The 114,201-nt window shown below is 72.0% G+C and carries 93 protein-coding genes, 1 tRNA gene and 5 pseudogenes (1 of these 99 cut by a window edge); 55 read left to right on the forward strand and 44 right to left on the reverse strand.

Annotated features, from left to right (window positions below; genetic code table 11):
• A protein-coding gene (locus ACICHK_RS30885) for a glycoside hydrolase family 6 protein (RefSeq protein WP_406839434.1) crosses the window boundary here: on the forward strand, window positions 1–1,165 show its 3' portion. It extends 29 nt beyond the left edge of the window; only the last 1,165 of its 1,194 coding nucleotides appear in the window; the start codon falls outside the window, past its left edge; it ends in the stop codon at window positions 1,163–1,165.
• A gap of 115 nt (window positions 1,166–1,280) precedes the next feature.
• On the opposite strand, the gene ACICHK_RS30890 is transcribed toward ACICHK_RS30885, so the two are convergent.
• From ACICHK_RS30890 to ACICHK_RS30900, 3 genes are all read right to left on the reverse strand, one after another.
• Window positions 1,281–1,721 carry an SRPBCC family protein gene (locus ACICHK_RS30890; protein ID WP_406839435.1) on the reverse strand — a complete coding sequence of 147 codons (441 nt, stop codon included), beginning with the start codon at window positions 1,719–1,721 and terminating at the stop codon, window positions 1,281–1,283.
• A 64-nt stretch (window positions 1,722–1,785) separates the two neighbouring features.
• A complete protein-coding gene (locus ACICHK_RS30895; protein WP_151473408.1) occupies window positions 1,786–3,171 on the reverse strand; it encodes a diacylglycerol kinase family protein in 1,386 nt (461 codons plus the stop codon).
• A gap of 212 nt (window positions 3,172–3,383) precedes the next feature.
• Window positions 3,384–3,866 carry a winged helix-turn-helix transcriptional regulator gene (locus tag ACICHK_RS30900; RefSeq protein ID WP_406839436.1) on the reverse strand — a complete coding sequence of 161 codons (483 nt, stop codon included), beginning with the start codon at window positions 3,864–3,866 and terminating at the stop codon, window positions 3,384–3,386.
• 101 nt (window positions 3,867–3,967) lie between these two features.
• On the opposite strand from ACICHK_RS30900, the gene ACICHK_RS30905 reads away from it, so the two are divergent.
• From ACICHK_RS30905 to ACICHK_RS30930, 6 genes are all read left to right on the forward strand, one after another.
• On the forward strand, window positions 3,968–4,453 hold the full coding sequence (locus ACICHK_RS30905; protein ID WP_151473406.1) for a PaaI family thioesterase: 486 nt from the start codon (window positions 3,968–3,970) through the stop codon (window positions 4,451–4,453).
• A gap of 103 nt (window positions 4,454–4,556) precedes the next feature.
• Window positions 4,557–5,198 (forward strand): DUF1345 domain-containing protein, encoded by a 642-nt coding sequence (locus ACICHK_RS30910; protein WP_406839437.1) that lies wholly within the window; start codon window positions 4,557–4,559, stop codon window positions 5,196–5,198.
• Between the two features lie 118 nt (window positions 5,199–5,316).
• Window positions 5,317–6,354 (forward strand): Dyp-type peroxidase, encoded by a 1,038-nt coding sequence (locus tag ACICHK_RS30915; protein WP_406839438.1) that lies wholly within the window; start codon window positions 5,317–5,319, stop codon window positions 6,352–6,354.
• Complete coding sequence (locus ACICHK_RS30920) at window positions 6,351–7,241, forward strand: family 1 encapsulin nanocompartment shell protein (protein WP_406839439.1); 891 nt, start codon at window positions 6,351–6,353, stop codon at window positions 7,239–7,241. The genes ACICHK_RS30915 and ACICHK_RS30920 overlap by 4 nt, the downstream gene beginning before the upstream one ends.
• A gap of 232 nt (window positions 7,242–7,473) precedes the next feature.
• Window positions 7,474–9,993, forward strand: a complete 2,520-nt coding sequence (locus ACICHK_RS30925) for an ATP-dependent Clp protease ATP-binding subunit (protein ID WP_406839440.1) — start codon at window positions 7,474–7,476, stop codon at window positions 9,991–9,993.
• Between the two features lie 128 nt (window positions 9,994–10,121).
• The gene (locus ACICHK_RS30930) at window positions 10,122–10,400 is read left to right on the forward strand and encodes a hypothetical protein (RefSeq protein WP_406839441.1); all 279 of its coding nucleotides are present in this window, start codon (window positions 10,122–10,124) and stop codon (window positions 10,398–10,400) included.
• A 66-nt stretch (window positions 10,401–10,466) separates the two neighbouring features.
• On the opposite strand, the gene ACICHK_RS30935 is transcribed toward ACICHK_RS30930, so the two are convergent.
• Window positions 10,467–10,931, reverse strand: a complete 465-nt coding sequence (locus tag ACICHK_RS30935; protein WP_406839442.1) for a GreA/GreB family elongation factor — start codon at window positions 10,929–10,931, stop codon at window positions 10,467–10,469.
• A gap of 1,739 nt (window positions 10,932–12,670) precedes the next feature.
• Between ACICHK_RS30935 and ACICHK_RS30940 the strand changes: the two genes are divergently transcribed.
• From ACICHK_RS30940 to ACICHK_RS30970, 7 genes are read left to right on the forward strand one after another with little or no spacing between them, the layout of a single operon-like run.
• Entirely contained in the window at window positions 12,671–13,960 is a 1,290-nt protein-coding gene (locus tag ACICHK_RS30940) for an MFS transporter (RefSeq protein WP_406839443.1), read from the forward strand.
• On the forward strand, window positions 13,947–17,639 hold the full coding sequence (locus tag ACICHK_RS30945) for an amino acid adenylation domain-containing protein (protein ID WP_406839444.1): 3,693 nt from the start codon (window positions 13,947–13,949) through the stop codon (window positions 17,637–17,639). The genes ACICHK_RS30940 and ACICHK_RS30945 overlap by 14 nt, the downstream gene beginning before the upstream one ends.
• A 52-nt stretch (window positions 17,640–17,691) precedes the next feature.
• Window positions 17,692–22,713, forward strand: coding sequence for an amino acid adenylation domain-containing protein (locus ACICHK_RS30950; RefSeq protein ID WP_406839445.1), 5,022 nt, complete (start codon window positions 17,692–17,694; stop codon window positions 22,711–22,713).
• A gap of 1 nt (window position 22,714) precedes the next feature.
• Window positions 22,715–23,428 carry a thioesterase II family protein gene (locus ACICHK_RS30955; protein ID WP_406839446.1) on the forward strand — a complete coding sequence of 238 codons (714 nt, stop codon included), beginning with the start codon at window positions 22,715–22,717 and terminating at the stop codon, window positions 23,426–23,428.
• Window positions 23,425–24,270 (forward strand): SDR family oxidoreductase, encoded by an 846-nt coding sequence (locus ACICHK_RS30960; protein WP_406839447.1) that lies wholly within the window; start codon window positions 23,425–23,427, stop codon window positions 24,268–24,270. The genes ACICHK_RS30955 and ACICHK_RS30960 overlap by 4 nt, the downstream gene beginning before the upstream one ends.
• 32 nt (window positions 24,271–24,302) lie before the next feature.
• Window positions 24,303–27,071, forward strand: coding sequence for an amino acid adenylation domain-containing protein (locus ACICHK_RS30965; protein WP_406839448.1), 2,769 nt, complete (start codon window positions 24,303–24,305; stop codon window positions 27,069–27,071).
• Window positions 27,068–28,279 carry an acetyl-CoA carboxylase biotin carboxylase subunit family protein gene (locus ACICHK_RS30970; RefSeq protein WP_406839449.1) on the forward strand — a complete coding sequence of 404 codons (1,212 nt, stop codon included), beginning with the start codon at window positions 27,068–27,070 and terminating at the stop codon, window positions 28,277–28,279. Before ACICHK_RS30965 ends, ACICHK_RS30970 begins: the two co-directional genes overlap by 4 nt.
• Before the next feature lie 91 nt (window positions 28,280–28,370).
• On the opposite strand, the gene ACICHK_RS30975 is transcribed toward ACICHK_RS30970, so the two are convergent.
• Window positions 28,371–29,621 carry a magnesium and cobalt transport protein CorA gene (locus ACICHK_RS30975; protein ID WP_406839450.1) on the reverse strand — a complete coding sequence of 417 codons (1,251 nt, stop codon included), beginning with the start codon at window positions 29,619–29,621 and terminating at the stop codon, window positions 28,371–28,373.
• 145 nt (window positions 29,622–29,766) lie between these two features.
• On the opposite strand from ACICHK_RS30975, the gene ACICHK_RS30980 reads away from it, so the two are divergent.
• Window positions 29,767–30,873, forward strand: coding sequence for a winged helix DNA-binding domain-containing protein (locus ACICHK_RS30980; RefSeq protein WP_406839451.1), 1,107 nt, complete (start codon window positions 29,767–29,769; stop codon window positions 30,871–30,873).
• Window positions 30,874–31,020: 147 nt separating this feature from the next.
• On the opposite strand, the gene ACICHK_RS30985 is transcribed toward ACICHK_RS30980, so the two are convergent.
• The 3 genes from ACICHK_RS30985 to ACICHK_RS30995 form a co-directional block, all read right to left on the reverse strand.
• Window positions 31,021–31,812 (reverse strand): S1 family peptidase, encoded by a 792-nt coding sequence (locus ACICHK_RS30985; protein ID WP_406839452.1) that lies wholly within the window; start codon window positions 31,810–31,812, stop codon window positions 31,021–31,023.
• A gap of 1,083 nt (window positions 31,813–32,895) precedes the next feature.
• Complete coding sequence (locus ACICHK_RS30990; RefSeq protein ID WP_406839453.1) at window positions 32,896–35,745, reverse strand: AAA family ATPase; 2,850 nt, start codon at window positions 35,743–35,745, stop codon at window positions 32,896–32,898.
• Between the two features lie 151 nt (window positions 35,746–35,896).
• Window positions 35,897–36,748, reverse strand: a complete 852-nt coding sequence (locus tag ACICHK_RS30995) for a LuxR C-terminal-related transcriptional regulator (RefSeq protein ID WP_406839454.1) — start codon at window positions 36,746–36,748, stop codon at window positions 35,897–35,899.
• A 101-nt stretch (window positions 36,749–36,849) separates the two neighbouring features.
• On the opposite strand from ACICHK_RS30995, the gene ACICHK_RS31000 reads away from it, so the two are divergent.
• Together ACICHK_RS31000 and ACICHK_RS31005 are read left to right on the forward strand one after the other, a co-directional pair.
• Complete coding sequence (locus ACICHK_RS31000) at window positions 36,850–38,529, forward strand: AMP-binding protein (RefSeq protein ID WP_406839455.1); 1,680 nt, start codon at window positions 36,850–36,852, stop codon at window positions 38,527–38,529.
• Window positions 38,526–40,133, forward strand: coding sequence for an AMP-binding protein (locus ACICHK_RS31005; RefSeq protein WP_406839456.1), 1,608 nt, complete (start codon window positions 38,526–38,528; stop codon window positions 40,131–40,133). The genes ACICHK_RS31000 and ACICHK_RS31005 overlap by 4 nt, the downstream gene beginning before the upstream one ends.
• A gap of 41 nt (window positions 40,134–40,174) precedes the next feature.
• Here ACICHK_RS31005 and ACICHK_RS31010 read toward each other — a convergent pair whose 3' ends face one another.
• Window positions 40,175–41,056 (reverse strand): hypothetical protein, encoded by an 882-nt coding sequence (locus ACICHK_RS31010; RefSeq protein WP_406839457.1) that lies wholly within the window; start codon window positions 41,054–41,056, stop codon window positions 40,175–40,177.
• A 256-nt stretch (window positions 41,057–41,312) separates the two neighbouring features.
• Here ACICHK_RS31010 and gcl point away from each other — a divergent pair, with 256 nt between their 5' ends.
• On the forward strand, window positions 41,313–43,097 hold the full coding sequence (gene gcl, locus ACICHK_RS31015) for a glyoxylate carboligase (RefSeq protein WP_406839458.1): 1,785 nt from the start codon (window positions 41,313–41,315) through the stop codon (window positions 43,095–43,097).
• Between the two features lie 136 nt (window positions 43,098–43,233).
• Window positions 43,234–44,142, forward strand: a complete 909-nt coding sequence (locus ACICHK_RS31020; RefSeq protein WP_406839459.1) for an alpha/beta fold hydrolase — start codon at window positions 43,234–43,236, stop codon at window positions 44,140–44,142.
• Here ACICHK_RS31020 and ACICHK_RS31025 read toward each other — a convergent pair.
• The 4 genes and pseudogenes from ACICHK_RS31025 to ACICHK_RS31040 form a co-directional block, all read right to left on the reverse strand.
• Window positions 44,111–44,698: a TIGR04222 domain-containing membrane protein gene (locus ACICHK_RS31025; RefSeq protein ID WP_406839460.1), complete on the reverse strand. Its 588-nt coding sequence runs from the start codon at window positions 44,696–44,698 to the stop codon at window positions 44,111–44,113. The two genes, ACICHK_RS31020 and ACICHK_RS31025, sit on opposite strands and share 32 nt — an antisense overlap.
• A gap of 193 nt (window positions 44,699–44,891) precedes the next feature.
• Window positions 44,892–45,131: a hypothetical protein gene (locus tag ACICHK_RS31030; RefSeq protein WP_225860973.1), complete on the reverse strand. Its 240-nt coding sequence runs from the start codon at window positions 45,129–45,131 to the stop codon at window positions 44,892–44,894.
• Between the two features lie 67 nt (window positions 45,132–45,198).
• Window positions 45,199–46,092 carry a 2-hydroxy-3-oxopropionate reductase gene (locus ACICHK_RS31035; RefSeq protein ID WP_406839461.1) on the reverse strand — a complete coding sequence of 298 codons (894 nt, stop codon included), beginning with the start codon at window positions 46,090–46,092 and terminating at the stop codon, window positions 45,199–45,201.
• 77 nt (window positions 46,093–46,169) lie between these two features.
• Window positions 46,170–46,997, reverse strand: a pseudogene (locus ACICHK_RS31040) (TIM barrel protein); the annotation flags it as partial.
• Between the two features lie 163 nt (window positions 46,998–47,160).
• Between ACICHK_RS31040 and ACICHK_RS31045 the strand changes: the two are divergent.
• From ACICHK_RS31045 to ACICHK_RS31070, 6 genes are all read left to right on the forward strand, one after another.
• A complete protein-coding gene (locus tag ACICHK_RS31045) occupies window positions 47,161–47,421 on the forward strand; it encodes a hypothetical protein (protein ID WP_192582793.1) in 261 nt (86 codons plus the stop codon).
• Window positions 47,418–47,786 (forward strand): helix-turn-helix domain-containing protein, encoded by a 369-nt coding sequence (locus ACICHK_RS31050; protein WP_406839462.1) that lies wholly within the window; start codon window positions 47,418–47,420, stop codon window positions 47,784–47,786. The genes ACICHK_RS31045 and ACICHK_RS31050 overlap by 4 nt, the downstream gene beginning before the upstream one ends.
• Before the next feature lie 136 nt (window positions 47,787–47,922).
• Window positions 47,923–48,453: a 2-oxo-4-hydroxy-4-carboxy-5-ureidoimidazoline decarboxylase gene (uraD, locus tag ACICHK_RS31055; protein ID WP_406839463.1), complete on the forward strand. Its 531-nt coding sequence runs from the start codon at window positions 47,923–47,925 to the stop codon at window positions 48,451–48,453.
• Between the two features lie 50 nt (window positions 48,454–48,503).
• On the forward strand, window positions 48,504–48,911 hold the full coding sequence (gene uraH / locus ACICHK_RS31060; protein ID WP_151474207.1) for a hydroxyisourate hydrolase: 408 nt from the start codon (window positions 48,504–48,506) through the stop codon (window positions 48,909–48,911).
• Window positions 48,912–48,916: 5 nt separating this feature from the next.
• Window positions 48,917–49,864: a factor-independent urate hydroxylase gene (gene pucL / locus ACICHK_RS31065; RefSeq protein WP_406839464.1), complete on the forward strand. Its 948-nt coding sequence runs from the start codon at window positions 48,917–48,919 to the stop codon at window positions 49,862–49,864.
• Window positions 49,865–49,956: 92 nt separating this feature from the next.
• Window positions 49,957–51,333, forward strand: coding sequence for an 8-oxoguanine deaminase (locus ACICHK_RS31070; RefSeq protein WP_406839465.1), 1,377 nt, complete (start codon window positions 49,957–49,959; stop codon window positions 51,331–51,333).
• Between the two features lie 127 nt (window positions 51,334–51,460).
• Here the strand turns inward: ACICHK_RS31070 and ACICHK_RS31075 are convergent, their stop codons facing one another.
• The gene (locus tag ACICHK_RS31075; protein ID WP_406839466.1) at window positions 51,461–52,276 is read right to left on the reverse strand and encodes a chitosanase; all 816 of its coding nucleotides are present in this window, start codon (window positions 52,274–52,276) and stop codon (window positions 51,461–51,463) included.
• Window positions 52,277–52,509: 233 nt separating this feature from the next.
• Here ACICHK_RS31075 and ACICHK_RS31080 point away from each other — a divergent pair, with 233 nt between their 5' ends.
• A complete protein-coding gene (locus ACICHK_RS31080; RefSeq protein ID WP_151474211.1) occupies window positions 52,510–53,148 on the forward strand; it encodes a TMEM175 family protein in 639 nt (212 codons plus the stop codon).
• A 15-nt stretch (window positions 53,149–53,163) separates the two neighbouring features.
• Here ACICHK_RS31080 and ACICHK_RS31085 read toward each other — a convergent pair whose 3' ends face one another.
• The 4 genes from ACICHK_RS31085 to ACICHK_RS31100 form a co-directional block, all read right to left on the reverse strand.
• On the reverse strand, window positions 53,164–53,586 hold the full coding sequence (locus ACICHK_RS31085; protein WP_406839467.1) for an acyl-CoA thioesterase: 423 nt from the start codon (window positions 53,584–53,586) through the stop codon (window positions 53,164–53,166).
• 96 nt (window positions 53,587–53,682) lie between these two features.
• A complete protein-coding gene (locus tag ACICHK_RS31090; RefSeq protein ID WP_406839468.1) occupies window positions 53,683–54,318 on the reverse strand; it encodes a hypothetical protein in 636 nt (211 codons plus the stop codon).
• A gap of 53 nt (window positions 54,319–54,371) precedes the next feature.
• On the reverse strand, window positions 54,372–55,022 hold the full coding sequence (locus tag ACICHK_RS31095; protein WP_406839469.1) for a histidine phosphatase family protein: 651 nt from the start codon (window positions 55,020–55,022) through the stop codon (window positions 54,372–54,374).
• 128 nt (window positions 55,023–55,150) lie between these two features.
• The gene (locus ACICHK_RS31100) at window positions 55,151–56,368 is read right to left on the reverse strand and encodes a pyridoxal phosphate-dependent aminotransferase (RefSeq protein ID WP_406839470.1); all 1,218 of its coding nucleotides are present in this window, start codon (window positions 56,366–56,368) and stop codon (window positions 55,151–55,153) included.
• An 85-nt stretch (window positions 56,369–56,453) separates the two neighbouring features.
• On the opposite strand from ACICHK_RS31100, the gene ACICHK_RS31105 reads away from it, so the two are divergent.
• On the forward strand, window positions 56,454–57,092 hold the full coding sequence (locus ACICHK_RS31105) for a winged helix-turn-helix transcriptional regulator (RefSeq protein WP_406839471.1): 639 nt from the start codon (window positions 56,454–56,456) through the stop codon (window positions 57,090–57,092).
• Window positions 57,093–57,171: 79 nt separating this feature from the next.
• On the opposite strand, the gene ACICHK_RS31110 is transcribed toward ACICHK_RS31105, so the two are convergent.
• From ACICHK_RS31110 to ACICHK_RS31120, 3 genes are read right to left on the reverse strand one after another with little or no spacing between them, the layout of a single operon-like run.
• Complete coding sequence (locus ACICHK_RS31110) at window positions 57,172–58,020, reverse strand: hypothetical protein (RefSeq protein ID WP_406839472.1); 849 nt, start codon at window positions 58,018–58,020, stop codon at window positions 57,172–57,174.
• Window positions 58,020–59,282: a VWA domain-containing protein gene (locus ACICHK_RS31115; protein ID WP_151474218.1), complete on the reverse strand. Its 1,263-nt coding sequence runs from the start codon at window positions 59,280–59,282 to the stop codon at window positions 58,020–58,022. Before ACICHK_RS31115 ends, ACICHK_RS31110 begins: the two co-directional genes overlap by 1 nt.
• A 54-nt stretch (window positions 59,283–59,336) precedes the next feature.
• Window positions 59,337–60,848, reverse strand: a complete 1,512-nt coding sequence (locus ACICHK_RS31120) for an IucA/IucC family protein (RefSeq protein WP_406839473.1) — start codon at window positions 60,846–60,848, stop codon at window positions 59,337–59,339.
• Window positions 60,849–60,941: 93 nt separating this feature from the next.
• Between ACICHK_RS31120 and ACICHK_RS31125 the strand changes: the two genes are divergently transcribed.
• From ACICHK_RS31125 to ACICHK_RS31135, 3 genes are read left to right on the forward strand one after another with little or no spacing between them, the layout of a single operon-like run.
• The gene (locus tag ACICHK_RS31125; RefSeq protein WP_406839474.1) at window positions 60,942–62,471 is read left to right on the forward strand and encodes an IucA/IucC family protein; all 1,530 of its coding nucleotides are present in this window, start codon (window positions 60,942–60,944) and stop codon (window positions 62,469–62,471) included.
• Window positions 62,472–62,512: 41 nt separating this feature from the next.
• A complete protein-coding gene (locus tag ACICHK_RS31130; protein ID WP_406839475.1) occupies window positions 62,513–63,427 on the forward strand; it encodes a HipA family kinase in 915 nt (304 codons plus the stop codon).
• A complete protein-coding gene (locus ACICHK_RS31135) occupies window positions 63,424–63,714 on the forward strand; it encodes a SelT/SelW/SelH family protein (protein ID WP_406839476.1) in 291 nt (96 codons plus the stop codon). Before ACICHK_RS31130 ends, ACICHK_RS31135 begins: the two co-directional genes overlap by 4 nt.
• A 43-nt stretch (window positions 63,715–63,757) precedes the next feature.
• Here ACICHK_RS31135 and aceB read toward each other — a convergent pair whose 3' ends face one another.
• Together aceB and ACICHK_RS31145 are read right to left on the reverse strand one after the other, a co-directional pair.
• Window positions 63,758–65,392 carry a malate synthase A gene (gene aceB / locus ACICHK_RS31140; protein ID WP_406839477.1) on the reverse strand — a complete coding sequence of 545 codons (1,635 nt, stop codon included), beginning with the start codon at window positions 65,390–65,392 and terminating at the stop codon, window positions 63,758–63,760.
• 313 nt (window positions 65,393–65,705) lie between these two features.
• The gene (locus ACICHK_RS31145) at window positions 65,706–66,305 is read right to left on the reverse strand and encodes an NTP transferase domain-containing protein (protein ID WP_406839478.1); all 600 of its coding nucleotides are present in this window, start codon (window positions 66,303–66,305) and stop codon (window positions 65,706–65,708) included.
• A 210-nt stretch (window positions 66,306–66,515) separates the two neighbouring features.
• On the opposite strand from ACICHK_RS31145, the gene ACICHK_RS31150 reads away from it, so the two are divergent.
• Entirely contained in the window at window positions 66,516–66,839 is a 324-nt protein-coding gene (locus ACICHK_RS31150; RefSeq protein WP_151474447.1) for a DUF5955 family protein, read from the forward strand.
• A 39-nt stretch (window positions 66,840–66,878) separates the two neighbouring features.
• Here the strand turns inward: ACICHK_RS31150 and ACICHK_RS31155 are convergent, their stop codons facing one another.
• Entirely contained in the window at window positions 66,879–67,511 is a 633-nt protein-coding gene (locus ACICHK_RS31155) for a response regulator (RefSeq protein ID WP_406839479.1), read from the reverse strand.
• Window positions 67,508–68,797: a sensor histidine kinase gene (locus ACICHK_RS31160; protein ID WP_406839480.1), complete on the reverse strand. Its 1,290-nt coding sequence runs from the start codon at window positions 68,795–68,797 to the stop codon at window positions 67,508–67,510. Before ACICHK_RS31160 ends, ACICHK_RS31155 begins: the two co-directional genes overlap by 4 nt.
• Before the next feature lie 223 nt (window positions 68,798–69,020).
• Between ACICHK_RS31160 and ACICHK_RS31165 the strand changes: the two genes are divergently transcribed.
• Both ACICHK_RS31165 and ACICHK_RS31170 read left to right on the forward strand, forming a co-directional pair.
• Window positions 69,021–70,058, forward strand: coding sequence for an FtsX-like permease family protein (locus tag ACICHK_RS31165; protein ID WP_406839481.1), 1,038 nt, complete (start codon window positions 69,021–69,023; stop codon window positions 70,056–70,058).
• A 76-nt stretch (window positions 70,059–70,134) separates the two neighbouring features.
• Window positions 70,135–70,821 (forward strand): ABC transporter ATP-binding protein, encoded by a 687-nt coding sequence (locus ACICHK_RS31170; protein WP_406839482.1) that lies wholly within the window; start codon window positions 70,135–70,137, stop codon window positions 70,819–70,821.
• A 107-nt stretch (window positions 70,822–70,928) separates the two neighbouring features.
• On the opposite strand, the gene ACICHK_RS31175 is transcribed toward ACICHK_RS31170, so the two are convergent.
• Window positions 70,929–71,732 carry an IclR family transcriptional regulator gene (locus tag ACICHK_RS31175; RefSeq protein WP_406839483.1) on the reverse strand — a complete coding sequence of 268 codons (804 nt, stop codon included), beginning with the start codon at window positions 71,730–71,732 and terminating at the stop codon, window positions 70,929–70,931.
• Between the two features lie 376 nt (window positions 71,733–72,108).
• Between ACICHK_RS31175 and allB the strand changes: the two genes are divergently transcribed.
• Both allB and alc read left to right on the forward strand, forming a co-directional pair.
• On the forward strand, window positions 72,109–73,449 hold the full coding sequence (allB, locus tag ACICHK_RS31180) for an allantoinase AllB (protein ID WP_406839484.1): 1,341 nt from the start codon (window positions 72,109–72,111) through the stop codon (window positions 73,447–73,449).
• 88 nt (window positions 73,450–73,537) lie between these two features.
• Window positions 73,538–74,701: an allantoicase gene (alc, locus tag ACICHK_RS31185; RefSeq protein ID WP_406839485.1), complete on the forward strand. Its 1,164-nt coding sequence runs from the start codon at window positions 73,538–73,540 to the stop codon at window positions 74,699–74,701.
• 294 nt (window positions 74,702–74,995) lie between these two features.
• Here the strand turns inward: alc and ACICHK_RS31190 are convergent, their stop codons facing one another.
• Window positions 74,996–75,745 (reverse strand): 3-oxoacyl-ACP reductase family protein, encoded by a 750-nt coding sequence (locus ACICHK_RS31190; protein ID WP_406839486.1) that lies wholly within the window; start codon window positions 75,743–75,745, stop codon window positions 74,996–74,998.
• Window positions 75,746–76,011: 266 nt separating this feature from the next.
• Between ACICHK_RS31190 and ACICHK_RS31195 the strand changes: the two genes are divergently transcribed.
• Both ACICHK_RS31195 and ACICHK_RS31200 read left to right on the forward strand, forming a co-directional pair.
• A complete protein-coding gene (locus tag ACICHK_RS31195; RefSeq protein ID WP_406839487.1) occupies window positions 76,012–76,812 on the forward strand; it encodes a hypothetical protein in 801 nt (266 codons plus the stop codon).
• A gap of 252 nt (window positions 76,813–77,064) precedes the next feature.
• Window positions 77,065–79,098 carry a hypothetical protein gene (locus tag ACICHK_RS31200; RefSeq protein ID WP_406839488.1) on the forward strand — a complete coding sequence of 678 codons (2,034 nt, stop codon included), beginning with the start codon at window positions 77,065–77,067 and terminating at the stop codon, window positions 79,096–79,098.
• 57 nt (window positions 79,099–79,155) lie between these two features.
• On the opposite strand, the gene ACICHK_RS31205 is transcribed toward ACICHK_RS31200, so the two are convergent.
• On the reverse strand, window positions 79,156–80,070 hold the full coding sequence (locus ACICHK_RS31205; RefSeq protein ID WP_406841358.1) for an aldose 1-epimerase family protein: 915 nt from the start codon (window positions 80,068–80,070) through the stop codon (window positions 79,156–79,158).
• 475 nt (window positions 80,071–80,545) lie between these two features.
• Here ACICHK_RS31205 and ACICHK_RS31210 point away from each other — a divergent pair, with 475 nt between their 5' ends.
• The 5 genes from ACICHK_RS31210 (at window position 80,546) to ACICHK_RS31230 (ending at window position 87,275) form a co-directional block, all read left to right on the forward strand.
• A complete protein-coding gene (locus ACICHK_RS31210; protein ID WP_406839489.1) occupies window positions 80,546–81,889 on the forward strand; it encodes an NAD(P)/FAD-dependent oxidoreductase in 1,344 nt (447 codons plus the stop codon).
• Window positions 81,890–81,973: 84 nt separating this feature from the next.
• Window positions 81,974–83,455 (forward strand): cytochrome ubiquinol oxidase subunit I, encoded by a 1,482-nt coding sequence (locus tag ACICHK_RS31215; RefSeq protein WP_406839490.1) that lies wholly within the window; start codon window positions 81,974–81,976, stop codon window positions 83,453–83,455.
• A complete protein-coding gene (locus ACICHK_RS31220) occupies window positions 83,452–84,495 on the forward strand; it encodes a cytochrome d ubiquinol oxidase subunit II (RefSeq protein ID WP_406839491.1) in 1,044 nt (347 codons plus the stop codon). Before ACICHK_RS31215 ends, ACICHK_RS31220 begins: the two co-directional genes overlap by 4 nt.
• Window positions 84,496–84,530: 35 nt before the next feature.
• A complete protein-coding gene (locus ACICHK_RS31225) occupies window positions 84,531–86,354 on the forward strand; it encodes a glycoside hydrolase family 15 protein (RefSeq protein ID WP_406839492.1) in 1,824 nt (607 codons plus the stop codon).
• Window positions 86,355–87,275 (forward strand): cyclase family protein, encoded by a 921-nt coding sequence (locus tag ACICHK_RS31230; RefSeq protein WP_406839493.1) that lies wholly within the window; start codon window positions 86,355–86,357, stop codon window positions 87,273–87,275.
• 166 nt (window positions 87,276–87,441) lie between these two features.
• Here the strand turns inward: ACICHK_RS31230 and ACICHK_RS31235 are convergent.
• A pseudogene (locus ACICHK_RS31235) lies at window positions 87,442–87,680 on the reverse strand (NAD(P)-dependent oxidoreductase); the annotation flags it as partial.
• 342 nt (window positions 87,681–88,022) lie between these two features.
• Between ACICHK_RS31235 and ACICHK_RS31240 the strand changes: the two are divergent.
• The 4 genes from ACICHK_RS31240 (at window position 88,023) to ACICHK_RS31255 (ending at window position 92,730) form a co-directional block, all read left to right on the forward strand.
• Window positions 88,023–88,541, forward strand: a complete 519-nt coding sequence (locus tag ACICHK_RS31240; protein WP_406841359.1) for a gluconokinase — start codon at window positions 88,023–88,025, stop codon at window positions 88,539–88,541.
• 150 nt (window positions 88,542–88,691) lie between these two features.
• Window positions 88,692–90,272: a GMC oxidoreductase gene (locus ACICHK_RS31245; protein WP_406839494.1), complete on the forward strand. Its 1,581-nt coding sequence runs from the start codon at window positions 88,692–88,694 to the stop codon at window positions 90,270–90,272.
• Between the two features lie 28 nt (window positions 90,273–90,300).
• A complete protein-coding gene (gene zwf, locus ACICHK_RS31250; protein ID WP_406839495.1) occupies window positions 90,301–91,677 on the forward strand; it encodes a glucose-6-phosphate dehydrogenase in 1,377 nt (458 codons plus the stop codon).
• A gap of 102 nt (window positions 91,678–91,779) precedes the next feature.
• Entirely contained in the window at window positions 91,780–92,730 is a 951-nt protein-coding gene (locus tag ACICHK_RS31255) for a DUF389 domain-containing protein (protein WP_406839496.1), read from the forward strand.
• Between the two features lie 46 nt (window positions 92,731–92,776).
• Here ACICHK_RS31255 and ACICHK_RS31260 read toward each other — a convergent pair whose 3' ends face one another.
• The gene (locus ACICHK_RS31260) at window positions 92,777–94,564 is read right to left on the reverse strand and encodes a cation:proton antiporter (protein ID WP_406839497.1); all 1,788 of its coding nucleotides are present in this window, start codon (window positions 94,562–94,564) and stop codon (window positions 92,777–92,779) included.
• A 653-nt stretch (window positions 94,565–95,217) separates the two neighbouring features.
• On the opposite strand from ACICHK_RS31260, the gene ACICHK_RS31265 reads away from it, so the two are divergent.
• Window positions 95,218–95,559 (forward strand): hypothetical protein, encoded by a 342-nt coding sequence (locus ACICHK_RS31265; protein ID WP_406839498.1) that lies wholly within the window; start codon window positions 95,218–95,220, stop codon window positions 95,557–95,559.
• Window positions 95,560–95,684: 125 nt separating this feature from the next.
• Here ACICHK_RS31265 and ACICHK_RS31270 read toward each other — a convergent pair whose 3' ends face one another.
• Both ACICHK_RS31270 and ACICHK_RS31275 read right to left on the reverse strand, forming a co-directional pair.
• Window positions 95,685–96,128: a hypothetical protein gene (locus tag ACICHK_RS31270; RefSeq protein WP_406839499.1), complete on the reverse strand. Its 444-nt coding sequence runs from the start codon at window positions 96,126–96,128 to the stop codon at window positions 95,685–95,687.
• Window positions 96,129–96,729: 601 nt separating this feature from the next.
• Window positions 96,730–97,194, reverse strand: coding sequence for a hypothetical protein (locus tag ACICHK_RS31275; RefSeq protein WP_406839500.1), 465 nt, complete (start codon window positions 97,192–97,194; stop codon window positions 96,730–96,732).
• A 253-nt stretch (window positions 97,195–97,447) separates the two neighbouring features.
• Between ACICHK_RS31275 and ACICHK_RS31280 the strand changes: the two genes are divergently transcribed.
• On the forward strand, window positions 97,448–97,633 hold the full coding sequence (locus ACICHK_RS31280) for a hypothetical protein (RefSeq protein ID WP_406839501.1): 186 nt from the start codon (window positions 97,448–97,450) through the stop codon (window positions 97,631–97,633).
• 10 nt (window positions 97,634–97,643) lie between these two features.
• Here ACICHK_RS31280 and ACICHK_RS31285 read toward each other — a convergent pair whose 3' ends face one another.
• The 3 genes from ACICHK_RS31285 to ACICHK_RS31295 all read right to left on the reverse strand — a co-directional run bounded on the left by ACICHK_RS31285 (window position 97,644) and on the right by ACICHK_RS31295 (window position 99,532).
• The gene (locus tag ACICHK_RS31285; protein ID WP_406839502.1) at window positions 97,644–98,096 is read right to left on the reverse strand and encodes a hypothetical protein; all 453 of its coding nucleotides are present in this window, start codon (window positions 98,094–98,096) and stop codon (window positions 97,644–97,646) included.
• A 151-nt stretch (window positions 98,097–98,247) separates the two neighbouring features.
• The gene (locus tag ACICHK_RS31290) at window positions 98,248–98,685 is read right to left on the reverse strand and encodes a hypothetical protein (RefSeq protein ID WP_406839503.1); all 438 of its coding nucleotides are present in this window, start codon (window positions 98,683–98,685) and stop codon (window positions 98,248–98,250) included.
• 418 nt (window positions 98,686–99,103) lie between these two features.
• Window positions 99,104–99,532 carry a hypothetical protein gene (locus ACICHK_RS31295; protein ID WP_406839504.1) on the reverse strand — a complete coding sequence of 143 codons (429 nt, stop codon included), beginning with the start codon at window positions 99,530–99,532 and terminating at the stop codon, window positions 99,104–99,106.
• Between the two features lie 61 nt (window positions 99,533–99,593).
• On the opposite strand from ACICHK_RS31295, the pseudogene ACICHK_RS31300 reads away from it, so the two are divergent.
• Window positions 99,594–99,965: pseudogene (locus tag ACICHK_RS31300) on the forward strand (site-specific integrase); the annotation flags it as partial.
• Window positions 99,966–100,018: 53 nt separating this feature from the next.
• Here the strand turns inward: ACICHK_RS31300 and ACICHK_RS31305 are convergent.
• The 3 genes from ACICHK_RS31305 to ACICHK_RS31315 all read right to left on the reverse strand — a co-directional run bounded on the left by ACICHK_RS31305 (window position 100,019) and on the right by ACICHK_RS31315 (window position 103,341).
• A tRNA-Ser gene (locus ACICHK_RS31305) sits at window positions 100,019–100,097 on the reverse strand.
• Between the two features lie 143 nt (window positions 100,098–100,240).
• Window positions 100,241–102,919, reverse strand: a complete 2,679-nt coding sequence (locus ACICHK_RS31310; protein ID WP_406839505.1) for a tetratricopeptide repeat protein — start codon at window positions 102,917–102,919, stop codon at window positions 100,241–100,243.
• Window positions 102,916–103,341 (reverse strand): hypothetical protein, encoded by a 426-nt coding sequence (locus tag ACICHK_RS31315; protein ID WP_406839506.1) that lies wholly within the window; start codon window positions 103,339–103,341, stop codon window positions 102,916–102,918. The genes ACICHK_RS31310 and ACICHK_RS31315 overlap by 4 nt, the downstream gene beginning before the upstream one ends.
• 798 nt (window positions 103,342–104,139) lie before the next feature.
• Between ACICHK_RS31315 and ACICHK_RS31320 the strand changes: the two genes are divergently transcribed.
• Window positions 104,140–105,302, forward strand: a protein-coding gene (locus ACICHK_RS31320) for an IS3 family transposase (protein WP_406838891.1) whose coding sequence is annotated in 2 segments (ribosomal slippage) — window positions 104,140–104,424 and window positions 104,427–105,302 — 1,161 coding nt in all. Because the reading frame shifts where the segments join, the coding sequence is not laid out codon by codon here.
• A 216-nt stretch (window positions 105,303–105,518) separates the two neighbouring features.
• On the opposite strand, the gene ACICHK_RS31325 is transcribed toward ACICHK_RS31320, so the two are convergent.
• Both ACICHK_RS31325 and ACICHK_RS31330 read right to left on the reverse strand, forming a co-directional pair.
• Entirely contained in the window at window positions 105,519–105,905 is a 387-nt protein-coding gene (locus tag ACICHK_RS31325) for a hypothetical protein (protein WP_356803852.1), read from the reverse strand.
• Between the two features lie 356 nt (window positions 105,906–106,261).
• Window positions 106,262–107,026 carry a hypothetical protein gene (locus tag ACICHK_RS31330; protein ID WP_406839507.1) on the reverse strand — a complete coding sequence of 255 codons (765 nt, stop codon included), beginning with the start codon at window positions 107,024–107,026 and terminating at the stop codon, window positions 106,262–106,264.
• Window positions 107,027–107,435: 409 nt separating this feature from the next.
• Between ACICHK_RS31330 and ACICHK_RS31335 the strand changes: the two genes are divergently transcribed.
• Window positions 107,436–108,023: a GNAT family N-acetyltransferase gene (locus ACICHK_RS31335; protein WP_406839508.1), complete on the forward strand. Its 588-nt coding sequence runs from the start codon at window positions 107,436–107,438 to the stop codon at window positions 108,021–108,023.
• A 112-nt stretch (window positions 108,024–108,135) separates the two neighbouring features.
• On the opposite strand, the pseudogene ACICHK_RS31340 reads toward ACICHK_RS31335, so the two are convergent.
• A pseudogene (locus ACICHK_RS31340) lies at window positions 108,136–108,291 on the reverse strand (IS630 family transposase); the annotation flags it as partial.
• A gap of 188 nt (window positions 108,292–108,479) precedes the next feature.
• Between ACICHK_RS31340 and ACICHK_RS31345 the strand changes: the two are divergent.
• On the forward strand, window positions 108,480–108,953 hold the full coding sequence (locus tag ACICHK_RS31345; RefSeq protein ID WP_406839509.1) for a hypothetical protein: 474 nt from the start codon (window positions 108,480–108,482) through the stop codon (window positions 108,951–108,953).
• A gap of 16 nt (window positions 108,954–108,969) precedes the next feature.
• On the opposite strand, the pseudogene ACICHK_RS31350 reads toward ACICHK_RS31345, so the two are convergent.
• A pseudogene (locus ACICHK_RS31350) lies at window positions 108,970–109,098 on the reverse strand (AAA family ATPase); the annotation flags it as partial.
• Window positions 109,099–109,210: 112 nt separating this feature from the next.
• On the opposite strand from ACICHK_RS31350, the gene ACICHK_RS31355 reads away from it, so the two are divergent.
• Window positions 109,211–109,576: an SCO4225 family membrane protein gene (locus tag ACICHK_RS31355; protein WP_406839510.1), complete on the forward strand. Its 366-nt coding sequence runs from the start codon at window positions 109,211–109,213 to the stop codon at window positions 109,574–109,576.
• 126 nt (window positions 109,577–109,702) lie between these two features.
• Here ACICHK_RS31355 and ACICHK_RS31360 read toward each other — a convergent pair whose 3' ends face one another.
• Window positions 109,703–110,101 (reverse strand): winged helix-turn-helix transcriptional regulator, encoded by a 399-nt coding sequence (locus ACICHK_RS31360; protein ID WP_406839511.1) that lies wholly within the window; start codon window positions 110,099–110,101, stop codon window positions 109,703–109,705.
• Between the two features lie 78 nt (window positions 110,102–110,179).
• Between ACICHK_RS31360 and ACICHK_RS31365 the strand changes: the two genes are divergently transcribed.
• The gene (locus tag ACICHK_RS31365) at window positions 110,180–111,142 is read left to right on the forward strand and encodes a zinc-binding dehydrogenase (protein WP_406839512.1); all 963 of its coding nucleotides are present in this window, start codon (window positions 110,180–110,182) and stop codon (window positions 111,140–111,142) included.
• A 9-nt stretch (window positions 111,143–111,151) separates the two neighbouring features.
• Here ACICHK_RS31365 and ACICHK_RS31370 read toward each other — a convergent pair.
• Window positions 111,152–112,011 (reverse strand): IS5 family transposase gene (locus tag ACICHK_RS31370; protein ID WP_406841360.1). Its coding sequence is split into 2 segments (ribosomal slippage): window positions 111,152–111,645 and window positions 111,645–112,011, totalling 861 coding nucleotides; the frame shifts between segments, so codons are not numbered across the junction.
• Window positions 112,012–113,159: 1,148 nt separating this feature from the next.
• Between ACICHK_RS31370 and ACICHK_RS31375 the strand changes: the two genes are divergently transcribed.
• Window positions 113,160–113,765 (forward strand): hypothetical protein, encoded by a 606-nt coding sequence (locus tag ACICHK_RS31375; protein WP_406839513.1) that lies wholly within the window; start codon window positions 113,160–113,162, stop codon window positions 113,763–113,765.
• Window positions 113,766–114,201: the final 436 nt, after the last annotated feature.

Below are 114,201 nucleotides of genomic sequence, written 5' to 3' on the forward strand. Positions count from 1 at the left end.
CGCTCTGTCCGTCGGACTGGCGGCCCTGTTCGCCGTACCGCCGGCACACGCCGCCGGGGCCACGCACACCGCCGGGGCCGGCGGCCGCGGGCCGGCGCTGTACGTCCCCGACGCCAATCCGGCGGCGTACCGGCAGGCCCTCGACCTCGCCCGCGCGGGCCGGCTGCGCGACGCGGCGGCCGTCGTGGCGATGGTGAACACCCCGCAGGCCGTCTGGTTCGGTGACCAGACCCCGGCCGAGGTGGAGAAGGAGGTCCGCGCGGTGGTGCGCGACGCGGGCCGCCACGGCGCGGTCCCCGCGCTGACGCTGTACGACATCCCCGGCCGGGACTGCTCCAACTACTCGGCGGGCGGCGCCGCGGACACCGCCCAGTACCAGGCGTGGATCGACGCCGTGGCGCGCGGGATCGGGCGCGGCGACGCGATCGTCACCCTGGAACCCGACGCCCTCGCCCTGCTGCCCTCCGACTGCGGCCAGGACGACGCGCAGGGCACGAAGACCGCCGCGCGCTACACCGAGGTCAACTACGCGGTCGACGCCCTGGAGCCGCTGCGCGGTATGAAGGTGTACCTCGACACCGGGCACCCGGGCTGGCACTCCGTCAACGACATCGTGCCGCGCCTGATCCGGGGCGGGGTGGCCCGGGCCTCCGGCTTCTACACCAACGCCTCGAACTACCAGACCGACGACGCCAACTCCTGGTACGGCAAGCTGATCTCGTCCTGTCTGGCCTACGCCGACGGCGGTGGTGAGGTCGCCCAGTGCCCCAACCAGTACTGGTCGCGCGCCGACGCGCAGGCCTGGCTCGACGCGCACGTGTCGGTCCCGCCGTCCCGGATGAAGCACTTCGTCACGGACTCCAGCCGCAACGGCCGGGGCACCTGGACCCCGCCGCCGGGCAAGTACACCGACGCGCAGGACTGGTGCAACCCGCCGGGCCGGGGCCTCGGCGCCCATCCCACGCTGCGCACCGGCGACCCGCTCCAGGACGCCCGGTTGTGGATCAAGACGCCCGGCGAGTCGGACGGACTCTGTCTGCGCGGAACCGCGGGCCCCGAGGACCCCGAGCGCGGCACGGTCGACCCGAAGGCGGGGGACTGGTTCCCGCAACAGGCTCTGGAACTGGCCCAGTTGGCTGAACCGCCGCTTCTTCCCGGGAGCTGACGACCTGACGCTTCTCCCCGGAAGTCGACCCGCCGGGAGACCGGTCTCCCCGGTCGGTTTCCCGGTCGGTTCGCCGGTCGGTCTCCCGGGGCGGTCCCCGGGGGGACCGCCCCCCTCATCCCCGCTCCAGCAGCCCGTCCATCGCCCGCCCGAACATCCACCGCGCCGACCGGCCCAGAAGCCGGTCGGCGGATCCGGGCAGCCCGCGCACGCTCAGGTCCTCCCGCCAGACCACCCGTGAACCGCCGCCGTCCACCGGGTGCACCTCGAACTCGGCCCAGCCCGTGACGAACGTGCCGCGCTTGACCAGCCGGCACGTTCCCGGCCCCCCGTCGCCCGGCGGGCGCCAGGCGACGACCTCCATCGGATCGTCGAACGCGAGCGGTCCGAGCCCCGACCGCGCCACGAAGACCGTCCCCTCCCGCGTCGGCGCCGGAGTGCGCACGGTGATCCGGGTCAGCGGGACGACGTCCGCGTGCCGGGGCCAGTCGGTCAGCCGCCGCCAGCTCTCGGCGACGGGGTGCCGGGACACGCGTTCCAGGACGAAGAGGACCACGGTGTGATCGTAGGCGCCCGAAGGCCCCGCGGAGGGGACGGACTCCTCCGGACCCGTCCGGTGCTCACGGGGTGCCGGACCGTTCCTCGGGGCGCCGCTCCCGTCCCGGTCCGTGGCCGGGGCGGTGCACACCGGCCGTGCGGCTCACGAGCAGCGCCATGGCCAGCAGCCGGCGCCAGTCCAGGGCGGGCTGGACCGCGGGGACGCCCGGACGCTCCTTCGGGACGCGCACGCGCAGCACACCCGGTTCGACACGGCAGCGCACCGGGGTGGGCAGCACCATGGCCTCGCCGTCGATGCCGGCCTCCAGTTCGCCGCCGTCGGCGGTCACGACCACCTCGCGCGCGGTGAGGACCGCCAGGCCCTGCGGCGCCGGGGCGAGCAGCAGGGCGGCGGCCTCGACCGCGCTGTCCACCTTGACGCCGAGGACACCGAGCAGCCCCGAGTCCAGCCGCTCGCGCCGGCCGAGTCCCGCCGGATCGTTCGTGCGGTAGGGGTTGTTGCTCACCAGCACCGCCTGGGGCGCCTCGAGGGTCGTGCCGGCCGCGTGGGCGGTCAGCACGGGCCCCCGCTCACGGGTGAGCAGGTCCGGGAGGAGCTCCAGGATCGTGCCGATCTTGTCGTCCCGGTAGGCGGGATCCTGGACGACCGCCGCGTACGCGCCGAACGAGGCGTTGTTGACGAACGGGTGCTCCCCGGCGAAGCCGAGGTCCACCCGCAGTTCGACCCCGTCCGTCAGCGCGTCCAGGCAGGTGGCGGGATCGTCGCGGTCGAGACCGAGGTCCATGGCGAAGTGGTTGCGGGTGCCGGCCGAGACGACGAGGAACGGCAGACCGTGTTCGGCGGCGACGGCCGCGACGAGCGCCTGCGTCCCGTCCCCGCCCGCGACGCCCAGCAGGTCCGCCCCGTCCGCGACCGCCTGCCGGGCCAGCTCGGTGACGTCCTGGTGCCGCTCCGGGTCGAGGAGCACGACGCGGGCACCGAGCCGCTCGGCCTTCTCCACGAGACCGAACCGCTCCACCTTGCCGCCGCCGGACCGGGGATTCATGAGGACGAACGGCTTCCGCGGCGGCGGGGTGCGGTGCTCCCTCATGGGCCGGTGCCGGCCGCGGGCGCTGCGCAGCGCGTAACGGCCGCACCACACGGCGACGATCCACAGCAGGGGGGACAGCAGCAGGGTCCACAGCAGCGTGATCGCGAGGATCACGACGGCGGCGAGGGGGAGGAGCACCGCGAGCAGCCCCGCGATCCAGCGCACCGGGCCGCGCCGGGTCAGCGCCCACCACAGCGCGGCCGCCGCGACGGCCATGGCGGCGAGAGCGGCCAGCAGGAGCAGGAAGCCGCGTACGCCTCCGAAGGCGAGCGGCAGCGCCACGGCGAGCGCCGCCGACGCCAGCGACGCCCTCGCCGCCCACCGTTCGCGGGCCGGCGGCGCCGTCTGCGTGCTCATCGTTCCTCCACCGGTCGGTCCGTCCGGCAGCGCGGCCGCCGTCCGAGGAGAACGCCGCCGTGCCGGTCACGCGAACCAGATGCCCGGGCGCCGGACGTCCATGTCCGACGTGCCGGGACGGGCCCGTACGGAGTCACGCTGTCACGAGCCGGGCTCCGGCACCACGAGGCGGAGTGTGTCCCGGCCCGTTTCCTGCCGCGGGGCTCCGGCGGTCACCGCCCGGTGGCGGGTTCCGTCCGCCGCGCGGACGGCCCGGGGCGGGTGCGTGCCTCCGGCGGGATCAGCGTGCCGTGCCCGGCCCCGCACACGACCACCGCGCTCACCTGCTCGCCGCAGTCCGCGTGCACGACCTCCAGCGGCGGCCCCTCGGGGTCCGCCGTGTAGCGGTCGCCCCACTGCTTGAGGGCGATCATGACGGGCCACAGTTCCCAGCCCTTGCGGGTGAGCCGGTACTCGTACCGGGTGCGGCTGCCGGGCTCGCTGTACGGCACGGTGTCCAGGATCCCGGCCGCGACCAGCTTCCGCAGCCGGTCCGCCAGCACGCTCTCGGAGAGCCCCACGTGCCGCCGGAAGTCGTCGAAGCGCCGTACGCCGTTCATCGCGTCCCGCAGGACCAGCATCGACCACTTCTCGCCGATCAGGTCGAGCGTCCGCTGGACCGTGCAGTTCTCGGTATTCGTGTCGAGCCACGTCATGGGTCCCATCGTAGGCTGGGTGCGAGATTGACAGCCAGATGCCTCACCGCCTAGCTTCGAAAAACATAGTCAGGTGGTCGAGGCGGGAGAGTGACAGAGCCATGGGCAGGTCTCGTACGTACGACTGGGAGGACCCGGCCGTCTCCGCGGCCGCCGTCGCCCGGTACAGCGGCCTCGACTTCCTCCGCGAGATGCAGGCCGGACGGCTCCCCGCTCCGCCGATCTCCGCGACCCTCGGCATGACCCTCGACGAGGTCGAGCACGGCCGGGTGGTCTTCACCCTGGTGCCGGGGGAGGAGCACTACAACCCCATCGGAAGCGTCCACGGAGGCATCTACGCCACCCTGCTGGACTCCGCGGCGGGCTGCGCGGTGCAGTCCGTGCTGCCCCGGGGCACCGGGTACACCTCGCTCGACCTGAACGTGAAGTTCCTGCGGCCGGTCACCGTGGACACCGGCAGGGTCCGCGCGGTCGGCACCGTCCTCAACAGCGGCCGTCGTACGGCCCTGGCCCAGGCGGAGCTCTTCGACGAGGCCGGCCGGCTGCTCGCCCACACCACCAGCAGCTGCCTGCTGTTCCCCGTCTGACCCGCCGGAGCCGGGGCGGCGCCGCCGGGCGGGGCGGCCGTCCCGGCTCCGGCGGCGGGTTCCGCCGGGCCGGCCCGTGGTCCCGGGGATACCGTGACGGCGTATGAGGACCAGCCCGTTGGGACTGCCCCTGGACGCCGTGCCGCGCCTGACCGTCGCGGTGGGCCTCGGGGCCCTGACCGGCGTGGTCGTCGGCCTCGCGAACGACGTCTTCCTGGGGCTGCCGGCCGGGATCGCCGCGACACAGCTGTTCTTCGTCCTGGCGGGCTGGACGGTGCTGTGGCCGATGACGGCCGCGGCCACCCGCGACAACGCGCGGCGCGAGGACTTCCGCCCCCTGACCGACGAACTCGTGGTCGTCACGGCCGCCCTGTGCGGACTGTGCGCCATCGTGCTGATGCTCCTGAGTGGTCGCTCCCGCCACGGCGACGCCGCCGCCCTGACCGCCCTGTGCGGGGTGTTCATGACCTGGGCCGCCCTGCACCTGATGTACGCCACCCGCTACGCCTGCGTGTACTACGAGGCGGACGGCGGCATCGACTTCAACACGGACGACCCGCCGGCGTACCGCGACTTCTTCTACTTCAGCTTCAACCTCGGGATGACCTACCAGGTGTCCGACACCGGCGTCTCGAGCTCGCGGATCCGCACGATCGTGCTGAGGCACTGCCTCCTGTCGTACGTGTTCGGCACCAGCATCCTCGCCACGGCCGTCAATTTCGTCGTGGGACTCGTGAACCACTGACGGCTCCGGGTCGCGCCCGGTTCTGATGCGGTTCGCCCCGGGACGCAGCAGGATGGAAGGAGGAACCGACCGGTCCGTGCGCGACGGACACCTTCGCGTTCCCCGAGGAGGCCGACCCTTGGCCGAGCCACAGGCTGTGGTCTCCGGACCGGCAGGGGCCACCGTGTTCCTCGTGGCCACCGTCACGCCGGGGCACGAGGACACGGTCCGAGGTCTGCTGGAGGACGTCTCCGGACTGCGCCGTTCCGTCTCCTTCCGGGTCCCCGACGGGGGACTCGGCTGTGTCGTCGGCATCGGATCGGCGGCCTGGGACCGGCTGTTCGGCGGACCGCGCCCCCAGGAGCTGCACCCGTTCGTGGAGTTGGAGGGCGGACGCCACCGGGCCCCGTCCACACCGGGAGACCTCCTGTTCCACCTCCGGGCCCGCCGCGAGGACCTCTGCTTCGAACTCGGCCGGCTGATCATGGAGCGGCTGGACGGCGCGGTCACGGTGGTCGACGAGGTCCACGGCTTCAAGTACTTCGACGACCGCGACCTGCTCGGCTTCGTCGACGGCAGCGAGAACCCCGAAGGCCCGGCGGCCGTCGACGCCGTGGCCGTCGGCGACGAGGACCCCGCCTTCGCGGGCGGCAGTTACGTGATCGTCCAGAAGTACCTGCACGACCTGCGGGCGTGGAACGCGCTGCCGACGGAGGAGCAGGAGCGGGTCATCGGGCGCACGAAGCTCGCCAACGTCGAACTCCCCGACGAGATCAAACCGGCCGACTCCCATGTCGCGCTCAACACCGTCACCGACGAGAACGGCGACGAACGCAAGATCGTGCGGGAGAACATGCCGTTCGGCAGCCTGGGCGAGGGCGAGTTCGGCACCTTCTTCATCGGGTACGCCCGCACCCCCGAGGTGACCGAGCAGATGCTGCGCAACATGTTCCTCGGGGACGGCCGGGCCCCGCACGACCGCATCCTCGACTTCTCGACCGCGATCACCGGATGCCTCTTCCACGTGCCGCCCCTCGGCTTCCTCGACGACCTTCCCGCGGCTCCGGGCGGGCGGGAGGAGGACGAGCCCGGGGCGGACCCGCCCGCCGCGGCCGGCGAGCGCGGCCCGGCGGACGGTTCACTGGGGATCGGCAGCCTCGAAGGAGCCCGAACATGACGACCGCACCCGACGACACCGCCGCCGGAACCGCCGGGACCGGCAATCTGCACCGTGAACTCGCCCCCGTCACGCCCGCAGCGTGGAACGAGATCGAGGACGAGGCGCGCCGGACCTTCCGGCGCCATCTCGCCGGCCGGCGCGTCGTGGACGTCACGGGCCCCGACGGCCCCGCGCTCGCCGCCGTGGGGACCGGTCACCTCACCCGCATCGACGGACCGTCGCCCGGTGTCGCGGCCCGGTTGCGCCAGGTCCGGCCCCTGGTCGAGCTGACGGTGCCGTTCCGGGTCAGCCGCGACGCCGTCGACGACGTGGACCGGGGCGCCAAGGACTCCGACTGGCAGCCGGTCAAGGACGCGGCGCGCACCATGGCGTTCGCCGAGGACCGGACCGTCTTCGACGGATACGCGGCGGCCCGTGTCGACGGTCTTCGCGCCCGCACCTCCAACCCCGTGCTCAGCCTTCCCGCGGAGCCGCGCGACTTCCCGGACGCCGTCAGCCACGCCCTGAGCACCCTCCGGCTGGCCGGGGTGCAGGGCCCGTACGCGCTGCTGCTGGGCGCGGAGGCGTACACGGCGGTCAGCGAGACCTCCGACCACGGCTACCCCGTCGCCGCCCACCTCGGCCGACTGCTCGACGGCCGGCTGATCTGGGCGCCCGCCGTGGAGGGGGCCTTCCTGCTCACCACCCGGGGCGGCGACTACGAACTGCGCCTCGGGGAGGATCTCGCCATCGGCTACACCGCCCATGACGCCACCGGCGTCGACCTGTACTTCCGCCAGACCCTGACGTTCCTCGTCCACACGGACGAGGCCGTGGTGGCATTCGACCCGTGGACCGGTACGGGCGGGGACCCGGACGGGGAGGGGGGTGGGGACAGGGCCTGACCCCGCCGGGCACGCGGGCGCTCCCCGGCGGTCCGCACGCGGCCCGGGTCCCCGGCCGGGCCGCATCCGATTTCCGGCTTCCGTCAACGCTCGTTCCCGCTCGACGAGTTGCTCCCTCTTCGGGAGGAAAACCGCAGGCCAGGGCCGTTGTGCAAGGGATGCCCCTCCAGTTGCGGAGCAATAGGCGCCGCGAAATGGTGGAAAGTACTCATCGCCGCACCGGGAGCTGTCCATGTCGATGTCGTCGTACGGATTCGGCTCGTCCGACCCCTTCGGTGAACTGCTGAACCGCTTCTTCGGGATGTCGCCCGCCTCCTCCCCGCCGGCGGTGCAGCGGGTGCCCATCGGACGGCTGCTGACGGAGTCCTCGCAGGAACTCCTGAACCTGGCCGCGCAGCGGGCCCAGCAGGACGGGACGCCGGACCTCGACACGGAGCACCTGCTGTGGGCCGCCACGAAGGTGGAACCCTCGCGCTCGCTGCTGGCCCGCGCCGACCTGGACCCCGACGACCTCGCGGACCGGCTGGCCGAGGTCCTTCCCCGCGAGAGCAGCGAACCGTCCTCCGAACCCGGTCTGACCCCGGCGGCCAAGCGCACCCTCGCCGCCGCGTACGCCCGCTCGCAGGCGGCCGGGGTGTCCTACATCGGCCCCGAGCACATCCTCGCAGCCCTGCTGGGCGACGCCGACGCGGGCGCCGCCCGGCTGCTGCGCGCCGACGGGCAGGACGCGCAGAAACTGGCGGGCCTCACGGAACGGACGGCCCGCCCCGAGAGCCGTCCCGCCGAGCCCGACAAGCCCGCCACGACCCTCGACGAGTTCGGCCGGGACCTGACGGAGGAGGCGAAGGCCGGCCGGCTCGACCCGGTCGTCGGACGCGCCGAGCAGATCGAGCAGACCGTCGAGATCCTCTCGCGGCGCTCCAAGAACAACCCCGTGCTCATCGGCGAGCCGGGTGTCGGCAAGACCGCGATCGTCGAAGGACTGGCGCAGCGCATCGTCTCCGGCGACGTCCCGGACACCCTCAAGGGCAAGCGCGTCGTCTCGCTCGACCTGTCCGGCATGGTGGCGGGGGCCCAGTACCGCGGACAGTTCGAGGAGCGGCTGAAGAAGGTCATCGAGGACGTCCGGGCCTCGGACGGGGAGATCGTCCTCTTCATCGACGAACTGCACACGGTCGTCGGCGCGGGCGCGACCGGCGAGGGCTCGATGGACGCGGGCAACATGCTCAAACCCGCGCTGGCCCGCGGGGAGCTGCACGTGGTGGGTGCGACGACCATCGACGAGTACCGCAAGTACGTCGAGAAGGACGCCGCCCTCGAACGCCGCTTCCAGCCGGTGCTGGTCCCCGAGCCGTCGGTCGAGGAGACCGTGCAGATCCTGGAGGGCCTGCGGGACGCGTACGAGGCGCACCACCAGGTCCGCTTCGCCGACGGCGCCCTGGCCGCGGCGGCGGAACTGTCCGACCGCTACATCAGCGACCGGTTCCTGCCCGACAAGGCGATCGACGTGATGGACCAGGCGGGCGCCCGGGTGCGGCTGCGCAGCGCGAGCCGGTCGACCGAGGTCGCCGAACGCGAGGACCGCATCGCGAAACTGCGCCGTGAACGCGATCAGGCCGTGGCCGCGGAGGACTTCGAGCGGGCGGGAGGGCTGAAGGGGCAGATCGCCGAGGCGGAGGGCGAGCTCGCGGGCATCGAGGAGCGGCGCGCCGGTGTCGTCTCCGTGACCGCCCGTGACATCGCGGACGTCGTCTCCCGGCGCACCGGCATCCCGGTGTCCCAACTCACCGCCAGCGAGAAGGAGAAGCTCCTGAGGCTGGAGGAAGAGATGCACTCCCGGATCGTCGGCCAGGACGAAGCGGTCACCGCCGTCTCGCGGGCCGTACGGCGCAACCGGGCGGGCATGGGCGATCCGAACCGTCCGGTGGGCTCCTTCCTCTTCCTCGGCCCCACCGGCGTGGGCAAGACGGAGCTGGCCAAGACCCTCGCCGAGCAGCTGTTCGGCGAGGAGAGCCGCATGGTCCGCTTCGACATGAGCGAGTTCCAGGAGAAGCACACGGTCGCCCGTCTCGTCGGCGCGCCTCCGGGATACGTCGGGTACGACGAGGCGGGGCAGTTGACCGAGAAGGTCCGCAGACAGCCGTACAGCGTCGTCCTGTTCGACGAGGTGGAGAAGGCGCACCCCGATGTCTTCAACACGCTGCTCCAGATCCTCGACGACGGGCGCCTGACGGACGGCCAGGGCCGCACCGTCGACTTCAGGCACTGCGTCGTGATCATGACGTCCAACATCGGCGCGCACCGGATCCTGGACCACAAGGGCGATGTGTCCGATCTCAAGGACGCGTTGACGGCCGAGCTGCGGACCCGGTTCCTGCCCGAGTTCCTCAACCGCATCGACGACATCATCATCTTCCACGGCCTGAAGGAGGACGACCTGGCGCAGATCGTCGGGCATCTCATCGGGCGGAGCGAACGCCGGGTGCACGCGCAGGGCATGAAGCTGGAGGTGACGGATGCGGCCAGGAAGCTGCTGGTCGCGCATGGTCATCAACCGGAGTTCGGCGCCCGCCCGTTGCGGCGCACGATCCAGACGGAACTCGACAACGGCATCGCGGAGCTCCTGCTCGGCGGCGAGGCCGAACCCGGCGACACGATCGTCGCCGACGACCGGGACGGTTCCGTGCACTGCACCGTGCGCAAGGGCGTCTCGGGCGTCGTCGCGGACGACGGCGCCGAGGCGGCGTGGTGAGGCGGAGGTCCCGCCGCGACCCGCGGAACGAGTGGTCAACTCACGACGAAGGACGGGACGGAGGACTCCTGACACCGAAGACGTACCCGGGCGCGTGAACGCCGGGTAGTGGTTTGAGGAGGCTGCGCATGACGCACCACAAGTCCAACCGGGCTGTCGAAGGAGATCCGGAGCACGCCCACAACAGGGGCATGCCCCTGCGGTACGACGACGAGGAGCTCCACGCGCGTACGGTCCGCGCGCGGCGCGAGGCCGGTCTGCTCGGCGGTCCCATGGACGACCCCGAGGCCGATTACCGGCGGGAGCGCGTGGAGATCGATCTGGAGGTGGGTGCGGGCCGGATCCCGACGGGCAACTTCACCCGGCGGACCCGGGCTCCCTATCCGCCCTCCAGTTACGGGGACTGAACTCACCGCGGGGAAAGGACCGTAGGACCCCGGGACGCGGGACGGGCGGGCCGCTGCAGACAGGCGCTAACGGCCCAGGGAGACCACGACCGCGCTCCGGGGTCCCTCGGGTGCCTGGAAACTCACGGTGTCTCCCGCCCGGTGCCCGAGGAGGGCGCGTCCGAACGGACTGTCGGCCGTGACGAGCGTCCGGTCCAGCGCCGCGGCGCCCTCGCCGATCTGAACGGTGTCCGTCGTGCCGTCCGAGAACCGGACGGTGACCGTGCTGCCCACGCCGACCGTGTCGGTGGGCGGCGGACCCGCCACGTCCGCCCGGTCGAGCCGCGTGGTGATCCGGGAGATCCGGTCGTCCAGACGCCGCAGGGTGTCGGCGCGCTGCAACTCGTCCGCCGCGTCGGCCTGGTCGCCCACCTGGGCGTCGGAGTCCCGCAGGGACGCCGCGACCGTTTCGCGTTCGGTGCGGAGGTCGGCGAGTTCCTGCTCCAGTGCCTGCCGGGCAGCCTCGCTGATCGGTGCTGGTTCGCTGGACATGCCTACTCCTCGGTGTGCGGAAGGCGGGTCGGAGGGGAGCGGTATCAGCATATCCGTGTGCTTATGTGCATCAACGGGTCGGATCGCGGGGGAATGTGATGTATGGAATCGTGGGTCGCCGGAGTTCAGGACGCTTCGCGCCGTCCTGCGAGTGAGGGAGGTCCCATGTCCTCGAAGCGACGCCGGAAGAAGAAGAGCCGCCGCAAGCACGCCGCGAACCACGGCCGGCGCCCCCAGTGCTGAGGGCCGTCTGACGATTCCCGGCCGCCCGGCGGCACCCGGCGCGCCGAAGCGGCCGGGTGCCGCCGGGCGGCCGTTCCGGGAAGCGGCCACCCGTGACGGACGCGTTCCCCCGTCGTCGCGCGTACCCCCGCTACGCCGATCGGGCCCGGTGTCCCTCCCCCGCCCCGAGGCGTGTGCTCCCGGCCCGGACGGCCGCGGGCGATGACCGCGTCGACCGCCGCCGCCCTCCGCGCGCATGCCCGCCGGCCGGACGGAACGCCGCCGAGGGCGCTTACCGCTTCGGGAAACGCAAACGCCGTCGCACGCCCGCCCCGGCCGCCGGTCCGGCCCGTACGCGCGTCCCTTCCTCACGCAGGGTGGCGAAGTGGCGGCGCTCCTCGTCCGGTCGGCGCCCTCGTGCGTGATCATGGGCCGGGCCGCGCGCCGGGGCGGGGCGCCCGTCCGCCGACCGCCCGGCCGGGAGCGCGCGGGCGGTACGCGTCCGTGCTCCGTGCGGACACGGAGAACCGATAAACGGACGTCATGGTCGGTGCCGGCCGTCGGCGGCCGCGCGCCGCCCCGGCCGTGCCCGCCGGCCGCCGCGCGCCGCCGCTCCGTGGTCCTCCGCCGCGGCGCCCCTTCCCTCCGTGCCCGTCGGGGCGCTCCGGGCCCGAGGGGGCGGAGCGCGGCACCGTCACGGAAAAGCATCGGCCCCACCGAGGGGAAAACGCCCGCCTCACCCTTCGCGCACGCGACAGCGTGAAGATCGAAAAAATCCGGAGGCGCTCGCCGCAAAAGCCCTTCCGGCTGTTTTTCCGGCAGTGGCGGCGACTGTTTTTCCGGCCGGGCGTCCTGACTGCCGGGCGATCGCGACGGATACTCGCGGACACTGCCCGGTCATTGCCCGGCGAGCCGGTTCGACAGGTGCGCATCCTGCGTCGATCGGCGATGGGAATCGGGACTCGGCAGGCCGGCCGAACCGGCTGCCGGGCGAAAGGCCGACTCTCCCTCTTTCGGGCGGCCGACGGCTTGGAATCGCCATGTGCCAGGGTGCCCGATTTCGCCTCGTAGTTCAGTACATGCGCCGCCTCGGAAGCCTCGGCTGCAGCATTTTCCGGCAACAATGGCCAGTTCACGACGGGTGTTCGAGCGGCTCTCAGGTAAAGATCCGGCCAGTTGGAACGCCTCGTAAACCATGCTTGACGCTCCTCGGGCGGGGTGTTAGAAAAAGCGACGGAAAACCCTGCCGCCTCTGACAGCGGCAGGAGAGAGGTGGGGGGCACTTCCTGGGGGAACGTGTACGGGGGTTTCCGGTATTCATTGCCGGATCATGCGCGAATGCGCAGATCAATCATTCTGGCGCCAGTTTCTCTGCTGTTTCTCGGTGTGGTCGTCGAACCCGACGACAGGCCTGAGAAGGCGCTTTTCCATTGCACACCCGAAGCGGTCCTCGGCGTGCTCCGCACGCCGTCCGCTTCCTTCGCCTGCCATTTTCGGCCTACTGAACGGTGTGGAACGTGAAAGCATATTTGGCCATCCTGCGCATCGGTGACTACCGACTGCTCTGGTCGGCCCTCGTCCTGAATCTTCTCGGGGACGGCGCCACCTATGCCGCCCTCGCGTGGATCACGCTGGAGAAGGCGGGGGCCGCCGGGCTCGGCGTCCTCGGCGTGTGTCTCACCCTCCCGGTGATCCTGGGCGGGGCCGTCGTCGGACCACTGCTCGACCGGTTCTCCCGGCGCAAGCTCTTCATCTACGACTCGGTGTTCCGCGGTTTCGTCGTCGCCCTGATCCCCCTGCTCGCGGCGATGGACGCGCTCCAGACCTGGAACCTGTACGGAGTGGCGCTGATCTACGGGCTGCTCAAGATCATCCCGCTGGCGGGCACCCCCGCGGTGCTGCCCGAGCTGGTGCCCGAGGACAAGCTCCAGGCGGCCTCGGGGCTGGAGTCCACGGCGATGGGCGCCGCCAACGTCGTCGGCCCGGCCATCGGCGCGGCCCTGATCGCTGCCTTCGGCGCACCCTACGTGCTCGTCCTGGACTCCGTGACCTACCTGGTCTTCGCCTTCCTGATCAGCCGCATCAAGGCCCCCATGGGCCGGCCCGAACCGGTGGCGGCGTCCGACGCCCAGGAAGCCAGGCCCGGCTGGGCCCCGGTGTTCCGGCTCATCGTGCGCGACCGCTTCCTCCTCGTGCTCACGCTGTCCTTCGGCGCCTTCAACGTCTCGGCGGGCGCACTGATCGTGGCCCTTCCCTGGCTCGCGAAGTTCGAGTTCGACAGCGGCCCCGGCATCCTCGGCCTGATGCTGGCCGTCATGGCGGCGGGCGAGCTCATCGGCTCCCTCGTCTCGGGCGCGGTGAAGACCTCCGAGCGGCAGATGCTCCGCATCGGCGTGCTCCAGCTCCTCTCCGGCGCCGTGCTGTTCCTGCTCCTGCCGAGCGCGCTGCCGTGGATCCTGCTCGGTCTCGCGCTGAACGGCATCCTCTCCGCGCCGATGACGGTGCTCGGCGGCGTGGTCCGCATGACCCGGGTGCCCAACGCGATGCGCGGCCGGGCCATGACGCTGATGCGCACGGTGATGGCCGGTTCCCTGCCCGCCGGTTCCGCGCTCGGCGGTTTCCTCCTGGACGACAGTCACTACAGCGCCCTCATCCTGGTGGTCGCCGCACTCGCCGCGGCTCCCGGCGTGCTCACCGTCCTGCTCTTCCTCCGCACCCCGTTCCGGCTGGGGGTGACAGCGGCCGATGACCAGCGCGCCCGGCGGGGCTCCGACCTCGACTCCGATGCCGTCCATGCCACTTCCTGATCCCCGGGCCGGCGAGGACGGTGACGCCGTACTCCTGGTCACCGACCGTCCCCGCACCCGGGAGGCCGCGTCCGGCGCCCTTCGCACCCTGCGCGTTCCGGGCGCGGGCGGACCGACGGCCCTCGCGGCCCTCGCCGTCCTGCTGCACCGGCACACCGGACAGCTCCGCCTGCTCCTCGACGTCGGCACGGCCGGGCACCGCACGGGTTCGCTGACCCTGACCGTGCACCCGGACGAGCCCGTCGCCGCCCTGCTCGCCAGGACGGAACAGGCGCGTCCGCAAGGACCGTCCACCGGCACGGCCGTGCGGTACGCGGACACCCCGGGCCCCGTGCCCGACGGGCCCTGCGAGCTGTTCCTGACGCGCGACGGCGAGGACCTGCTCCTCGGGTACCGCGCCTCGCTCTTCGAGGACGCCACGGCGGCCCGGCTGGCCGGACAACTCCGGCTGATCCGAGACTTCCTGACCGGATGTCCGACGGCCCGCACCGGGGACGTGGGGCTGCTCGCCGAGGGCGAGCGGGACCGGGTCGTCGGCTCCTTCAACGACACCGCGCGCCCCTATCCCGACACGGCCACGATCCACGGCCTGTTCGCGGAACAGGCCCGGCTGACCCCGGGGGCCGTGGCCGTCGACTGGCGCGACGAACAGCTGACGTACCGTCAACTGGATCTGCTGTCGGACGAACTGGCGCGACGCGTCGTGGCTGCCGGGGCGACCCCCGGTGACCGGGTGGCGCTGCGCACCGGGCGCACCCCCGACTTCGTGGTCGGCGCCCTGGCCGTCCTCAAGGCGGGCTGCGCCTACCTCCCGCTGGAGCCCGACCATCCGGCCGAACGCACCGCCTGGCTGCTCGCGGACTCCTCCGTGCGCGTCCTGGTCGCGACCGGCGACCTGCCGGCGGACCTCGCGTTCGCGGGGACGGTCCTCGCCCCCGCGCCGGAGGCGGCGGACGAGAGCGCCGCCCCCGGCCCGGTCGCCGTCCCGGTGGCCGCCCACGACCTCGCCTACGTGTGCTACACCTCGGGCACCACCGGGAAGCCCAAGGGCGTCGAGGTCGTCCACCGCAACGTGGTGCGGCTGGTGAAGGGCGCGGACTACGTGCGCTTCGGGCCGGACGTCAGGATCCTGCCCACGGGTTCGATCGCCTTCGACGCGAACACCTTCGAGATGTGGGGCGCCCTGCTCAACGGCGGTTCCCTGCGCCTCGTGGACGGCGACACCGTGCTCGACGCGGCCTCGCTCGGACGGGAGCTGGCCGAGCACCGCATCACCACGATGTGGCTCACCTCGCCCCTGTTCAACCAGCTGGTGGAGCAGGACGCGAGCATCTTCCGCCCGCTGCGCGAACTGGTGGTGGGCGGGGACGCCCTGTCGTCCGCGCACATCGGGAAGGTGATGGACGCCTGCCCCGGGGTGACCCTGGTCAACGGCTACGGCCCGACGGAGAACACCACGTTCTCCGTGACGCACCGGCTGGACCGGTCCGACCTCGGACGCATCCCGATCGGGCGCCCGATCGCCAACTCCACCGCGTACGTCCTGGACGAGCGGGGGCGCCCGTGCCCCGTCGGGGTGCCCGGCGAGCTCTGCCTCGGCGGAGCCGGGGTCGCCCGGGGCTACCTGGGGCGTCCGGAGCTGACGGCCGAACGCTTCGTGACCGATCCCTTCGGTCCCGAGGGGGCCCGGCTCTACCGCAGCGGCGACCTGGCGCGCTGGCGGCCCGACGGCGTGATCGAGTTCCTGGGCCGGCGCGACCTCCAGGTCAAGGTACGCGGCTTCCGGGTCGAACCCGCCGAGGTGGAGGCGGCCATGCTCGCCCACCCCGACGTGGCCGAGGCCATCGTCGTGGCGCGGTCCCGGCCGGGCAAGGGCGACAAGCACCTGTGCGGCTACTACGCAGGACCGCGCCCGCCGGAGCCCCGTGACCTGCGGGACCTGCTCGCGGCGGAGCTGCCGGGGCACATGGTCCCGTCGTACCTCGTGCCGCTGCCCGCGCTGCCGCTCAACCACAGCGGCAAGGTGGACAGGTCCCGGCTGCCCGACCCCGACGGCGCGCACCTGCTGGCACGGGCGGACCACGTCGCTCCCGCGACCGAGGCCGAGCGGACGGTGGTCGAACTCGCCGAACGGGCCCTCGGGATCAGCGGCATCGGCGTCCACCACGACCTGCGGGACCTCGGCGCGGACTCGCTCACGGCGACCCTGATCGCGGTGGGCCTGCAGGAACGTCTCGGCCGGCACGTCCCGGTCAGCGCCGTCCTGCGCGCCGGTACGGCCGCCCGGCTCGTGGAACTGCTGCGGGAGGCCGGCCCCGGCCCCGGCCACCTCGTCCCCGCCGCGCCCGAGCGGGAGACCTACCCGCTCACCCCGCAACAGCGCCAGCTCTACTTCGAGCAGGCCAAGAACCCCCGCGCGGTGCACTACAACGTGCCGCTCGCTCTCGACCTGCCCGCCGACACGGACCCCGAGCGGCTCGCTCGGGCCCTGTCCGGGCTGGCCGAGTGCCACGAGGCGCTGCGCACCCGCTTCGTCGTCGAGGGCGGCGAGGTACGCCAGCGCGTGGAGCCGGGCATCGACGCCGAGGTACGGGTGCTGGACGAACCCCCCGGCCCAGTCGAGGAGTTCGTGCGCCCCTTCGACCTGGAGCGCGCCCCGCTGTGGCGGGCGGACGTGCACCGCACCCCGACCGGGGTGACCCTGCGCATGGACCTGCACCACATCGTGGTGGACGGGTTCTCGCTCGCACCGCTCCTGGAGGATCTGGCCGCACTCTACGCGGGTCGATCCCCCCGGCCGCCGACACCCCGCTACCGGGACTACGCGGTGTGGCTGACCGGCCCGGCCGGTACCGCCCTGCGGGCGGCCCAGGAGCCCCACTGGCAGAAGGTCCTCGCGGCGCCCATCGACCGGACGGACCTGCCGACGGACACCGCACGGCCCGCCCTGCGCGAACTCGACGGCGACGTGGTCGAGTTCGAGATCGGCACCGAACTCACCGCCGGGCTGCGCCGGCTGGCCCGGGAACACGAGGTCACGCTCTTCGCCGTCCTCGCCTCCGCCTACGGTGCGCTGCTCGCCGCCCTCAAGGGCACCAGGGACGTCACCGTCGGCACGCCCGTCTCGGGCCGTACGGCCCCCGGACTCCACCGCACGGTGGGCATGTTCGCCAACACGGTGGTCCTGCGCGGCACCGCCGAACCGGACCTGCCCTTCGGCACCTTCCTGCGCCGCCTCGCCGACACCGCCGAGGACGCCTTCGCGCACCAGGACTTCCCCTTCGAGGACCTGGTCGCCCGGGCGGCACCGGTGCGCGACTACAGCCGCACCCCGCTCTTCGACGCGCTCGTCGCGCTGCACAGCGGGCGCTACCTCGCGGTTGACTTCCAGGGCGCCAGGGTCCCCCTGCGCCTGGAACAGACCGGACAGGCCGTGTTCGACCTCGACCTGCAGGTCCACGAGGTCGCCGGCTCGCTGCGCGTGGCCTGGCGGTACGCCTCCGGGCTGCTGCGCCGGGACACCGTCGGCGCCTGGCGGGACGACTTCGTCCGTCTGCTGGACGCGGTCGCCGCCGACCCCTCGGCCACGCTCGGCACCCTCTTGCCCGCACTCGTCCGCGCGCCGGAGACCCCGGCGCCGACGCCCGGTCCCGTTCTCGATCTCGACTTCGACTTCTGACGGTTCACGGACACCACCACCGACGGTTCACAGCTCAGTGCAGGAGAAACCCATGCCACTGCTCGACCCTGAGGTCAACCACTCCGATCCGACCCCGCAGGCCGCTCACTGGCGATCCCGGTTGGCCTCGCTCACCCAGGTGCCCGGCTTCCCGGCCGACTTCCGTCCCCGCCCGGCCGAGGACGGGCGGGCACGCCCGGAGCACGGCACCCACGCCGTACGCCTCGGTACGGCGCTCACCGAGCGGCTCGACCGGATCAGCCGCGACCGGCCGGAGATGCTCTCCATCGTCCTCACCTCCGTCCTCGCGGCCCTGGTCGGCCGGTACACCGGCGAGGAGGAGGCGGTGATAGCCCAGCCGACGCGCGGTGCCGCGCCCGGGTTCGCGGGCGGCCCGCTGCCGCTGCGCGTCGGGACCGGCGGTTCCCTGCGGGAGCTGCTGGGCCGGGTGGCCGCCTCCGTCCGCGAGGCGGAGGAGCACCAGGACTGCGCGGTGGCCGCCCTGGCCGCCGAGCTGGGCCACGCCGACGCCTTCGCCACCGCGGTGACGCTCGACGGTTTCCACGACGTCCCCGACACCTCCGGCGACGGCGTCCGCCTCACGGTCTCCCGTGACGCCGCGGAACTGGTCGTGACGCTCGCCTACGACACCGCCCGCTACGCCGCGGCGACGGCCGAGCGCATCGGAGCGCACTACGCCCTGCTCCTGGAGCGGGCCGCCGCCTCGCCCGACACGCCCGTGGGCGGGATCGACCTGCGGACCGCCGAGGACGAGGCCGTCGTCGCCGCGGCCAACGCGACCGAGCACCCCTTCGACACGGAGGCCACCCTGCACGGCCTGTTCGCCGCGCAGGCCGCCCGCACCCCGGACGCACCCGCCCTGCTGAGCGACGACCGGACGGTGACGTACGCCGAACTGGACACTCTCTCCAACCGGTTGGCCAACACCCTGCGGGAGCGCGGGGTCGGCCGGGACTCGATCGTGGCGCTGGTCGCCGAGCGGTCGCCCGAGATGATCACGGCGATCCTGGCCGTGCTCAAGGCCGGCGGCGCCTACCTGCCCGTCGACCCGTCGTACCCGCAGGCCCGCATCGACCACCTGCTCTCCGACAGCGCCGCCCGGCTCGTGCTCCACCAGGCCCGGTTCGCCTCCCTCCTCGGTGACACGCCCGGCCTCGACCTGGACGACGAGGCGTCGTACGCGGCGGACGGTTCGGCCCCGGAGGCGGTCTCCGGCGCGGGCGACGGGGCCTACGTCATCTACACCTCGGGCTCGACCGGGCGCCCCAAGGGCGTCCTGGTGGAGCACCGCAGCGCGGTCAACCGGCTCCAGTGGATGCAGCGCGCGTACCCCATCGGCCCCGACGACGTGGTGCTCCAGAAGACGTCGATCTCCTTCGACGTGTCGGTGTGGGAACTGTTCTGGTGGTCGTTCACCGGAGCGGCGCTCGCCCTGCCCGCGCCCGGCGTGGAGAAGGACCCGGCCGCGCTCGTCGCCGCCCTGGACCGGTACGAGGTCACCACCACGCACTTCGTCCCGTCGATGCTGACGATGTTCCTCGGGCACCTGGCCCGGTTCGGCGACGGCACGGCACCGGGCACCCTGCGCCAGGTCTTCGCCAGCGGCGAGGCCCTGGGCACCCAGCAGGCCGTCAGGTTCGCCGAACTCCTGCCCGGCGCAAGGCTGGTCAACCTGTATGGGCCGACCGAGGCGACCGTCGACGTCACGCACCAGCCCGTCGAAGGGCTCGGCGACCGGGCACGGCTGCCCATCGGCCGCCCGATCGACAACATCAGGCTGTACGTGCTCGACGCCGACGGGCGCCAGACACCGGTCGGCGTACCGGGCGAACTCCACGTCGCGGGCGTGGGCGTGGCACGCGGCTACCTGGGCCGGCCCGAGCTGACCGCCGAGAAGTTCGTCTCCGGCGAGGCGGTGCGCGCGGCGACGGGCGAGGACCGGCTGTACCGCACGGGCGACCGGGCGCGCTGGCTGCCCGACGGCACCCTCGACTACCTGGGCCGGGTCGACCTCCAGGTGAAGGTGCGCGGGTTCCGCGTGGAACCCGGCGAGATCGAGGAGCGGCTGCGCGCCCACGACGCGGTGCGGGACGCGGCGGTCGTGGCCGTCGACGACGGATGGCAGACGTCGCTGCGCGGATTCGCCGTCCTCGACGGCGAGGCGTCCGAGGCACGGCTCAAGGACCATGTGCGCGCCGCGCTGCCCGAGTACATGGTGCCGGGCCGGATCGTGTCCGTGGCCGAGCTGCCGCTGACCCCGAACGGCAAGCTGGACCGGGCCGCGCTGCGCCGTCCCGAGGCGCTGCGCAAGCAGGCCCCGGCGCACGTCGCCCCGCGCGACGAGCGGGAAAGGACCCTCGCGGAGATCTGGAAGGACGTGCTGGGCCGGGAGAGGGTCGGCGTGCACGACAACTTCTTCGCGCTGGGCGGCAATTCGATCCACTTCGTGTCGGTGCTCGCCAAGTCCCGTGCCGCGGGGCTCGACTTCACCTTCCAGCAGTTGTTCGGGCACCAGACGATCGCCCTGCTCGCCGAGTCGATCGCGGCGGAGGCGGAGTCGGCGACGGTCGCCGAGGACGTCGCCGCGCGGGGCGCGTTCCAGCCGTTCGAGCTGATCTCCGAGGCGGACCGGGCGCTGCTGCCCGCGGACGCGGAGGACGCCTACCCGCTGTCGATGCTCCAGGCGGGCCTGATCTTCCAGACGGAGATCACGGGCGGTCTCGGCCAGTACCACGACGTGCTGAGCTACTCGATCACGGGCGCCTTCGACACGGAGGCGTTCACGGAGGCCGTACGGCTGTTGACGCTGCGTCACCCGATCCTGCGGACGACGTACCACCTGACGGGCTTCGGCGAGTTCCTGCAGATCGTGCACCGCGACGTCCCGCCGCCGCTGACCGTCGCCGACCTGCGTCACCTCGACGGGGCCGGACAGGAGGCCTGGCACGAGGACTGGCTGGCGCGCGAGAAGGCCCGCCGGTTCGTGTGGGAGGAGGGCGGCCTGGTCACCCTGCACGTCCAGGTGCTGAGCGACGAGCTGTACCGGTACACCGTCAGCCAGCACAACTCGGCCCTGGACGGCTGGTCGATCTCGCTGCTGCACACGCAGCTCTTCGAGCTCTACCACCAGGTGCGCGAGGGCCGGGACACGACGCGGCCCGCGGTCGACAACCACCTGCGCAACTTCGTCGGCCTGGAGACGGAGGCGCTGCGGTCGCCGGCGTCACGGGACTTCTGGCTGGGGGTGATGGAGGACGCGATGCCCGCCGACGTCCCGCCGAAGGCGGACGCGGTGGCGACCGACGACTTCCGGGTCGTGCTGCGGGACGTACCGCTGCCCGCGGGGCTCACCGAGCGCGTGGAGGCGACGGCCGACGCCCTTTCGGTGCCGTTCAAGGACGTGCTGCTGGCCGCGCACATGAAGGTGCTGAGCCTCGTGTCGGGCCAGGACAAGGTGATGACCGGGTACGAGCACAGCGGCCGGCCGGAGCTGCCGGGCGCGGAGACGACGCTGGGCCTGCACCTCAACACCGTCCCGTTCCAGGTCGATCTGAGCGGGGGCAGCTGGGCGGACCTGATCCGGGGGGTCTACCGCGCGGAGCTGGACCTGCTGCCGCACCGCCGCTACCCGATGGCGAAGATGAAGCAGGACCTCTCCACCCAGCGCACGCTGTTCGAGACGACGTTCAACTTCACGCACTTCTACCTGCTGAAGAACCTCCAGCAGCTGCCCGAGTTCTCGCTGCTCGGCATGCGGGTCGACTCGGAGACGGAGTTCCCCTTCCGTACGGAGTTCTCCCGGCACTTCTTCGACGACGAGGTACAGCTCTGCCTGCACTACCACACGCATCTGTACGACGAGGAGCAGATCGACCGCATCGGCGGCTACTTCGTCCGCGTCCTCGAACTGATGGCGAGCGAGCCCGACGCGCCGCACGGCGCCCGGCGGCTGCTGGCCGACGAGGACCTGGCGCTGCTCGGCCGTGACCGGGCCGACGAGGCGGACACCGTCGAGCGGGTGCCCGGCGGCACGGCCGGCGAGGCCACCGTCGCCCGGATCCGGGAGGCGTGGCGGAGCGTCCTCGGACTCACCGACGGGGAGATCGGAGCGGACGACGACTTCTTCGCGCTCGGCGGCAACTCCCTGTCGGCACTGCGGGTCGTCCTGGAGCTCGACGGCCTGGTCACGCTCTCCGACCTGACCCGGGTCCCCCGGCTCACCGAACTCGCCGCCCTCGTCGAGGGGCGGGACCACGAGGAGGCCGAGGAGGAACTGCTGCACCTGCTCACCTCGAAGGCCGAGGGCGCCAGGGCGGCCGTGGTGTGCGTGCCGTACCCCTGCGGACACCCGGTGAACTTCAAGCCGCTCGCCGAGGAGATCGAGAAGCTCGACCCCTCGCTCGTGGTGTACGGCCTGGAGCCGCCCGGCCACGACCCGAGCCGGCCGGGCGAGTTCACCGACGTCCTGGAGACGGTGACGCGGACGGTGGACGAGATCGAGCGGAAGGCCGATCTGCCGCTGATCCTGTGGGGGCACTGCGGTGGCGCCGCCGTCACGGTGGAGCTGGCCCGTGTCCTGGAGGAGCGGGGCTTCGACCTGCGGCACGTGTTCATCGGGTCCAAGCTGCTGCCGCCCGCGAAGGATATGCGGGAGTCGATCGACATGATCGAGACCTGGACGGACGAGCAGATCATCTCGTACATGGTCGAGGAGACCGGCTACAGCGAGCTGGACGGCCTCGACCGGCGCCACACGTCCTTCATGGGCGACCTGTTCCGGCACGACGTGTGCGGGGGCTACCGCTACTTCATCGGCGTGACCGAGGAGGAGCCGGACTGGCGCATCGAGGCGCCCTTCACGGTCGTCGTCGCCGACGACGACAAGGGCCTCGCGCACGCCGTCGAGGAGTACCGCTGCTGGGAGCGCGTCGCGAAGGACGTGAGCTTTAGCGAACTGGAGGGCGGCGGGCACTACTTCGTGCGCGGAAACCCCGCCGGTACCGGTGAACTGATCGCGCGGGCGTGGGCGTCCGCCGCCGAGTTGGAGGGCTGACATGCAGATCCCCGTCCTGTGCTTCCCGTTCGCGGGCGCCGGAGCCTCCGCGTTCCGCCGCTGCCAGGAGTACGGCAGCGACACCGTCCTGATCACCCCGGTCCAGTTGCCGGGCCGTGAGGAGCGGTTCGGCGAGCCGCTGTACACCGACGTGGTGTCCGCCGTCGACGACCTGCTGCCCACCGTCCTGGACCAGGTGGCGGGCAGCCCGGCGATCGCCCTGTTCGGGCACAGCCTCGGCGCGGTCATGGCGTACGAGATGGCCCACCGCATCAGCGCGCTCGGCGGCCCCGAGGTCGTGAAGCTCTTCGTCAGCGGCTCGCCCGGACCGTGGACGCAGCGCGAGACCCGGGCCACCGGCCTGACCGACGACGAGTTCCTCCAGCAGGTCAAGGAGTTCGCCGGGTACACGCACCCGGCCCTGGAACACCCCGACCTGCGGGAGATGCTGCTGCCTCCGCTGCGCGCCGACGTGGAGATGCACGAGAACTACCGCGCGCCGTCCGAGGTGCCGCTGGACGTGCCGATCGTCTCCGTCCGGGGCGAGGTCGACGAACTGGTGGACCGGGCCCAGGCCGCCGAGTGGGACGCGGCGACCACGGCCGGCTGCCGGCAGGTCGAACTCCCGGGCGGCCACATGTACCTGGTCGACTCGCCCGCCGGTCTGGTCCGCCTCCTCGACGAGGAGCTGGCCGCCCAGGGGGTGGGCCGGTGAACGCCGTGCTCACCGCCGCCCCGCTCACGGGCAAGGTGGCGCTCGTCACGGGCGCGGCCCGTGGCATCGGCCGGGCGTGCGCCCTCGCGTACGCCCGGGCCGGGGCGGACCTGCTGCTGACCGACATCGGTGACGACCTCGACGGCGTCCCCTACCCGCTCGGTACGCGGAGCCAGTTGGCGTACACCGCCCGGATGTGCCGGGAGGAGGGCGGCACGGTGTCGACCGCCACGGCGGACGTGCGCGACCTGGAGGCCGTGCGCGCGGTCGTGGAGGGCGCCCTCGACCGGTTCGGCCGCGTCGACGTCCTGCTCAACAACGCCGGGATAGCCGCCCCTTCGGGCAAGACGGTCCACGACATCACACCCGACGAGTGGGACCTGATGCTCGACGTCGACGTCTCGGGCGCCTGGCGGATGATCCGGGCCGTGGGCGCGGCGATGACGGCCCAGCGCGCCGGCAGCGTCATCAACGTGGCGTCCACGGCGGGCCTGGTCGGCTACCGGCACTTCGCCGGGTACGTCACCGCGAAGCACGCCCTGGTCGGCCTGACCAAGGCGGCGGCCCTGGACCTCGCGCCGTTCGGGATACGGGTGAACGCGCTGTGCCCCGGCTCGGTGCGCGACGACGACGCGGCCGAGGGCCGGATGCTCACGGAGATCGCCCGGTCCCTGGAGGTACCGGTCCAGGAGCACGAGGAGACCTTCGTGGCGGCGCAGCCCATGAACCGGCTGATCGAGCCGGAGGACGTGGCCGGTGCCGCGGTGTGGCTCGGCTCGGACGACTCGCGCCAGGTGACCGGCTCCACGGTCACCGTCGACGGCGGGTTCACGAGCCGGTGAGCGCCCGTGAGGAGTACCCGGAGGGGAAGACGATGAACGACACGGGACGGCTGTGCCAGGCGCTCGCGCTGCGGGTGCACACGGGCGCCGACCCCGAACGGCTGCGCCGGAACCTGGCGCTCGCCGCCGACGGCGCGCGCCTGTGGGTCGAGGACGTGCCCGGGGGAGCGGACTCCGAGGCCGCCACGCGCCACCGCGAGAGGGAACTGTCGCGGCCGGCCGATCCGCGCACCGGACCCGGGCTGCGCACGGTCCTGCTGCGGTACGAGGACGGGGCGGCGGACCTGGTCGTGGTGGCGCACCGGGCCGTGCTCGCCGACCCGTACGAGCTGGCGCAGGCGCTGCTCGTGGAGCCGGTGCGGCCAAAGGCCGTACCGCGGGAGCACGGCGAACGGCTGCGTGACGCGCTCACCGGGCTCGACCGGGCCGAGGCACCGGAGTGGGGGCTCGGCACCCCGGGCGCCACCACGACGGGGCTGCGCCGCTTCCCGGTCCCGGCCGACGGCGGCGCGCCCGCGTCGCTCACGCTCAGGGCCGCGCTGGGGCTGGTCCTCGCGCGCTGCACGGCCGACGCCGAGGTCACGCTCGGCGTGGACGCCGAGCGGGCGCTGACCTTCACGGTCGACGCGTCCGCGACGGTGGCGCGGTACCTGGAGCAGGTGGACCGGGCCGTGCCCGCGACCGGCCGGGCGCCCCTGGTCGGCCTGACCGTCACCGAGGCGCCCGAGGCACTGACAGGCGAGGGCGTCAAGGCGGAGCCGCTGGCGCACCGGCCCTTCCTGGATCCGGTGCACGCGCTGTCGGTGCACGTGGCCGACGACGGGTCCACGGTCCTGGGGGGAGTGGTCCGGTACCGTCACTCCGCGTTCGCGGACGCCGCGGTCGCCTGGCTGACCGGCATGCTGGTCACGGCGTACCGGGCGCTGACCGCCGCGGCCCCCGGGACCCGGGTCGGCGACATACCCCTCTTCGACGAGGAGCGGCTGCGCGACCTGGCCGTGCTCGGCGGCCTGGGCCGCGCGCCCGAGGTGCCGGACGAGCGCATCGAGCAGGTCGTGCGCGCCCGGTCCCGGAGCACACCGGACGCGCCCGCCGTGACCTTCGGGCGACAGGAGCTGACGTACCGTCAACTGATCGAGAGGAGTGACGAGTACGCCGCCGCACTGCGCGACCTGGGGGTCGCGCCGGGCGACCGGGTCGGCGTCTGCCTGGAGCGGTCGCTCGACCTGGTGGTGGTGCTGCTCGCGGTGCTCGGCTGCGGCGCCGCGTACGTGCCGATGGACCCGGCCTATCCGGCGGACCGTCTCGCCTACACCTGCGAGGACGCCGAACTCACCCTGGTCGTCACGGAGTCGGAGACCTTCCCGCGGCGGGACGGAGCCCGGACCGTACGGCCCGACGAGCTCGCGGGGGGCGGCCGGGAGCCGTTCGAGCCGGCCGACCTCCCGGCCGACGCCGCCGCCTACGTCATCTACACCTCCGGCTCCACCGGCCGCCCCAAGGGCGTCGTGGTCCCGCACCGCAACGTCGGCGCGCTGATGCACGCCACGCGGGACGACTTCGGGCTCGGCGGCGACGACACCTGGACGCTCTTCCACTCCAGCGCCTTCGACTTCTCGGTGTGGGAGATCTGGGGCTGCCTGATGACGGGCGGGCGCCTGGTCGTCGTGCCCTACTGGGCCTCGCGCGACCCGGCCGAGTTCGCGGCGCTGCTCGCCGCCGAGCGGGTGACGGTGCTCAGCCAGACGCCGAGCGCCTTCGCCCAGCTCATGGCCGCCGACCGGGAGAAGCGGGTCTCCGACTCGGTGCGCCTGGTCGTCTTCGGCGGAGAGCCGCTCGACACGAGGCCGCTGCGCTTCTGGTTCGACCGGCACCCCGAGTGGGCGTGCCGTCTGGTCAACATGTTCGGGATCACCGAGACGACCGTGCACGTCACCGCACAGACCGTCACCCGCCGCGAGGCGCTGGCGGGTTCGCGCTCGGTCGGCCCCGCCCTGCCCGGCTGGCACCTGTACGTCCTCGACCCCGAAGGCCGCGAGGTGCCCCCGGGAGTCGCCGGCGAGATCTACGTGGGCGGTCTGGGGGTGGCCGGGCAGTACCTCGACCGCCCGGAGCTGACCGCCCGGCGCTTCCTGCCCGACCCGCACGCGCCCGGCCCGATGTACCGCAGCGGCGACCGCGGGCGACTGCTGCCCGACGGACGCCTGGAGCACCTCGGACGCCTCGACAGCCAGGTGAAGCTGCGCGGCTTCCGCATCGAGCTGGACGAGATCAGGGCGCGCCTGCTGGACGCGCCGGACGTGGGGGCCGCCGCGGTCGTCCTGCGGCAGGCGGGCGACGCGGCCGACACGGCGGGCGCCCGTCTCGACGGGTACGTCGTCTTCCGCGACGGGGCCGAGGGCGACACCGCGGAGGTGCGGCGGCACGCGGCGCGTTTCCTGCCCGAGCACATGGTGCCGTCCACGCTCACCGCGCTGCCCGCGCTCCCCCTGACACCCAACGGCAAGGTGGACACGGCACGGCTGCCCGAACCGCTGACCCACGGACCGGACGAGGAGCCGCCGTCCGAGGGCGACGACACCGAGTCCCGGCTGCGCGCGGTGTGGGAGAAGGTCTTCGGCTTCCGGGTCGGCCCGGACGACGACTTCTTCGCGCTCGGCGGCAACTCCCTCCTGGGCGTACGGCTGCTGGTGGCGCTGCGGTCGGCGGGCCTGCCCTCGTTCCCGCTGCCGCAGCTCTACCTCCACCGGACCGTGCGGGCGCTCGCCGCGCACCTCGATGCGGCGGAGGTCCGGACATGACGCTGCTGCTGGTCGGCGCCGGCTCCCAGGCCTACCGCGAGTACCTGCTGCGTTCCGTCGCGAAGGAGTACGAGGTCCATCTCCTCGCGGAGCGGGCCCCGTTGTGGGAGGGCCCTTACCTGAGCGGGCACACGGTGGTGGACACCACGGACGTCACGGCCATGGCCGAGGCGGTGCGCGCTCTCCCGTACGAGGGAGTGATGACCTGGGACGACACCCGGGTCGTCCACACCGCCGAACTGGCGCGGCTGCTCGGCCTGCCGGGCAGTCCTCCGCAGGCGGCGCTGCGCTGCCGCGACAAGTGGGCCACCCGCGAGGCGCTGCGCGGGGCCGGGGTGCCGCAGGCCCGGTCCGAGCTGGTCACGTCGCTGCCCCAGGCGCGGGCCGCGTCCGCCCGCGTCGGCTATCCGCTCGTCCTCAAGCCCCGGGCGCTGAACGCGAGCACGGGCGTGGCGAAGGTCGACGAACCCGCCCAGCTCGCCGGCCGCTTCCGGCTGGCACGCGGGGCGACGGCTCCGGGCGCGGTGGAGGTGGCGCCGGGGGACGTCCTGGTCGAGCAGTACCTGGACGGCCCCGAGATCAGTGTCGACGCGGCCTGGTACGAGGGACGGATGCACCCCGCCTTCGTGGCGCGCAAGGAGTGCGGCTTCCCGCCGTACTTCGAGGAGACGGGACACCTGGTCGACGCCGACGACCCGCTGCTCACCGATCCGGTCGTGCTCGACGTGGTGACCGCCGCGCACGCGGCGGTCGGCTTCACCACCGGCTGGACGCACACGGAGCTGCGGCTCACGGCGGAGGGTCCCAAGGTCGTCGAGATCAACGCGCGGATCGGCGGGGACCGCATCCCCGACATCGGGCGCCTCGCGCTCGGCGTCGACGCGGCGCTCGTCGCGGCACGGGTGGCCTGCGGGGCGCGGCCGGACGTACGGCCGGACCGGCGCGGCGTCGCGGCCGTGCGCTTCCACTACCCGCGGGCGGACTGCATCGCGCGCGAGGTCGTCATCGACACGCCCGCCCTGCCCGCCCCGGTGGACACGGCCCTGGCCATCGCGTTGCCCGGCCAGGAGCTGCGCCTGCCGCCGAACGGTCATGTCTCCAGCCGCTACGCGCTGGTAACGGCGGTCGGAGCGACGCACGAGGAGTGCCGCTCCGCACTGGACAAGGCGTCGTCCGCCGTACGCCTGGAGGTGCTGCGCACCCTGTGACACGGGGGCCCGGCCGGGAAGGGAACCGCCCCTCCCCGGCCGGGCCCCCGCACCATCCTTCGCACCGCCCCTCGCCTTCCGCGGCGACCCCTCAGAGCCAGTCCTTCCGCTTGAAGACGACGTACAGGCTCGTGCAGACGATCGCCATCAGGACGATCGCGAAGGGGTACCCGAACACCCAGTGCAGTTCCGGCATGTGGCTGAAGTTCATGCCGTAGATCGTGCCGACCAGGGTCGGGGCGAACAGGATGGCGGCCCACGAGGAGATCTTCTTGATCTCCTCGTTCTGCTCGAAGCCCGCCTCCGCCAGCGCCCGCATCTCGGCGTTCTGCTGCTGGGTGACGAGGGTCGCGTTGACGGTGAGGATGTCGGTGAGGGCCTGGCGGAAGCCGTCGACCCGCTCGCTGGTGTGGGTGACGTGGTCGGCGACGTCGCGCAGGTAGCGCTGGAGTTCCTCGTCCGTGCGGTACTTGGCGAAGCCGGCCATCAGGTTGTGCAGCATGCCGACCAGCGGACGGGTGGCGCGCTGGAACTCGACCATCTCACGGGAGAGTTCGTAGATGCGGCGGGACACCGCGGGGTCGCCGCGGAAGACCTCGGTCTCGATCTCGTCGATGTCGTTCTGGACGCCGGAGACCACCGGGACGTACCCGTCGACGACGGAGTCGAGGATCGCGTACAGCACGGCCTCCGGGCCGAGCCGCAGCAGTTCCGGACTGTCCTCCATGCGGCGGCGCACCGCCGAGAGGTCCGGTGCCGCTCCGTGCCGGACCGTGATCACGAAGTCCGGTCCCACGAACACGTGCAGCTCGCCGAAGTCGACCTCCTCGGCCGCGTCCAGATAGCGGGCCGCGCTCAGGACGACGAAGAGCGTCTCGCCGTACCGCTCCAGCTTCGGACGCTGATGCGCCTCCATCGCGTCCTCGACGGCCAGCGGATGCAGATCGAACTCGGCGGCCAGCGAATGGAGTTCGGCCGCCGTCGGACGGGCCAGGCCGATCCACGCCATGCCGTCCGGCTGCTCGCGCAGCTCACGGAAGGTCTCGGCCAGCGAAGCGGGCGCCGACACCCGTACCCCGTCGCGGTACAGGGCAGACTGGACGACGCTGACGACCTCGGGGGGTCCGGGCGCCGGGGGCGGGCCGTGCGGCACCGGCGGACGTGGGGGAGAGGCGGACGGCGGCGTCAGGGCGCGCCGCCAGAGAGACCTCCGTGCGGCCCTCGCCCCCTTCGAACCCCCGGAGCTCCCCGGGGCCTTCGCCTCCGTGGAGCCGTCCGTGTCCTTCGTGCCCTTCGTGTTCCGCGGGTCCTCCGAGGACGGGCGGGCGCGTCGCTCGGACATCGCGGCTGCCTCCGGGGTCGGACGTACGTCAGTGCGATCTCCGGGCAGGATATACGGGGCAAACGGTCCGCGGGCCGCCGTCGGGGCGGGATCGGGTGAGAGTTGCGGACAGAAGGTGTCCGCGAGCGGCGCTAGCGTGCCGGACATGACGAAGACGACCGCGACGGCCCCCGTGCTCGGCACCCGCGCCCTCAACCGCGCGACCCTCGACCGTCAGCTCCTGCTGCGCCGCTCCCCGCTGTCCGCGACGGCCGCGGTCGAGCACCTCCTCGGCCTCCAGGCGCAGAACGTGAAGCCGCCGTACTACGCCCTCGCGGCCCGTCTGGACGGCTTCGGGCCCGAGCAGCTCTCGACGGCCATGGAGGAACGCGACGTCGTCCGGATCGTCACCATGCGCTCCACCATCCACACGCACACCGCCCAGGACGCCCTCACCCTGCGTCCGCTGGTGCAGGCCGCCCGTGACCGGGAACTGGTCCACTTCCGCAAGGGGCTCACCGGTGTCGACCTGGACCGGCTCGCCGCGATCAGCCGTGAGCTGGTGGAGGCCGAACCGCGCACGATGCAGCAGCTCCGGAAAGCGCTGTTCGCGCACTGGCCGAAGGCCGACCCGTTCGCCCTGACCGTCGCGGCCCGCTGCACCCTGCCCCTCGTCCAGGTCACCCCGCGCGGTCTGTGGGGCCGCAGCGGCCAGGTCGTCGTCACCACCGCCGAGCACTGGCTGGGCCGCCCCGCCGAGCCCGCCCCCGCGCCCGACGCGACCGTGCTGCGCTACCTCGCCGCCTTCGGCCCCGCCTCGGTCAAGGACATGCAGACCTGGTCCGGCCTGACCCGGCTCCGCGAGGTCTTCGAGCGGCTCCGGCCCGCTCTGGCCGTGTTCCGCGACGAGAACGGAGCGGAGCTCTTCGACCTTCCCGACGCGTCCCGGCCCGACCCGGACACCCCCGCCCCGCCCCGTTTCCTGCCCGAGTTCGACAATCTGCTGCTGTCCCACGCCGACCGTTCCCGGGTCGTCCCCGCGGACCTCAAGGGGCGTACCTGGCGGGGGAACCAGGCCTACCGCACCCTGCTCGTCGACGGTTTCACGGCCGGTCTGTGGAAGCTGGAGGAGGGCGCGCTCGTCGTCGAACCCTTCGGGGAGCTCACGAAGGCGCGGCGGGACGAGGTCATCGCGGAGGGGGAGCGGATGCTCGCGACGATGCACGCCGGAGAGGGCCACGACATCCGCTTCGGGACGGTCGCGCGGCCCTGATCGCCGGCGGGCGGTAGGGCGCGGGGAAGCCGCCCGCCGGCAGGTGCACGGGGCCGAACCGTTGGATGAGGGGCGTTGCGGACCGCTCGTGGAGGCTCGCAACGCCCCTCGGCTTTACCTGAGGGATACTCAGGAGATTATCGTTCCCTACGAGTTGACCTGCTCGGTCACCAGGCTGGAGAACGTCGTCAGGCGGGTGTAGACGCCCGGGTAGCCGGCCTCCGCGCACCCCTCGCCCCAGGAGGTGATGCCGGCCAGCACACCGTTGATGAGCAGCGGGCCGCCGCTGTCGCCCTGGCAGGTGTCGACGCCGCCGGCGGCGTAACCGGCGCAGACCATGTCGGAGGCCACGAAGTCGGAGCCGTACGAGCTCGCACAGCTGGAGTCGGACACGGTCGGGACGGTCGCGGTGCGCAGTTGGTTGGAGGAGCTGCCGTTCTCCGAGGTGGTGCCCCAGCCGACGATGCGGGCCGTGGTGCCGGCCGCGTACAGGCCGGTGTCCGAGGGGGAGACGTACGGCGCCGGGGTGTACGGCATCGGCGTGGATAGGGTCAGCACGGCCACGTCGTCGCCGTCGGTGGCGTCCCTGTAGTCCGGGTTGATCCAGATCCGGCTGACCCTGCCGACGGTGCCGTCCGTGCCGTTGAGGTACGTCCTTCCGCCCACCACGCGGATGCTGCTGGTGGTCTCGCCCGACACGCAGTGGGCCGCGGTCACGACCTTGTCGGCGGCGACGAGGGTGCCGCCGCAGAACTGGTTCTGCCGGGCGTCGGTGATCTGCATCATGAACGGGTACGCGGTCGTCGTGGTCGTCGTGCCGCCGACGATGGGCTGGGGGGCGGCTGCGGCGGAGGGGGCGCCGAGCAGCGTGGTGGCGGCGGCTGCGGCGGTCGCCGTACAGAGGGTGGCGCTCTTCTTGACGCGGTTGAGCCCGAACATCGGTCTCCTTGAAAGTTGCCGGTGGGGGGACGCGCGGGTGTGGGGGGACGAGTCACGACACCTCTGGGTGGTGTGTCGTAGGCCCGAGCGAGCGGCACGGCCACACGCTAGGGGGTGGGACCGCTCCCTCCCAATGAGGGAACCCCCTAGTGGAGCCGGGGAGGGAAAACCCTTGCGCGGCGCGGGCCGTGTTTGACGGGGGTGCCGTCCGGTCGGTCGCGGCCCGGGGGCCCCGCCCGTCCGGCGCGGGTTCACCCGGAGGAGTCACCCAGCAGCCATACCGCCGTGGACCGGGGCTCTACCGCCACGGGCGGGAGCGTCACCGCCTTGGCCCGCAGTCTCACCGGTCCGGCCGCTTCCCGCAGGACCCCCGTCACCGTTTCGGCCCGCACCGCCCGGGACCGGCCACGACCCGCCACCACCGACACGGCGAACGGCCCCTGCCCGGCCGCGCCCACCGAAGATCACCGGGCCCGAACGGTCCGGCCCTGCCGCGACTCACCGGAGCCCACCGGGCCGGAACGGCCCTCCGGCCGTGGGTGGCCGGAGATCCGGTGCTGTCGGGGCAGTTTCCGTTCGACCGCAGACGTCGGCGGCGGTGCGGTGGACGGCTTCCGGTCCGACCGCCGGTCGTCGGATACCGCCGGGCCCGAACGGCCCGGCCCGGCCACGGCTCACCGGGGATCGCCCGGTCCGAACGGCCTTCCGGCCGTGGGCGGCAGGAGGCCCGGTGCCGTCGGAACGGTCCCGGTCCGGCCGCAGGCAGGCGTGGCGCGGCGGACGGTTTCCGGCCCGGTCGCGACGGACCGTTTCCGGTCCGGCCGTCGGCCGTCGGCCGCCGGTCGTCGGGGACCGCGCGGTCGGAGCCGCCCCGGTCCGGGTGCGGGTCCGGCCGATGCCGTGTCACCGTCCCGGCTCCCGGGGGTTCTCCGGCCCGTCGGCGTCGCACGGGACGACACACCACCGGGCCGCGGGCGCTCCGCGCGGTCGTGGCCCGCGGTCCCCGCCCGAGGGCCGTCCGCCTCTGCGGACCGACTTCCACGGACTGGCCTCCGTGGGCCGGCTCCGTGGGCCGCGACCGCGTCAGTCGGGTCTGCGCTCCGCGGCCAGCCGCACGATGTCGACCCGCGACCGTATCCCCAGCTTCCGGTAGACCCGGGTGAGGGTGGCCTCCACGGTCTTGACGCTGATGAACAGGCGCCCGGCGATCTCGCGGTTGGTGGCGCCCTCCATGACCAGGGCGGCGACCTGGCGTTCGGTGGCCGCGAGGGTGTCGAGGGCGGCGGGGGCGAGGGGCGGCGCGGCCGGCGGGTGCGCGGCCGCCGCCTCGACCTGCCGGAGCCAGGGCAGCGCACGGCACCGGCGGAACAGCCGGGCCGCCTCGTCGTAGGAGGCGGGTCCCGGTACGACGGTCCTCCCCGCCCGGGTGGGGCCGGGAGTCGGGGGGAAGGTGCGCAGACCGGCGAGGGCGTACGCGGCGCGGGCCTCCTCCAGGCCGTAGCCCAGCTTGCCGAGGCGGTCCTGAGCGGAGGCCAACTGGCGTTCCGCCGGTCCCTGTTCGCCGCGTGCGGCCCGGACCAGCGCCTCGGCGCGGTCGAGCACGGCGAGCACGCTCTCGCGCTCCAGCCTGAGCGCGCGCCGGCGGGTCACGTCGATGACGTCCTGCGCCTCCGCGGTCTCGCCGATCCTGACCAGGGCCTCGGCGAGGTCCCCGTGCCAGCGGCCCCGGGCGGGGTCGATGACACCGAGCCCCTCCTCCAGCTCCCTGACCCGGCGCAGGGAGCCCACCGCGGACGGCGCGTCCCCGGCGACCAGCTGGGCGTGCCCGAGGGCGCCCAGGGCGCGCGAGAGGTAGACCATGTCGCCGTCCTCCTCGGCGCGGTCCACGGCCTCGTGGGCGAGCGAGAGCGCCCGGTCCACGTCACCGCCCGCCGCCTCGGCGAGCGAGGTGAACATGGCGGTGGCCGCCTCGCCGATGCCGGTGTCGCGGGCCAGCCTGAGGCTCTCCCGGGCCAGGTCGAGGGCGCGGCCGCAGTGACCGGAGCGCAGTTCGGTCTCGGCCAGGCCGCGCAGGAAGTGCAGTTCGCTCTCGACCATGCCGCGCCGCTGCACCTCGCGCAGCAGCGCGGTGATGGCGGTACGGGCCTCGGCGAGCCGGTCGCCCATGATGAGCCAGCGGAAGCGGGCGGCGCCGGCGCCGTTGTGGTCGCAGGCGACCCGCGGGTCCTGCGGCTCGCGCATCGCCCGCTGGATCGTCGAGGGCGCGTCCGGGTGCCCCATCAGGGTCTCCATCTGCGCCTGGAAGCCGAGCGCGAGGAGTTCGGTGCGCCGGTCCCCGGCCCGTGCCGCGAGCCGCGCGGACCGGGCGGCCTCCTCGCGGGCCTTGGTCATCTCGCCGTCCATCAGCAGGGCCCGCCAGCCGAGCTGGTAGCGCACGAGGGCGAGCAGGCCCGGGTCGTCGCCCGCGTCGGCGAGCGCCTGCGGGAAGACGGCGTCGATCTCGGCCATGGCCTGTCCGGCGGAGTCGACGACGATCATCCAGGCCCGGACCCGTTCGGCGGGGGCGGTGGCCCGTGACAGCACCTGACGGGCGATGTCCCGGGCGAGGTCCGTCTCCCCGGCCGTCAGCGCGTCCTCGGCGGCCCCCAGACGCCGTTCGTCCGGGCCGGGCAGGGCGTCGGCCGGGGTGTGCCGGGCGGCGAGCAGTCCGAGCCCGACGGCGACGGAGGGGGCGCCGCGGTCACGGGCGGCGGCCGCGGCCTCGCCGAGCCGGGCGGCGACCGCGGGGTCGGTGCCGATGGTGGCCAGCGCGAGGTGCCGGGCCCGCTCGATGGGGTCGGAGGCCGCGCGGGACAGGGCGGAGTGCGCGGCGCGCCGCTCCTGCGCGTCGGCCTCCGCGTACAGGGCGGCCGAGACCAGCGGGTGCGCGAAACGGATGCCGGGCGCGTCGCGTTCGGTGGAGAGGAGCCCGAGGGCCGCGGCCGAGGCGGTCTCGGCCTCGGCGTTCTCCCGGCCCGCCGCGTGCAGCAGGGCCAGGGTCGGACGGGCCCCCGCGCTCACCACCAGCAGGGTGTGGCGGGCCTCGGCGGACAGCATGTCCAGGCGGCTGAGGACGAGTGCGCGCAGGGACGTCGGCACGGGCAGCGGCTCGCCCGGACTCGGCCGGGTGGGGGACTCGGCGAGGGCGCGGCCCAGCTCCAGCGCGAAGAGCGGATTGCCGCCGCTGGTGCGGTGGATGTCGCGCACGGTGGAGCGCGGCAGGCCGGTGTAGCCGCGCTGCGCGAGGAGTTCGGCCACCTTGGCGCGGGCCAGCGGGGCGACCCGCAGGGCCAGGGTCTCCGGGACAGACGCGCGGAGAAAGCGGTCGTGGTCCTGTGCCTGGGGCTCGGTCTCCGTGCGGACCGCGGTGAGCATGCGGACCGGGGTACCGCCGAGCCTGCGGGCGGCGAAGCCGAGGAGCTCGGCGCTGGCCGGGTCGAGCCACTGCAGGTCGTCCGCGACGATCAGCACCGGCCCCCGCGCGGCCAGGGCGCGGAACGCCGACAGCACCGCGAGCCGCAGCGCCAGGCCGTCGCGCTGCAGGGTGGACTCACCGCGGCCGGTGAGCGCCGACTCCAGGGCGGTGCGCTGCGGGGCGGGCAGCCGGTCGGCTATCTCGTCGACGACCAGACCGAGGAGGTCGGCCAGGGCGAGGAAGGGGAGATGCGATTCGGACTCGGTGGCCGAGCAACGCAAGACGGTCCGCGCCGATTCGGCGCATTCGGCGGCGAGCGCCCGCAGAACGGTCGACTTTCCTATTCCCGCCGGCCCGTGCACGAGCACACTGCCGCCCCCGGAGAGCTGCTCGCGTGCCCCCGCGAAGAGTTCCTCCCGGCCGATGACCAGGTCGGGGCGTGATCTGGCAGGTTCCCTGAAGTCCCCTCGCACGGTCACCGCTCCCCTCGTGTGTCGTGTCCTGGCCAATATTAGGCAAGGTCTCTTTGAATTTCGGACAGTCCGGGTGGTGAGGGAAATAACAGATGGTGCGCATACGTCATTTCACCGTCCGGACGATTGAATGGAGGGTGCCGAAGCGGACGGTGCGCTAAGGCAGCGCTCCGGCCCGGCGCGCGGCCACGACCGCCTCCAGCCGCGTGTGCGCGCCGAGTTTGCGCATCGCCGACCGCAGGTACCCCTTGACCGTCTCCGGACGCAGCCCCAGCCGCTCGGCGGCGGCCGCGTTGGTCGCCCCCGCCGCGACACAGGCGAGGACGTCCACCTCGCGCGGGGACAGGCCGACATCGCGCGGCGCCCCCGCGGACGGAGCCGCCGCACCGGCCAGCCGGCCGCACACCGAGAGCAGCTCGGCCCGCAGGTGCGGGTCGGCGATCCGCGGGGCCAGCGCCCGCAGCGCCCCGTGCGCCTCGCGCACCTCCTCCCAGGCCGCGTCCTTCGCCGCTCCCGCCGAGGGGCCGGGCCCGCGGACGGCGTCGAGCAGATCGCGCGCCTCGTCCCGGACGACCAGCGCCTGCTCCACGTCCCGGGCCGCCGCGACGGCCGCTCCCAGCGTCCGGTCGCCCAGCGGCCGGGCCGTCCTCAGGGCGCCGTACAGCACCCCGCGCACCCGGCGCCGCACGACGACGGGGACCGCGAGCACCGAACACAGCCCCTCCGTCGCCACCGCCGTGTCGTACTCGTGGCTGATCTGCCGCGAGGCCGGGTAGTCGCTCACCGCGCAGGGCCGGGCGAGGGCCACCGCCTTGCCGCCCAGGCCGTTGCCCGAGGAGACCGCGAGCGCGCTCAGCGCGTGCGTCGCCGTACCGCTCAGCTCACTGATGCGCACCAGCCGCCCCCCGGGATCCACCAGGCCGCCGAAGGCCACCGGCAGCCCCGTGGCACGCCGCAGCCGCACCAGCGCGGCGCGCACTTCCACCGACTCGGCCGTGTCTGCTGCCACCTGCTCACCCCTTCGTCGCGGCGCACCCCCGTTCGGGGGTGGTGAGACCTGCATCACGGAATACACGATGGTAGGCGGCGGTCCGGCAACGAGGAGGACACATGACGGCGACGACGGGCAGGGCGGAGGAGTTCCGTGCCGCACGGGACTTCCTGCTGGAGCACCGGGCGGACTACACCGCGGCCTACGAGGGCTTCGGCTGGCCGCGCCCGGAGCGGTTCAACTGGGCTCTCGACTGGTTCGACGCCATCGCGCGCGACAACGACCGCACCGCCCTGCACATCGTGGAGGAGGACGGCGGACGTGTCGAGGTCTCCTTCGCCGCGATGTCCGAGCGTTCGAACCGGGTGGCCAACTGGCTGCGCGAGCGGGGCGTGGGGGCCGAGGACCGCGTCCTCGTCATGCTCGGCAACCAGACCGAGCTGTGGGAGACGGCGCTGGCCGCGATGAAACTGCGCGCCGTCGTCATCCCGGCCACCCCGCTGCTCGGCCCCGCCGACCTGGCCGACCGGGTCGAACGCGGCCGGGTGCGGCACGTCGTCGTGCGGGCGGAGGACACCGGGAAGTTCGACGCGGTGCCGGGGGACTACACCCGGATCGCCGTCGGCGGCACGCGGCCGGGCTGGCACGCGTACGAGGAGACGGCCGGAGCCGACGCCGCCTTCGAGCCCGACGGCCCCACCCACGCGGACGACCCCCTGATGCTCTACTTCACCTCGGGCACCACCGCCCGGCCCAAACTGGTGGAGCACACCCACGTCTCGTACCCGATCGGCCACCTGGCCACCATGTACTGGATCGGGCTGAAGCCCGGGGACGTCCATCTGAACATCTCCTCACCCGGCTGGGCCAAGCACGCCTGGTCGAACCTCTTCGCGCCGTGGAACGCGGAGGCGACCGTCTTCCTGTACAACTACACGCGCTTCGACGCGGGCCGTCTGATGGCGGAGATGGACCGGGCCGGCGTCACCACCTTCTGCGCCCCGCCGACTGTGTGGCGCATGCTCATCCAGGCCGATCTGGGACTGCTGCGGACCCCGCCGCGCGAGGTCGTCGCCGCGGGCGAGCCGCTGAACCCCGAGGTCATCGAGCAGGTCAGGCGCGCCTGGGGCGTCACCATCAGGGACGGCTTCGGACAGACGGAGACCGCCGTCCAGGTGTCCAACAGCCCCGGTCAGCCGCTCAAGACCGGCTCCATGGGCCGTCCCAGCCCCGGCTACCGCGTCGAACTGCTCGATCCCGTCACGGGCGCGCCCGGCGCCACGGAGGGCGAGATCTGCCTCGACCTGTCCGAGCGTCCGGTGGGCCTGATGACCGGCTACCACGGCGACCCCGACCGTACGGCGGAGGCGATGGCGGGCGGCTACTACCGCACCGGGGACATCGGCTCGCGCGACGCCGACGGCTACATCACCTACGTCGGCCGCGCCGACGACGTGTTCAAGGCCTCCGACTACAAGATCTCCCCCTTCGAGCTGGAGAGCGCGCTCCTGGAGCACGAGGCCGTCGCCGAGGCCGCCGTGGTCCCGGCCCCCGACGAACTGCGCCTCGCCGTCCCGAAGGCCTACATCGTCCTCGCCGCCGGGTACGAGCCCGGCCCGGACACCGCCAAGCTCCTCTTCGAGCACGCGCGCACGGTGCTCTCGCCGTACAAGCGCGTCCGCCGCATCGAGTTCGGCGAGCTGCCCAAGACCGTCTCCGGCAAGATCCGCCGGATCGAGCTGCGCGAGGCCACGGCCGCCGGCTCGGACGCCGAGTACCGCGAGGAGGACTTCCGGTGAGTGAACTGTCGTACGCGCACGGGACGGGCGGCACGGCGCTGCTCGGCGACACCATCGGGGCGAACCTCGACCGGGCCGTCGCCGCCTGGCCGGAGCGGGAGGCACTGGTCGACGTGCCCTCGGGGCGGCGCTGGACGTATGCCCAGTTCGGCGCGGCCGTGGACGAGTTGGCGTACGCGCTGCTCGCCTCCGGAGTCGCCAAGGGCGACCGGGTGGGCATCTGGGCGGTCAACTGCCCCGAGTGGGTGCTCGTCCAGTACGCCACCGCCCGCGTCGGCGCGGTCATGGTGAACATCAACCCGGCCTACCGCACCCACGAGGTCGAGTACGTCCTGAACCAGGCCGGGATCTCGCTGCTCTTCGCCTCCCTGAGCCACAAGACCAGCGACTACCGGACGATGGTCGAGGAAGTACGGCACAGGTGCCCGGAGTTGAGGGAGACCGTCTACATCGGCGACCCGGGCTGGGACGCGCTGGTCCGTCGGGGCACCCCCGACCTGCGGGGCGAACTCCAGGCACGTGAGGCCGAGTTGTCCTGCGACGACCCGATCAACATCCAGTACACCTCGGGCACGACGGGCTTCCCCAAGGGAGCCACGCTCTCCCACCACAACATCCTCAACAACGGCTATTTCGTGGGGGAGTCGATCGCCTACTCGGAACAGGACCGGGTCTGCATCCCCGTGCCCTTCTACCACTGCTTCGGCATGGTGATGGGTAATCTGGCCGCCACCTCGCACGGCGCGTGCATGGTGATCCCGGCCCCGTCGTTCGACCCGGCGGCCACGCTGCGGGCCGTTCAGCAGGAGCGGTGCACCTCGCTCTACGGCGTACCCACCATGTTCATCGCGGAGTTGAACCTCCCCGACTTCGCGACGTACGACCTGTCCACCCTGCGCACCGGCATCATGGCGGGCTCGCCCTGCCCGGTCGAGGTGATGAAACGGGTGGTCGCCGAGATGCACATGGAGGAGGTCTCCATCTGTTACGGCATGACGGAGACCTCGCCCGTCTCGCTCCAGACCCGCCGCGACGACGACCTCGAACACCGCACCGGCACGGTCGGCCGGGTCCTGCCGCACCTGGAGGTCAAGGTCGTCGACCCGGTGGACTGGGTGACGCTGCCGCGCGGCACCGCGGGGGAGCTGTGCACCCGCGGCTACAGCGTGATGCTCGGCTACTGGAACGAGCCCGACAGGACCGCCGAGGCCGTCGACGCGGGGCGCTGGATGCACACGGGCGACCTCGCCGTGATGCGCGAGGACGGGTACGTCGAGATCGTCGGCCGCATCAAGGACATGATCATCCGGGGCGGCGAGAACATCTACCCGCGCGAGATCGAGGAGTTCCTGTACGCCCATCCGAAGATCGCCGACGTCCAGGTGGTCGGCGTCCCCCACGAGCGCTACGGCGAGGAGGTGCTCGCCTGCGTCATCCCGCGCGATCCGGCGGACCCCCTCACCCTGGACGAGCTGCGCGCCTTCTGCGAGGGCAGGCTGGCGCACTACAAGATCCCGAGCCGGCTGCGCATTCTGGAGACCTTCCCGATGACGGTCTCGGGGAAGGTGCGGAAGATCGAACTGCGGGAGACGTACGCCGAGTAGGCGCCCGGAGGGCTTCCGGTGCGGGTGCCCGTGGCCGGTGGTCAGTCCGTGACGGCGATGAGTTCGTCGGCGGGGCTGTTCACCGGCCGGGGCGTGCCCGTGAGGTCCAGGACGAAGAGGGGGACGCCGAGGGTGTCGGCGCGGGCGCGGGCGTCCTCGGCGTACCCGGCCAGGGAGAAGAAGACGCAGTCCGAGGACTCCGTCATGGCGGTCAGCCACAGGCACTCCACGTCGCGCAGCGAGGCCGGCCGCACGGTGGGGTCCACCTGCGCCAGGATGCCGCGCGCGGCGAGCCCGATCCCGGTCGGGGGCCGCTGGTCCGCGCGCCGGATGTCGCGGTAGCCGAGCCAGCCCAGATACAGCGCGGCGGCGGTGACGGCGTCGCGCGCGGTACGGATGGTGACGGGCCGGAACGCGGGCCTCCGGCCGTCCCCGCCGTCACGACCGGACCGCCCGCTTCCAGGGCGGTCCGAACCGGTTCCGCCTTCGGCCTTCCCGCCCGGGGGAACGTCGGCGGAGGCTTCCCGGTCCCGCTCGGGCCCGCTGCCCCGTGCCGGGTCGACCTCCCCGTCCCGGGGTTCGGGCTCGTCACCGCCCGGGAACGCGTCGGCCGCCGCTTCCCGCTTCCCGTCCTCGGAGACCCGGCTCCCGTCCCGGGACGGCGGCGTCCGCATCGGGATGCGCAGGGTCGTCCCGCAGGAGCAGCCCAGTTCGGGGTGGGGCCACTGGGTCTCGCGGCCGCAGGCGCCGCACCGGACCACGGTCCATTCGTCGTCCCACGCGCGATGGGCGACGGGAACCGGCTCCGCGAGCCGGTCGAGCGGTGCCGTCACGGGCGATCCGCACACGCAGGGATAGGACGGGGCCGCGTACAGGTGCTCGCGGCGGCAGGCCGGACACCGCACCGGCACGCTCTCTGCCATGGCCCACTCCAGAAGCTCACGTCGGATCGGCGCGTCCATCGTCCTCCTGCCGGGCGGTGTCCGGCAGCGAAACGCCGCGACGCGCACCGGCCGGTCCGGCGCACCGCCCGCCCTTGACGCTCCCTGTCCCGAAACCTACATTGCTTCCAGATAGTAGAAGTTAATTTCCATGATGCGGAATAATCGGCTTCCCGTGGGGCGCGACGGGAGCGCGAGTCCGACAGTCCGAGTCCGACAGTCCGAGCAGGAGTGCTCCATGGCTCGTATGACCGCTGCCCGCGCGGTAGTCGAGATCCTCAAGCGTGAGGGCGTGACCCACGCGTTCGGCGTTCCGGGCGCGGCGATCAACCCCTTCTACGCGGCCCTCGCGGCGTCCGGCGGGATCGGCCACACCCTCGCCCGGCACGTCGAGGGCGCCTCGCACATGGCGGAGGGCTACACCCGGACGCACCCGGGCAACATCGGTGTCTGCGTCGGCACGTCGGGCCCCGCCGGAACCGACATGATCACCGGTCTCTACTCCGCGAGCGGCGACTCCGTCCCGATCCTGTGCATCACCGGCCAGGCGCCGACCGCGGTGATCCACAAGGAGGACTTCCAGGCCGTCGACATCGCCGCGATCGCGCGCCCGGTGACCAAGGCGGCCGTCACCGTGCTGGAGGCGGCGCAGGTCCCCGGTGTCCTCCAGCAGGCCTTCCACCTCATGCGTTCCGGGCGTCCCGGGCCCGTCCTCGTCGACCTGCCCGTCGACGTCCAGCTCACCGAGATCGAGTTCGACCCCGGGACGTACGAACCGCTCCGGGCGTACAAACCCGCCGCGACCCGCGCCCAGATCGAGAAGGCGGTCGGGATGCTCAACGCGTCCGAGCGCCCGCTGATCGTGGCCGGCGGCGGAGTCGTCAACGCCGACGCCGCCGAACTCCTCGTCGAGTTCGCCGAGTTGACGGGCACCCCGGTGATCCCCACGCTCATGGGCTGGGGCGTGCTGCCCGACGACCACGAGCTCAACGCGGGCATGGTGGGCCTGCAGACCTCGCACCGCTACGGCAACGCCACCTTCCTGGAGTCCGACTTCGTCCTCGGCATCGGCAACCGCTGGGCCAACCGCCACACCGGCAGACTGGACGTCTACACGGCGGGCCGTACCTTCGTGCACGTCGACATCGAACCCACCCAGCTCGGCCGGATCTTCGCCCCGGACCTCGGCATCGCCTCCGACGCCGGGGCCGCCCTGGAGCTCTTCGTCGAGGTGGCGGGGGAGCTGAAGGCGGCGGGCGAACTGCCCGACCGCTCCGCGTGGGCCGCCTCGGCGCAGGAGAGGCGGGCCACCCTCCAGCGCCGGACGCACTTCGACGACGTCCCGATCAAGCCGCAGCGCGTCTACGAGGAGATGAACAAGGCCTTCGGCCCCGAGACCCGGTACGTCACCACCATCGGCCTCTCGCAGATCGCCGGCGCCCAGCTGCTGCACGTCTACCGGCCGCGCCACTGGATCAACTGCGGCCAGGCGGGCCCGCTCGGCTGGACCGTCCCGGCCGCGCTCGGCGTCGCCAGGGCCGACCCCGGCGCGCAGGTCGTCGCCCTCTCCGGCGACTACGACTTCCAGTTCATGATCGAGGAACTGGCCGTCGGGGCCCAGCACAGGATCCCGTACGTCCATGTCCTCGTGAACAACGCCTACTTGGGCCTGATCCGACAGGCACAGCTCGGTCTGGGCATCGACTTCCAGGTCAACCTGGAGTTCGAGAACATCAACTCCCCGGAGCTCGGTGTCTACGGCGTCGACCACGTCAAGGTCGTCGAGGGCCTCGGCTGCAAGGCGATCCGGGTCACCGAGCCGGGCGGACTCGGCGGTGCCTTCGAGCGCGCCAAGAAGCTCGCCGCCGAGTTCCAGGTGCCCGTCGTCGTCGAGGTGATCCTGGAGCGCGTCACCAACATCGCCATGAGCAGGACGAACGACATCGGAGACGTGGTCGAGTTCGAGGAGGTCGCGACCGAGCCGGGCCACGCGCCCACCGCGATCAGGACGCTGAAGGTCTGAAGCGGACCGCCCTCGTCCCGGTCACCCTCGTCCCGGTCGGTCCGTCCTGCCCTGCCCTGCCGCCCTGCCCGCCCCGAGTGGCGGGCGGGGCGGGCGCGTTGTTCCCAGGAGCGGGCGGGTCCGGCATGCTCGCCCCATGCGGATGACCGTCCCCACCCCCCTCGGCGACATCGCCGTACGCTGTCTCCCCCCGTTCCCCGGCGCCCGGTCCGAGGAGGCCCCGGTCCCGTCCGGCGCCCCCGCGCTGCTGCTCCTGCACGCCAACCCCGGGGACGGCCGCGACTTCGACGCCGTGCTGCCCGCCCTCGCCGACCGGTACCGCACCTTCGTCGTGGACTGGCCCGGGTACGGCGGCTCGACCGCGCCGGAACCCGGACGGGTCACCCCCGAAGGCCTGGTGGAGGTCGCGGAGCGGGTGATCGACGCGCTCGCCGAGGAGCAGGGCGTGCGGGAGGTCGCCGTGCTCGGCAACAGCGTCGGCGGTTATGTCGCCTGCCGTCTCGCCGAGGGCCCCCGCGCCGCGTCGCTCACCGCGCTCGTCCTGGTCGGCCCGGCGGGCTTCACCCGGCACACCGCGCTCACCCGGTGGTTCTGCCGCGAGGTGATGGGCCGCCCCGCCCGGGCCCGTCGGCTCGTCGTCCCGCTGGCCCGCGCCTATCTGGGCCGGCTGGGCACACCGAGCGTGCGGGAGACGTACGCCCGTGCGCGCGGACTGCCGCACGACGAGCGGAGACTGGCGGTGCACTGCGCGCTGTGGCGCGGGCTCGCCGACCCGGACTTCGGCCTCGTGGACCCCGCCGCCCTCGATCTGCCGATCCTGCTCCTGTGGGGGCGCCGCGATCCGGTCGTCCCCGTGTTCCTCGACGGCCGGCGCGCCCGGCGCGTCCTCCCCGCGGGGACGCCGAGCGTCCGGCTGCCCACGGCCCACGAGCCGTACAACGAACGGCCCGGGCTCTTCCTCCGGCACGTCCTGCCGTTCCTGGAGGATCCGCGGGCGGTCACCGCACGCGGCCTCAAGCCTCCCAGCCGCCCGCGCAGCCGGTGAAACCGCCGCCCTCCCCGCCACCGCTCCAGGACGGTCCGCGCTCCTGCCGCCCGCCGCGGCCCGTCAGCCCGGCCGCTCCGGTGAAGCGCGGCACCAGCACGGTCAGGGCGGTGTCGCCGTGCAGGGCGACCGCCAGCAGGACGTCGGCGGGGGACAGGCCCTCGGGTCCGGCGGGCGGGGGGAACGAGGCGCGCAGCTCCCTGAGGGCGTGCCGGGCGGCGCGGGTCCGGTGAGGGGGCAGGCGGCGCAGCAGTCCGGCCGCGACGGCCTCGCCCCGCAGCTCCGCCAGCGCGCGCCGCACACGCGGCCGTTCCGTCAACTCCCGTATTGCCGCGGGGTTGTAGAGGGAGCCGTACACGGCCCTCTCCAGGGCGATCCCCGGCCCGGAGGACCTTCCCACGGCCGGGCCCGAGACCCGCACCGTGCCCGGCCGTCCCACGGCCACCGCGCCCCGCAGATGCAGGGCGAGCACGGCGACCTTCACGGCCGCGCGGGGCCCGCCACGCAGCAGCGCGACGGTCTGGGGCCCGAGCCCGACCGCCGCGCTCCCGCTCATGGTGCTACCCCCGTGTACCCCCGTACCCCCCGTTCGGGACCCGCCGCCCCCGTGCCGGCGGGACCCGTGTGCCGAGAATGTGCCTCATCCGGCGTGAGGTGAAGCCCCCGGGGCGGTGTTCAGAGGTTGATTTGAGGGTTCCGTAGGCGCCCTACGCCCACTTGCGTACGGCCGGAACCCGTCCCGGCCACCCTCACCCGTCCGTGTGCTCCGGGTGCTCGGAGAGGCCGGGCCAGTCGTCCGGACCGCCGCCCTGCCACTCGATGATGTCGCTCTCCTCGACCTCGATCGCGTCGAGGTCGACGTCCGCCTGGCGCAGGATCTCGACCACGTCGTCGAGGTGGGAGGCGATACCGAGCACCCGGTCGCCCTCGGTGACCCGCCGCGACCCGTCCAGCCCCGGTGTGTGCACCACGATCCTGGGGAATTCCATGCCGTCAGCCTCCATGCTCCAAGGCTGCTGGCCGCGGCCGGGATCCGCACCCGGAGCCCGCCGTGGTTCAGGCCCGGACGCCCGAGAGGCGTTCGACCGCGCGCAGCAGCGCGGAGTGGTCCAGGCCGCCGTCGCCCTGGGCGCGCAGGCCGGCCACGAGCTGGGCGACCACGGCACCCACGGGCAGCACGGCGCCCACGGCGCGGGCGGCGTCCGTCACGATGCCCATGTCCTTGTGGTGCAGGTCGACGCGGAAGCCCGGCTCGAAGTCGCGGTTCAGGAAGTTGTCCTTCTTGCGGGCCAGCACGGTGGAGCCCGCGAGGCCGCCGCCGAGGACGTCGAGCGCGGCCCTCAGATCCACCCCGGAACGCTCCAGGAAGACCACGGCCTCGGCGCACGCCTGGATGTTCACGGCGACGATCAGCTGATTGGCCGCCTTCACGGTCTGGCCCGAGCCGTGCGGACCGCACAGGACGACGGTCCTGCCGAGCGCCGCGAAGACGGGCCCCGCCTCGTCGAAATCGGCCTGTTCGCCGCCGACCATGATCGACAGCACGGCCTCGACCGCTCCGGCCTCGCCGCCGGACACGGGGGCGTCCAGCACCCGCACCCCCTTCTCGGCACCGGCCCGCGCGAGGTCCACCGAGGTCCCCGGGGTGATCGAGGACATGTCGATCAGCAGCGCGCCGGGCCGCACGTTCTCCAGGATGCCGTCGGGGCCGTACGCGACGGCCTCGACCTGCGGGGAGGCGGGCACCATCGTGATCACCACGTCGGCGTCCCGCACGGCCTCGGCGACCGAGGCGGCGGCGGTGCCGCCCGCGGCGGCCAGGCGCTCCAGTTTGTCCCGCTCCAGCGTGTGGCCGGTGACGTCGTAACCGGCCTTGATCAGGTTCTCCGACATGGGCGAGCCCATGATGCCGAGGCCGATCCATGCCACCTTGGGGAGGTTGTCGCTCATGAGGATGCCTCTCCGGAATCTCCGTCACGTCGTCGGGATCCCCGCCGCTCCGCCGGGGCGCCGCTCAACGGACGCCCCCGGGCCGCGGCGGGCAGCCAGTCGAAGGTCTGTGCGCTCGGCCGGTCGCCCGGCTTGTACTCCAGGCCGACCCGGCCTTCGTAACCGGCCTCGGTGAGCCGGTCGAGGAGTTCCTCCAGGGGGAGCGTGCCGGTGCCCGGCGCGCCCCGGCCGGGGCTGTCCGCGATCTGCACATGACCGGTCCGGCCGGCGTGGGCGGCGATCACCCCAGGCAGGTCCTCGCCGTTCACGGCGAGGTGGTAGAGGTCCATGAGGAACCTGGTGTTGCCGAGGCCGGTCGCCGCGTTGACCTTGTCGACGGCGGCGGCACCGGCCGCGGCGCTCACCAGCGGATAGTCCGGCGACTCCCGCTCGTTGAGGGTCTCGACGAGGAGGACCGCGCCGATCCGGTCCGCGGCTCGCGCCGCGAGGACCAGGTTCTCCAGTGCGAGCGCGTCCTGCTCGTCCGGGTCCACGCCGTCGACGCGGTTGCCGTACAGGGCGTTGAGCGCCGTGCAGCCCAGCGACCCGGCGAAGCCGACGGCCACGTCGATGTTGGCCCGGAACCTCGCGGACTCCTCCCCGGGCAGGGACAGGGCGCCCCGGTCCGGGCCTGGCAGCCGTCCGGCGTAGAGGTTCAGGGCGGCCAGCCGGACGTCCGCGGCCTCGATCGCCGCCTTCAGGGCGTCGAGTTCGGACGGCTCGGGCGTGGGGGAGCCGGGCCAGGGCCACCACAGCTCGACCGCGGTGAAGCCCGCCGCGGCGGCCGCCGCCGGCCGTTCCAGGAGCGGGAGTTCCGTGAAGAGGATCGACAGATTGACGTTGAAGCGCTGGTCCGCGAATCCCATGGGGTCAGCACTCTCTTCCGTATAATGGAAGTTAGTTTCTGCTCAATGGAAGATTGCCGTCGGGGTGCGAGGGCTGTCAAGGGGAGTGGCGGCGGAAGGCCGGGGCCCGCTCGGCCCGTAGGGGGCTTGCCGGGGCGGCCGCGGCGCGCAGTAGGTTGACCCCGTGCGATTGAGAGTGGAGTTCACGACCGAGCCCTTCGATCTCGACGAGGCGCCCCGGCACGCGCTGGTCGCCCGTGAGGTCATCGGGGCGGCCGAGCTGGACGCCGTGGACGTCGGCCCGTTCGGCAACACCGTGGAAGGCGGTGCGGAGGCCGTGCTCACCGCCGTCGACACGCTTCTGCGCAAGGTCCTGGAGGCGGGGGCCACCCGGGTCTCGCTCCAGCTGAACGTCGTGGGCGGGGCCGGGGAGGGCGACAGTTGACCGGAATCGCGGACGACCCCTTCGTCGCGGCGGTCAAACCGCTGGTCGACGCCCTGGGCGGCGAGATGCTGCCGCCCGAGCAGGCCGGGGCCGATGACGTCGTCCTGGCCTGGGAGGGCGCGGACGTCGTCGCCGTGCGCCTGCCCCGGCTCGCCGACTCGCTCGACCGCATCCTCGCCGCCCTGGAGCGCACGAGCGGCAGGCCGCTCGCGGAACTCGACCGCAAGGCCAAACAGGAGATTGTGCGCATACTGGAAGCCCGCGGGGCCTTCTCCGTGCGGCACGGCGTGGAGACGGTGGCGAGCGCGCTCGGCGTCAGCCGGTTCACCATCTACAACTACCTGAACCGCGAGAAGGGTGCCTGACCGGCTTCCGGGACCGCGGGGTGGCGGTGGCCGCGACCTCTCGTAACCCGAAGTTTTCAACAAAGTGTTGACGCCGCCCTCGCCCGGGGCGTTAGCTGTGCGCAGCCCGTCCAGCACAAGGCCACGGAGGCTCCTCATGACGTCGAGCACGGCATCCGGTGGCCTCGCCCGCTTCAACGCCCTGGAGGAGGGCGCGGCCCGCGCCGTCCTCCACGAGGTGTGCGCCTCCCGCGCCTGGGCCGAACGGCTGCTCGCCGCCCGCCCGTACGCCGACGCCGACGCCCTGTACGCCGAGAGCGACGCCGCCACGGCCGGCCTCGCCACCGCCGACCTGACGGAGGCGATGGCGGGGCACCCGCCCATCGGACGGCCGAGGCCCGGAGACCCGACCTCCTCGCGCGAACAGCGCGGGATGGCCGGTGCCTCCGCGGAGCTCAGGGAGGAGATGCTCGCGCTGAACCTGGCCTACCAGGAGAAGTTCGGCCATGTCTTCCTCGTCTGCGCCACCGGCCGGACCGGCGAGCAGATGCGTGACGCGGTCAGGGAACGGATCGGCAACTCCGCCGAGCGGGAGCGCGAGATCGTCCGCGTGGAACTGGGGAAGATCAATCGCATCAGGCTCGGCGGCCTCGTGCGGGACGAGCCGTCCGGCGCGGAAGGCGGCTGACGGCCCCGCGCGCAGGACGTGACCGCCGGCCCCGTACAGGAGGAAGAGGCATGAGCACCGACACCACGGCCTCCGTGTCCACCCATGTCCTGGACACCAGCGCGGGCCGCCCCGCCCGCGGCGTCGCCGTCCGGCTCGCCGCCCGCGCGGGGCGCGAGGGCGACTGGCGGGCGCTCGGCGGCTCCGCGACCGACGCGGACGGCCGCTGCAAGGACCTTCCGGAGCCACCGGAGGGCACGACCCACGTACGGCTCGACTTCGAGGTCGAGCCGTACTTCGAGCAGGATCCGGCGACGACGGCACAGCGGGCCGAGGCGCGGCGGGACGCCCCCGCGGACCGGGACGGCGGGACGTTCTTCCCCGAGGTGACCGTCACCTTCGCCGTCAGGCCGGGCGAGCACTACCACGTACCGCTGCTGCTCAACCCGTTCGGCTACTCCGTTTACCGAGGGAGCTAGCAGAGATGACCGAACCTTCCCGCAAGGGCCGCCCGGTGCTGCTGGGCCAGAACCAGTACGGCAAGGCCGAGACCCGCGTCGTCCGGATCACCCGCGACGGCGCCACGCACCACATCAAGGACCTGAACGTGTCCGTCGCGCTGAGCGGCGACATGGAGGAGGTCCACCTCTCCGGCTCCAACGCCAACGTCCTGCCGACCGACACCACCAAGAACACGGTGTACGCCTTCGCCAAGGAACACGGCGTCGAGTCCGCCGAGCGGTTCGGCATCCACCTCGCCCGGCACTTCGTGACCAGCCAGGAGCCGATCCGGCGGGCGCGCGTCCGCATCGAGGAGTACGCCTGGGAACGCATCGAGGTCCCGGACGCCGGGTCCCGGGTCCCGGGTGCGGACGAGCCGCGGCATTCCTTCGTCCGCAAGGGCCAGGAGACCCGCGTCACCCAGATCACCTACGACGGCGACGCGTGGGAGGTCGTCTCGGGCCTGAAGGACCTCGTGGTGATGAACACGACCGACTCCGAGTTCTGGGGCTACGTCAAGGACAGGTACACGACGCTCCCGGAGGCCCACGACCGCATCCTCGCCACCCAGGTCTCCGCCCGCTGGCGCTTCGGCTGGACCGGCGACGAGCAGCCGATGCCCGACTGGGACACCTCCTACGAGCAGGCCAGGAAGCACATGCTCCAGGCCTTCGCGGACACCTACTCCCTCTCGCTCCAGCAGACCCTGTACGAGATGGGCGCGCGGATCGTCGAGCACCGCGACGAGATCGACGAGGTCCGCTTCTCGCTCCCGAACAAGCACCACTTCCTGGTCGACCTGAAGCCGTTCGGCCTGGAGAACGACAACGAGGTCTACTTCGCCGCCGACCGTCCGTACGGGCTCATCGAGGCCACCGTCCTGCGTGACGGCCGCGAGCCGCGCATCCCGGTGGACCTCACCAACCTGTAGAACCAGCCCCCAGAACCGCCACGACGGACCCGGTCGTTCCCCCCGCTCGGCCGCCAGGTCCGTCCGCAGACCCGGAAGAACGAGGAACCGCAGTGGCAGTCCAGCGCATCGTCATCGAGAACTGCGCCGTCGCGACCGTGGACGCGGGCGACACCGAGTACGCCTCGGGCCACATCGTCGTCGCCGACGACCTGATCGAGTCGGTGGGCGACGGAAAGGCCCCCGACGGCCTGGAGAACGTGGTCCGCCGCATCGACGGCACCGGACACCTGGCCACACCCGGTCTGGTGAACACCCATCACCACTTCTACCAGTGGATCACCCGCGGCCTCGCCACGGACCACAACCTCTTCGACTGGCTCGTCGCGCTGTACCCGACCTGGGCGCGCATCGACGAGCCGATGGTCTACGCGGCCGCCCAGGGCTCCCTCGCCGTGATGGCCCGCGGCGGTGTCACCACCGCCATGGACCACCACTACGTCTTCCCGAAGGGATCGGGGGACCTGTCCGGAGCGGTCATCCGGGCCGCCCGTGAGACCGGCGTCCGCTTCACCCTCGCCCGCGGCTCCATGGACCGCGGCGAGAGCGACGGCGGACTGCCGCCGGACTTCGCCGTCGAGACCCTCGAAGGGGCCCTGGCCGCGACCGAGGCGACCGTCGACGAGCACCACGACGCCTCCTTCGCCAGCATGGTCCAGATCGCCGTCGCGCCCTGCTCGCCCTTCTCCGTCTCCACCGAACTCATGCGGCAGGGCGCCGAGTTGGCCCGCCGCAAGGGAGTGCGGCTGCACACGCACGGTTCGGAGACCGTGGAGGAGGAGCAGTTCTGCAAGGAGCTGTTCGGCATGGGCCCGACCGACTACTTCGAGTCGACCGGCTGGCTCGGCGAGGACGTGTGGATGGCGCACTGCGTCCACATGAACGACTCCGACATCGCCGCCTTCGCCCGGACGGGGACGGGGGTCGCCCACTGCCCTTCCTCCAACGCCCGGCTGGCCGCGGGCATCGCCCGGGTCCCCGACATGCTCGCGGCCGGCGTCCCGGTCGGCCTCGGCGTCGACGGCACCGCCTCCAACGAGTCCGGCGAGCTCCACACCGAACTGCGCAACGCCCTGCTCGTCAACCGGCTCGGCGCCCACCGCGAGGCCGCCCTGAGCGCCCGTCAGGCACTGCGCCTCGGCACCTACGGAGGGGCCCGGGTCCTGGGCCGGGCGAGCCAGATCGGCTCGCTGGAGGCCGGCAAGCTCGCCGACCTCGTGCTGTGGCGGCTGGACACCGTGGCGCACGCCTCGATCGCCGACCCGGTGGCGGCGCTCGTCCTCGGCGCCGCCGCCCCGGTCACCCTCTCGCTCGTGAACGGCCGCCCGGTCGTCGAGGACGGTCACCTGCTGCACGTCGACGAGGACGCCGTCGCCCGTTCCACCCGGGACGAGGCGCGGCGCCTCGCCCGGATCGCCGAAAAGGCGTGACCGCCGCGGAACTCCGGCCGATGGGGACGGCCCCCGGCCGGTGGCCGTGGACCCGGCCGGGCCCCGCGGCGGCCGTCTCCGGGGCGCGCACGGACGTGCGCCCCGGAGGGTTCTTCCGCCGCGCGTCTCAGCCGATGTGGTAGCTGTCGCCGTAGACCTTCCAGTCCAGCGGCGTGTCGAGGTTCAGGTTCCGCTTGCGCACGAAGACCCGCTGCGCGGTGTCGACCCGGCTGGTGTCGGAGTGGGCCTCCTCCTGCTTCATGGCCCACACCCGGGCGTCGAGGAAGGCGTTCAGGTACGTCACCTCGTCGCCGCCCTGGGCCGGCGGCTTGGCCCTGGCGAGCGCGCGCCGCCGGATGCTGCCGAAACTGGTGCTGTCGTCACCGTTGCCGTGCATCACGATGGCGTCGTAGTACGTGAACTGGCCGAGGGTGCCGATGCCGTCGGCCTTGCCCTGCTGGACGGCGGGGTTGAAGTAGACGCGGTCCCGCTCGTCGTTCTGGGCCTGCTGGAACGCCGTGTCCTGGGCCGCGCGGCGCCAGTCGGCCGGGAAGCCGGGGTCCAGGCCCTCGTGGGAGTCGCTGCCGTCGACCTCGCGCAGCGCGGGCAGGTACTTGGCCAGGACGTTGCCGGGCTTGCGCCGCGTGTACAGCTCGACGAGTTCGAGCATGTCGTGGGTGCCCGAACAGAAGCCGATGATCCCGGCGGTGTAGCCGCGCCCGTCGCCGATGTCCTCGATGTACTTGTACTGCGCCTTCCAGTCCAGCGAGGAGTTCTCCGCGCTGGAGACCAGCTTCATGGCGATCTCCTTCTTCGCCGGGTCGTCCAGACCGGCCGGCGAGGCGGTCGCGGCCTGGGAGGCGATCAGGGGGCCTGCCACCAGTGAGGCTCCGATCAGGGTGAGCAGGGTGCGACGCGAAGTGCGTATGTGGGGGGTGTGCACGGTACCTCCGGTTGGGGGAGCGGTGTTGCCGCATACTGTTAGGAAAGTTTCCTACCAGAGTTCGGGTGCGACGTACACCCGCTGAACCAGGGGGAGTTGGCGTTTCGCGCACCGAGACCGAACCTCGCTGGGCTACGGTCTGAGCACACGCAGGGCACATGGGACACATGGGCCGCACGGCGTGCGCGTACGGAAACCGGGACGAAGGCGCGGCCGCGACGGGGGAGTCGGTCATGAACGAATCGGGCCGTGTGGAGGCCTTCAGCGACGGCGTGTTCGCCATCGCGATCACTCTGCTGATCCTGGAGATCAAGGTCCCCGAGGCCGGTGAGGACGGCGGTCTGTGGCACGCGCTCGCGGAGCAGTGGCCCTCCTACGCCGCCTACGTCGTCAGCTTCCTGGTGATCGGCATCATGTGGGTCAACCACCACCAGGTGTTCGGCTACGTCGCGCGGGTCGACCGCACCCTGATGTTCCTGAACCTGCTCCTGCTCATGGTGGTGGCCGCCATTCCCTGGCCGACGGCGATGGTCGCGGAGTACCTGCGCGAGGAGAAGGCGTCTCACGCCGCCGCCGCCGTCTACAGCCTGGTCATGGTGGCCATGGCCCTCGCGTTCCAGGCGGTGTGGTGGCACCTGACCCGCACCGGGCACCTTTTCGACAGCCGCGTCGACGTGGAAGGCGCCCGGCGCACCCGGGTCCGTTTCGCCCTGGGCTCCCTCGCCTATCCGGCGACCGTCGCCCTCTCCTTCGTCTCGGCGCCGCTGACCCTCGCCGCGCACGGGATGCTGGCGGTCTACTACGGCTTCAACCAAGTGCCGGTGCCGGTCCGTGCACCTGGCGCGGCCGAGGCGGCGGAAGAGGGGGCGTGAGGAGGCCCGGCCGGGTCAGAGGCCGAGCGGCCCCGGGTCGGCGGCCAGCGACTTGAAGGCGTCCCGGGCCCCCGGCACCAGGCGGCGCTCGGTGAGGTCCATCAGCCCGCCGACCGCCGTGATCTCGGCGGACACCGTCCCGTCGGTCTTCCTGACGGTCTGCTCGATGCGGAAACTCCTGCCCTCGCCCCAGAGGAAGGCGCACGTCACCTCGACCTCGTCACCGGCCCGCAGTTCGCGCAGATAGCGGATGGTCGTCTCCAGCACGACCGGGCCCACCCCGCGGGCCGCCAGCTCCGCCTGGCCGATCCCGGCCGCCCGGAGCACCGACCAGCGGGCGTGCTCGGCGTACTGGAGGTAGACGCTCTGGTTGAGATGGCCCAGCACATCGGTCTCGTACCCGCGAACGGTCACGGGGACGGAGAACGGCTCTGTCACGACTTTCCCTTCGACGACGACTGCTGACTGCTTCCCGGTTTCCCGGCTTCTCGACGGCGGGCGCCGGGACGACCGCGACGCCCGGCGCGCGCGGAATCACGTCCGCCGGGGCGAGGCCAGGACGTACCGGACGCCCGTGCGCGGCTGCGTGTGTTCGCCGGTCTGCCAGCCCGCCTTCTCCAGGGTGGCCGCGCAGGCCCGCAGCGCCGCGGGGTCCGGCTCGTACACCGCGACGGCCTCCGGCTGCGGTGTCGCCCGTACCCGGTATCCGCCGCCCTCGGCCCGGGCGGGCCGGTGCTCCGCCGCCTCCAGCGCGAGCGCGGCCGCCTGCACCAGATGCGTCCGCTCCCAGGCGCACGGAAGACCGGTCGCGCCGTCCGGACGGGTCATCCGGCGCAGCTCCAGGAGCCCCTGCCAGGCGCTGTGCACCTCCCTGCGCCGCGCGGGACCCTCCTCGGCCCCCTCCTCGCCGCCGACCCGCGCCGCGAACACCCCGGACGCCTCCGGAGCCGGAGCCCCCGCCTCCTCGGCCGGCCCGGGGGTCCCGGGATCCTCGCGCAGCCGGTGCCCGGCCGGTGTCAGGAAGTGGTCGCGCGGGGGACGTGGATGGCGGAAGGCGAGTCCCTGCCTCACCAGGGCGGCGAGCTGTGCCTCCGTACCCTTCAGCCGCCCGGTCACGGGGTCGGCCGCGTCGACGATGCGCCGCTGCGCGGCGGTCGGCGGTCGTGTCACGGAGAACTCCCTCCACCACCCGTGCCGCCGCGGCGCTCCGGCCCGGCCGCGGCTCAGTGTTCCTCCGGCCCTCCTCCCGCCGGGGAGGGGGGCTCGTGGGAACAGTACGCGTCGGGTCTGACATTCCAGCCGGCCACCACATGCCGGCGGTGCTCCGTGCTCAGCCGGCTCATCGTCCCGGTGCCGAGCTGGAAGACGGCGCCCGCCTGGGCGGTCAGACCGAGCCGCCGCGCGGTCAGCACCCGCAGGAAGTGGCCGTGCGAGACGACCACCACGCTGCCCTCCGACTCGGCGAGCGCCGCGTCGATCCTGGCCAGCACCCGCTCGGCGCGCACCCCGACCTCGTCCGGGCTCTCGCCCGGGTGCTCGGGCGGCCCGGGGGCGACGCCGTCGGTGAACAGGAACCAGTCGGGCCGCTCCCGGTGGATCTCCACGGTCGTGACCCCCTCGTACCCGCCGTAGTCCCACTCGCGCAGGTCCGCGTCGACGCGGGCGTGGCCGATCCCGGCCAGTTCGGCCGTCTCGCGCGCCCGGCGCATCGGGCTGACGAACGCCGCCGCGATGTGGTGCCGGGCGATCAGCGGGCGCAGCCGCCGCGCCTGCTCGCGGCCGTTGTCGGTCAGCGGGACGTCGGTCGACCCCGTGTGCCGCCCCGACATCGACCATTCGGTCTCACCGTGCCGTACGAGGAGCAGATCACCCATCGTCGCGCCCTCTCCGTCCCTGTGCCGTCCGCTGTCCCTCGTACGGTGTCACCGGGTGGGCGCGGCCGCAGCACCGGGTCCCCGGTCGGCCCACCCGGGCCCGGCTCCTCGGCCGGTCCACCGGGTCCTCAGTCCTTCTCCTGTCGGTACCCGCTCAGGAACCGTCCGATCCGGCTGATCGCCGCGTCCAGGACGTCGGCGTGCGGGAGGGTGAGGATGCGGAAGTGGTCGGGCCGCGACCAGTTGAAGCCGGTGCCCTGCACGACCTGGATCTTCTCGCGCAGCAGCAGGTCGAGGACGAACCTCTCGTCGTCGTGGATCGGATACACGGCCGGGTCGATGCGCGGGAACGCGTACAGCGCGCCCTTGGGTTTGACGCACGAGATGCCGGGGATCTCGTTGAGCTTCTCCCAGGCGAGGTCGCGCTGCTCGCGAAGGCGGCCGCCGGGCGCGGTCAGCTCGTGGATCGACTGGCGGCCGCCGAGCGCGGCCTGGATGGCGTACTGCGCCGGGGCGTTGGCGCACAGTCGCATGGAGGCCAGCATCGTCAGCCCCTCCAGATAGCTGCGCGCGTGCTGCTTGGGGCCCGTGACGACCAGCCAGCCGGAACGGAAACCGGCGACGCGGTAGGTCTTGGACAGCCCGCAGAAGGTGAGGACCACCAGGTCGGGGGCGAGGGCCGCGGCCGACTGGTGCACGGCGTCGTCGTACAGGATCTGGTCGTAGACCTCGTCGGCGAGGACCATCAGGCCGTGCCGGCGGGCGAGATCGAGGATGCCCTCGACGATCTCCTTCGGATAGACCGCGCCCGTGGGGTTGTTGGGGTTGATGATGACGACCGCGCGGGTCCGGTCGGTGATCTTCGCCGCCATGTCGTCCAGGTCCGGGTACCAGTCGGACCGTTCGTCGCAGAGGTAGTGGACCGCCTTGCCGCCGGCGAGGGTGGTGACGGCGGTCCACAGCGGGTAGTCCGGGGCGGGGATCAGGACTTCGTCGCCGTCCTCGATCAGGGCCTGGACGGCCATGGAGATCAGTTCCGAGACGCCGTTGCCGAGGAAGACGTCGTCCACGCCGACGTCCAGGCCCCGGTCCTGGTAGCGCTGGGCGACGGCCCGGCGGGCGGACAGGATGCCGCGCGAGTCGGTGTAACCGTGCGCCCGGGGCAGCATCCGGATCATGTCCTGGAGGATCTCCTCCGGCGCCTCGAACCCGAAGAGGGCGGGGTTGCCGGTGTTCAGGCGCAGCACGCTGTGGCCCGCCGCCTCCAGTGCGTCGGCGTGCTCGATCACCGGGCCGCGGATCTCGTAACAGACCTCGCTGAGCTTGCTCGACTGCCGGAACTCCATGCGCTGCGCCCCTCCGGTTGTGGTGTTGCTTGGTTTTACCAAGTGGGAGCTTGGAAAGTCCAACAAGATAGCTAGACTGCGTCACATGTCACCGCGCCGAAGCTACGACCAGTACTGTTCCGCCGCCCGTGCCCTCGACGCCGTCGGAGACCGGTGGACCCTCCTGATCGTCCGCGAACTGCTCGGCGGACCGCGCCGTTACACCGACCTGCACGCCGATCTGCCGGGTGTCAGCACCGACGTCCTCGCCTCCCGGCTCAAGGACATGGAACGCGACGGACTGACCACGAGACGCCGCCTGCCGCCTCCGGGCGCGGCCTACGTGTACGAACTCACCGATCGCGGAAGGGAGTTGCTGCCCGTCCTGCAGGCGCTCGGGGAGTGGGGCGGGCCCGCGCTGGGCGAGCGGCGGCCCACCGACGCGGTACGGGCCCACTGGTTCGCGCTGCCGCTGCTGCGCGGTCTCGACGCCACCGGGGCGGGGAAGGGGCTGGTCGAAGTCCGCCTGGACGAAGGCCTGTTCCACGTGTGGCTGGGGGACGGGGACGGGCCGCTCTACGGGGACGGACCCGCCCCGCGGGAGCCGGACGCCCGGCTGGCCCCGGACGCGCGGACGTGCGAGGCCCTGAACCGGGGCGAGTTGACGCTGCTCGACGCGCTGCGCGGGCGGGGCGTGGACGTGACGGGCGACGGACCGCTCGCCGAAGCGCTCCGCGGCGCGTGACGCGCCCCGCACCACGAGCGAGAGGCCCGCGCCGCCCCCTGACGGGGAGCGGCGCGGGCCTCGGTCCACGGCTTGCGGGTCAGGCGCCCGGCGGAATCCGCGAGGGACGTCCGCGGCCTCGCGTCAGCGAGTAGCCCCAGATGCCGGCGAGGGCCGCGAGGACGCCGCCGATGCCGGTCCACACCCAGCGGTCGGACCACCAGCCGGAGGTGTCGGGCCGGAGCGAGGACAGCGTCGCCGTCTTCGAGTCGGAGCTGTCGTCGGAACCGTCCTCCTCGGAGTTCGCGGACGTCACGGCGATGCCAGGGACCAACGGCTTGGCGAGCGAGCCGTCGACCGCCGCCGAACCGCCGATGTCCTCCGAGTCCACCTGGAGCTGCGCGCTCATCGGCAGACCCAGATCGGCCGTCCCCAGACCGGTGGCGGTCAGCCGGATGTAATAGGTGCCCGGCAGCGGGTCGTTGGCCCAGGTCTCCGACCAGGCGCGAACGGTGCGCAGGGTGCAGGACAGCTCCACGGAGGACGCGTCCGTGCCCGCCGTCCGGGTCTGCGCCCCGTACTGGCAGGCCTGACGGCGCCGCAGCCCGTCGTACACGTCGATCTGCCAGGTCTCGGAGGAGGCGCGCTTGGACGCCTCGGGCAGCTTCACCGTCGCCTTCACGGTGGGCTGCTGTCCCGAGTCCGCCGGGAACTGCCAGTACAGGTAGTCACCCGTGGAGGCGCCGGCGGTGGCCTGCTCGCCCTGCTCGATCTCGGTCGCCGTACGGAACGACGTACCGGCCTCGGTGGGCGCGGAGCCGTCGTCCGAAGGGCTCGCGGACGGCGAGGAGTCGGCGAGGGCCGGGAAGGCGGCCGCGCCGAGCAGCGCGGGCGCACCGGCGAGCCCCGCGAGGAGGGCCGTGGTGCTCAGTACACGTCGGATACGCATCAGTTGGTCCTCCAGACCGAGAACCGCCAACGGGAGATCCAGCCCCACAGCAGACCCGCGAGGAAGCCGGTCAGCACCAGGGCGCCGAGCAGCCACCAGCCGCGGCCGAGGCCGAAGGAGGCCACGTCGCTCGCCTGGTCCGGGCCGTCGACGACGTCGACCGTCAGTTCCAGGGGCATTCCGGGCGTGGTCTTCACGCCGGACGCGGCCGAGAAGGAGTTGGACACCTGCAGGCACACGACCTCGGCGGGCGCGTCCTCGTCGTCGCTCTCGGCCTTCGGGTAGCGCAGACCGGTCGAGACGACGTCGGTGCGGCCGGTCCCGGCCGACTCGCCGCGCACGATCTCCCGGCCGTGCACGGTGACGGCCCGCAGCAGCACCCCGTAGTCGGGGTGGACCTGGCGGTCGGCGGCGATGCTCACCGAGGCGCGCAGCTCCTTGCCGGGCGCGACCTCCACGCGGTACCAGCGGTGCTGGGAGAACTCCTCGCGGTCGGTGTAGAAGCCCGACTTGACGACGGGCGCCGCGGTGCACGAGTCGGCACCCTTCACGGCCACCGGCTTGACCACCGGATCGGCGGCGCGGTCCACCAACTGGTTGACGCGGTCGCTGAGCTGCTCCTTGTGCTCCACCGAGGTGTACGAGCCACCGGTGGCCTCGGCGATGCAGCTCAGCTGCCTGCTCACCTTGAGGTTGGGGACCAGACCCAGGGTGTCGATGGTCAGGTCGATGCCCTTGGCCGCGATCTCGCGGGCCACCTGGCACGGGTCGAGCGGCTGGCAGGTGTCCTCGCCGTCGCTGATCAGCACGATGCGACGGGTGCCCTCACCGCCCTGGAGGTCGTCGGCCGCCTTGAGCAGCGCGGGGCCTATCGGGGTCCAGCCGGTCGGGCTGAGGGTCGCGACCGCCGTCTTGGCCTCGGTGCGGTCCAGCGTCCCCACCGGGTACAGCTGGGCCGTGTCCTTGCAGCCCGTCTTGCGGTCGTCCCCCGAGTAGTTGGCGCCGAGGGTGCGGATGCCGAGCTGCACCTCCTGCGGTGTCGCGTCGAGTACTTCGTTGAACGCCTGCTTCGCCGCGGCCATCCGCGACTCGCCGTCGATGTCCCGGGCCCGCATCGAACCGCTGACGTCCAGCAGGAGTTCGACCTTGGGCGCCAGCGCCGTGGTTTCGTCGGCGACCGCCCCGGCCGGGAAGGCGATCCCGGCGGCCAGGAAGGCGAGCAGGGCGCAGACGCCCGCCGCCAGCCGTTGTCTTGTGATCATCGGCGGATCCTATTGATCGAAGGTGCCGATCGTAAAAACGAGAGGTGTCCCGCGTCACGACGAGCCGGGTCCGGCGAGCGGCCCGGGCAGCCGTGTCCACAGGTTGCCGGGGGTTCCGGGGGAGAGCCGCATCAAGGTCAGCGCTTTGGCGGGGACCGGCTCGCCGAGGAGCGCGGGGAGGTCCGGTGTGCGCGGGAGGTCCGGTGCGACGCTCGCGAGGGCCTCGCGGAGCGCGGCCGCCGAGCCCGCCGTCGCGCCCAGCGCGCCGCCGACGAGGGAACCGAAGAGCTTGCGGCGTAGGGCCCTCACGTCGTCGGTCACGATGCGCCCGGACAACTCCGGGACCGGGACGCCGTGGAGGGCCAGCCGGGCCGGGCTCACCCGGATGTCGGCCAGGTCGCGGTAGACGAGCCGGACGGGGGAGCCCGCGCGGTCGAGGATCACGAGCAGGTTCTGGCCGTGAGCCTCCAGGGCCACCCCGAGCTCCAGCAGTCGCAGCCCCACGGTGAGGACGAGCCGGGCGAGATCGGCCAGCCAGGAAGCCTTCCCGGGCAGGCCGGTCAGCGGAAGCGCGGCCACCGGGACGCACCGCTCGCCCTCGCCCGCGTACCCGTCCGGGGACTCCCGCACCACCGCCGCGAGATCGGGGGAACCGGCGGTGGCCGCGCCGAGGGTGCGGGTGATGTGCAGTGGCGCGCCCAGGCGGGCCGTCGTCTCCTCCATGAACGCCGAGACCGCGTCCGCCGTCCGCACCGAGTACACCGAGATGTCCCGCACCGACGAGGTCAGCCGGGCGCTCAGCGCCGTCTTCACATGCGTCCCGTCCGGCACCGCCAGGGTGCGCAGGGACATCAACGGGCGGGCGGCGAAGCCCTCCTGGACCGGCGCGTCCAGCACGTGGGCGGCCTGCCAGGGATGCACCGGGACCAGCACCCGCTCCCCGTCCCGCAGCCACTTCGGCCACTCGCCCGTGACGAGGGCGTCGTCCACCGCCACCAGGCCCAGCCGCACCGACGTCCGGTGCTCCGGCCCGTACGCGAGCTGCTCGGCCACCGAGAACCCCGGCCGCGCACGGCAGTTGGGGTGGTAGGGATGCCCGTCGACGATCCGCTGCTCCCACGCCCAGCTCGCCCCGGACGCCCCGGGAACGTCCTCGGACGTCCGGTTCGCCCGCGACAGCGCCAAGGAGGCCACGCTGTTGCCGAGTTCGGCCGAGAAGGCACCCCCGTGCGGCACGCCGAGGGCGTCGACGAGCGCCTCCGGACGGTCGTACACCCGCTCGCCGAGCCGCACTTCGGTGACGTAGGCGGAGGTGGCGTACGGGTCCGGAAGCGGTCCGCGCAGCCGGCGGCCGTCCGCGAGGCGGAGCGTCAGTCCCTCACGGTCCGCCTCGCGCCGGTCGATCCAGGGCAGCGGCTCGTACGCCAGCGCGCGCCACAGCCGGGTCAGCACGGCGGCCCGGGCACCGGGCAGGGCCCGCGCGTACGGCTCCGACAGCCCGGGGCGTACGGCGCTCAGTTCCTCGGCGAACGCGGCCTCGGTGTCGGGCGTGGAGGGACGGGGCACGGGCGGGCTCCTCGGGTACGGGGACTGCGTCGAGATCGTCCGCCGCGGCGGACATACTGATCACCAGTGCACCGTACGAATCGAATGGACCGGATGGATCGCGTGGACTTCAAGCCGACCGTGTTCCCCCAGCTCACGGCGGGCGACACGGACGAGGCCGCCGACGCGTACGCCGCCGCACCGTTGCTCAATTGTCTCCTTCGCGAACTGGCGGAGCCCACGGGACGACCGGACGTCCACCGGCTGCGCGCGAGCGGCCGGGAGCTGCGCACGCGGGGGACCCGGCGCCCCTGCGCACCCGAGGCGCGCTCCGACGGGGCCTGGCACCGGCTCACGCACCGGGAGCTGGTCGAACTCGCCGCGGACGAACTGCGCCTGTCCACCGGAGTGGACAACACCCGGCTCCCCGCGGAGATGAGGGACAGCCGGGACGTGGTCGCGGCCCTCCTGCGGGCCCGCGCCGTCGCGCCGCCCCCCGAGGACCCGTACCTGCGCTCCGAACAGTCCCTGGTCATGGGGCACCCGTACCACCCGGCACCCAAGACACGCGGCGGCGGCCCGGCCGCCGGCTGGCTGCCGTACGCCCCCGAGGCCCACACCCGCTTCCCGCTGGAACTGCTCGCCGTGCGCGAGGACACGGTCGTCGAGGAGGGCGACACCCGGGCGCTCGACACCCTGGGCCGGGCCCCCGACGGTTACCGGCTGCTGCCCGCGCACCCCTGGCAGCTGGCCCTGACCGGGGACAGCCCGGCGATCCGGGACGCCTTCGCGGACGGCAGGCTCCTGCGCCTCGGACCCACCGCCCGCCAGCTGTGGCCGACCGCCGCCGTCCGCACGCTCCACGCCCCCGAGGACGACCTCTTCCTCAAGTTCAGCCTCGACGTCCGCATCACCAACGACATCCGCCGGCTGTGGCGGCACGACCTGCTGAAGGCGCGGGCCACCGACGCGGCCACCGCCGCCGCGTTCGCCGCGCAGGACGGGCCCGCCGCCTGGCTGAGCGACCGCGGCTGGCGCACCGCCGGCTTCGCCTTCGAGGAACTCGCCGTCCTGGTCCGCGACGGACTGGGCGGCCACCTCGTCCCCGGCGCCACCCCGCTGCTCGCCGCCGCCCTCGTGGAGGGCTTCGACGGCAGCCCGCTCGACCGGCTCACCGACCCCTCCCCCTGGTGGGCCGCCTACCTCCGCCAGGTGGTGCCCCCGGTGCTGGAGGCGTTCGCCCGCCACGGAGTCGTCGTCGAGGCCCATCTGCAGAACACGCTGGTGGCCGTGGACGCGGACGGCACGCCCGTCCAGGCCCTGTTCCGGGACGCGGAAGGCGTGAAACTGCTGCCGCCGGTGACCCGCGCGGCCGGCTGGGAACGGCTCGTCTACTGCCTGGTCGTCAACCACCTCTCCGAGCTGGCGGCCCTCCTCGCCGAACGGTTCCCCGGCACGGACCCCTGGCCCGCCGTACGACGGGAACTCCACCGCTGCGGCGAGGAGCTCGGCCTCCCCGAGACCGCCGCGCTGCTCTCCTCGCCCGCCCTCCCGGGCAAGACCAACCTGCTGCTCCGCTGGACGGACGCGGACGGGGCCGACGCCCGCTACGTACCCCTGCCGAACCCGTTGGCCGGTACATGACGCCGGTGAACGGGAGGACGGGCTGTCCTACAGTGTGACCTGTGCTCCGCGACGTGACCGCTGTTCGATACGTGACCCCGCTGACGGCGGGCGGCTCCGTCCCCGGAGTCGTCGAGGCCGACGACCTGGGGACCTACGTCGTGAAGTTCACGGGGTCCGCCCAGGGCCACAAGGCGCTGGTCGCCGAGATCATCGTCGGCGAGCTGGCCCGGGCCCTCGGACTGCGCTTCCCCGAGCTGGTCCTCGTCCACTTCGACCCGGCCGTGGGCGGGCACGAACCCCATCAGGAGGTCCAGGACCTGCTCAGGGCCAGCGCCGGGCTCAACCTCGGCATGGACTACCTGCCGGGCGCGAAGGACTTCACCCCCGAGGTCGCGCGGACGTTCCCCGTCGACCCGCTGGAGGCGGGCAAGGTGGTCTGGCTGGACGCCCTCACCGTCAACGTGGACCGCACGGTGCACAGCTCGAACCTGATGATCTGGCCCACCCTCGGCGTCGCGCCGCCGCGCCTGTGGCTGATCGACCACGGCGCCGCCCTCGTCTTCCACCACCGCTGGGACGCCTCGGCGCCGGAGAAGGCCTACGACTTCAGGAACCACGCGCTCGGCGGCCACGGCCCGGACACCCGCGCGGCCGACGCCGAACTCGCCCCGAGGGTCACCGGGGAACTGCTGCGCTCGGTCCTGGCCCAGGTGCCCGACGCCTGGCTGGCGGAGGAGCCCGGCTTCGCGGGCCCGGACGCGGTCCGAGAGGCGTACGCCGCCTATCTGCTCGCCCGGGTCCGCGCCTCCGCGGCCTGGCTCCCCACGGACTTCCCGAGCCGTGAACAGCTCGCGGCCGAGGACGCCGACCGTGCCGAGCGGACCCAGCGGGGCCGCCCGGACTGGCTCAAACGCGTCCCGGACCTGCACGGCAAACCGGCGGCGGAACAGGATTGGTCGGTGCATCTGGGATGACGGACGTCCACCGGGTCCAGATCGAGTACTGCACCCAGTGCCGCTGGCTGCCCCGCGCGGCCTGGCTCGCCCAGGAACTGCTCACCACCTTCGAGGCGGAGCTCGACGAGCTGTCCCTGAAGCCGGGCACCGGCGGCGTCTTCCTCGTCCGGGTCGACGACGAGGTGGTCTGGGACCGCCGTGAGCAGGGCTTCCCCGAGCCGACGGCGGTCAAGCGCCTGGTGCGCGACCGGGTGGCCCCGGAGCGCTCCCTGGGCCACTCGGACCGCACGGCGGACCAGGGGTGAGGATGCGGGGCCGGGCGCGGCACCCTCACCCGGGGCCGGCCGGTCAGCCCCTCAGCTGCTCGTAGGCGGGCAGGGTCAGGAAGTCCGTGTAGTCCTCGTCCAGCGCGACCTTCAGGAGCAGGTCGTGCGCCTGCTGCCAGCGGCCGGCCGCGAAGGCCTCCTCGCCGGTCTCGGCACGGATGTCCGCGAGTTCCCGCGCGGCGATCTCACGGGTCAGCTCCGGGGTGGCCGCCACCGTCCGGCCGTCGTGCTCGAAGACGACGCCCGCGTTGATCCACTGCCAGATCTGCGAGCGCGAGATCTCGGCGGTGGCCGCGTCCTCCATGAGGTTGAAGATGGCGACCGCGCCCAGACCGCGCAGCCAGGCCTCGATGTAACGGATGCCGACCTGCACGGCGTTGACCAGACCCTCGTAGGTCGGCCGCGCGTCGAGCGAGTCGACGGCGATGAGGTCACCGGCCGCGACCGACACGTCCTCGCGCAGCCGGTCCTTCTGGTTCGGCCGGTCGCCGAGGACGGCGTCGAAGGAGGCCGTCGCGATCGGGACGAGGTCGGGGTGGGCCACCCACGAGCCGTCGAAACCGTCGGCCGCCTCACGGTCCTTGTCGGCCTTGACCTTCTCGAGGGCGACCCGGTTGACCTCCTCGTCGCGCCGCGAGGGGATGAACGCGGCCATGCCGCCGATCGCGTGAGCGCCCCTCCTGTGGCAGGTGCGGACGAGGAGTTCGGTGTACGCGCGCATGAACGGGGCCGTCATCGTGACCGCGTTGCGGTCCGGCAGGACGAACTTGGGCCCCCCGTCACGGAAGTTCTTGATGATGGAGAAGAGGTAGTCCCAGCGTCCCGCGTTCAACCCGGAGGCGTGGTCGCGGAGTTCGTAGAGGATCTCGTCCATCTCGTACGCGGCCGTGATCGTCTCGATCAGCACGGTCGCGCGGACCGTGCCCTGCGGGATCCCGAGGTGGTCCTGCGCGAAGACGAACACGTCGTTCCACAGCCGGGCCTCGAGGTGGGACTCGGTCTTGGGCAGGTAGAAGTAGGGGCCCTTGCCGAGGTCGAGCAGCCGCCGGGCGTTGTGGAAGAAGTAGAGGCCGAAGTCGACCAGCGCGCCGGGCACGGGGGTGCCGTCGGGGTCGACGAGGTGACGCTCGTCCAGATGCCAGCCGCGCGGCCGCATCACGACGGTCGCGAGCTCGGCGTCCGGCCGGAGGGCGTACGACTTTCCGGAGCCCGGGTCGGTGAAGTCGATGTTCCGGGTGTACGCGTCGATCAGGTTCAGCTGGCCGAGGACGACGTTCTCCCAGGTGGGCGCCGAGGCGTCCTCGAAGTCCGCGAGCCAGACCCGGGCGCCGGAGTTGAGGGCGTTGACCGTCATCCTGCGGTCGGTGGGGCCGGTGATCTCGACCCGGCGGTCCTCCAGCGCGGCCGGGGCGGGGGCCACCTTCCAGGAGTCGTCCTCCCGGATCGCGGCGGTCTCCGGGAGAAAGCCGAGCGTGGAGGTGCGGGCGATCTCGGCGCGCCGCTCCGCGCGGCGGGCGAGGAGCTCGTCGCGCCGGGGCGTGAACCGCCGGTGCAGCTCGGCCACGAAGGCGAGGGCCGCTGCGGTGAGGACCTCCTCCTGCCGGGGCAGGGGCTCGGCGTCGACGACGGTCGGCGAGGACGGCGCTGGTGCGGACATGAGCTGTCACTTCCTTCGGCGAGCTGCGTGCGGACGGGCCGGTCACGGGCGGGCCGCGTACGGGTCCCGCGGACGCGCCCCGTGCCGGTCGGACGAGCGAACCACGGACGGCGTCACCGCGCCCGGCACCCGGTGCCGTGGCGCGCGGGGACGGCGCCCGGCTCCTTCGGCGCGTTCCGGTCCGGCGAGACGCCTCTGATCAGTGGATATTAATTTCCTCATGGTGGAAGTTCAATGGTTTGTTGATGCCGGGATCCTCCGGGCCGACGCGAGGTGGCGCCCGGTGCCACCTCCGTCCGGCCTCGGTCCGCCCTCATTCGAGGTGGACCAGGTCGGCCTCCGTGTCGATGTCGTACGCCCGCGCCACGTCCCCGCACTCGACGAGGACGACCGTGTCCGCGTGGGCCCTCAGATAGGCGCGTGCTCCCCGGTCACCGGTGGCGGCCGCCGCGATCCCGCTCCAGTGCGCCGCCCCGAAGAGCACCGGATGGCCGCGCTCGCCTTCGTACGCCGCCGCGGCGAGCGTCAGCGGGGAGGCGTACGCGGCGAGCACCCGGGCCACCGCCTCCCGGCCGATCCCCGGCTGGTCCACCAGCGACACCAGCGCGGCCCGGGCCCCCGAGCCCTCCAGCGAGCCGAGCCCGGCCCGCAGCGAGGAGCCCATGCCCTCCTCCCAGCGGGGGTTGTCCACGAGGACGCACCCGGACAGGGACGCCCGGTCCCGCACGACGGCGGCCTCCGCGCCGAGGACGACGTGGACCCGGGCGCAGCCGCCGGCGCGCAGCGCCTCCACCGCGTGTTCGACGAGGGGGCGTCCCCGGTGGGGCAGCAGCGCCTTGGGACGGCCCCCGAGGCGCCGTCCGCCTCCGGCCGCCAGCACCAGCCCCACCACCTCGCCCTTGTTCTCCGTCATGTCCCCTGCATACCCGACCGGGCCGGAGCGCGCCCCGGAACCCGGACCGTCGCCCTGGTGTCCCCGGACTGAATTTCGGTCCGCGCGGTGGCGCCCGGCGCATCGGGTGGCGTTTACTGGCCCGCGTCCCCCGGCGCCCGACCACCGCCACGGGGAGTTGGAGCCGACATGGGCGGGACCGACGCACGGCGGCGCGCGAGGGGGAGAGCTGTGTTACGGAGCTTGGGGCAGAGACCGGTGACCGGCAGCGACGAGGATCCCAGGGTGGCGGAACTGCGTACCGCCGTCGCCCGGCTGCGCCGTGAACTCGCCGTGCACCCGGTCGAGTTCCCCGACCGGGGCATCGCCGAGGACGAACTCGCGTCCCTCGCCGCGATGGCCGCCGGAGGCCTCCCGGAGGCTCCCCGGCTGCGCCGCTCGCTCCTCCTGGTCGCGGGCGCGATCGGCTCGGTGAGCGCTCTCGCCACCCGCCTCGCGGACGTCCGCAGCGCGGTCGAACGCTTCGGGGAGCCCCCGCACCGAAGCCGGCGGTGACCCCCGCACCGAAGCCGGCGGTGAACTGCCGGACAGCCCTCAGCGTCCTCTGCGGATGACACCCCGTTCGGTGGCCGCCGCCACCGCCGATGTGCGGGAGTCCACGCCCAACTTCGCGTAGATGTGGACCAGATGGGACTTCACGGTCGCCTGGCTCAGGAACAGCTCCTTGCTGATCTGCTGGTTCGAGAGACCGTCCTTGACCAGTTCGAGCACCTCGAGTTCCCGACGGCTGAGGGCCGCGGCCGGGGTGCGCATGCGGTCCATGAGCCGGTCGGCGACCTTCGGGGCGAGCGCCGAGTGACCCGAGGCGGCGGTGCGCACGGCGGCGGAGAGTTCCTCGGGGGGCGCGTCCTTGAGGAGGTAGCCACAGGCGCCCGCCTCGACCGCGGCGAGGATGTCCGCGTCGGTGTCGTACGTGGTCAGGACGAGGACCCGGGGGGCGCCGGGGTGTGCGGTGATGGCCGCCGTGGCCTCCGCCCCGTGCATCCCGGCGCCGAACTGGAGGTCCATGAGGACCACGTCCACACCGCCCGCGCCGGCCCGTTCCACCGCGGCCTCCGCCGTCGCCGCCTCCGCGACGATCGCGAAGTCCGGCTCCGCGGACAGCACGGCGCGCAGTCCGGCGCGGACGACGGGGTGGTCGTCCGCGAGCAGCAGACGGACGGTCACGGTCGGCTCCCCGCGGTGCGGCGGTCCATGGCGGCCGGCTCCCCGGCGGCGGGTACGGACAGCGGCAGCGTGACCGCCACCGCCGTGCCCTGACCGGGGGCCGATTCGACGGTGAACGTTCCGCCCAGCGACCGCGCGCGCGAACGCATCGCGGGCAGACCGAAGCCTCCGTCCGTGACACCTCCGTCAGTGACGCCCTCGCCCGCAGTGTCCGTGACCGCGATGCCTCCCTCCGCGGTGCCCCGGTCCGGCCGTACGTCGCCGGGGACGAAGCCGGTGCCGTCGTCCACCACGTCCAGCGTGACCGAGGTGTCCATGAAGCTGAGCGTGATCTCCACGCGGTCCGCGTGCGCGTGGCGCAGCGTGTTGCCGAGCGCCGACTGGGCGATCCGCAGCAGGGCGACCTCGTACGGGGTGGGAAGCCCGGCCGGCATGCCGCTCACCGAGAAGCGGACCGTCGGCGTGTCCACGGCGGCCGACCGGCACAGCCGCTCCAGCGCGACCGCGAGCGAACCGCGTTCCAGATCGGGAGGGGTGAGCGCGCGGACGAAGCGACGGGCTTCGGCGAGGTTGTCCTGCGCGGTCGCGCGGGCCTGCTCGACATGCGGGGCGGCGGGGGAGTCCGCGGGCAGCAGCCGCTGGGCGGCCCGCATCAGGAGCTGGATGCTGGACAGGCCCTGCGCGAGCGTGTCGTGGATCTCCCGGGCGAGGCGCTCCCGCTCGGCGAGCGTGCCCGCGGCGCGTTCGGCCTCGGCCAGCTCGGCGCGGGTGGCGATCAGCTCCTCGATCAGCTCGCGGCGGCGCTCGCTCTCCCGGTACAGCGCCTCGTACCCGAGGACCGTGGCGACCGCGACCCCCGCCCCGAGCAGCGGGCCGATGAACACGCCGGGGGTGAGGGGCGCGCCGTGCGCCACGAAGCTCGCCACGGCCGCCCCGGCGGTCAGGGCGACCGCGGGCAGGCTCCAGCGCACCGGCAACAGGTGAAGCTGCAGGAAATAGAGCGGGAAGGCCACCCACAGCCCGTCCGGTGAGAGCGCGACGAGCACCAGCCAGCTCGCGCTGAGGGCGGCCACCCACAGCGCGGCCGCACGCCGTGATCGGTGCACCGCCGGGGAGACCGCGCCCGCCACGAGCACCGCGCCCGTCACCAGGACCGACAGGACGACGGCCGTCGGGTGCCCGGTGTCCCCGGAACGGACGGCGGCGAGCAGGAGGAGGCCGGCGAGCAGGACGTACAGGCACAGGCGCAGGGCGGCGACGACGGGGGAGCGGCGGGGGACATTCATGGTCGTTCCAGGGTAGGCGGGACAGGGCCGGCCCCGGTCAACCGAAAGGTTGAAAGAGGACTGCTCCCTTCGTCGACGCCGTCCCCCTCCCCGGCCCGTGAGCAGTCGTTCCTCCGGTTCCGTCCGGTGCGTCTCCCGGCGATCCGGGCGCCCGCCCTTCGGCCCGGCCGAAGCGTCCGGCGGTGCGATGCCCCGGACGGGGTCCGGGCGGCAGGCTCGAGGCATGTTCGTCGCATGGAGAGACCTGAGGTTCGCCAAGGGGCGGTTCGCCCTGATGGGAGCCGTGGTCGTACTGATCACCCTGCTCGTGGGCCTGCTGTCCGGGCTGACCGCCTGCCTCGCCGAGGAGAACACCTCGGCGGTCACCGCCCTGCCCGCCGACCACCTGGCCTTCGCCGCGCCGGCCGCGGGACAGCCGGTGTCCTTCACCGGTACCCCGCTGCCGTCCCACGCCCGGGAGACCTGGGCCGGGCGGCCCGGCGTCACCTCGGCCGAGCCGATCGGCATCCGCACCCTGAACGCCTCCGCCGGGGACCGTACGGCCGCGGTGTCGTCCTTCGCCGTGCGGCCGGGCTCGGGCATCGCCCCGGCGGGAGTCGCCCCCGGGCGTGCCGTGCTGTCCGAGAGGGCCGCCGCGGTGCTCGGCGTGGGGCGAGGGGACCGGGTGGAGCTCGGCGGCGCCGGGCTGACCGTCGCGGCCGTGGCCGGCCGTGCCTCGTACAGCCACACCCCCGTCGTGTGGACCGGCCTCTCCGGTCCGGCGACCGTACTCGCCCTGCGCACCGACGGAGCCGATCTGCGGGCGGGCGACCGCGCCGCGGGCACGAAGACGTTCACGAGAGACGACGCCCTCGCCGCCATCGGCTCCTACCGGGCCGAGAACGGCTCGCTCCAGCTCATGCGCGGATTCCTCTTCGTCATCTCGGCGCTCGTCACCGGGGCGTTCTTCACCGTCTGGACGATCCAGCGGTCGCCCGACGTCGCGGTCCTGAAGGCGCTGGGCGCCTCCACGCCGTACCTCCTGCGCGACGCGCTGGGCCAGGCCGTCCTCGTGCTCGCCGCCGGGACGCTGCTCGGCAGCGGGCTCGCGGCCGGAGCCGGAGCACTCGTGCGGGGCGGCGACGTGCCGTACGCCCTGGACGTCACGACCGTGCTCGGACCCGCGGCCGTGACGATCGCCCTCGGGGCGCTCGGTGCGGGGCTCGCCGTCCGCCGGGTCACGGCCGTGGACCCCCTGACGGCTCTGGCGAGCGTCCGATGAGGCCCCCGGCCGGGCTCGCCGGCCGCCCCGCCCCGAGGCCCCGGACCGACCGGACCGACGCACAGGAGAGTGCCGCGTGAGCCTGACCCTCGACGACATCACCCTCACCTACCCCGACGGCGACGGCCGTCTGACCGCTCTGGACGGTGTCGGCCTGCGCGTGCCGGCCGGCACGACGACGGCCGTGGTCGGTCCCTCCGGATCCGGCAAGTCCAGCCTCCTCGCGGTCGCCGCGACCCTGGTCGCACCGGACCGCGGGCGCGTTCTCGTCGGCGGTACGGAGACGGGGGCGCTGACCTCCGCCGAGCGGGCCGTCCTGCGGCGACGCGAGATCGGCATCGTGTTCCAGCAGCCCAACCTGCTGCCCTCGCTGACCGCGCTGGAACAACTCCAGGTGATGGGCCATCTGGACGGACGCCGCCACGTGTCCCTGCGTGCAAGGGAGTTGCTGGCCGAGGTCGGGCTCGGCGACCTGGCGCACCGGCGTCCGCACCAGTTGTCCGGTGGCCAGCGACAGCGGGTGAACATCGCCCGCGCGCTGGTCAACGAGCCCTCGGTGCTGCTGGTCGACGAGCCGACCAGCGCCCTCGACCGGGAGCGCGGGACGGCGGTGCTCGACCTGCTGCTGCGGCTCACCCGTGAACGCGCGACGGCGACCGTCCTCGTGACGCACGACCGCGCCCGCCTCGGCGAGGCGGACGCGGTACGGGAGATGCGGGACGGGCGCCTGGGGACACCGGTCGCGGTGCCGGGGGCGGAGTGATCCGGTCGTTCCGCCGGCGGTGGAACGACCCGTCCGTGGTGTCCGGGGCGGAGCGGTCCGTCCGTGGTGTCCGGGGCGGAGCGGTCCGGACGCGGCCGGCGTTCGGGTCAGCCGGTACCCGGGCCCGAGCTGGCCAGGGCCTCCGACAGCTCGGCCGCGACCTGCTGGAGCACCGGCACGATCCTCTCGGTGGCGGCCTCGGTGACCCGGCCGGCCGGGCCGGAGATCGAGATCGCGGCGGCGGTGGGGGAGTCGGGCACCAGGACGGCCAGACAGCGGACGCCGATCTCCTGTTCGTTGTCGTCGACCGCGTAGCCGGTCCGGCGCACCTCGTCGAGCGCGGCGAGGAACCCGTCCGGCGTGGTGATCGTCTTCTCCGTCGCGGCGGGCATCCCCGTACGGGCGAGCAGGGCGCGCACCTCGTCGTCCGGGGTGTGGGACAGCAGCGCCTTGCCGACGCCCGTGGAGTGCGGCAGCACCCGGCGGCCCACCTCGGTGAACATGCGCATCGAGTGCTTGGACGGCACCTGGGCGACGTAGACGACCTCGTCCCCGTCGAGCAGGGCCATGTTCGCGGTCTCGCCGGTCTCCTCCACCAGCTGCGCCAGGTAGGGGCGGGCCCAGGTGCCGAGCAGCCGGGAGGCGGACTCGCCGAGGCGGATCAGCCGGGGGCCGAGCGCGTACCGGCGGTTGGCCTGCTGACGTACGTATCCGCAGGCCACGAGGGTGCGCATCAGCCGGTGAATGGTGGGCAGCGGCAGTCCGCTGCTCGCGGAGAGCTCGCTCAGGCCGACCTCGCCCCCGGCGTCCGCCATGCGCTCCAGCAGGTCGAAGGCGCGCTCGAGGGACTGGACGCCGCCACTGGAAGCGGACGATCGGGCGTCGGTGGTGCTGGCGCTGGACGGCGGCACGGCGGCGGTCCTTTCGGGGCGCGGAATCGAGCGGGGTGACCCGAAGAGTCTCGAAGGGGCGGCGGGTGGCGGGCGGGCAGAGACGCAGCCTACCCGGCGGCCGATCGGCCGCCGGGCGGCACGAATCCACACCCTTCCCTCCGGAAGCCGGGTTCCGCACCTCGGAAAAACCTGCGGTCGAGCGTGTCGAGCGTGTCGAGCGCGTAGGGCGCGTCGGGGGTGGAATGCGGTCCGGGCCGGGAGAGGGTGGAGGGACGGGCCCTTGACGGCGTGAGGGCCGGAGTGAAGACTTCTTCAACAGAAAGTTGAATTCCGTTACGCGGAAACGACTCGGCGGCAACGGGATGCCGACGGCGGCGGAGAGAGAGGGGTCCGGGTGTCCGATGCCGAACTGGTGCTGCGCTCGACGCGCGTCATCACCCCCGGAGGAACACGCGCCGCCTCGGTCGCGGTCGCCGCGGGGAAGATCACGGCCGTGCTGCCGTACGACGCCGAGGTGCCGCCCGGCGCCCGGTCCGAGGACTTCGGCGACGACGTCCTGCTGCCCGGTCTCGTCGACACCCACGTCCACGTGAACGACCCCGGCCGCACCGAGTGGGAGGGTTTCTGGACCGCGACCCGCGCCGCGGCCGCCGGCGGCATCACCACCCTGATCGACATGCCGCTCAACTCCCTCCCGCCGACGACGACGGTCGCGGGCCTCCGCGCGAAGCAGGACGCCGCCCGCGCCAAGGCGCACGTCGACGTCGGCTTCTGGGGTGGCGCGCTGCCCGGCAACGTGGAGGACCTGCGACCCCTGCACGACGCCGGTGTCTTCGGGTTCAAGGCGTTCCTGTCGCCGTCCGGGGTCGACGAGTTCCCCGAACTGGACCAGGAGCAGCTCGCCCGGTCCCTCGCCGAGATCGCCGGCTTCGGCGGCCTGCTGATCGTGCACGCCGAGGACCCCCGCCACCTGGCCGCCGCCCCGCAGAAGGGCGGCCGGAAGTACGCGGACTTCCTCGCCTCGCGCCCCCGCGGCGCCGAGGACACCGCCATCGGGAACCTCGTCGCGCAGGCCGGGCGCCTCGGCGCGCGGGTGCACGTGCTGCACCTGTCGTCGAGCGACGCGCTCCCGCTGATCGCCGCCGCCAGGGCGGACGGCGTCCGGCTCACCGTGGAGACCTGCCCGCACTACCTCACCCTGACCGCCGAGGAAGTCCCGGACGGCGCCAGCGAGTTCAAGTGCTGCCCGCCCATCCGCGAGGCCGCCAACCAGGACCTGCTGTGGCGGGCGCTGGCCGACGGCACCATCGACTGCGTGGTCACCGACCACTCGCCGTCGACCGCCGACCTCAAGACGGACGACTTCGCGACCGCGTGGGGCGGCATCTCCGGCCTCCAGCTGAGCTTGTCCGCCGTCTGGACCGAGGCCCGCAGGCGCGGCCACGGTCTGGAGGACGTGGTCCGCTGGATGTCCTCCCGCACGGCCGAACTGGTCGGCCTCGGCGACCGCAAGGGCGCCATCGAGGCGGGCCGCGACGCCGACTTCGCGGTGCTCGCCCCCGACGAGACCTTCACCGTCGACCCCGCCGCGCTCCAGCACCGCAACCGGGTGACGGCCTACGCGGGCAGGACGCTCAGCGGCGTCGTGAAGTCGACCTGGCTGCGCGGCGAACGCATCGTCGCCGAGGGCCGGTTCGCCGAACCCACCGGACAACTCCTCACCCGTCGGCCGTAGTCCGTGCCCCGGCCCGCATCCGCCCCTCTCCACGTCCGTCCGCGTCCGTGACCGCAACGGCCGACCCCCGAAAGGAAGACCGATCATCGTGACGGCGCAGCACCCGACCGTTCCGGCCGCCTTCACCGGAGACGCGAGCCCCTACGGAGGCGGCGACCCGTACGCGGACTACCGCACCGCCGACTTCCCCTTCACCCGGTACGCCGACCTGGCGGACCGGCGGCTCGGTGCCGGGGTCGTCGCCGCCAACGACGAGTTCTTCGCCCAGCGGGAGAACCTCCTCCTGGCCGGGCCCGCCGAGTTCGACCCCGAGCGCTTCGGCCACAAGGGCAAGATCATGGACGGCTGGGAGACCCGGCGGCGCCGTGGCGTCTCGGCCGAGCACCCGTGGCCGGCCGCCGAGGACCACGACTGGGCCCTGGTGCGCCTCGGCGCCCCCGGGGTGATCCGCGGGATCGTCGTCGACACGGCCCACTTCCGCGGCAACTACCCGCAGGCGGTGTCGGTCGAGGGCGCCTCGGTGCCCGGTTCCCCCTCGCCCGAGGAACTCCTCGCGGACGGGGTGAGGTGGACGGTCCTGGTGCCGCGCACGCCGGTCGGCGGTCACGCGGCCAACGGATTCGCCGTCTCCGTGGAGCGGCGCTTCACGCACCTGCGCGTCAACCAGCACCCCGACGGGGGCATCGCGCGACTGCGCGTGCACGGCGAGGTCGTGCCCGATCCGCGCTGGCTGTCCGTCCTCGGCACCTTCGACGTGGTCGCCCTGGAGAACGGCGGACAGGTCGAGGACGCCTCCGACCTCTTCTACTCACCCGCCACCAACACCATCCAGCCGGGCCGCTCGCGCAAGATGGACGACGGCTGGGAGACCCGCCGCCGGCGCGACGACGGCAACGACTGGATCCGCTACCGGCTCGCGGCCCGGTCCGAGATCCGCGCCGTCGAGATCGACACGGCGTACCTGAAGGGCAACAGTGCCGGATGGGCCTCGGTGTCGGTGCGGGACGGCGACGGAGGCGGCGCGGGGCAACGGGACGGAGGCGGCGCGGGGGAGTGGACGGAGGTCCTGCCCCGCACCCGCCTCCAGCCCGACACCAACCACCGCTTCACCCTTCCCGCCCCCGCGGTCGGCACGCACGCCCGCGTGGACATCTTCCCGGACGGCGGCATCTCCCGCCTGCGCCTCTTCGGCTCCCTGACGGAGGAGGGGGCGTCACGGCTGACGGCACGGCACCGGGAACTGGACGGCTGAGCCGCGCGGCGGCCCGGAGGCGTGTCCGCCTCCGGGCCGCCGGGCGTCCCTGGGCCGCTGTGCGCTTGGGCCGCCGCGCGTCCCCGGGCCGTGCGGGGCTGTCCGCAGCGGGGGTGCGCGCCGGACCCGGAGCCGTGTCCCGAGCCGGAACGCCGGGTCCGCCTCCGGTCCGTGCCCGGTCCGCGTCCGGTCCACGTCCGGCTCGCGTCCGGTCCGCGTCGGTTCCGGGTCCCTCCAGGTCCGGCGTGTTCCCGGTGGGGCCGCACCGGGACCGGCCGGTGCGGCCCCGGCGCGTCACGCCGCGTGTCCCCCGTCCACGGCGAACTCGGCCCCCGTCACGTACCCCGCCTCGCCCCCCGCCAGATACGCGACCATCGAAGCGACCTCGTCGGCGGCGCCGAAGCGGCCCACGGCGGTCATCGCGCTCTGGGGCGGGGCGTACGGACCGTCCGCGGGATTCATGTCCGTGTCGACGGGACCGGGGTGGACGATGTTGGCGGTGATCCCGCGGTCGCCCAGCTCCCGCGCCAGCGCCCTGGTCAGGCCGATCAGCGCGGACTTGCTCATCGCGTAGAGCGTTCCCCCGGGGCCGGGGACCCGCTGTGTCATGCAGCTGCCGATCGTGACGATCCGCCCGCCGTCCCCGAGGTGCGGCACGGCCGACCGGGAGACCAGGAAGACCCCCCGGACGTTCACGTCGAGCACGCGGTCCACGTCCGCCGGGGACAGGGACTCCAGCGGCCCCAGGACACCGATCCCCGCGTTGTTGACGAGCACGTCGAGCCGTCCGAACTCCGTGACGACCCGGTCGGCCACCGCGCCGGCCTCCACCGCGTCCGCGGAGTCAGCGCGCAGGGCGAGCCCCCTGCGTCCGAGCGCCTCCACGCCCCGTACGACATCCTCCGCGGCCTCCTTGCCGCTCACATAGGTGATGGCCACGTCCGCGCCCTCGCGGGCCAGGCGCAACGCCGTCGCGGCCCCGATGCCCCGGCTGCCGCCGGTCACGAGGGCCACCTTGCCGTTCATGGTTCCTTGAGAAGTCATGCACCCATCCCAGCGGCCGCGCGCACCCGACGCTGGCGGCGAACGGACACGCAATTCGCCGGGCGGGGATCCGGGGCCGCCCGCCTCGCCGCCGACCGTGCGTGCCTTCGGTGTGCCGGGCTCGTCCGCCCGGCGCAAGGGCCGTCCCTCGTACGGGGGCGAGTGAACGTTTTGGCTGTTCAGGGCGGGTCGGGCGACAGAAATGATCATGGCGCCCTCGCGCATCCCCGGAAAAATCCTCATCCCGCCCCCGGAGGTGGCCGCCCGTGGCCCTCGTCATCGTCATCGCCGTGATCGCCCTGCTCGCGGGCCTCGCCGCGAACCGCTGGCTGCGACCCCTGCTGCTCGACGTCGGGGACGACGAGGGCATGGCGGTGAAAGACCTCGTCGGCCCGCTGCTGACCCTCACCGTGCTGCTGCTCGCCTTCGTCCTCGTCACCGCCGGCGGCTCCTACGGGAAGGCCGAGATCTCCTCGCGCGGTGAAGCCCGTGCCCTGGACCAGCTCGTGGAGAGCGCCGAGTACGCACCCGCGCTCCAGCGGGCCCAGCTCCAGGCCGGCGCCGTCTGTCACGCCCGTGCCGTACGCGTCCGCGAGTGGTCCACGATGGCCGACGGCAACGGTTCACCGGCGCCCAGCGTGTGGTCGACCGGCTTCCGGGAGTCCTTCAGGCCCCTTGCGGGCGAGCCGGTCTTCGGGATGCCGGTCGCCGCCGACAACAAGCGCTCCGAGGAACGCGAGGAACGCCTCACCCAGGCGTCCGCCGGCATCCCCGGCACCATCTTCTGGTTCCTCCTGGCCACGCTGACCATCACCGTCATCACCCTGGGCGTCTGCCTGCCCCGCAGGAACAACCGGGGCCAGATCCTCACCCTCGCCGTGATCACCACCCTGCTGACCGCGACCCTCGTCATCATCCGCGACGTCGACCGCCCCTTCGGCGGCGTCATCGACGTCGAGCCCACCGCGATCTCCGAGATCGAACGCCAGGCCACCCGCGACTTCACCGCCAACCACCCCGCCGCCGAACTGCCCTGCGACAACACCGGGACCCGCCGCGCCGTCTGACCTCTGCGACGCCTTCCGAGTTGCCGCCCGGCCGGGCCCGTGTCGTGATTGCTCACGGAAGGGAACCGGGCTGACGGCAGCTCGGTCCCACCGAGACCGAAGCCGGCCGACGGCGGGCCCGCCCGATCCGGGACGCCTCCGCCGAAGGCCCGCGGACGACCCCGCGGTCACGGCTCAGGACATCGGGACGCCGTACGCCGGCACGGGAGTACGTCCCGGACGCCCGTGACGACGGCCGGCTGGAGGGCAGGAATGGCGAAGGAGACCGCTTCGGCGAACGCCGTGACGAAGGTCGTCGTCACCTTGGGGATCGTGCTCGTCGCCCAGGCCCTGCTCGCGCTGTGCCTGGTCAGTGCCCAACAGCTCCTCGTGCCACGGAACATGCCCTTCGGCGTGACCGGGCCGCCCTCGCCCGTGGTCGCCGCGGTGGCGTCCAGAGCGGGGCTGGACCTGACCTCCTATCCCAGCGAGTCGGCCGCGACCCACGCGGCCGAACGGGGCGAGCTGTACGGCGCGTACGTCAGCGCCGGATCGGCCGACACGCTGATCGTCGTCCCGTCGAAGAGCTTCTTCGCGCAGACGGAACTGGAGCCTGCGTTCGCGGAGGCGGCGCACAAGCTGGGCCGGCCCCTGACGGTGCGGACGGTGAAGCCCCTCGCCCCCAGTGACCCGGTCGGCGCAGTGACGGCGCTGTTGCTGCTGCCCCTGCTGATCGGCGGCTATCTGGCCGCCGTGCTGGTCTACAAGGCGGCGCACGGCATCGCGGCCGCGCCCTGGCGCGCCCTCATCCTGATCGGGTACTCCCTGGTGGGCGCGCTGCTCACCGACCTGATCGCCGGACCGGGGATCGGCGCGTACTCCAACAGCCACTTCTGGCCGCTGCTCCCGTGCTTCTGGCTCGTCACCTCGGCGGTGGCGCTGGCCGCCGCCGCGGTGCAGGCCGTCGTGGGCCGCATGGGCACCTTGCTCGTGGCGGTGCTGTTCATCGTCGTCGGGGGTCCGCCGGCCGGAGGCCTCGGCACCTACCTGCTGCCGGTCTACTGGCGCAACATCGGCGTCGTGCTCCCACCGCAGAGCGCGGTCACCCTGATCAACCACGTGCTCTACTTCGGCGGGAGCGACATCACCACTCCGCTCGTCGTCCTGCTGGTCTACGCCGCCGTCGGAACGGCCGTCATCGGCTGGTACGGACGCATCCGCCCGGCCCGGGAGGCGGCCCGGGCCGGGGGCCGGGAAGGCGACGCGACCGCGCCGGCGAACTCCGCGGTGAACCCCGGCGGCCGCAGGCGTCCCCTGACGGGCATCCTGGTGGCGCTCGGTGTCTGCGCCGTCATGCAATGCCTGTTCGCGACCACCTACATGAGCGCCGAGCACGCGCCGAAGGCCACCGACCTGCCGTTCGGCGCCGTCGGATCCTCGCCGGTCCTGACCGCGGCGGAGAAGAGCATCTCCCTGAAGGTCACCCGGTACCAGGACGAGGCCGCCGCCAAGTCCGCCATCGACCGGGCCGAACTCTTCGGCGCGCTGGTCACCTCGGGCACCACGACCACCCTGATCGTGGTGCCGTCCATGAGCGACCTCGCGCCGCTCGATCTCGCGGTGAAGTTCGAGGCGGCGGCCAAGGCCACCGGCACGAAGCTGACGGTGCAGCAGTACGCGCCGACGCCACTGGCGGCCAAGGACCCGTTCGGACTGGTGCAGGGGCTCATGCTGCTCCCGCTGATCATCGGCGGATACATGAGCTCGACCCTGCTCATGGCCGGGACCGGCAGGGCGGCGGGCCGCTGGCGCGCGGCCCAGCTCGCCGGATTCGCCGTCATGAGCGGCCTGATCGTCGATCTGATCGTCTGTTACTGGCTGCGGGGGTTCCCGAGCGACAAGTTCTGGATCGTCTGGCCCATCTGTTCGCTGATCGTCGCCGTGATCGCCTTCGTCGCCGCGATCCTGCAGAAACTGTTCGGCCCCATCGGCACCCTGCTGACGGTCGTCCTGATGGTCCAGTTCGGCAACCCGTCCTCCGGCGGCGCCAGCGGAGTGCCGTACCTGCCCGCCTTCTGGCGCGACATCGGGCCCTGGCTGCCGCCCCGCAGCGGCTACCTCCTGCTGCACCGCTCGATCTACTTCGACGGGCACGGGACCGGGCAGGCGCTGACCACCCTGCTGATCTACCTGGGCGTCGCCGCGGCCGTCCTCATCGTGCTCGACCTTCGTCGCTCCGAGGCCGAAGTGCCCACCGACGCCACCGAGGCCGCGGCCATGGCCGTCCCGATCGGCGCCTCGCCGTGAGACCTGTCCGGCCCCGCGGGCGAGAGCCCTCGGGGCTCCCTGACGGGAGGGGTGCGGTCACCCGCGCCACGGGGTGACGCCCCAGCGCATCGTGTGCTGCTCACCCGGTTCCAGGGCGACGACCGACACCCCGTCGGCGAACGCGTTCGGCGGGCACGACATCGGCTCGATCGCGACGGCCCGGCGCCTCTCCGGCTCCGGAAGCGTGTCACCGGTGTAGAGCTGGAGGTACTCCGTGCCCTCTCCCAGCCAGACGTCCGCACCGTGTTCGCCGGAGGGGTGGGCCAGCCGGACCACCGCCCGCCCGCGCGCGTCCCGCACGAGCGAACCGAACGGTGTGTCCAGCCGCGTGGCACCGATGACCCGCGGCTCCCGGAAGTCGTACGGGGTGCCGGTGACGGGCTCCTCCGCGACCGGAAGCCCCCTCTCGTCGGTGCGCAGCCACGTCCGTGCCGGCACGGTGAGCGACGCGTCGTCCACGGTGTCGGTGCCGACGGTGAAATAGGGGTGCTGACCGACGCCGTACGGCGCGGCCTTCTCACCCTCGTTCCACGCGGTCAGGGCGACCTCGAGACCCGTGTCGTCCACCGCGTACCGGGCGCGGACCCGGAGGTGGAAGGGATAACCGGGCTGCGGCCACAGACCGGTCTCGAACACGGCGTGGCCGGTACCGGACTCGACGACCTGCCAGGTGGTCCAGCGGAGCAGCCCGTGGATGGCGTTCCCGTGCTCGGGCTCGGTCAGCGGCAGCTGCAGGTCCTCTCCGCGCCACCGGTAGCGTCCCGCGCCGACCCGGTTCGGCCACGGCACGAGGACCTGGCCGCGCCCGCCGGTGACGGGGTCGTCCGGGCCGAACCCGTGGAGCACCTCGCGGTCTTCGAAGGCGTACGAGCGCAGGGCCGCTCCGAGTTCCACCACGACCGCGGTGTGGTCGCCGTGCCGCAGGGTCAGTTGACGTCCGGTCTGGCTCATGTGCACGCGTCGAGGGTGCGAGCCGTTCCGCGTCGGCGCAAGCGAGACACGGCCGAACCGCGAAGTCGTCACCCCGCGACACGCCATCGGGCCGGTGAACGCCGGTGAGGCTTCGTCCGTCCCGGTGAAGCGACCGGGGGAACGACACCCGCCCGGCGCGCCGGGTCCGCCCGCCGCCCGCGCGAGGTGCTTGGGTCTGAATCCCGCGCCGCGACGGGTCGTCCGTCCCGAGCGCGTCCGACCGACAGTGTCCACCGGAGGCCGTCGTGCGCATGGCCGCGATGCCCTCCGGTCCGCCCGGAGGAAGGTTCATGGTCGCAGGAACGGCCGACGGGTCCCGGGGAACGCACCCGGAGCACGGCGTCGACGCGGTCGCCGCCCCTCCGCCCGGTCCGCTCGCCCCCGTCGCGGCCGCGTCCCCGTCCGCCGGATGCCGGACGGCGCCCTTCCCCGGCCCGTCCGCAGGGGCTGAACGATGATGGAGGACCACGTCACGCCTCGCCGGGTGGTGATCATCGGCGGCGGCTTCGCCGGACTGTTCGCCGCCCGTGCCCTGCGGCACGCGCCGGCCGCGGTGACGGTCGTCGACCGCCGGGCCCACCACCTGTTCCAGCCGCTGCTCTACCAGTGCGCGTCCGGGATCCTGTCGGAAGGCCAGATCGCGCAGCCGCTGCGTACGGTCCTGCGCCGCCACCACAACGTGAACTGCCTGCTCGCCGAGGCCACGGACGTGGACCCCGACGCGAGGACGGTGCGGGCGCGGCGGCCCGACGGCGGGCTCCTGGAGCTGCCCTACGACGACCTGATCGTCGCCGTCGGCATGCGCCAGTCCTACTTCGGGCACGACGAGTTCGCCGCGCACGCGCCCGGGATGAAGACCCTGGACGACGCCCTCGGCATCCGCCGCCGCATCTACCAGGCCTTCGAGATGGCGGAGACGGCCACCGACCCCAGGGAACGCCGGCGGTGGCTCACCTTCGCGCTCGTCGGGGGCGGTCCGACCGGTGTGGAACTCGCCGGACAGATCAGGGAGATCGCGGGCCACACGCTCGACCGGGAGTTCCGGGCCGTCGACTCCGCCCAGGCACGGGTGCTGCTCTTCGAAGGGTCCGACGCCGTGCTGGGCGCGTTCGGTCCCCGCCTCGCCGAACGCGCGGCCCGGACCCTGCGCGACCTCGGCGTGGAGATCCACCTCGGCACGACCGTGACCGGTGTCGACGCGAACGGACTGACCGTGAAGGACGGGAACGGCGCGAGCACGCACTTCCCGGCGCACACGGTGCTGTGGACGGCGGGTGTCGAAGCCCCGCCCATCGCCGCGGCACTGGCGCGGGCCACCGGAGCGGAGCAGGACCGGGCCGGGCGCATCGCGGTCGAACCCGACCTGACCCTCCCCGGGTACCCGGACATCCGCGTGACCGGGGACGTGATGGGCCTCGACCGGCTCCCCGGGCTCGCCGAGGTCGCCATGCAGACGGGCGCCTACGCCGGCCGCGCCGTGCGGCACTCCATCGAGGGCAGGAAGAAGCGGCCGAAGCCCTTCAAGTACGTGGACCTGGGCAGTGCCGCCTACCTCTGCCGCGGGAGGGCCGTCGTCAAGGCCGGCCCCGTGCACCTGTCCGGCAGGACCGGCTGGCTGGCCTGGCTCCTGGTCCACCTCACCTTCCTCACCGGATTCCGCAGCAGGTTCGGTGCGGTGCTGAGCTGGGCCGTCGTGTTCGCCTCCGGCTCGCGGCGCGAACGCGCCTTCACCATGCCCGACCGGGATCCGTCCCCGGATCCCCCCGCCGGAAGGAAGCCGCCCGCCACCTCCTCCTGACGCCGCCCCGGCCGGTCCGCGCCGGCCGTACCTCGCCGTTCCCCCTCAGCCCCGCCGCACGCGGGGCAGACAAACGAGGCGTACATGCTCACCATCGCCGTCCACCTGGCGAACACACCTCCCCAGCTCCTGCCGGCCCGCGAGCAGATGGCCTTCACCCTGGCCTCGCACATCCTGCTGGTGCCGTTCGGCGTCGCGCTGCCGTTCATCACGGTCCTGATGCACTACCGCGCGCTGCGCCGCAACGACCCCGTGGCCCTGCTCCTCGCCCGGCGGTGGTCCGCGGTGATGGCGGTGCAGTTCGCCATCGGCATCATCACCGGCACCGTCCTGTCCCTGGAGTTCGGCCTGCTGTGGCCGGGGATGATGGGGCGCTGGGGCGACGTCTTCGGCCTCGGCTTCGGCGTGGAGGCGTGGGCGTTCTTCCTGGAGGCCGTCCTGATCGCCGTGTACCTCTACGGCTGGCGCCGGCTCAAGCCGTGGACGCACTGGTGGCTGGCCGTGCCGCTGCCGTTGACCGCGGCGATGGGGGCGTTCGGCATCATCGCCGCGAACTCCTGGATGAACACCCCTCAGGGCTTCCGCCTGGACGCGCAGGGCAACCCCGTCGACGTCGACGTGCGGCAGGCGATCTTCACGCCGATGTTCGGCCCCCAGTACTGGCATTTCGTCGTCGCCATGTTTATGACGGCCGGTTACGTGGTCGCCGGTGTGTACGCGGTCGGCTGGCTGCGCGGACGGCGCGACCGCTACCACAAGCTCGGTTTCACCGTGCCGTTCACCGTCGCCGCGATCCTCACCCCCGTCCAGTTCTTCCTCGGTGACAACGCCGCGCGCGCCGTCTTCCACAAGCAGCCGGTCAAGTTCGCCGCCATGGAGATCGTCTGGAAGACCGACAGACACGTGCCCGAGTACATCTTCGGGCGGCTGCACGGGAACGGGACGATCTCCGGCGGGATCAAGATCCCGCAACTGGACTCCATCCTCGCCGGGTTCAAACCCAGCACCCAGGTGACCGGACTGACCGCCGTGCCCGCCTCGGACCGCCCCACGCCGACCGAGGCCACCATCGTGCACTGGGCCTTCGACATCATGGCCACGATCGGCAGCGTGTTGATCCTGCTCGCCCTCTGGTACGCCTGGATCTGGTGGCGGCACCGGGACCTGCCGCTGAACCGCTGGTTCTTCTCCTGCGCCGCGCTCGCGGGAGCCGCGTGCCTGATCACGGTGGAGTGCGGCTGGATCACCACCGAGGTCGGCCGCCAGCCGTGGATCGTCTACAACAACATGCGGGTGTCGGAGGCCGTCACCACCACCCACGCCGGCGGTATCTGGACGATGCTCGGCATCGTCGTCGTCCTCTACGTGACCGTGTTCTGGGCGTTCCTGGCCGTCGTGCTGAAGATGCGGACCCGCTGGCGCATCGCCGACGAGGGGGCGGCGGCGCGAGGGGCGCACGGTCCCGAGACCGACATCCCCTACGGGCCGAGACGGGAGCCCGCACCCGGTGAGGCCGGGGCGGCGGCCGGCGGCGGGTCCGGCACGACGTCCGGCGGTGCCCGATGATGGCCGACGTCATCGCCTGGCTGCTGGTGATCGTGATCGCGGCCTACGCCTGCGCCGGCGGCACCGACTACGGCGCGGGCTTCTGGGACCTGACGGCCGGCGGCGCCGAGCGCGGCAAACGCCCCCGCTGGCTGATCGACCACGCCATGGCACCGGTCTGGGAGGTCAACAACGTCTGGCTGATCTTCATCATGATCATCATGTGGACCGGCTTCCCCGTGATGTTCCAGGCCGTCTTCGAGGCGTTGTGGCTGCCCCTCGCCCTCGCGGCCGTCGGCCAGGTGCTCCGCGGGGCCGGATTCGCCCTGCGCAAGCCGAGCCGCCGGATCGCCCAACGGCGCGTCTACGGCGCGGTGTTCGCGATCTCGTCCCTCCTCACGCCGTTCTTCCTCGGATCGGTCCTGGGGGGTATCGCCTCCGGGCGGGTCGCGGTGGGCACCACGGCGTCCGCGGACGCCTGGGCCAACCCGACCTCGCTCATGGCCGGACTGCTGGCCATCGCCGCCACCGCCTTCCTCGGCGCGGTGTTCCTGTGCTCCGACGCCCGGCGGTTCGGGGCGGACGACCTCGTCGGCTACTTCCGGCTGCGGGCGTGGACCGCCTTCGCGGTCCTCGTCGTCCTCGCTCTCGTCGCCCTGCCGGTCACCCGGGACGACGCACGGTACGTCTGGGACGGCCTCACCAGCGGCCTCGGCCTGCTGACGGCGGTCCTGGCCGGGGTCTGCGGTCTGGCCGCGGTGCTCCTCCTGGCGCGGCGGATGTACGGCTGGTCCCGCTACTCGGCCGTGGCGACCGTCGCGCTGGCCGTCCTGGCCTGGGGCTTCGCCCAGCGGCCCTACCTCCTGCCGACCACGCTGACCGTGTCCGACGCCGCCGGGGCCGCGCACAGCCTGCGCTGGCTGGGGATCGTGACGCTCATCGCGATCGTGCTCGTCGGCCCGGCCCTGGTGCTGGTCTACCGGCTCGACACCAAGGGCCGGCTGGAGCCGCTCACCGACGCCGACACCTCGGCCGCCGGGATGCCGGGGGACAACCAGTAAATGCCGATCATCGATCTCGTACCCGGAGTCTGCTGATGGACCGCTACCCGCCGATCGCCGACCACGGCCTGGTGGGCGACCTCCAGACCGTCGCGCTCGTCTCCGCCAAGGGCGTGATGGACTGGTTCGCCGCGCCCAGGGTCGACTCGCCGAGCATCTTCGCCGCCCTGCTGGACCACGACCGCGGCGGTCACTTCCGCATCGCCCCCGACACCGAGGACGTGACCCACCGTCAGCTGTACTACCCGGACACCGCCGTCCTGGTCACCCGGTTCATGTCTCCCGAGGGCGTCGGTGAGCTGATCGACTGGATGCCGCCCGACACCTCCGCGACCCCCACCGACCGGCACACCGTGATCCGCGCGGTCCGCGTCGTCCGCGGCACCGTCACCTTCTCCCTCGCGTGCAACCCGCGCTTCGACTACGGCCGCGCGTCCCACGAACTCCACCTCGACGACGACCGGTACGCCGTCTTCCGGGCTCCCGGCATCGCCCTGCACCTGCGCACCACCTTCCCGCTGGAGCGCGCCGGCGACGACGTGGCCGGCACCGTCACGCTCAGCGCCGGACAGACGGCCGGTGCCGTGCTCACGGTCTGCGCCGCGGACGGAGCCGCGCCGCCGCCGACGAACGAGGAGCAGGTCACCGAGGGCCTCTGGGACGCCGTCAACTTCTGGCAGGAGTGGGTCCGCACCTCCAACTACCGCGGCCGCTGGCCCGACATGGTCCGCCGGTCCGCGATCACCCTCAAGCTGCTCACCTACGCCCCCACCGGCGCGCCGATCGCCGCCGCCACCATGGGACTGCCCGAGCAGGTGGGGGGCGAGCGCAACTGGGACTACCGCTTCACCTGGGTGCGGGACGCCTCGCTCTCGGTGCGCGCGCTGATCGACCTCGGTTTCCTGGAGGAGGCCGCCGCGTACACCCGCTGGCTGAGCGACCGGCTCCACGAGCGGCTCGAACTGCCCGGCGAGCGGCTGCAGATCATGTACCGGGTGGACGGCGACCCGGAGCTGACCGAGGAGATCCTGGAGCACTTCGAGGGGTACCGCGGCTCGTACCCCGTCCGCGCCGGCAACGCCGCCATGGACCAGCTGCAGCTCGACATCTACGGCGAGGCGCTGTACGCGCTCGCCGAGGGGCGCAACGTCGGCATCCAGCCCGGCTACCGGGGCTGGCAGGAGACGGCGCGGATGCTCGACTGGCTCAGCGACAACTGGGACCGGCCGGACGAGGGCATCTGGGAGACCCGCGGCGGACGCAAGGACTTCACCTACAGCCGGGTGATGACCTGGGTCGCGTTCGACCGGGGCATCCGGCTGGCCGAGCACTTCAGCCGCCCCGCCGACATCGTGCGCTGGCGCGACACCCGCGACGCGATCCTGGAACAGATCATGACCCGGGGCTGGAGCGAGAAGGAGAAGGCGCTCGTCCAGCACTACGACGGCGACGTCCTGGACGCCTCGCTGCTGCTGATCCCCCGGGTCGGCCTGCTCGGCCCGCGCGACCCGGCCTGGCTGTCCACCCTCGACGCGATGGACCGCAAACTCGTCTCCGACAGCCTGGTCTACCGCTACGACCCCGCCGCGTCGCCCGACGGACTGCGCGGCTCCGAGGGCACCTTCAGCCTGTGCACCTTCCTCCACGTCGACGCGCTCGCCCGCGCCGGACGGCTGCGGCAGGCACGCTACGCCTTCGAGAAGATGCTGACCTACGCCAACCACGTCGGCCTGTTCGCCGAGGAGATCGGCCCCTCCGGCGAGCAGCTCGGCAACTTCCCGCAGGCCTTCACCCACCTGTCCCTGATCATGGCGGCCACCACACTGGACAGCGTGCTGGACGCGAAGAAGGGTTCCTGAGTGGCCGCCGACCCGGTGACCGCGACGACGGGCGCCGAGTTCCGCGAGCTGTACCGGCGGCTGCGCCGCGACCGGCCGGACGGCGCCCTCGCGGAGCTCACCCCGCAGCGCGTGGCGGCCGCGGCCCGCGAGGTGCGGTCGGGGCTGCGGGTCTCGCTGGCGGCACCGGTGGAGACCGCCCCCGGGCCGGACAACCCCGAGCCCGCCGTCCACCGGATGACCGGCGCGGTGGCCGGCCACCTGCCCGCCGAGGGCCTGGACTTCGCCCGGGACCACATCGCCATGAACGTGCACGGCGACGCCGACAGCCATCTGGACGCGCTGTGCCACGTGGTCTACGACGGCACGCTCTACGGCGGTGTGGACGCGGACACCCTCACCACCGGCGGGGCCTGCGCTCTCTCGGTGGACCTGGTCCGGGACGGCATCGTCGGCCGGGGCGTCCTGCTGGACATCCCACGGCTGCGCGGGGTGCCCTGGCTGGAGCCGGGTGAACAGGTGGGCGCCGGGGAACTGGCCGAGGCCGAGGCCGCCCAAGGAGTCCGGGTCGGCCCGGGAGACCTGCTGTTCGTCCGGGTCGGACACCGTCTCCGCCGCGCCGAACACGGTCCCTGGGACGCGGCGGCCGCCCGCGCGGGACTCCATCCGGGCGCGATGGACTTCCTCGCCGAACGGCGTGTCGCGGCCCTCGGCAGCGACGGCAACAACGACACCGCGCCGTCCCGGACCGAGGGCGTGGCCTTCCCCGTCCACGTGCTCGCGGTCCACGCGATGGGCCTCCACCTGCTGGACTACCTGCAGTTCGAGGACCTCGTGCCGCACTGCGCGCGAGAGGGCCGCTGGTCCTTCCTGTGCGTGGTCGCGCCGCTCCGCCTGCCGCACGCCACCGGCTCCCCGGTCAACCCGATCGCCGTCCTCTGACGCCTGCTCAGCCCCCTTTCTCGACAGGCCGGGCGGAGGGGCACGCCCCGCTCCGGAGTGCCCGTACGGCCGGTACCGGATCAGCCCCGGCCGGACACCACGTTCTCCGGCGGCTCACCCGCCGCGTACCGCGCCGGCTGGGAGCGGACGAGCGCGAGCGCCGCCCGGCGAGGAACCCGGCGTCGACCAGGCCGCGGGTCTCCTCGGTGAGGGGCAGGGTCAGCACGACCGCGTCGGCCCGCGGCAGCTCCGCCAGTGCGTGCACCGGTCCGCGCGGAGCGGACCGGGCCGTGCGGAGCGGACCGGGCCATGCGGGCCACCCGCAGCACCTCGCACTCGAACGGGGCGAGGCGGGCCTCGACGGCGGCCCGATCGCCCGTAGCCCAGCACCAGGACCGCCGCGTCCGTACGGGTGTACGGGACGACGAAGAACTCGACGGCCTCCAGCACCGCGTCGGCCGGGGCGGGGCCACGGCCGTCCCGGACGACGGCCCGCCGGCCCTCGGGCAGCCCGCCGAGCTCGAACGGCTCGTACGGCAGCATCGCCCGCGCCCGGGCGGAATCGCCGGCCGCACCCGTCATGCGCACCTCCGTGCCTGGCCGGCCGGCCCCACCGCGTCGGTGCGTCCGGCGGCGGTCTCGGCTCCTTCGGACGACAGTGGATACGGGCCCATGTTCCCGCAGCCGACGCAGGGAGGCCTGTTCACCGTGGTCGAAGGAGTGCTCGGCGAGCGCGTGGTGATCGTGATGGGCGTGTCCGGGTGCGGCAAGACGAGCGTGGGCCGCCGGCTGGCACACCGGCTCGGTGTGCCGTTCGCCGACGCCGACGACCTCCACTCCGCCGCCAACCGCGCCAAGATGGCCTCGGGGCGCCCCCTCGACGACGCCGACCGCCGCCCCTGGCTGTCGGCCCTCGCCCGATGGATCCGCGCGGCCGCCGAACGGGGAGGCGGCGTCATGGCGTGTTCCGCGCTGCGGCGGGACTACCGCGACCGGCTGCGCCCGCCGGGCGCCGAGGTGTGGTTCCTGCACCTGTCGCTCGATCCCGCCGTGGCACGGGAGCGGATCTCCGCCCGGCGGGGGCACTTCATGCCGCCGGAGCTCCTCGACTCGCAGTACCGGCTCCTGGAGCCGCTCCAGAGGGGTGAGCCCGGTGCCACGGTGGACGCCTCCGGCGGCACGGAGGAGACCGTGGAGGCGGCGCTGCGCGCACTCGCCCGGCCCTCCCGCGGTCCGGCCCCACCGGGGCGCCGCCACCGTTCTTGAGATGCCGCCCGGTCCGGCCGGTTGTAGCTTGCTGAGGACGGGACTCGTCCTGCCGGGGCGGTGGTGCGGTGATGTCACCCCACCGCCACGGGCGCCGCGCGGGCGGACAGGGGACGCGGGACGAGCAACGACTCCAGATCGGAACCCTCCGTGGCAGGCGATCAGCACTACGACGTCGTCATCATCGGCACCGGTGCGGGTGGCGGCACCCTCGCCCACCGGCTGGCGCCCACCGGCAAGCGCGTCCTCATCCTCGAACGCGGTGACTACCTGCCCCGCGAGCGGGACAACTGGGACTCCACCGCGGTCTTCGTCAAGGGCAAGTACCGCGCCCCGGAGTACTGGTACGACAAGGACGGCAACGCCTTCCCGCCCGAGGTCAACTACTACGTCGGCGGGAACACCAAGTTCTACGGCGCCGCCCTGTTCCGCCTGCGCCCCGAGGACTTCGGCGAGCTGCGTCACCACGGCGGACTCTCCCCGGCGTGGCCGATCGACTACACCGACCTGGAGCCGTACTACTCCCAGGCCGAACAGCTCTACCGGGTCCACGGCCGTCACGGCGAGGACCCGACCGAGGGCCCGGCGAGCGCCCAGTACCCCTTCCCGCCCGTCGAGCACGAGCCGCGCATCCAGCAGCTCAGCGACGACCTCGAGAAGCACGGCCTGCACCCCTTCCACCTGCCGATCGGTGTCGACCTGACCCAGGACGACCAGGGCCGGGCGGTCCACGGCAGCGCCTGCATCCGCTGCGACCGGGTCGACGGCTTCCCCTGCCTGCTGGGCGCCAAGTCCGACGCGCAGGTGATCTGCGTCGATCCCGCCCTGGAGCACGACAACGTCACGATGATCACCCGTGCCGACGTGCGCCGGCTGGAGACCGACCCCACCGGCCGGACCGTCACCGGCGTGGTCGCCGAACTCGGCGACGGCACCACCGCCACCTTCGCCGCCGACGTGGTGGTGGTCGCCTGCGGCGCCGTCAACTCCGCCGTCCTGCTGCTGCGGTCGGCCAACGACCGGCACCCGGACGGACTGGCCAACAGCTCCGGCACGGTCGGCCGCCACTACATGCGGCACAACAACCTCGCCCTGATGGCCGTGTCGAAGGAACCGAACCCCACCCTGTTCCAGAAGACGCTCGCCCTGCACGACTGGTACCTCGGCGCCGACGACTGGGACTACCCGCTCGGCGGCATCCAGATGCTCGGCAAGTCCGACGCCGACCAGATCCACGGCGAGGCCCCGCGCTGGGCCGGCTCCGTCTCGCCCGACATGCCCTTCGAGGTGATCGCCCACCACGCCGTCGACTTCTGGCTCTGCGGCGAGGACCTCCCGGACCCGGACAACCGGGTGACCCTGGACTCCGACGGCAACGTCCACCTCGCCCTGGACGAGAAGAACAACATCGCCGGCCTCAAACGGCTGCGCCACAAACTCCAGGGCATGCTGGGCAGACTCGGCATGCACGAGCACCACCTGCTCTCGCACAGCATCTACCTGCACAAGGGCATGCCGATCGGCGCCACCGCCCACCAGGCGGGAACCGTCCGCTTCGGCACCGACCCGCAGGCGTCCGCCCTCGACGTCGACTGCCGGGCCCACGACGTCGACAACCTCTACGTCGTGGACACCTCGTTCTTCCCGAGCATCGGTGCCGTGAACCCGTCGCTCACGGCCATCGCCAACGCCCTCCGGGTGGGCGACCACCTCGCCGGCCGGCTGAGCTGACCGCCCGTACCCCACAGGAGAACCAGAGATGACGGCACGACCGATGGACGCGCTGGTGATCTTCGGCGCCACCGGCGACCTCGCCAAACTGGAGACCTTCCCCGCTCTCGTGGGACTGGTCGAACGCGGCGTCCTGGACGTCCCGGTCGTGGGCGTGGCCAAGGCCGGCTGGGGCCTGGAGCAGTTCCGCGCCTACGCGGAGGCCTCCCTCACCCTCAACGGCATGGACCCCAGGTCCCCCGCCGCGACCAAGATGCTCGGCCTGCTGCGCTACGTGGACGGCGACCTCGGCGACGACGCCACCTACAGCGCCATGTCCGAGGCGATGGGCCCCGGCGGGCGTGCCCTGTACTACCTCGAGGTCCCTCCACCGCTGTTCGGCCGGATCGCCCAGGGCATCGCCACCGCGGGCCGGGCCAAGGGCGCCCGCATCATGGTCGAGAAGCCCTTCGGCACCGACCTCGAGAGCGCCGGCGCCCTCAACGCCACCATGCACCAGTACTTCTCCGAGAACTCCATCTACCGCGTCGACCACTGGCTAGGGCTCGACCCCGTCGAGAACGTCCTGTTCGCGCGGTTCGCCAACTCCGTGATCGAGCCGCTGCTCAACCGCACCCACGTCGAGAGCATCCAGATCACGATGGCCGAGGCCTTCGACGTCTCCGACCGCGGCCGCTTCTACGACCGCACCGGCGCGATCCGCGACGTGATCCAGAACCACATGCTGCAGGTCCTCGCCACCGTCCTGGCCGACCCGCCCTCCGGACACGGCCTGAGCGCCTGGCGGGACTCCAAGGCGGTCACCGTCGCCTCCCTGCGCCCCCTCACCCCCGACCACATCGTGCGCGGGCAGTACGACGGGTACCGCGACGTGGACGGCGTGGACCCGAAGTCCACCGTGGAGACCTTCGCCGCGATCCGGCTCACCGCCGACTCCTGGCGCTGGGCCGACGTCCCGATCCTCATCCGCGCGGGGAAGTGCCTGCCGGTGACCGCCACCGAGGTCGCCATCCGCTTCCGCAGGGCCCCTCACGACGTGTTCGGGCTGCGGCCGGCACCCGCCACCAACATGCTCCGCTTCCGGATCTGGCCGGAGACCCAGGTGGCGCTCACCCTCGCCGGCAAGAAGCCCGGCGGCGGCTGGGAGGCCAACCACGAGGAACTCGCCCTCACCGAGGTGCCCGGTTCCGACATGCGCCCCTACGACCGGCTGATCGGCGCCGCCCTGGACGGGGACCGCTGGCTGTTCGCCAGGCAGGACACCGTCGAGGCGGCCTGGCGGATCGTCGACCCCGTCCTCGGCGACACCGTCCCCGTCCACCCGTACGCCCGCGGCACCTGGGGTCCCGAGGAGGCCGACGCCCTCCTCCCCGACGGCGACACCTGGCACGACCCCGCGGGCTGAGACGGCCCGCCGGCCGCCCGGCCCGCCCGGGCGGCCGCGGCGGGGCCGGCCTCCAACCGTCCCGCACACGACCGCGGGGGCTTCGGCAGGAGCGAGGACGCGATGGACCTGATCCACTTCCGGATGGTGACGCCGTCATCGCTCACCCAGCGGACGGTCGACCTGCTCTCCGCGGACGACCACGTCCTCAACCTCGTGGTCCTGCGGTCGGTGTCGAACGCGCCGGACGGCGACGCGCTGGAGTGCGACGTCGTGAAGGGCGCCGCGAACGAGGTGCTGGCCGGCCTGCGCGGGCTGGGGATCGACCGGTCGGGGTCCATAGCCGTCGACGACGTCGAGATGATGTTCTCGCGGCACGCGGAGCGGATCGAGGCCGACCAGCCCAGCATCCTCGTCCACACCCCGCTGTGGGCTGCGGTCGAGGCCCACATCCGGGCGGAGGGCACCTACCTGCCCTCCTTCTACCTGTTCCTGGTCATCGCCGGGCTCATCGGGGCCGTCGGCATCATGTCGAACTCCCAGATCCTCATCGTGGCCGCCATGGTGGTCGGCCCCGAGTACAACGCGATCGTCAGCATCGCCCTGGGGATCGACCGCGGCAACCGCCGCCGGGTCCGGGAGGGCGCGCGCGCACTGACCGTCGGGTTCTCACTGGCCATCGTCGTGACGCTGGGCTTCTCGGCGCTGTCACGGGCCTTCGGTTTCGAGTCCGACGCGTTCCAGCGGGGCCTGCGTCCCGTGTCCCAGCTCATCGACACGCCCAACTTCTTCTCCCTGGTCGTGGCCGCCCTCGCCGGCGTCGTGGGCATCGTCTCGCTCACCGAGGCACGCGCGAGCGCGCTCCTCGGCGTCTTCATCTCCGTGACCACGATTCCCGCCGCCTCGGACATCGCCGTCTCGATCGCCTTCGCCGACTGGTCCGAGGCCCGGGGATCGCTGTTCCAGCTCCTCCTGAACGTGGCCGTCCTCGTGGTCGTCGGCGTCCTCACCCTCCGCCTGCAGCGGCGCTTCTGGCGGCGCGCGGAGCGCCGGGCCGAGACACAGGGGGGCTGACCCGGCGGGGCGTCTTCGTCCGGGCCTCCCCGGACGGCGCACGCGGTCAGCCCCGGCCGTGCGCGCCGTCGGACCGTGCGGAAGCGTGCGGCGCGGGGCCGAGGAGCACGAGCGTGTCGTCGTCCGCCGGAGCGGCCTCCTGCACCTCGGTGACCGGTTCGAGCCGGCCGTCGGCCCGTACGACGAAGAGCAGTTCGTGGCCCGGCGGGAGCGGGTCGGAGGCCGGCCGCACGACGAAACGCGCGCCCCGCCCGTGGCGGTCCTCCAGCGCGCTCCGGACGAGACCGGGCCCGAAGAGGACACCGCCGCCGGTGTACGGGGCGACGATGCCCTCGCCGCCGGGCGCCGGGCCGACCCGGTACACCGGGCCGTCGATGCTGTCCTGCACGACCACCGAGGCGAGCGCGTTCAGGTCGTCGTCGTCCGTGAGCAGCAGCGCGGTCGTGACGCCCTCCAGACGCGCCTTGGGGTCGGTGGCCGTGGCCAGGAGTTCCCCCGCGGCCAGTTCGATCCCCGCGTCCCTGATCCGGTCCCGCTCCCGCGGGAGACCGGCCCACATGAGCACGTCCAGGCCGGCCGCGCCGAGCGACCGCGCGAGGTCGATCACCCACGGGGCGCCTCCCACCAGCAGGGGCCGCGAGCGTGCCGACCGGCCGACCCCCAGCCGCACCGCGACCGGCCTGGCGGTCAGCGCGTAGACCAGGACGGTTCCGACGATCACCAGGAACGTGATCGGCAGGATCTTGTCGGCGCCGGACAGGCCCTTGTCGACGAGCGACGCGGAGAACGTCGCGGCGGTGGAGGCGGCGACGATGCCCCGGGGCGCCATCCACCCGATGAAGGCCCGCTCCCCGGGGCCGACGTCCGTCCCCGCCGCCGAGACGAGGGACACCACCGGCCGCACCACCAGGACGAGCGCCACGACGAGCACCAGCGAGGGGAGCAGCACCGAGGCGACGGCCTTCGGCGCGACCGAGGCCGAGATGGAGATGAACAGGAGACCGATGACGAGCTGGACGACGGTCTCGAAGAAGGGGCGGCGCGCCGGCATGTCGAATCCGGGCAGGTTCGCCACGGCGATGCCGGTGACGATCGCCGCGATGAGCCCGGTGTCGTCCAGGACCATGTCGCAGCCCGCGGACACCGCGACGACGGTGGCCAGCTGCGCGAGCGTCCCGAGCGTCCCGCCGAGCCGCAGCCTGCGCAGCGTCAGCCACAGCAGGCCGACACCGGCCAGGCCACCGGTCAGCCCCACGGCCATGCTCCCGAAGAACATGCCGAACCGGAAGCCCTGTCTGTCCTGGGACCGGACGATGATGTGGAAGACGACCGCGCCGAGAATGCCCCCGAGGGGGTCGATGAGGGTCCCTTCCCAGGTCAGGATCCTCCGCACCCGGTCGACGGGCCTGGCGTGGTCGAGCAGCGGGCCGACGACGGTCGGTCCGGAGACGACGAGGATGACCCCGATCATGGCCGCCACGGCGAACGGGACGTCGAACAGCGCGGCGACCAGTCCCAGACAGGCTCCCGCGGTGACGGGGATCCCCAGCACGATCAGCCGCGCCACCACGCTCCGGGTCTCGCCCCTCATCTGCTGCGGATCGAGACCCAGCCCCGCGTCGTAGAGGATCACGGCCACGGCGAGCGACACCAGGGCCGTGAAGTCGGGCACCAGACGGTCGGGACGGACGACCTCGGTGAGCGCCCCGGCGGTGAATCCGACGGGCAGCAGCACGATCAGCGAAGGGACGTGCAGCCTGCTCGCCAGGATCTGCGAGCCCACCGCGAGCACGACGGTCAGACCGACGCCCAGCAGGATCTGATCCTCGGTCACGGCCTCCCCGCTCCCTCCGGACGCGAAGGAGGCTCCGGCCCGTTCCGGTCCCGCACGCCCATCGCGTTCCCGTCCTCCCGGCTCCCCGCACCGCAAGCGCCCCGGACGTCCGCCGCCGGCCTCCCGGGGTCCACGACCGTCTCCGACGCACCGCCGCCCCCGCGCGGGCGGACGGGAGTCACGTCCTTGGCCGACGACCCCACAACCGGCTGCCTCCTCACCTCGCGCACCCGGCCGCGTCCGGAAGCCCGGGCGCCAGGCAATCACCCCACGCGAAGGGCGGCACCTCGGAGGGACAGGTCTTGCGCCACCTGATCGACGACATTGCCCCGCCCGGGGGAGCGGCGCACGACGACGACCTCACCGGTCCCGTCCAGGCCGGTCTCGTCCGACCGGTCCGTCCGGTCGGTCCCGTTCGGCCAGTCCCATCCGGCTCCGTCTTCATCAGAACCGCCCACCCCGTGAACGACGACCTGACCGAGGTCGCGCCGGCCGTACGGGGACGGCGGCCTTGTCGCCACGCGGTCGGACACCCACCGCCCGCCGCGGAACCGCGCATGCCGTGTTCGATGTCCTGCTGTGTCGTGGACACAGTCAAGCCGAGATCCGACTCATGCCTCCCCCGGGCGGTTTCCGCACTGTTCGGAGCCGCCATGGGCTGCGTCGCCTGGTCACTGACCGTCTGGGCGCGCGCGTACTGCGACGCGGGGTTCGACGCCGGCGGACGCTTCGAACTCAACCTCCTGCTCCTTCCGGTCGTGGGAGCGGGGGCGTCCGCCGGGCTCGTGGCGCAGGCCGCCGGCCGACGCCTGGTCCTCCACGCGCCGACGGCGGTCCGCGTCCTGCTGCCGGCGCTGCTGGTGGCCGGTACGACGGTGGGGCTCGCCTGGTGGTTCTTCGCGACCCGGGGAACGCTGGACGGCTACCCCGGCGACTCCGGCCTCTGCCCCGCGAGCAATGTCCCGCCGCGGTGGCCCGACTGGATTCCCGCCTGATCGGCCACGACCGGCCTTCGAAGACAGCGACGTGAGGCCGCCCGACCGGTCGACACCCTGACCCGCCGCCGAACTGCCGGCGATGCCGGGCGTGGACGCCGGCCGACGCGCGCTCACCGGCCGGGTCAGTCGCCCGAGTGGCCCCAGAAGTGGATCTCCTGGGGGTTCCCCTCGTCGTCGTGCAGCACCGCGCATCGTCCGACCCACCGCGATCGGGGGAAGACGTCGAAGTCCTTGACGTGCGCACGGGTCAGTTCGCCGGTACCCAGCAACTCGCGTGCTTCCTCGGCCGTCACGGGCTTCACGGTGCTGTAGTCCGCGGGTTCGTCGGGTTCCAGGACGCGAAAGACGTCCAGGACCGAGTGCGTGCCGGTCTCCTGGACCAACTCGTCGTCCCACAGCTCCTTCAGCGACCGGGGCAGTGGTTCCCGCTCCTCCTCCGGCCGCCAGTCACCGCCGTTGACCCAGTAGTAGTCCCCGGCTTCGAACACCTCGTGCCGCAACTGCTGAAGTGCGGCGTTCAGATCCTCCTGGTACGGCACGTAGTAGTCCCACCCCGATGCCCCCATCAGTCCTCATCTCTCTTCCGTTCCTCCGGGACCGCAGAAGTTAGCGGTAGGGGCTGACAACCAACCCATCGGCTCGGGGAGTTCGGGTGCAAATCGACAACGTTTCCGTCATGAGCGTCCTCCAACCGTTCGGAGAAGCTGAGCCGGACACTACGTGAGGTCGAGGGAAGGGTCCTGAGCCGGAGCCGCCACGGAGCGAATGATCACGGCTCCGTGAGCTCCCGGCGAGTCGGGGCTTGTCTTTCGAGGGGACGACGTGCTCCCACAGGTGCGGCGTGCGTGATCGTTCAATGCCGCTTGAGTCCAACGTCGTTGAGGTCAGCCGGTGATGCCGGGCTGGATGCTCCGCTGACGCGGTACGAGGCCGCGTCGGGCGAACACGAGATTCAGTGGCCGTACTGAGCAGCCGGGACATCAGCTTGGGAAGCTGCGGGCACCGACGATCCGTTGTAGGCGCTGACCGGCTCGAACGGCCTGCTCGCGGACTCTGAGGGCGCGGCTGTTTGCACCGTGATTCCCCGCTGTTCCCCGCTCGATCTGGTGCGCTTGTGGTGCAGTCAATGTGGGCGGCGTTCCTGCAACCGGTGCGGCTGCGGGAGTCTCAGAGGTGTTCTTTGGCTGCTCGAACCAGTCGGCTGATGTCGTCACGGGTCCGCACCCTGGCATCGTCAAGTTCGGTTCTGCTGTCTGTCTTGGACAGAGCCGTAACGAATGCGAGCACGTCCTCCGCAGACTGACTCAACGTCTCGTAATCGGTGAGCATCTGCACGCGGAACAGCGCTTCTTGGGCGTTGGAGCGCAGGTCATAGGCGCGGATCCGCACCGTGTCCGGGTCCTCCGGTGGTGGCTGTTCGTGCTCGCAGAACCAGAGGTGCACTAGGCATCGGCGGTAGTCGACCAGTGCGCCGGCGTAGGCAGAGTAGGCATCGAGTCGTTCCTGCCGGAGCTTCTCGCGGCGGGTGAACTGGTGGCTTCTGTCGGTGGTGCGCTGCTGGAACGCCAGAGTGATTCCCGAACCGAGCAGCGTCCCTAGGACGGCTATGCCGCTGGCGATGATGGTCTCCACATCCCAAGCTGATCACGCCTCGCCGCCCTCCGCGGACCATAACCCAACTCCGATACCAACACGCTTTCTAACTCTGTTGGTGGGGCGTTGCGCCGCGTACGAGGGCGTTCACACGCGCCCCACAGCAACAACACGGGACACATCGCCAGACGCAACCTAGAAGCACCACCGGCGCCCCGCAATCAAGCGGAACGATGGCGGGCACCTCGGCACTACCCCGGCTCGCAACGACGTCCTCGACGGCATCCGATCCGTGTCGACCGCCCTCGAATCCGGGCTGATGCGTATCCACCGCCCATGCACCGGGCTGCTCGACGAGCTACCGGGCTACGCATGGGACCCCGCAGCATCCGACCGCGACGAGGACCAGCCGATCAAGCGTGACGACCACAGCGCCGACGCGCTGCGCTACGTCGTGCACTCCAATGCGCACGAGTGACGCCACCGGCTCACCACATCCACCGATGCCGGGGAACCGGGATAGTCCGCCCCGTCCGGGCCCTCCACAAGAGCACGGAGCAGTGGACCCAGCCGAACAGGGAGATCAGCCCAAACAGAATACCCAAGGCGCCAACGAGCGCAGCCGAGGGGAACGCGCGCAGATACCCCAGCGCCACGGCCAGATCCTCAACCAACAGCAACCACAAGTTCCAACGTCGCTTCCTGTGAACGACCCTGACATAGTCTTCAAACCTGCGCTGCTCTGCCGCCTCTTTGGCGGTCCCTTCATCGAGGATGCGCCGCTGACGTTCGCTCCAACGTCGTTGCGTCTCCACTGCCTCCGAGTCCACCGGCGCAGCGGGCGAAGTGAACACAACGTCGCCGTGAATAGCACCGGACTGCACGACGTGGCCCACGACGCTTCCACTCAACTCGTTGCGTATGGACGGCTGTTCGCTCATGAGGCGGAAGATACGCGCTTGACTCACAAGATCACCATCGAAGCGGCCGATGCCAATGCCCGCGAGCACACTTGGTGACCGCCCCCTTCGCCTTCCCGGAGAGCGGCGTACCGTGGCCGTCGTCGGCGTGGGCCCCGTACTGCCGCCAGGCTCAGGTCTGACCGAAAGGTGTCCCGAAGCTCAGCGAGCCCACGTTGCCAGCCTGAATCACTGGGCCGTGCTGTACGCCCCCACTGATCGTGTTATGGACATCCGCGACCTGTTGATCACCCTTTGGGGGCGCCAAATCATCAATGATTGACCGCAGTTCGGCAGCCGCGGCCGGATTTGCCAGCAAAGTGCGCCGCAATCGTGTACGCCACTCCGCCTGGACATCCAAGGCGGTCTGTTCGTCGCTGGCCTCCATTGCCGCCGCCAGTTCTCCGCGCGAGGTCTCCAGCTCCCCCTCGATCACGTCTTCCTCACCACCACCGCGACGCGAGAAGAACGACACCATCCGGTCACGAGCTTGTGCCCAGGAGTCCACCGCCATCTGCTGAACCAATGTCGTAGCGCCTGCGGCAGCAAGTGCCACCAACTCCGCTTCCATCGAACCACCTTTGCAGCATCTGAGGCCGCCACCGTACCCCCTGACACTCGACGACCACAGCGTCGACGCCCTGTGCTAGCCGTCCATTCGCTGCACACGATTGGCGCCACCTGCTCGCCCATCAGCATTCCGTCGTCGCCCTTGCGAACAACGAGGTGCTCAACGGCATCCGCAGCGTGTCGACCGCGCTCGGTTCGGGGCCGTTGCGCGTACATCGATCATGCCGGGGACTCCTCGACGAGCTGCCCGGTTACGCCTGGCCAGAAGAGACCACAGCACGCGGCGAGGACAAGCCGATCAAGTGCCACGACCGCTCCTGCGACGGGCTGCGGTACGTGATCCACTCGACTGCGCACGTGTGGCGCCAAGTGTCAGACGTACTGAAGGACAGCGGTTGATCAGCTGCTCAATCCGGGACTCAGCGGGAGCGTCGAAGAGCCAACCAGTGCTTCGCCAGGAAGCCGAAACCGATCACCACGTCGAACCACCCAATCGACGCCCACATCACTCGCGTGCTGTCGCCCCCGGATCCGTGACCACCGACAACCAGGAACAGGCCGAAAAGGATCCATACGACAGACCCGCAGATTCCACGACGCGCCTTCTTGAGGAATCTCTGTCTTTGAAACTGAGACTGGGCGTAGCGTGCTGCACGTGCTGCATCTTCGGCGTCCAGGATTCGTTTCGTGCGTGCCGACCAGCGAGCACGTAACTCTGCCTCCTCTGGGCTCGGCGTAGCAGGCAGGATCACATTGCCGTTGATGGATCCAGCCTGGACCACGGGCCCGTTGACATGGCCGCTCACGCCGTTACTTACGTTGTTGGTGACGTCCCGTCCCTCTCCCATGTTCCAGAAGGTACGGGAGGGCGCCACCACTCTCAATCGACTCATGTTGATCCATGCCTGGCTCGCTTGGTACGCGGAGAAGACCCCGGGCGGGTTGTTGTTCGTGGGCGAGCGGGGCAAGCCCGTCGTTCGACCTTCGGCCGGGAGTGGCGCAAGGTCCGTAGCGTGGTCGGACTGCCGGCCGATGTCCGGTTCTACGATCTTCGTCACACCGGACACACCCTGACCACCCGATTGGGCGCGACGCTCAAGGACACGGTGGTGCGTGTCGGCCAGTCCACGGATAGGGCCGCACATCTATCAGCACTCGGACTCCGAGCGCCAACGTGAGGTCGCTTCCGGGCTCGACTCCCTGATGCAGGCTGAACGGCGGAAGGCTGCGGCCAAGGCCGATGAACAGGCATCGGGCACGGATCGGGCACGAGACACCTAGACAGGTCTAGACAACAAACAGGCCCAAGCCGCTGACTTGGGCTTTCATTGTGAAGCAGGTGACGAGAATCGAACTCGCGCTCTGAGCTTGGGAAGCTGAGGGTATTTACGGCTTTCTCTCGGTCTGACCTGCGGCGGAGGGACACAGGCGCGCGGTAGACGGCCGCTGGGTTTCCCGCTGTTCCCCGTGGTTCCCCGCGCGATCTGGCGCGGGTCTGGCACGACCTCTTCGTCCCGAACTCTCGGCGGGGTGGTTACTGAGGTCTGTTGGGCTGGTTAATCGGCTGTAAACGGCTGTTGAGAGTCATCTGCGGTCGTTGGGGTTGCTGTACTTCCGTGCTGTACAGCTTCGGCTTTCTGACGAGCGCTGGCGAGGTTGTTGCGGCTGGTCAGGGTGTCGGGGTGGGCATCGCCCAGGACCTGCTCACATTGGGCGAGGGTGGCTTCCAGCAGGGGAATGGCCCGGCCCAGATCCCCCACCTCCTGGTAGGCGCTGGCGAGGTTGTTGCGGCTGGACAGGGTGTCGGGGTGGGCATCACCCAGGACCCGCTCACGCAGGGCGAGGGTGGCCTGGTGCAAAGGGATGGCCCGGCCCAGATCCCCTGCCACCTGGTAGGCGTAGGCGAGGTTGTTGCGGCTTTGCAAAGTGTCGGGGTGAGTGTCGCCCAGGACCTGCTCACGCTGGGCGAGGGTGGCTTCCAGCATGGGTATGGCCCGGCCCGGATCCCCCACCTCGTAGTAGGCGTAGGCGAGGTTGTTGCGGCTGGTCAGGGTGTCGGGGTGGGCATTGCCCAGGACCTGCTCACATTGGGCGAGGGTGGCTTCCAGCATGGGTATGGCCCGGCCCGGATCCCCCACCTCGTAGTAGGCGCTGGCGAGGTTGTTGCGGCTGGTCAGGGTGTCGGGGTGGGCATCGCCCAGGACCTGCTCACATTGGGCGAGGGTGGCTTCCAGCATGGGTATGGCCCGGCCCGGATCCCCCGCCACGTAGTAGGCGCTGGCGAGGTTGTTGCGGCTGGACAGGGTGTCGGGGTGGGCATCGCCCAGGACCTGCTCACATTGGGCGAGGGTGGCTTCCAGCAGGGGAATGGCCCGGCCCAGATCCCCCACCTCCTGGTAGGCGCTGGCGAGGTTGTTGCGGCTGGTCAGGGTGTCGGGGTGGGCATCACCCAGGACCTGCTCACGCTGGGCGAGGGTGGCTTCCAGCAGAGGGATGACCCGGCCCAGATCCCCCGCCGACTTGTAGGCGAGAGCGAGGTTGTTGCGGCTGGACAGGGTGTCGGGGTGGGCATTACCCAGGACCTGCTCACGCAGGGCGAGGGTGGCCTGGTGCAAAGGGATGGCCCGGCCCAGATCCCCCGCCACGTAGTAGGCGTAGGCGAGGTTGTTGCGGCTGGTCAGGGTGTCGGGGTGGGCATCACCCAGGACCTGCTCACGCTGGGCGAGGGTGGCTTCCAGCAGAGGGATGGCCCGGCCCAGATCCCCCGCCGACTTGTAGGCGAGAGCGAGGTTGTTGCGGCTGGACAGGGTGTCGGGGTGGACATCACCCAGGACCCGCTCACGCAGGGCGAGCGTGGCCTCTAGCAGAGGGATAGCACGGACTGTGTGGCCTTGTTGATGGAGCCGTCGCTCCGTGAACTCATACGCATAGGCAAGTGAGGCGTTGTGGTGTTGGGGCAGTCGGGTGGCTGCAAGGGTGACGAGGTGGGGTGTGAGGGTGTCCCACTGGTCTTCGGTGGGGGCGTCTTGGCCCGGTGGCGGGGTCAGGTTGTGGAGGACCGCTTGTTCGGCGCGGTCACGCCCTAACAGGTGCCGGGGCGGCTGGGTGTCGTCGGTGCTTTGCGGGGCGCGTAGGACAGTCTGGACCAGCCGGTGAACGCTCAGGGTGGTGCCGGTTTCGGTCACCATGCTGTACGCGGAAAGGGTTCCGACGGCTTCGGCGACATCGTCCGGATTGGCGGCAGCCGGGGTAAGCAGACTGTAGGGGATGCCATCGGGGGCCAGCCAAGCGGCGGTGTACAGCACCTCCACGGCTAGCGGATCGACTCTTTCTAGCGCATGGAGGGTGACGTTCCAAATGCGGGCGAGGGTACGTTCGCTACTGGTGCCGTGGGCGGTCTTGGCGAGTTTGGTGTGCAGACGGTGGCGGTAGGAGTCCGGGCTGATGCCGCGGTTCTGGGCCAGGTAAGCGCCGGCCTGTTTGATCGCCAGAGGGAAGTGCCCCAGCTCGGTAGCAAGGGACCGGGCTTCGGTCTGTTGCCGGGGCGTGGGGGTGGCCTCCTTGAACACAAGTCGGCACAGCAGGGCGGTGGCGTCGTCGGGGTCGAGGTTGCCCAGAGTCAGAGTGGGGGCGTTGTCGGGCCAGCCGGTGGTACGTCGGCTGGTGGCGAGGTGATGGCCCTGGTGGAGGGCTCCGGTGTAGGGGGTGAGGTCGTCGGGGTCCTCCACGTTGTCGTAGACCAGCAGCCAGCCCGGATGCCAGGCGAGCCACTGCATCGCCCACGCCACCTGCGCCCTGCGACTGGCTGTGGTGGCCCAACTCGGTACCAAAGTGTGGGTGAGGCTGGTGAGAGAGGTCTCGATCTCGTCGGGGGACGCGGCATTGATCCACCAGATCAGGGCATAGTCGCCGCGGTGGCGGTGCGCGTAGTGCAGGGCGAGCGTGCTCTTGCCGATCCCTCCCAGTCCGTGCACTGTCCCACTCAGGGCGATCGCACTTTCACGGCGGCTGGTCAGGATGCGCCGCAGCCAGCCCAGTTCTTTCTCTCGCCCCATGCAGAGGGCGGCGGGGGGCAGATTGGAAGTGCCCAGAGCCGCCGTGACCTTGCTTGGTGCGTGCAGTGCCTCGACTGGCAGTACATCGCCCGTGAAGGCGTTACCGATGCGCTGGGCGGCGATCGACCTTGGTCCGGCCGCCTCGATCTCCAGCCGAGACCGATCCTCGTCCGTACTCACGGCCGCGGCGCGGTGTGACCGTCACCGGTGATGGCAGTACCGATGTGCTGAGCGGCGATCGACCGTTCACCGGAGGCCGTGACATTGACCGTGCCTGGCACAGGAGCAGGCAGTACAGCAGCTAGTTCCTCTCGGAGTGCGGGATCGTCCTGCAATGCCTGCCTGAGCAGCCTGCTCAATACGGCTGTGGAGTAAGCATCATCCTGTTCGTCGGCGGCCTCACCCACCACCCGTTCCAGCTCCGCCCGGCCCGTTTCGTCCCGGCGCCGCCAGACCAGTTGAAGAACCCGTTGCCCGAGACCGGCCGTGGCGTCGGCAGCAGCATCCTGTGCACGGGTAAGCACCGCTGCCCCGTACGTCCCCACCGCAGCCGTCACGGCCGGCCCGGCCTGCCCAACCAACTGCACGATCTCAGCATCCACTTGATCCCCAAACCTACGCGGCTCCGAAAGAACTCAGCGTAGAAACAAAGCCTGGTCCGTGAGGCTAAAACGCCCGAATCGTCTGAAGCAGTCCCCGCGAACACGTTGCCAGCTACCGACCCGAGCATGACTACACCGGAGAGGGCAGACCGCAGCCTTGTAAGGGCGGACGTAGTCGTCAGCCTGTCCGTCCAGGTCACTACGGCTGTAGCGGCGGCCTGGGTGAACGACGCATCTCGACTGCGGCGACCCGTCGTTGACCGTGGTTGACCGCACGATGTGGCACGGCTGTGGCACGCATGCCCTGGGACGCTGCGCCACATGGCGAGAAGCGCCCCATCTTGCCTGACGGCTAGCCCCTGGGGGAAACCCGTTGGGTCGGGAGGCTGTGACCTGGGGTTCTGCCGCTGATCTTTGCGACCCACCTGTCACTGTCGGTCGTCACCGGTGGTCCTCGGCGACCTTCGGACGGCCCAGGGACGGCCCAGCCCTGGCGCACTCGACTGATGGGACCTTCGACAGCCCCGTCCGAACCTCAGCCGCCGACAATCAGCCACGACGGCGGGTGCGCCGACGGAGCACGCACGTGTATGCCCCGCTCTGCCTCCACGGGCCCGAGCCACGCGACCCTCAGTACCTTGCCTCAGCAGCCGACTTCGGAAACGCGGTGCGCGCAGTGCTCAACCCCTCCCCGCGGCGGCGTCTCTCGCGGCGTCGCAGCGGCCAGTAGGGTCTGCTGCACGATCGGGTGACATCTGAACTGGCTTGCCCTGTGGGGCGGGTGGGAAGGATGTCGCTGTGCCCAAGCCTTATCCCGAAGAGTTCCGTGAGGACGTCGTGCGGGTCGCGAGGAACCGTGGCCCGGGGGTGACGGTGGAGCAGGTGGCCAAGGACTTCGGTGTCCATCCGATGACGTTGTGGAAATGGATGCGCCGGGCGGACATCGATGACGGGGCCAAGCCCGGGGTGAGCAGCCAGGAGAGCGCGGAACTGCGGGAAGCACGTCGGCGGATCAAGCTGCTGGAGCAGGAGAACGAGGTCCTGCGCCGGGCGGCGGCCTGTCTGTCGCAGGCGCATCTGCCGGGAAAAGGATCTACCCGCTCGTGAAGGAGCTGGCCGTGGACGGGGTGCCCGTCACGGTGACGTGCCGGGTGCTCAAGCTCGCCAGACAGCCCTACTACCGCTGGCTCGACAAGCCCGTGACCGACGCCGTGCTGGAGCAGGCGTACCGGGCGAACGCGCTGTTCGACGCCCACCGCGAGGATCCCGAGTTCGGCTACCGCTTCCTGGCCGATGAAGCCCGCAGCTCGGGGGCCGCGATGGCCGACCGGACCGCATGGCGGATCTGCCGGGACAACCACTGGTGGAGTGTGTTCGGCAAGAAGCGCGGCAGGACCAAGAAGGCCGGCCCGCCGGTGCACGACGACCTGGTCCGCCGCGACTTCACCGCCGACGGCCCGAACCGACTATGGCTCGCCGACATCACCGAACACGCCACCAACGAAGGGAAGTTGTACCTCTGCGCGATCAAGGACGTCTTCAGCAACAGGATCGTGGGCTACTCCATCGACACGCGGATGAAGTCCCGCCTGGCCGTGACCGCCCTGGACAACGCCGCGGCCCGGCGGGAACACGTCGACGGATGCATCCTGCACAGCGACCGCGGATCGCAGTTCCGGTCCCGGAAATTCGTGCGCGCGCTCGGCCGCCACCGGATGGCTGGCTCGATAGGGAGAGTCGGGGCAGCCGGCGACAACGCGGCCATGGAGTCCTTCTTCAGCCTGCTGCAGAAGAACGTCCTGGACCGCCGGAGCTGGACCACCCGCGAGGAACTGCGGATCGCGATTGTGACCTGGATCGAGCGGACCTACCACCGACGTCGCAGACAAGCCGCACTCGGCCGGCTGACCCCCGTCGAATTCGAGACCGTCATGACCACACCGGCCTTCCAGGCCGCGTGATCAAACCTGTCACCCGAACCTGCATCAGACCCTACTGACCACTGCCGCATCGGGCATGGCTATGGCGCGGTGACCTCTTCGTCCCGAAGCAAGTTGGGCAGGGCCCCATGCTTGGGCTGGCTCGGCTCTTACCTGCGCTGATAGTCCGCACTCGTCCGCCGCTGTCTGTCGGCGTTGTCACGCAGTTAGACACTCACTGGGCGTCACTTGGCTCCGTCACCAACCCCCGCCGAACAGGGGCTGCAACGTGGCCGCCAGGCCTGATGTGATCGCCAGGATTCCGCCGACGCTGGCGAGGGTGGTGGTCGCGTTCTGGAACAACTCCTGCCGAAGCCGTGCCCAACGCGCACTCCAGAAGAGCATCTTGAGCTTCTGCCACTTGTGTTGGCGAAGGTGGCAACCCATGAGAGCCCCGTAGCTGTTATTACGGCATGAGCTGGTGCGGCCCTCTGCTCCGCACCAGACGGGCACGTTGAAGAAGAAGTAGAAGGCGCTGACCCCGGACAGGACGATGAGCGCGACTGGTCCGAAGTCGAAGGTCAACCAGCCGGCAATGAGTACCGCGAAGACGATCCAACCCCAGTACTTCCCGAATCCCTTCATGCGAGGTCATCGTTCATTGCCGTCCGGGATGCTGGGGTGGCGCGACCGGGGGCGCACGGAAGCACACAGGCGGCGCTGGCGGCTCAGCTCTCAGCTTGGGAAGCTGAGGTGATCTGAGGCTTGCTCCGAGGCTCACCTGCTGCTGAGCGGTATAGGTGCTTGGTGCGAGGCCATTTGATTCCCCGGTGTTCCTCGTGGTTCCCGCACGATCTGGCACGGGCCTGGCACGGCCTCTTCGCTTGCGGTCGGCCGGCGCGAGGTGTCGGGTCCGCCGCGATCGCGGCGGACCCGACACCTTTACCGTCGCAGTCGTTACCGCCGGCTCGGCGCCCACCAGCCCGCCGGCACCGCGGACATCACTTCACCACGACGTTGTCCCCGGGCGACGTCGACGGCCCGGTGGTGGTGTTGCCGTAGTACACCCAGCGCCACGTACCCGTCTTGGAGGCCTTCACGGTCGTCCTGAGATCACCCGAGCCGTTCGCGTACACCTTCTTCACCGTGGTGTAGGAGGCGGTGCCGGCAGGCTTGAACTGCAGGCTCACCAGACGGTCTCCGTAGGAGGCGTACTTCCTGGTCTCCCAGTTGGCCCGCGTGACCTTTCCGGTCACGGTGATGGTCCTGTCCTTGGACACCGGTTCGGGCGATGCGTTGACGGTCAGGCGGGAGTTGCGCTTGACGTGGACCGTCAGCCCCTTGTCGTCGGTGTCACCGCCGCCGCCCTCGAAGTACACCTCGGCCCCGACCTTCCAGGCCCCGGCCTCGCTGTTACGCATGTCCCACACGCTCGGGTCGAAGTACATCGTCTCGTTGAAGTCGCAGACGCCCGAGCTCACCTTGATGCAGTCGCTCGTCTCGACGGCGTGCCACAGCCGATCACCCGCACCACCGCGGTACAGGAACACCGCCGGCCACTTCCACTTGTGAGTGGTCGTCATCCTGAAGGAGGCGGGCACCGCGACCTCGTTCGACACCCCGATCACAATCGACTTGCCGCCGTTCACCTGGACGCGGGAGAACGAGACCCCACCCTCGGCCGCCCCGGCCGGCGCCGCGGCCACGGCCGTGAACACCGCCGCCGCACCACCGGCCACGACGACTCTCCAGACCTGATTCCCCACCTGATCCCCGATCTCTTTACGGAAAGGCACCGAAGGCACATCCCTCCAGCGCCTTACAGACGGCCGGCATCCGCACGGGGTTGTACACCCGCGAATCACAATGGAGCATCAGACGATCCCCGCCTCCCGCGAGGCGGAGAGGCCGGTACGGTGCCCGGGATCCGCGCGGCCGCCAGAAGGCTCGCGGTGGAGGAATCCCTCCCCAGTGGGCCATGCATGGATCGAGCGCGGCTTGCGGACGCTCCCTGAGCGGCTGCGTAGGTGAGATCGGAGAGCGCTTGTCGGCGGTTTCGCGGTTTCGGAGAGTGGTCCGGGCCTCTGGCGCTCTGACCGCATACGTTCGCCGGGTTGATGATCGGGTACCGGATATCGAGTTCTGTCCGATGTCGGGCTGTGGCACGATGCCGCGATGATCACCTCAGCCGTACCACCCGTCGTTCCCGCAGGCCACATGGCCGAGCAGGAACAACCTGTGCTCGCTCTCCCCGGCGGTCTGGAACTGCGCCCCTGGCGCGCCGACGACGCGGACACCTTGGTGACTGCCGGCCAGGATCCGGCAATTCGCCGGTGGAACCTACTGGCCGTGGCCTCGTCCGCGGAAGCAGGCAGGCGTATCGAGCGCATGCACGAGCGCTGGCAGAACGAGCAGAGCGCGATATGGGCCATCGCCCACCCCGACGGCAGCCAGGCCGTGGGCTTGATCGGCTTGGGTGACGTCGATCTCGCTGGTGGCAGCGCCGAACTCCTGTACTGGATCCTGCCCGCAGGACGCGGCCGCGGTGTCATGGTCGAGGCCACGAAGCGCCTCAGCCAGTGGGCGTTCGACGACCTTGGGCTGCACCGGCTCCAGCTGTGCCACTCGATGGCCAACCCGGCATCGTGCCGAGTGGCGACCAGGGCCGGCTTCTCCGTCGAAGGCACGATGCGCAGCGCGCTGCTGCATGAAGACGGGTGGCACGACCAGCATTTGCACGCTCTGGTCCAGGGCGACATCTGACTGTTCCGGGGAGTCGGGCCACGGCCCGGAGCGGGCCTCCGCCCCAGCGGATACCTCTCTCGCTTCGGAAGACTTGAGCAGGCTGGGAGTACCCCCGGGCGGAGCCTGGGGGAGGACGGCCACCCGTCCGACAAGGGCCCAGACAGGCCAGGCCGATCTCGTTGAACCGGTGGATCACCTCCGGCACCGTGTCCTCGTCGGCCTGGACCAGTTGCAGCTTCTGCCCTTCCTGGTCGGTCAACCTGCGCACGCGGACCGGCTCGGCCACCACACCCCCAACGGCCAGACGGACGTCACGACACATCCAACCGCCACAACGGCCAACCCGGCGAACCTTCCCGGTCAGAGCACCAGCCATCTGGAATGTTGCTGAGAACTGGCAGCAGGCAGTTGCGTCGGAACCTGGGTGACGTCAAGCAAATGTTGACCGTAGGCTCTCGGTGAAAGGCAGGTGCGGTGGACATCACGGCGCAGTGGATCAAGACGTCGTGGACGAAGCAGTCTCGGGGCGGGGAGGCCGCTGCCCGCAGGAACGCGGCGCCGGTCGGCTTTTCGTTGCCTCAGGTGCCCTCCGGGTTTGCCCACTTCGTCCAGATGTCCGAGCGTGATGGTTTCGAGCCGCGTTCGAGCCAGAAGGACCTTCGCCAGATCGGTGTCAGCCTGCGGGACGAAGGCGATCGACTCCGAGTGCTCGCTCGTGTGGAGCCGCTCTTCGGGTTGCCGCCTCGGCCGCGCAGGCCGCCGGCAGTTCGACTGCTTCCCGGGCAGTGGGTTCGCTGGCAGTTGAACTACCGGTTCACCAGCGCCCTGGGAATCCGAGGTTGGTCGTACTGGCTCGACACGTTCAACATCGCTTACGGCCTCGTCGACCGGGATGTCTTCCTGTCGGAGCCGACCGTGATCGTCGATGAGTGCGGGCCTGTTCGATAGAGCAGGCGGACCGCGTTCAGACGGCTGCTCGTTCCGTTTGGACGCGGGTGGTGGCGAGGCGGTAGGAGCCGGTGCCGGTCTCGATGACGTTGCCGCCGAAGGTGAGACGGTCGACGATGGCCGCGCAGAGCCTGGGATGGCTGTACGCGGTCTTGACGGGGCGACGCGATTGCCCGTCGCTCTGAGTACCTGTTGGAGCCGAAGTGCACCGAAGTGAGTATGGATACTCATTCTGGAATCGCGGTCCCGTCAGGAGCATGGAGCGCACCACATCACATCTCTGGGGGCACTCGATGAACGCTCGTACCCTGGTGCGTCTGACCTTCGCCAATGTTGCTTCTGCTGTCTACCTGGGGCTCGTCGGTGCGTCCGTCGTGTTCGAAGTGACTGCTGCGCTTGTTTCGGATCCCGGGATCGTCGGGATATGGCCCTTCCTTCTCACCGCCCCCACCTCCTTGCTGGCAGCCGGGGTCGTCGGGGCGGTTTGGGGTATGGATGCGTCCGTCTGGTACCTGGTCAGTGGGGTCGTCATGAGTGCTTTGCTCCAGTCGTTCGCCCTGGGAGCGCTCCTGGAAGCTCTGCGAGGTCGGCGCCAGGGGTCCACCCGCCCGAGCCTCGGCTGAATTGTTTCGTTCGTCGCCAGGGCCTGTCCGGGCGATCATGCAGGTCTTGTGACGCCGATGGTGGGCCCTTCGCTACCCGCCGGCTGTCGCTGAATTGCAGAAGCCCGAGAGCCGGTCCGGGCCCGTTCAGTCGGCGTCGGGTCCCCGCTCCGCCGCGGCGTCGTAGGCGACACGGGCCTCGGCGACCGCGGACCGGTGCCGCTCGGCCCAGCCCACCAGCCCGGTCAGTGAGGTGTGGAGCTCCCAGGCCATGGGGGTGAGGCTGTACTCCACCTTGGGCGGCACGGTCGGATACACGGTGCGAACGAGCAGTCCGTCCCGCTCCAGCCTGCGCAGGTTGAGGGTGAGCATCCGTCGGCTGATGCCGTTGATGGCGCGTTCCAGTTCGGTGAAGCGGACCGGGCCGTGGGCGGCGGCGATCAGGATCCCGATGCTCCACTTGCCCGCCACGCGGTCGAGTACCTCGGTGACCGGGCAGGCTTCGTCCCTCAGCGCCTCGGCAACATGCGTGTGACTGCGTGACATAAATGTGCCTCCTTCCGCCGGCGAGCAAGGTTACCGACGATGGCTGCTGTAACAGGTCGTGAACCAAAGGAAGAAGGCATGTCCGTGCGTGCTCTCGTCGTCGATCCGTCCGCGCCCGCCGCTGTCCGCCTCGCCGAGGTTCCCGATCCCGTGCCCGGGCCGGGCCAGGTCCTGGTGGACGTCTCTCACGCCTCGTTGAACTATGGCGACCTCAACGACGCCCGCTCCGGTCGCGTCCCCGTGGGTGCAGTGCTTGGTTCGGACGCTGCCGGAGCGGTGGTTCAAGCCGCAGCCGACGGAACCGGTCCGGCGGTGGGGACCCAGGTGGTGGCCCTGACCTCGGGGGCGTTCGCTGAGCGCGTCGCGATCGACGTGGGTGCGCTTGCCGAGATACCGAAAAACCTGGAACCGGCGCAGGCGGTCGCCCTGCCGGTCGCCGGAGTGGCTGCACTGCGCTCGCTGCGGGCCGCCGGGCTCGGACCGGGCAAGAGGGTCAAGAGGGTGCTGATCACCGGCGCCTCCGGCGGAGTCGGCCGGTTCGCCGTCCAGCTGGCGGCGCGGGCCGGTGCGCATGTGATCGCGTCCGTGGGCTCGGCCACCCGCAGGGAGGGGCTGGCCGAGGCCGGTGCCGACGAGGTGCTGATCGGACTGGAAGGACTCCAGCGACCGGTCGACGTGGTCATCGACAGCGTCGGCGGCCCCCAGCTGGTGGCGGCGTGGAACCTGCTCGCTCCCGGAGGCAGCGTGCAGAGCGTCGGCTGGACATCCGAGGAGCCGGCGGTCTTTCCGCCGTATGCGACCGTCGGCCCGGCCAAATCGCTGACCTCTTTCGTCATCGAGGGCGACGCCGGCGCGGACCTGGCCGTTCTCACCGAGCTGGCCGCCGAGGGGGCCGTCACCGTCGAGATCGGCTGGCAAGGATCCTGGGACCGCTTCAATGAGGCAGCCGAGGCGCTTCGCGGGCGTCGGATCCCCGGAAAAGCGGTCCTGGAGGTGGCACGCGGTGAGCTGCACGCCCCGATACCTTCTCCGCAGGACTAGGGTCAGTCTTCAAACGGATCTTGCCCAGAGCAGGAATGACGCGAGACTGACCGCTGCTTCGTAGGAGGTGGCGGTCTTGTCATACCTGGTGGCGATGCCGCGGAAGCCTTTGAGCCGGTTGAAGCAGCGTTCCACGACGTTGCGTCGCCGGTAGGTCTGCCGGTCGAAGGCGGGTGGTCGGCCTCCTCGGCGGCCTCGGTTTCTGCGGTGTCGCTTCTGGTCGTTCTTCTCCGGGATGGTGCACGCGATGCCGCGTTTGCGCAGGTAGGTGCGGAAGCCGCGGGAGCTGTAGGCCTTATCGGCCACGACCTGGTCGGGCTTGCAGCGAGGACGCCCAAGTCCGTTCCGCGGGACGCGGATCCGTTCCAGGAGGGGGCGGGCGCAGATGCTGTCGTGACGTTGGCCGGGTGTCAGCAGGATCGCGAGGGGGCGGCCGCGTCCGTCGCAGGCCAGGTGGATCTTTGTGGTCAGTCCGCCTCGGGATCGGCCGAGGGCGTGATCGTCCGGTTCGTCCGGCCGGTGGCTCCCCTTTTTCGCCCGGTGGCGGCGGCATGCTGGTGGGCGCGGACGATGGTGGAGTCGATCTGGACGAGCCAGTCGATGTCGCCGACGGCATCCGCGTCGGCCTGGATCTGCTGGAGAGCTCGGGTGAACACGCCGTCCAGGGCGTAGCGGCGGAAGCGGGTGTAGACCGTCTGCCATGAGCCGTAGCGTTCCGGCAGGTCACGCCAGGAGATCCCGGTCCGGATCTTGTAGACCATGCCGTTGACGACCTGCCGGTCCGACACCCGCGGCCGCCCCGTCGAAGCCCGCGGTATCAGGGGAGCGAGTAACTCCCACTCCAGATCGGTGAGTTCATGGCGACGTATCACCCCACCATGATCCACCACCCGATGATCTTTGAAGACGGACCCTAGGACCTGTCTCCTTGGTGGCGTCAGCCGAACACTGTGGCGTGACCTGCCGTGCGAAGCTGTGAGCCATGGTGCCTGCGATCGTCCGCGGACTTGCTCTACCTGCCCAACTGGCGTCCCTCATCGATGTACTTCAGCGTGGCGCGTGGAAACAGGGCGGCCATCCCGCTCGAACTTCCGTGGCTCGACGCCGAACAGGCCGTGCTGATTGCCGTCACTCGCAACCCCGGTGATGACGGAGCCCTGGCACTCGACTACCGGTCTGACCCCTCGGACCCCCGCGTTGTCGGCAGTGATTTCTGGTCAGACCCAAACATGTGCCGATGGAGGGTTGTAATGCCCACCTTTTCGGACTTCGTCACAGCTTTGGGCCTGTAGCGTTCGGCATGTCACCGGTGACCTCGTACGCCCGCCCGTCCAGGGTGTCCACCACCGGGCCTCAGCCACGCTGTCCGGTGACGTCCGTCCGGGCGGCGTCGGAGAGTCCTGGCCCGGAACGGAGGCCGGCGGCGCGGTCGGCATCGTGGTGAAGGCCCCGGACAGGCGGTTCCCCTGGGCCTCGCCGGGGCCGAGCGGTTCGCCGCGCTCTGCGGGGCCTCTCCCGAGGAGCGTGTGGAGTTGCGCCGTTGGTGGGTCCTGGCAGCCACGCCACGCCACGCCACGGCATGGCATGACATGGCGCGGCACGGCGCGGCACGGCGATGATCACGCGTGTCCGATGCCGGGCGGGCACCGACGCCCCCGACGTCACGAGCACCGTGGCACCGGCCGCGTCCGGTGGTCGGCCGACGCGGCGCGAGTCGGCTCCGCATCCCAGGGCGTCATCTCAGGGACTGCCTGTTTTCGCAGGTCAACAGGGGTGAGACGATCTCATCGTCCCGGGGACGGTGGCGGCCGTTGCCGTGGGTCCCCGGCGTCCTGGAATCTGTGGGTGTCGCACCGGCCGAGGCGGCACGACCGCCCGCCGGCAGATATGACAACCACCACCCCGCGCCCGTGCACCGGGACACCTCTGTGCCCGTGCGGCATTCTGCACCTCGCGACACCCGCCGGTCCACGACGCGGAGAACACCCACATGCGGACCAGAGAAGGAAGCCACGCCATGAACAGGAACACCCCCGCCCGCCGTCGTCCGGGCCGCCGCGCGGCCATCACCGCCGGCCTCGTCCTGGCCCTCGGGCTCGGCGCGGTGGCGCAGGCGTCCGCCGCCGAACCGCGGTCGGTCGGCGGCAAGTTCGGCACCTCGGCCTCGGCCACCGCGCTCTCCGGCTCGGGAGATCCGCTGTCCGGCCGCCGGATGCTCAGGGTGCTGAAGTCCACGCTGCCCAAGGGCGGGAAGATCTCCGACCAGCAGAGCCAGGACGGCTACGCCGCGGTGGTCTGGGACGACGGCCGCGGCAAGAGCATGATCGGGGTGAACGCCCAGTACGACAAGGGCGACCTCCACATGGGCTGCGAGGGCCAGTACATCGAGTGCCAGGCGCTGACCCTGGCCGACGGCACCCTGGTGAAGCGGGCCAAGCGCGCGTCCGAGAAGGGCGGCTCCACCGTGGTGTGGCTGGTCGACACCCTCCACCCGGACGGCAGCCGGGTCGTCGTCCAGGAGGTGAACTCCTTTATCGAGGGCGGACCGGTGACGCGGCCCGAACCCCCGCTCACCCTCGACCGGTTGCAGACCATCGCGCTCGACTCCCGGTGGGTGGGCTGAACTCGAAGCACCGAACCCGAAGTACTGAGCCCGAAGTGCTGAGCCCGAAGTGCTGAGCCCGAAACGCTGAGCCCGAAGCGCCGTCCGGGACCCCTCCCGGACGCCAGGCGCGGTGCCGGCTCCGCTCAAGCGTGACGGCACGCGAGCGACATGGCACCGAAGCGGCGAAGGGGTCGGCCCGGGAGGCGGCAGCGCCCCCTCCGGCGGCAGCGCCGACTCCACCCCCCACAGCCGCTGACGTGCTTCCGTTCCATCGCCCGACCCGGCGAGGAACGGACATCGCCGCAGGAAGAGCCCCGGTCCGCCGGGGCTCCTCCCGTTTCCGGAATTCTCCCTTCCCACGCACAACCATTCCGCCGGCTCCGTTGTCACACCCGTGTCATAGGTTTCCGGAACCTGCCGCGCCCGGTGCGTCCCAACTCCCGGTGGTACGCGG

It is taken from the genome of Streptomyces sp. AHU1, from assembly GCF_045343905.1.
Taxonomy (GTDB): Bacteria; Actinomycetota; Actinomycetes; order Streptomycetales; family Streptomycetaceae; genus Streptomyces; species Streptomyces triticiradicis.

What these genes read in the sequence shown, in the direction of transcription:
- ACICHK_RS31375 (WP_406839513.1), top strand. Translation starts at nt 113,160, where the DNA reads ATGAACAGGAACACCCCCGCCCGCCGTCGTCCGGGCCGCCGCGCGGCC.
- ACICHK_RS31360 (WP_406839511.1), bottom strand. Translation starts at nt 110,101, where the DNA reads ATGTCACGCAGTCACACGCATGTTGCCGAGGCGCTGAGGGACGAAGCC.
- ACICHK_RS31030 (WP_225860973.1), bottom strand. Translation starts at nt 45,131, where the DNA reads ATGGAATTCCCCAGGATCGTGGTGCACACACCGGGGCTGGACGGGTCG.
- ACICHK_RS31190 (WP_406839486.1), bottom strand. Translation starts at nt 75,745, where the DNA reads ATGACTTCTCAAGGAACCATGAACGGCAAGGTGGCCCTCGTGACCGGC.
- ACICHK_RS31095 (WP_406839469.1), bottom strand. Translation starts at nt 55,022, where the DNA reads ATGGGTGATCTGCTCCTCGTACGGCACGGTGAGACCGAATGGTCGATG.
- ACICHK_RS30905 (WP_151473406.1), top strand. Translation starts at nt 3,968, where the DNA reads ATGGGCAGGTCTCGTACGTACGACTGGGAGGACCCGGCCGTCTCCGCG.
- ACICHK_RS31125 (WP_406839474.1), top strand. Translation starts at nt 60,942, where the DNA reads ATGGATCGCGTGGACTTCAAGCCGACCGTGTTCCCCCAGCTCACGGCG.
- ACICHK_RS31115 (WP_151474218.1), bottom strand. Translation starts at nt 59,282, where the DNA reads ATGATCACAAGACAACGGCTGGCGGCGGGCGTCTGCGCCCTGCTCGCC.
- ACICHK_RS31355 (WP_406839510.1), top strand. Translation starts at nt 109,211, where the DNA reads ATGGAGCGCACCACATCACATCTCTGGGGGCACTCGATGAACGCTCGT.
- uraH (WP_151474207.1), top strand. Translation starts at nt 48,504, where the DNA reads ATGAGCACCGACACCACGGCCTCCGTGTCCACCCATGTCCTGGACACC.
- ACICHK_RS31110 (WP_406839472.1), bottom strand. Translation starts at nt 58,020, where the DNA reads ATGCGTATCCGACGTGTACTGAGCACCACGGCCCTCCTCGCGGGGCTC.
- ACICHK_RS30975 (WP_406839450.1), bottom strand. Translation starts at nt 29,621, where the DNA reads ATGTCCGAGCGACGCGCCCGCCCGTCCTCGGAGGACCCGCGGAACACG.
- ACICHK_RS30930 (WP_406839441.1), top strand. Translation starts at nt 10,122, where the DNA reads ATGACGCACCACAAGTCCAACCGGGCTGTCGAAGGAGATCCGGAGCAC.
- ACICHK_RS30900 (WP_406839436.1), bottom strand. Translation starts at nt 3,866, where the DNA reads ATGACGTGGCTCGACACGAATACCGAGAACTGCACGGTCCAGCGGACG.
- ACICHK_RS31035 (WP_406839461.1), bottom strand. Translation starts at nt 46,092, where the DNA reads ATGAGCGACAACCTCCCCAAGGTGGCATGGATCGGCCTCGGCATCATG.
- ACICHK_RS31270 (WP_406839499.1), bottom strand. Translation starts at nt 96,128, where the DNA reads ATGGGGGCATCGGGGTGGGACTACTACGTGCCGTACCAGGAGGATCTG.
- zwf (WP_406839495.1), top strand. Translation starts at nt 90,301, where the DNA reads ATGACGGCACGACCGATGGACGCGCTGGTGATCTTCGGCGCCACCGGC.
- ACICHK_RS31020 (WP_406839459.1), top strand. Translation starts at nt 43,234, where the DNA reads ATGCGGATGACCGTCCCCACCCCCCTCGGCGACATCGCCGTACGCTGT.
- ACICHK_RS31160 (WP_406839480.1), bottom strand. Translation starts at nt 68,797, where the DNA reads ATGAATGTCCCCCGCCGCTCCCCCGTCGTCGCCGCCCTGCGCCTGTGC.
- ACICHK_RS31135 (WP_406839476.1), top strand. Translation starts at nt 63,424, where the DNA reads ATGACGGACGTCCACCGGGTCCAGATCGAGTACTGCACCCAGTGCCGC.
- ACICHK_RS31225 (WP_406839492.1), top strand. Translation starts at nt 84,531, where the DNA reads ATGGACCGCTACCCGCCGATCGCCGACCACGGCCTGGTGGGCGACCTC.
- ACICHK_RS31010 (WP_406839457.1), bottom strand. Translation starts at nt 41,056, where the DNA reads ATGGCAGAGAGCGTGCCGGTGCGGTGTCCGGCCTGCCGCCGCGAGCAC.
- ACICHK_RS31210 (WP_406839489.1), top strand. Translation starts at nt 80,546, where the DNA reads ATGATGGAGGACCACGTCACGCCTCGCCGGGTGGTGATCATCGGCGGC.
- ACICHK_RS30985 (WP_406839452.1), bottom strand. Translation starts at nt 31,812, where the DNA reads ATGTTCGGGCTCAACCGCGTCAAGAAGAGCGCCACCCTCTGTACGGCG.
- ACICHK_RS31285 (WP_406839502.1), bottom strand. Translation starts at nt 98,096, where the DNA reads ATGAGCGAACAGCCGTCCATACGCAACGAGTTGAGTGGAAGCGTCGTG.
- gcl (WP_406839458.1), top strand. Translation starts at nt 41,313, where the DNA reads ATGGCTCGTATGACCGCTGCCCGCGCGGTAGTCGAGATCCTCAAGCGT.
- ACICHK_RS30980 (WP_406839451.1), top strand. Translation starts at nt 29,767, where the DNA reads ATGACGAAGACGACCGCGACGGCCCCCGTGCTCGGCACCCGCGCCCTC.
- ACICHK_RS31325 (WP_356803852.1), bottom strand. Translation starts at nt 105,905, where the DNA reads ATGAAGGGATTCGGGAAGTACTGGGGTTGGATCGTCTTCGCGGTACTC.
- ACICHK_RS31255 (WP_406839496.1), top strand. Translation starts at nt 91,780, where the DNA reads ATGGACCTGATCCACTTCCGGATGGTGACGCCGTCATCGCTCACCCAG.
- ACICHK_RS30970 (WP_406839449.1), top strand. Translation starts at nt 27,068, where the DNA reads ATGACGCTGCTGCTGGTCGGCGCCGGCTCCCAGGCCTACCGCGAGTAC.
- ACICHK_RS31105 (WP_406839471.1), top strand. Translation starts at nt 56,454, where the DNA reads ATGTCACCGCGCCGAAGCTACGACCAGTACTGTTCCGCCGCCCGTGCC.
- ACICHK_RS31145 (WP_406839478.1), bottom strand. Translation starts at nt 66,305, where the DNA reads ATGACGGAGAACAAGGGCGAGGTGGTGGGGCTGGTGCTGGCGGCCGGA.
- ACICHK_RS31290 (WP_406839503.1), bottom strand. Translation starts at nt 98,685, where the DNA reads ATGGAAGCGGAGTTGGTGGCACTTGCTGCCGCAGGCGCTACGACATTG.
- ACICHK_RS31365 (WP_406839512.1), top strand. Translation starts at nt 110,180, where the DNA reads ATGTCCGTGCGTGCTCTCGTCGTCGATCCGTCCGCGCCCGCCGCTGTC.
- ACICHK_RS31080 (WP_151474211.1), top strand. Translation starts at nt 52,510, where the DNA reads ATGAACGAATCGGGCCGTGTGGAGGCCTTCAGCGACGGCGTGTTCGCC.
- ACICHK_RS31205 (WP_406841358.1), bottom strand. Translation starts at nt 80,070, where the DNA reads ATGAGCCAGACCGGACGTCAACTGACCCTGCGGCACGGCGACCACACC.
- ACICHK_RS31025 (WP_406839460.1), bottom strand. Translation starts at nt 44,698, where the DNA reads ATGAGCGGGAGCGCGGCGGTCGGGCTCGGGCCCCAGACCGTCGCGCTG.
- ACICHK_RS31265 (WP_406839498.1), top strand. Translation starts at nt 95,218, where the DNA reads ATGGGCTGCGTCGCCTGGTCACTGACCGTCTGGGCGCGCGCGTACTGC.
- ACICHK_RS31100 (WP_406839470.1), bottom strand. Translation starts at nt 56,368, where the DNA reads ATGGAGTTCCGGCAGTCGAGCAAGCTCAGCGAGGTCTGTTACGAGATC.
- ACICHK_RS31165 (WP_406839481.1), top strand. Translation starts at nt 69,021, where the DNA reads ATGTTCGTCGCATGGAGAGACCTGAGGTTCGCCAAGGGGCGGTTCGCC.
- ACICHK_RS30955 (WP_406839446.1), top strand. Translation starts at nt 22,715, where the DNA reads ATGCAGATCCCCGTCCTGTGCTTCCCGTTCGCGGGCGCCGGAGCCTCC.
- ACICHK_RS31295 (WP_406839504.1), bottom strand. Translation starts at nt 99,532, where the DNA reads ATGGGAGAGGGACGGGACGTCACCAACAACGTAAGTAACGGCGTGAGC.
- ACICHK_RS31335 (WP_406839508.1), top strand. Translation starts at nt 107,436, where the DNA reads ATGATCACCTCAGCCGTACCACCCGTCGTTCCCGCAGGCCACATGGCC.
- ACICHK_RS31215 (WP_406839490.1), top strand. Translation starts at nt 81,974, where the DNA reads ATGCTCACCATCGCCGTCCACCTGGCGAACACACCTCCCCAGCTCCTG.
- ACICHK_RS30965 (WP_406839448.1), top strand. Translation starts at nt 24,303, where the DNA reads ATGAACGACACGGGACGGCTGTGCCAGGCGCTCGCGCTGCGGGTGCAC.
- ACICHK_RS30925 (WP_406839440.1), top strand. Translation starts at nt 7,474, where the DNA reads ATGTCGATGTCGTCGTACGGATTCGGCTCGTCCGACCCCTTCGGTGAA.
- ACICHK_RS31240 (WP_406841359.1), top strand. Translation starts at nt 88,023, where the DNA reads ATGGGCGTGTCCGGGTGCGGCAAGACGAGCGTGGGCCGCCGGCTGGCA.
- ACICHK_RS31200 (WP_406839488.1), top strand. Translation starts at nt 77,065, where the DNA reads ATGGCGAAGGAGACCGCTTCGGCGAACGCCGTGACGAAGGTCGTCGTC.
- ACICHK_RS30935 (WP_406839442.1), bottom strand. Translation starts at nt 10,931, where the DNA reads ATGTCCAGCGAACCAGCACCGATCAGCGAGGCTGCCCGGCAGGCACTG.
- ACICHK_RS30895 (WP_151473408.1), bottom strand. Translation starts at nt 3,171, where the DNA reads ATGAGCACGCAGACGGCGCCGCCGGCCCGCGAACGGTGGGCGGCGAGG.
- ACICHK_RS30950 (WP_406839445.1), top strand. Translation starts at nt 17,692, where the DNA reads ATGCCACTGCTCGACCCTGAGGTCAACCACTCCGATCCGACCCCGCAG.
- uraD (WP_406839463.1), top strand. Translation starts at nt 47,923, where the DNA reads ATGACGTCGAGCACGGCATCCGGTGGCCTCGCCCGCTTCAACGCCCTG.
- ACICHK_RS30945 (WP_406839444.1), top strand. Translation starts at nt 13,947, where the DNA reads ATGCCACTTCCTGATCCCCGGGCCGGCGAGGACGGTGACGCCGTACTC.
- ACICHK_RS31000 (WP_406839455.1), top strand. Translation starts at nt 36,850, where the DNA reads ATGACGGCGACGACGGGCAGGGCGGAGGAGTTCCGTGCCGCACGGGAC.
- ACICHK_RS30910 (WP_406839437.1), top strand. Translation starts at nt 4,557, where the DNA reads ATGAGGACCAGCCCGTTGGGACTGCCCCTGGACGCCGTGCCGCGCCTG.
- ACICHK_RS30920 (WP_406839439.1), top strand. Translation starts at nt 6,351, where the DNA reads ATGACGACCGCACCCGACGACACCGCCGCCGGAACCGCCGGGACCGGC.
- ACICHK_RS31220 (WP_406839491.1), top strand. Translation starts at nt 83,452, where the DNA reads ATGATGGCCGACGTCATCGCCTGGCTGCTGGTGATCGTGATCGCGGCC.
- pucL (WP_406839464.1), top strand. Translation starts at nt 48,917, where the DNA reads ATGACCGAACCTTCCCGCAAGGGCCGCCCGGTGCTGCTGGGCCAGAAC.
- aceB (WP_406839477.1), bottom strand. Translation starts at nt 65,392, where the DNA reads ATGTCCGCACCAGCGCCGTCCTCGCCGACCGTCGTCGACGCCGAGCCC.